This window comes from Pseudoalteromonas sp. SIMBA_162 (assembly GCF_046535955.1).
In the GTDB taxonomy this organism is placed as follows: domain Bacteria; phylum Pseudomonadota; class Gammaproteobacteria; order Enterobacterales; family Alteromonadaceae; genus Pseudoalteromonas; species Pseudoalteromonas marina.
Window position 1 is genome coordinate 1 of the sequence record NZ_JAWJBQ010000019.1, and the last position, 93,737, is coordinate 93,737.

General features: G+C 38.7%; 79 protein-coding genes, 6 tRNA genes and 2 pseudogenes. 40 read left to right on the plus strand and 47 right to left on the minus strand.

Going from position 1 to position 93,737, the window contains the following annotated elements:
* Positions 1-796 precede the first annotated feature (796 nt).
* The 8 genes from R0J88_RS14165 (at position 797) to R0J88_RS14200 (ending at position 6,994) form a co-directional block, all read left to right on the plus strand.
* Positions 797-1,729 (plus strand): CHAD domain-containing protein, encoded by a 933-nt coding sequence (locus R0J88_RS14165; RefSeq protein WP_410900210.1) that lies wholly within the window; start codon positions 797-799, stop codon positions 1,727-1,729.
* A 25-nt stretch (positions 1,730-1,754) separates the two neighbouring features.
* Positions 1,755-2,654, plus strand: a complete 900-nt coding sequence (locus tag R0J88_RS14170; RefSeq protein WP_410900211.1) for a DUF350 domain-containing protein — start codon at positions 1,755-1,757, stop codon at positions 2,652-2,654.
* A 3-nt stretch (positions 2,655-2,657) separates the two neighbouring features.
* Positions 2,658-4,379 carry a polyamine aminopropyltransferase gene (locus R0J88_RS14175; RefSeq protein ID WP_410900212.1) on the plus strand — a complete coding sequence of 574 codons (1,722 nt, stop codon included), beginning with the start codon at positions 2,658-2,660 and terminating at the stop codon, positions 4,377-4,379.
* 80 nt (positions 4,380-4,459) lie between these two features.
* Positions 4,460-4,873, plus strand: a complete 414-nt coding sequence (locus tag R0J88_RS14180; RefSeq protein ID WP_006793818.1) for a YjfI family protein — start codon at positions 4,460-4,462, stop codon at positions 4,871-4,873.
* Positions 4,874-4,897: 24 nt separating this feature from the next.
* Positions 4,898-5,590, plus strand: coding sequence for a PspA/IM30 family protein (locus R0J88_RS14185; protein WP_006793819.1), 693 nt, complete (start codon positions 4,898-4,900; stop codon positions 5,588-5,590).
* A 73-nt stretch (positions 5,591-5,663) separates the two neighbouring features.
* A complete protein-coding gene (locus R0J88_RS14190; RefSeq protein WP_058405886.1) occupies positions 5,664-6,302 on the plus strand; it encodes a DUF4178 domain-containing protein in 639 nt (212 codons plus the stop codon).
* Entirely contained in the window at positions 6,299-6,619 is a 321-nt protein-coding gene (locus R0J88_RS14195; protein ID WP_006793821.1) for a hypothetical protein, read from the plus strand. Before R0J88_RS14190 ends, R0J88_RS14195 begins: the two co-directional genes overlap by 4 nt.
* Positions 6,620-6,808: 189 nt before the next feature.
* Positions 6,809-6,994, plus strand: coding sequence for a hypothetical protein (locus R0J88_RS14200; RefSeq protein ID WP_410900213.1), 186 nt, complete (start codon positions 6,809-6,811; stop codon positions 6,992-6,994).
* Between the two features lie 29 nt (positions 6,995-7,023).
* Here R0J88_RS14200 and R0J88_RS14205 read toward each other — a convergent pair whose 3' ends face one another.
* From R0J88_RS14205 to R0J88_RS14225, 5 genes and pseudogenes are all read right to left on the minus strand, one after another.
* Positions 7,024-7,428: a hypothetical protein gene (locus tag R0J88_RS14205; RefSeq protein ID WP_410900214.1), complete on the minus strand. Its 405-nt coding sequence runs from the start codon at positions 7,426-7,428 to the stop codon at positions 7,024-7,026.
* Between the two features lie 10 nt (positions 7,429-7,438).
* Entirely contained in the window at positions 7,439-7,945 is a 507-nt protein-coding gene (locus R0J88_RS14210; protein WP_410900215.1) for a hypothetical protein, read from the minus strand.
* A 113-nt stretch (positions 7,946-8,058) separates the two neighbouring features.
* On the minus strand, positions 8,059-9,432 hold the full coding sequence (locus R0J88_RS14215; RefSeq protein ID WP_410900216.1) for a class II fumarate hydratase: 1,374 nt from the start codon (positions 9,430-9,432) through the stop codon (positions 8,059-8,061).
* Positions 9,433-9,443: 11 nt separating this feature from the next.
* Positions 9,444-9,739 (minus strand): annotated as a pseudogene (locus tag R0J88_RS14220) (hypothetical protein).
* Between the two features lie 94 nt (positions 9,740-9,833).
* Positions 9,834-10,019: a hypothetical protein gene (locus tag R0J88_RS14225; protein WP_010558102.1), complete on the minus strand. Its 186-nt coding sequence runs from the start codon at positions 10,017-10,019 to the stop codon at positions 9,834-9,836.
* A gap of 196 nt (positions 10,020-10,215) precedes the next feature.
* On the opposite strand from R0J88_RS14225, the gene R0J88_RS14230 reads away from it, so the two are divergent.
* Positions 10,216-10,806 (plus strand): DUF938 domain-containing protein, encoded by a 591-nt coding sequence (locus R0J88_RS14230; protein WP_410900217.1) that lies wholly within the window; start codon positions 10,216-10,218, stop codon positions 10,804-10,806.
* Here R0J88_RS14230 and R0J88_RS14235 read toward each other — a convergent pair.
* From R0J88_RS14235 to R0J88_RS14245, 3 genes are all read right to left on the minus strand, one after another.
* On the minus strand, positions 10,783-11,922 hold the full coding sequence (locus tag R0J88_RS14235; protein WP_410900218.1) for a GNAT family N-acetyltransferase: 1,140 nt from the start codon (positions 11,920-11,922) through the stop codon (positions 10,783-10,785). The genes R0J88_RS14230 and R0J88_RS14235 overlap by 24 nt on opposite strands.
* 221 nt (positions 11,923-12,143) lie before the next feature.
* The gene (locus tag R0J88_RS14240; RefSeq protein ID WP_410900219.1) at positions 12,144-14,855 is read right to left on the minus strand and encodes an ATP-binding protein; all 2,712 of its coding nucleotides are present in this window, start codon (positions 14,853-14,855) and stop codon (positions 12,144-12,146) included.
* A 72-nt stretch (positions 14,856-14,927) separates the two neighbouring features.
* A complete protein-coding gene (locus R0J88_RS14245) occupies positions 14,928-15,383 on the minus strand; it encodes an Lrp/AsnC family transcriptional regulator (RefSeq protein WP_058405878.1) in 456 nt (151 codons plus the stop codon).
* Positions 15,384-15,510: 127 nt separating this feature from the next.
* On the opposite strand from R0J88_RS14245, the gene R0J88_RS14250 reads away from it, so the two are divergent.
* Entirely contained in the window at positions 15,511-16,680 is a 1,170-nt protein-coding gene (locus R0J88_RS14250; protein ID WP_410900221.1) for a PrnB family protein, read from the plus strand.
* A 1-nt stretch (position 16,681) separates the two neighbouring features.
* A complete protein-coding gene (locus tag R0J88_RS14255; RefSeq protein WP_006793834.1) occupies positions 16,682-17,806 on the plus strand; it encodes an aminotransferase class V-fold PLP-dependent enzyme in 1,125 nt (374 codons plus the stop codon).
* Here R0J88_RS14255 and R0J88_RS14260 read toward each other — a convergent pair.
* From R0J88_RS14260 to R0J88_RS14280, 5 genes are all read right to left on the minus strand, one after another.
* Entirely contained in the window at positions 17,790-18,278 is a 489-nt protein-coding gene (locus R0J88_RS14260; protein ID WP_410900222.1) for an RNA-binding protein, read from the minus strand. The genes R0J88_RS14255 and R0J88_RS14260 overlap by 17 nt on opposite strands.
* A gap of 307 nt (positions 18,279-18,585) precedes the next feature.
* Positions 18,586-18,678: transfer RNA gene (locus R0J88_RS14265), tRNA-Ser, on the minus strand.
* A gap of 49 nt (positions 18,679-18,727) precedes the next feature.
* Positions 18,728-18,818, minus strand: a tRNA-Ser gene (locus R0J88_RS14270).
* A gap of 217 nt (positions 18,819-19,035) precedes the next feature.
* Positions 19,036-19,176: a hypothetical protein gene (locus tag R0J88_RS14275; protein WP_008128321.1), complete on the minus strand. Its 141-nt coding sequence runs from the start codon at positions 19,174-19,176 to the stop codon at positions 19,036-19,038.
* An 865-nt stretch (positions 19,177-20,041) separates the two neighbouring features.
* On the minus strand, positions 20,042-20,839 hold the full coding sequence (locus tag R0J88_RS14280) for a YggN family protein (RefSeq protein WP_276754520.1): 798 nt from the start codon (positions 20,837-20,839) through the stop codon (positions 20,042-20,044).
* Positions 20,840-21,220: 381 nt separating this feature from the next.
* On the opposite strand from R0J88_RS14280, the gene R0J88_RS14285 reads away from it, so the two are divergent.
* The gene (locus R0J88_RS14285) at positions 21,221-21,406 is read left to right on the plus strand and encodes a PA3496 family putative envelope integrity protein (protein ID WP_010558095.1); all 186 of its coding nucleotides are present in this window, start codon (positions 21,221-21,223) and stop codon (positions 21,404-21,406) included.
* Positions 21,407-21,521: 115 nt separating this feature from the next.
* On the opposite strand, the gene R0J88_RS14290 is transcribed toward R0J88_RS14285, so the two are convergent.
* The 3 genes from R0J88_RS14290 to R0J88_RS14300 form a co-directional block, all read right to left on the minus strand.
* On the minus strand, positions 21,522-22,019 hold the full coding sequence (locus R0J88_RS14290; RefSeq protein WP_410900223.1) for a glutathione peroxidase: 498 nt from the start codon (positions 22,017-22,019) through the stop codon (positions 21,522-21,524).
* Positions 22,020-22,238: 219 nt separating this feature from the next.
* Positions 22,239-22,538, minus strand: a complete 300-nt coding sequence (locus tag R0J88_RS14295; RefSeq protein ID WP_010558093.1) for an AzlD domain-containing protein — start codon at positions 22,536-22,538, stop codon at positions 22,239-22,241.
* Positions 22,535-23,239, minus strand: coding sequence for an AzlC family ABC transporter permease (locus R0J88_RS14300; protein ID WP_276754515.1), 705 nt, complete (start codon positions 23,237-23,239; stop codon positions 22,535-22,537). The genes R0J88_RS14295 and R0J88_RS14300 overlap by 4 nt, the downstream gene beginning before the upstream one ends.
* Positions 23,240-23,337: 98 nt before the next feature.
* Here R0J88_RS14300 and R0J88_RS14305 point away from each other — a divergent pair, with 98 nt between their 5' ends.
* The 3 genes from R0J88_RS14305 to R0J88_RS14315 all read left to right on the plus strand — a co-directional run bounded on the left by R0J88_RS14305 (position 23,338) and on the right by R0J88_RS14315 (position 26,972).
* The gene (locus tag R0J88_RS14305; protein WP_410900224.1) at positions 23,338-23,994 is read left to right on the plus strand and encodes a cytochrome b/b6 domain-containing protein; all 657 of its coding nucleotides are present in this window, start codon (positions 23,338-23,340) and stop codon (positions 23,992-23,994) included.
* A gap of 194 nt (positions 23,995-24,188) precedes the next feature.
* On the plus strand, positions 24,189-24,752 hold the full coding sequence (locus R0J88_RS14310; RefSeq protein ID WP_243532208.1) for a chitin-binding protein: 564 nt from the start codon (positions 24,189-24,191) through the stop codon (positions 24,750-24,752).
* A gap of 144 nt (positions 24,753-24,896) precedes the next feature.
* Positions 24,897-26,972, plus strand: a complete 2,076-nt coding sequence (locus R0J88_RS14315; RefSeq protein ID WP_410900225.1) for a S9 family peptidase — start codon at positions 24,897-24,899, stop codon at positions 26,970-26,972.
* A 70-nt stretch (positions 26,973-27,042) separates the two neighbouring features.
* Here the strand turns inward: R0J88_RS14315 and R0J88_RS14320 are convergent, their stop codons facing one another.
* Positions 27,043-27,516, minus strand: a complete 474-nt coding sequence (locus R0J88_RS14320) for a Dps family protein (protein ID WP_010558088.1) — start codon at positions 27,514-27,516, stop codon at positions 27,043-27,045.
* A 326-nt stretch (positions 27,517-27,842) separates the two neighbouring features.
* Here R0J88_RS14320 and R0J88_RS14325 point away from each other — a divergent pair, with 326 nt between their 5' ends.
* Positions 27,843-28,052 carry a hypothetical protein gene (locus tag R0J88_RS14325; RefSeq protein ID WP_008128335.1) on the plus strand — a complete coding sequence of 70 codons (210 nt, stop codon included), beginning with the start codon at positions 27,843-27,845 and terminating at the stop codon, positions 28,050-28,052.
* Here the strand turns inward: R0J88_RS14325 and R0J88_RS14330 are convergent.
* Positions 28,049-28,654, minus strand: coding sequence for an alpha/beta hydrolase (locus tag R0J88_RS14330; RefSeq protein WP_010558086.1), 606 nt, complete (start codon positions 28,652-28,654; stop codon positions 28,049-28,051). The two genes, R0J88_RS14325 and R0J88_RS14330, sit on opposite strands and share 4 nt — an antisense overlap.
* A 22-nt stretch (positions 28,655-28,676) precedes the next feature.
* Positions 28,677-29,213, minus strand: coding sequence for a YaeQ family protein (locus R0J88_RS14335; protein WP_058430311.1), 537 nt, complete (start codon positions 29,211-29,213; stop codon positions 28,677-28,679).
* Positions 29,214-29,524: 311 nt separating this feature from the next.
* On the opposite strand from R0J88_RS14335, the gene R0J88_RS14340 reads away from it, so the two are divergent.
* Positions 29,525-30,709 carry a tyrosine-type recombinase/integrase gene (locus R0J88_RS14340; RefSeq protein WP_248474547.1) on the plus strand — a complete coding sequence of 395 codons (1,185 nt, stop codon included), beginning with the start codon at positions 29,525-29,527 and terminating at the stop codon, positions 30,707-30,709.
* A gap of 6 nt (positions 30,710-30,715) precedes the next feature.
* Here R0J88_RS14340 and R0J88_RS14345 read toward each other — a convergent pair whose 3' ends face one another.
* Positions 30,716-32,020, minus strand: coding sequence for a hypothetical protein (locus R0J88_RS14345; RefSeq protein WP_248474546.1), 1,305 nt, complete (start codon positions 32,018-32,020; stop codon positions 30,716-30,718).
* A 457-nt stretch (positions 32,021-32,477) separates the two neighbouring features.
* Here R0J88_RS14345 and R0J88_RS14350 point away from each other — a divergent pair, with 457 nt between their 5' ends.
* Entirely contained in the window at positions 32,478-33,149 is a 672-nt protein-coding gene (locus tag R0J88_RS14350) for an inovirus Gp2 family protein (protein ID WP_182760924.1), read from the plus strand.
* A gap of 174 nt (positions 33,150-33,323) precedes the next feature.
* Here the strand turns inward: R0J88_RS14350 and R0J88_RS14355 are convergent, their stop codons facing one another.
* Genes R0J88_RS14355 through radC form a run of 4 tightly spaced genes read right to left on the minus strand, consistent with a single transcriptional unit; the run spans position 33,324 to position 35,095 of the window.
* The gene (locus R0J88_RS14355; RefSeq protein WP_410900226.1) at positions 33,324-33,563 is read right to left on the minus strand and encodes a hypothetical protein; all 240 of its coding nucleotides are present in this window, start codon (positions 33,561-33,563) and stop codon (positions 33,324-33,326) included.
* A 53-nt stretch (positions 33,564-33,616) separates the two neighbouring features.
* On the minus strand, positions 33,617-34,177 hold the full coding sequence (locus R0J88_RS14360) for a tyrosine-type recombinase/integrase (protein ID WP_197176839.1): 561 nt from the start codon (positions 34,175-34,177) through the stop codon (positions 33,617-33,619).
* A 12-nt stretch (positions 34,178-34,189) separates the two neighbouring features.
* Entirely contained in the window at positions 34,190-34,609 is a 420-nt protein-coding gene (locus R0J88_RS14365) for a DUF2787 domain-containing protein (protein WP_410900227.1), read from the minus strand.
* A gap of 12 nt (positions 34,610-34,621) precedes the next feature.
* Positions 34,622-35,095: a RadC family protein gene (gene radC, locus R0J88_RS14370; protein WP_024595466.1), complete on the minus strand. Its 474-nt coding sequence runs from the start codon at positions 35,093-35,095 to the stop codon at positions 34,622-34,624.
* A gap of 125 nt (positions 35,096-35,220) precedes the next feature.
* On the opposite strand from radC, the gene R0J88_RS14375 reads away from it, so the two are divergent.
* The gene (locus R0J88_RS14375; protein WP_248474541.1) at positions 35,221-35,400 is read left to right on the plus strand and encodes an AlpA family transcriptional regulator; all 180 of its coding nucleotides are present in this window, start codon (positions 35,221-35,223) and stop codon (positions 35,398-35,400) included.
* 61 nt (positions 35,401-35,461) lie between these two features.
* On the opposite strand, the gene R0J88_RS14380 is transcribed toward R0J88_RS14375, so the two are convergent.
* Positions 35,462-35,596, minus strand: a complete 135-nt coding sequence (locus tag R0J88_RS14380; RefSeq protein WP_138561435.1) for a zinc ribbon-containing protein — start codon at positions 35,594-35,596, stop codon at positions 35,462-35,464.
* Positions 35,597-35,805: 209 nt separating this feature from the next.
* On the opposite strand from R0J88_RS14380, the gene R0J88_RS14385 reads away from it, so the two are divergent.
* The 6 genes from R0J88_RS14385 to R0J88_RS14410 all read left to right on the plus strand — a co-directional run bounded on the left by R0J88_RS14385 (position 35,806) and on the right by R0J88_RS14410 (position 50,390).
* Positions 35,806-36,522, plus strand: coding sequence for a hypothetical protein (locus R0J88_RS14385; protein ID WP_248474540.1), 717 nt, complete (start codon positions 35,806-35,808; stop codon positions 36,520-36,522).
* 120 nt (positions 36,523-36,642) lie between these two features.
* On the plus strand, positions 36,643-37,605 hold the full coding sequence (locus R0J88_RS14390) for a hypothetical protein (RefSeq protein WP_248474539.1): 963 nt from the start codon (positions 36,643-36,645) through the stop codon (positions 37,603-37,605).
* Positions 37,606-37,722: 117 nt separating this feature from the next.
* The gene (locus R0J88_RS14395) at positions 37,723-39,285 is read left to right on the plus strand and encodes a DNA cytosine methyltransferase (RefSeq protein WP_410900228.1); all 1,563 of its coding nucleotides are present in this window, start codon (positions 37,723-37,725) and stop codon (positions 39,283-39,285) included.
* 240 nt (positions 39,286-39,525) lie between these two features.
* On the plus strand, positions 39,526-42,546 hold the full coding sequence (locus R0J88_RS14400) for a hypothetical protein (RefSeq protein ID WP_410900229.1): 3,021 nt from the start codon (positions 39,526-39,528) through the stop codon (positions 42,544-42,546).
* Positions 42,531-48,710 (plus strand): DEAD/DEAH box helicase, encoded by a 6,180-nt coding sequence (locus R0J88_RS14405; protein WP_410900230.1) that lies wholly within the window; start codon positions 42,531-42,533, stop codon positions 48,708-48,710. Before R0J88_RS14400 ends, R0J88_RS14405 begins: the two co-directional genes overlap by 16 nt.
* Before the next feature lie 15 nt (positions 48,711-48,725).
* Positions 48,726-50,390 (plus strand): NERD domain-containing protein, encoded by a 1,665-nt coding sequence (locus R0J88_RS14410; protein ID WP_410900231.1) that lies wholly within the window; start codon positions 48,726-48,728, stop codon positions 50,388-50,390.
* Positions 50,391-50,465: 75 nt separating this feature from the next.
* Here R0J88_RS14410 and R0J88_RS14415 read toward each other — a convergent pair whose 3' ends face one another.
* Positions 50,466-50,804, minus strand: coding sequence for a hypothetical protein (locus R0J88_RS14415; protein WP_410900232.1), 339 nt, complete (start codon positions 50,802-50,804; stop codon positions 50,466-50,468).
* 61 nt (positions 50,805-50,865) lie between these two features.
* Positions 50,866-51,513, minus strand: coding sequence for a hypothetical protein (locus tag R0J88_RS14420; RefSeq protein ID WP_410900233.1), 648 nt, complete (start codon positions 51,511-51,513; stop codon positions 50,866-50,868).
* Positions 51,514-51,758: 245 nt separating this feature from the next.
* Here R0J88_RS14420 and ylqF point away from each other — a divergent pair, with 245 nt between their 5' ends.
* Positions 51,759-52,712 (plus strand): ribosome biogenesis GTPase YlqF, encoded by a 954-nt coding sequence (gene ylqF, locus R0J88_RS14425; RefSeq protein WP_008127168.1) that lies wholly within the window; start codon positions 51,759-51,761, stop codon positions 52,710-52,712.
* A gap of 373 nt (positions 52,713-53,085) precedes the next feature.
* On the opposite strand, the gene R0J88_RS14430 is transcribed toward ylqF, so the two are convergent.
* Positions 53,086-56,064, minus strand: a complete 2,979-nt coding sequence (locus R0J88_RS14430; RefSeq protein WP_410900234.1) for a DUF3857 domain-containing transglutaminase family protein — start codon at positions 56,062-56,064, stop codon at positions 53,086-53,088.
* A 503-nt stretch (positions 56,065-56,567) separates the two neighbouring features.
* Between R0J88_RS14430 and fusA the strand changes: the two genes are divergently transcribed.
* Positions 56,568-58,652: an elongation factor G gene (gene fusA / locus R0J88_RS14435; RefSeq protein ID WP_410900235.1), complete on the plus strand. Its 2,085-nt coding sequence runs from the start codon at positions 56,568-56,570 to the stop codon at positions 58,650-58,652.
* 150 nt (positions 58,653-58,802) lie between these two features.
* Here fusA and mdoH read toward each other — a convergent pair whose 3' ends face one another.
* The 14 genes from mdoH to R0J88_RS14505 all read right to left on the minus strand — a co-directional run bounded on the left by mdoH (position 58,803) and on the right by R0J88_RS14505 (position 75,195).
* Positions 58,803-60,764, minus strand: a complete 1,962-nt coding sequence (gene mdoH / locus R0J88_RS14440; protein ID WP_410900236.1) for a glucans biosynthesis glucosyltransferase MdoH — start codon at positions 60,762-60,764, stop codon at positions 58,803-58,805.
* Positions 60,736-62,355, minus strand: coding sequence for a glucan biosynthesis protein (locus tag R0J88_RS14445; RefSeq protein WP_410900237.1), 1,620 nt, complete (start codon positions 62,353-62,355; stop codon positions 60,736-60,738). The genes mdoH and R0J88_RS14445 overlap by 29 nt, the downstream gene beginning before the upstream one ends.
* Positions 62,356-62,608: 253 nt before the next feature.
* The gene (locus R0J88_RS14450) at positions 62,609-65,335 is read right to left on the minus strand and encodes an ExeM/NucH family extracellular endonuclease (RefSeq protein ID WP_410900238.1); all 2,727 of its coding nucleotides are present in this window, start codon (positions 65,333-65,335) and stop codon (positions 62,609-62,611) included.
* Between the two features lie 130 nt (positions 65,336-65,465).
* Positions 65,466-66,476 carry a porphobilinogen synthase gene (hemB, locus tag R0J88_RS14455; RefSeq protein WP_410900239.1) on the minus strand — a complete coding sequence of 337 codons (1,011 nt, stop codon included), beginning with the start codon at positions 66,474-66,476 and terminating at the stop codon, positions 65,466-65,468.
* A 12-nt stretch (positions 66,477-66,488) separates the two neighbouring features.
* Positions 66,489-68,342 carry a diguanylate cyclase gene (locus R0J88_RS14460; RefSeq protein ID WP_410900240.1) on the minus strand — a complete coding sequence of 618 codons (1,854 nt, stop codon included), beginning with the start codon at positions 68,340-68,342 and terminating at the stop codon, positions 66,489-66,491.
* Positions 68,342-69,127 (minus strand): TatD family hydrolase, encoded by a 786-nt coding sequence (locus R0J88_RS14465; RefSeq protein WP_410900241.1) that lies wholly within the window; start codon positions 69,125-69,127, stop codon positions 68,342-68,344. The genes R0J88_RS14460 and R0J88_RS14465 overlap by 1 nt, the downstream gene beginning before the upstream one ends.
* Positions 69,127-69,627, minus strand: coding sequence for a hypothetical protein (locus R0J88_RS14470; protein WP_410900242.1), 501 nt, complete (start codon positions 69,625-69,627; stop codon positions 69,127-69,129). Before R0J88_RS14470 ends, R0J88_RS14465 begins: the two co-directional genes overlap by 1 nt.
* Before the next feature lies 1 nt (position 69,628).
* On the minus strand, positions 69,629-70,369 hold the full coding sequence (gene tatC / locus R0J88_RS14475; RefSeq protein WP_006793859.1) for a twin-arginine translocase subunit TatC: 741 nt from the start codon (positions 70,367-70,369) through the stop codon (positions 69,629-69,631).
* A gap of 48 nt (positions 70,370-70,417) precedes the next feature.
* Positions 70,418-70,750 (minus strand): Sec-independent protein translocase protein TatB, encoded by a 333-nt coding sequence (gene tatB, locus R0J88_RS14480; RefSeq protein WP_006793860.1) that lies wholly within the window; start codon positions 70,748-70,750, stop codon positions 70,418-70,420.
* 5 nt (positions 70,751-70,755) lie between these two features.
* Positions 70,756-70,992, minus strand: coding sequence for a Sec-independent protein translocase subunit TatA (gene tatA, locus R0J88_RS14485; protein ID WP_008127151.1), 237 nt, complete (start codon positions 70,990-70,992; stop codon positions 70,756-70,758).
* Positions 70,993-71,072: 80 nt separating this feature from the next.
* Positions 71,073-72,674 (minus strand): ubiquinone biosynthesis regulatory protein kinase UbiB, encoded by a 1,602-nt coding sequence (ubiB, locus tag R0J88_RS14490; RefSeq protein ID WP_410900243.1) that lies wholly within the window; start codon positions 72,672-72,674, stop codon positions 71,073-71,075.
* 9 nt (positions 72,675-72,683) lie between these two features.
* Positions 72,684-73,358 (minus strand): SCP2 domain-containing protein, encoded by a 675-nt coding sequence (locus R0J88_RS14495; RefSeq protein ID WP_410900244.1) that lies wholly within the window; start codon positions 73,356-73,358, stop codon positions 72,684-72,686.
* Positions 73,359-73,369: 11 nt separating this feature from the next.
* On the minus strand, positions 73,370-74,125 hold the full coding sequence (gene ubiE, locus R0J88_RS14500; RefSeq protein ID WP_006793864.1) for a bifunctional demethylmenaquinone methyltransferase/2-methoxy-6-polyprenyl-1,4-benzoquinol methylase UbiE: 756 nt from the start codon (positions 74,123-74,125) through the stop codon (positions 73,370-73,372).
* An 83-nt stretch (positions 74,126-74,208) separates the two neighbouring features.
* Complete coding sequence (locus tag R0J88_RS14505; RefSeq protein ID WP_006793865.1) at positions 74,209-75,195, minus strand: GGDEF domain-containing protein; 987 nt, start codon at positions 75,193-75,195, stop codon at positions 74,209-74,211.
* A gap of 531 nt (positions 75,196-75,726) precedes the next feature.
* Between R0J88_RS14505 and R0J88_RS14510 the strand changes: the two genes are divergently transcribed.
* Together R0J88_RS14510 and R0J88_RS14515 are read left to right on the plus strand one after the other, a co-directional pair.
* On the plus strand, positions 75,727-77,508 hold the full coding sequence (locus R0J88_RS14510) for a DUF885 domain-containing protein (protein WP_410900245.1): 1,782 nt from the start codon (positions 75,727-75,729) through the stop codon (positions 77,506-77,508).
* Positions 77,509-77,595: 87 nt separating this feature from the next.
* Positions 77,596-79,077 carry an FMN-binding glutamate synthase family protein gene (locus tag R0J88_RS14515; protein WP_006793867.1) on the plus strand — a complete coding sequence of 494 codons (1,482 nt, stop codon included), beginning with the start codon at positions 77,596-77,598 and terminating at the stop codon, positions 79,075-79,077.
* A gap of 161 nt (positions 79,078-79,238) precedes the next feature.
* Here R0J88_RS14515 and R0J88_RS14520 read toward each other — a convergent pair whose 3' ends face one another.
* A complete protein-coding gene (locus R0J88_RS14520) occupies positions 79,239-81,389 on the minus strand; it encodes a winged helix-turn-helix domain-containing protein (RefSeq protein WP_410900246.1) in 2,151 nt (716 codons plus the stop codon).
* Positions 81,390-81,737: 348 nt separating this feature from the next.
* Between R0J88_RS14520 and R0J88_RS14525 the strand changes: the two genes are divergently transcribed.
* Both R0J88_RS14525 and R0J88_RS14530 read left to right on the plus strand, forming a co-directional pair.
* Positions 81,738-82,511 (plus strand): amidohydrolase, encoded by a 774-nt coding sequence (locus R0J88_RS14525; RefSeq protein ID WP_410900247.1) that lies wholly within the window; start codon positions 81,738-81,740, stop codon positions 82,509-82,511.
* Between the two features lie 76 nt (positions 82,512-82,587).
* Entirely contained in the window at positions 82,588-84,003 is a 1,416-nt protein-coding gene (locus tag R0J88_RS14530; RefSeq protein WP_410900248.1) for a mannose-1-phosphate guanylyltransferase/mannose-6-phosphate isomerase, read from the plus strand.
* Positions 84,004-84,030: 27 nt separating this feature from the next.
* On the opposite strand, the gene R0J88_RS14535 is transcribed toward R0J88_RS14530, so the two are convergent.
* The 3 genes from R0J88_RS14535 to R0J88_RS14545 all read right to left on the minus strand — a co-directional run bounded on the left by R0J88_RS14535 (position 84,031) and on the right by R0J88_RS14545 (position 87,533).
* Positions 84,031-86,187 (minus strand): ATP-binding protein, encoded by a 2,157-nt coding sequence (locus R0J88_RS14535; RefSeq protein WP_410900249.1) that lies wholly within the window; start codon positions 86,185-86,187, stop codon positions 84,031-84,033.
* A gap of 122 nt (positions 86,188-86,309) precedes the next feature.
* Positions 86,310-86,966: a helix-turn-helix transcriptional regulator gene (locus tag R0J88_RS14540; RefSeq protein ID WP_008132268.1), complete on the minus strand. Its 657-nt coding sequence runs from the start codon at positions 86,964-86,966 to the stop codon at positions 86,310-86,312.
* Between the two features lie 195 nt (positions 86,967-87,161).
* The gene (locus R0J88_RS14545) at positions 87,162-87,533 is read right to left on the minus strand and encodes a histidine triad nucleotide-binding protein (RefSeq protein WP_006793873.1); all 372 of its coding nucleotides are present in this window, start codon (positions 87,531-87,533) and stop codon (positions 87,162-87,164) included.
* 92 nt (positions 87,534-87,625) lie between these two features.
* Here R0J88_RS14545 and R0J88_RS14550 point away from each other — a divergent pair, with 92 nt between their 5' ends.
* Positions 87,626-88,228 carry a DUF2057 domain-containing protein gene (locus R0J88_RS14550; protein WP_410900250.1) on the plus strand — a complete coding sequence of 201 codons (603 nt, stop codon included), beginning with the start codon at positions 87,626-87,628 and terminating at the stop codon, positions 88,226-88,228.
* Positions 88,229-88,295: 67 nt separating this feature from the next.
* Here the strand turns inward: R0J88_RS14550 and R0J88_RS14555 are convergent, their stop codons facing one another.
* A complete protein-coding gene (locus R0J88_RS14555; RefSeq protein WP_410900251.1) occupies positions 88,296-90,137 on the minus strand; it encodes a M1 family metallopeptidase in 1,842 nt (613 codons plus the stop codon).
* A 142-nt stretch (positions 90,138-90,279) separates the two neighbouring features.
* Here R0J88_RS14555 and murB point away from each other — a divergent pair, with 142 nt between their 5' ends.
* The 8 genes and pseudogenes from murB to R0J88_RS14595 form a co-directional block, all read left to right on the plus strand.
* Positions 90,280-91,290, plus strand: coding sequence for a UDP-N-acetylmuramate dehydrogenase (murB, locus tag R0J88_RS14560; RefSeq protein ID WP_410900252.1), 1,011 nt, complete (start codon positions 90,280-90,282; stop codon positions 91,288-91,290).
* Positions 91,287-92,291 (plus strand): bifunctional biotin--[acetyl-CoA-carboxylase] ligase/biotin operon repressor BirA, encoded by a 1,005-nt coding sequence (gene birA, locus R0J88_RS14565; RefSeq protein ID WP_410900253.1) that lies wholly within the window; start codon positions 91,287-91,289, stop codon positions 92,289-92,291. Before murB ends, birA begins: the two co-directional genes overlap by 4 nt.
* Positions 92,288-92,998, plus strand: coding sequence for a type III pantothenate kinase (locus R0J88_RS14570; protein ID WP_410900254.1), 711 nt, complete (start codon positions 92,288-92,290; stop codon positions 92,996-92,998). The genes birA and R0J88_RS14570 overlap by 4 nt, the downstream gene beginning before the upstream one ends.
* 126 nt (positions 92,999-93,124) lie before the next feature.
* A tRNA-Thr gene (locus R0J88_RS14575) sits at positions 93,125-93,200 on the plus strand.
* A 40-nt stretch (positions 93,201-93,240) separates the two neighbouring features.
* Positions 93,241-93,325 (plus strand) — tRNA-Tyr (locus R0J88_RS14580).
* A 45-nt stretch (positions 93,326-93,370) separates the two neighbouring features.
* Positions 93,371-93,445: transfer RNA gene (locus R0J88_RS14585), tRNA-Gly, on the plus strand.
* Between the two features lie 11 nt (positions 93,446-93,456).
* Positions 93,457-93,532: transfer RNA gene (locus R0J88_RS14590), tRNA-Thr, on the plus strand.
* 128 nt (positions 93,533-93,660) lie between these two features.
* A pseudogene (locus R0J88_RS14595) lies at positions 93,661-93,737 on the plus strand (elongation factor Tu); the annotation flags it as partial.

Sequence of the window (93,737 nt, forward strand, 5' to 3'; positions counted from 1 at the left end):
TCAGTAGTGAAACGAAACAGCGCCGATGATAGTGTAGCATTTGCTATGTGAAAGTAGGACATTACCAGGCTTCAAATAAGCGAAACCCGTTACAGCAATGTGACGGGTTTTTTGCTGTCTGGGGTCTAATAAAAATAGCCAAGAGCCCATGCCGAACTCAGTAGTGGCCGTTCTCGTACATCCTGTACTTCACGGCATTCGTATTCCTATACATCAAACAAAACAGCTCGAAGGCGAGCCCCGACCAATGATAGTGTAGTATTTACTATGTGAAAGTAGGACATTACCAGGCTTCAAATTGTAGAAAGCCCGACTAGTAATAGTCGGGCTTTTTTACGTCTATAAAAAAGTAATATTCAGCATTCCCTTCTCTAAAGCGCAGCGTCTCTTAAGCGAAGCGCCTCTTTGTGAACATTATTCTAGCTATCCAATACATTGAGCGATGAGAGTTCAGCATTGCACTGTGGCTCTCCACTGCTGTGGGCTCCACGACATTCTACTGCGTAGCGCACGGACTCCAAATACGAGAAAGCAGTTACAGCAATGTGACTGGTTTTTTACTGTTTGGGATAAAGTAAACACTAAGCTACGATCCACTCCTCAAAGATTTTAATCAGCGTAAAAATTAAGTTAGTTATATCCAGTGCTTAGATCATAAGCTTTTACATTTAGCTGTAGTATTTTTTATACGTATTATTCTTTACATCTCTTCTTATTTTGTTGCAATTTCATTCTTGGCTTACTAAGTGACCTGTGTAAGACTAGCTGTGTTAATTTAGTAAATCAGGTGACATGAATGTCGAATAGTAAAGTTTGGAAACTTATAAGCCTGTTTTGTTTGTTTACGGTGCTTATGGGTTGTCAATCTAAAGAAGAGCAACTACAACAAACAATTCAAGAGTCTATAAAAAAAGCGGATGCTGAGCTATCACAGCTAGGTAGTGCGCTAGATAATGGCAGTATACGTAACGCTGTGTTACTTAAAGAGTATGGTGCGCTTTTAAAAAAACAACAGCCAGAGCTTTCAAATGTTGTTGATGTAATTACTTTAGATGCTTCGCGCCAAGGTGCACTTTATAGTGGTTTATTACAACGACTTAAAGAGACTAAAAATACTTACTTAATCCCCCCATACGAAGATACGTTGCACAGCATCGATCTTTTACGTGAAGCTGCAAAACCTTCACTGTTCTCTGACGCTTTAACTGATCCAATCAATATGCTTGCTGATATGTCAAAAGGATCGCTAGCTCGCGTTGGTGCTATTAGCCAACAAGCCGAGGGTGAAGGGGTAGGTAACCAGATGGTGGGTAATCCCAACTACGGTAACTGGCAAACAAATAGCAGTGGCATCAGCTTTTGGCAATGGTACGGCATGTACCGTATTTTAGGAGATGTATTTGACAGGGTTGAATACGGAAGCTGGAGTAAACGCCGTAAGTACAGTTATTACAACGATTATGGCCGTTACCGCTACTCAAGCCCTAAACAAATTAAAACACAAAGCGCATTAGAAACACGCACACGTCAAACATACCAACGTCAAGGTAAGCAGTTCACAAGCCCTTATGCGAGTAAAAAGGCGGGGGCTTCAGGGTTAAGTCGCAGTAGTTATACACCGCCTAAGAGCCGTAGCAGTTACTCGCGATCAAGTAGCTATAGTAATAGCTCCGGTTCGGTTCGTGACAGTGGAAGCAGAACCTCTCGTGGCGTGAGCCGTGGTAAGTAAAGAATAAAGTTGGAGTTAGAATAATATGTATGAATTTAATGGAATAACTACGTGGTCGCTGCAAGCTTTAGCGATAGACTTTGCAATAATTGTGCTGCTATTTGTTAGCCTTAAATATATAAAAGGCTGGGTTTCAAATTTGCATGCCAATGACGAAATAACAGAGCGCGATAATTTTGCCTTTGGTATTAGTTTTGCTGCTGGTTTGGTTGCGCTGGCTATTGTATTAACCGGTGTAAGCAGTGGTGCATTTGCTGCAACGCTTCAGCAAGAAGCACTGCAAATGCTTGGTTATGGTGCGCTTGCCATTGTGTTAATTAAGCTTGGTCACTTTTTTCAAGACAAAGTTGCACTGCGTAAAGTGAGCCTACATGATGAAATAGTTAAAGGTAATGTGACTGCTTCTATTATTGATTTTGGCCACGTAGTGAGTGTCGCAATTGTCATTCGCTCAGCACTGCTATGGGTAGCTACAGAGGGATGGCATGGTTTACCTATTGTCATTGCTGCCTTTGTTATTGGTAGCATCGTGCTGTTGTTTGTGAGCCAGTACCGAGTTATGTTATTTAAACGCACAAATAAAAATGGTGACTGTCTTCAACAAGCTATTATTGATGATAACTTAGCTGTTGGTATTCGTTACGCTGGTTATTTAGTGGGGAGTGCATTAGCAATCACAGCGGCAACAGGTGTTGCACCGTATGCTGCTGATAATATTAATGCTAGTTTATTGTTTTGGGCTGTTAGTGCAATTGTGAGCTTGGTTGCGTTTATTATTTTGCACTTGGTGACTATTAAAATAATTTTATCGGGTTGTGATATTTCTGATGAGGTTAATCGTCAAAAAAATGTGGGTGTAGCAGCTATTTCTGCCGCTGTATCGTTTGCCGTAGGCATCACAATGGCAACATTATTAGGCGCATAATTCGTGTCATCAACAACTCAAAGCCCAAGTAAGTCTCGCTTACTTGGGCACGATATATTACTTATCACTGTTATGGCTGTGCTCGCTGGGTGCGGCCTTATTTATGAGTACCTACTCTCTCACTATGCCGGCCGAGTACTAGGCTCTGTAGAAAGTGCTATTTACGCCATGATTGGCACCATGATAGTAGCTATGGGGCTAGGGGCATTTTTAGCGCGTTGGTTTAAAGATGCGTTCACCGCATTTGCTTGGCTAGAAAGCATTATAGCTTTGATTGGTATGGGCTGTATTTTAGCCATAGCAAGCGTTATTGCAGTTAGTTATTCACTTCCTCATTTATTTTCAAGTATTTTTAATCTGCCCCCTGATGTTGTGCTCAATGGTTACGTATTTCAAAAGCTGCAAGAATGGTCGCGCTTTTTGCCGTATGTATTTGGCTTAGTATTAGGGCTGTTTATTGGTATGGAAATACCGCTTATTGCGCGTATTCGCCAACATGTGTACGGGCGGTTTTTAGAAAACAATGCAGGAACTATTTATGGTGCAGACTACATTGGGGCAGGTATTGGCGCAGCAATTTGGGTAAGCATAATGTTGGCTATGCCTATCATGCAAGCTGCTGCATGGACCGCTTTATTTAATATTATTGCAGGGCTTGCTTTTTTATGGCGCTACCATGCCCATGTTCGCTTTGCAAAAGCCTTATTGGTTTGCCATATTTTACTACTTGTGCTGTTTGGCTTTATTTTAGTGCTCGGCAGCAGTTGGATGAATAGCCTAAGCAACGTCTTATATAAAGATAAAGTTATTTATTCTCAAGCGACTAAATATCAGCATGTTGTATTAACAGAACGACTTAGCAAAAATCAACCGCAACCTATTACCGACCTGTACTTAAATGGTCGCTTACAGTTCTCCAGTGTTGACGAACAAATATACCATTCAATGCTAGTTTATCCGGCTATGCTTGCCTCTAACCGACATGATAAGGTGCTAATTATTGGCGGGGGTGACGGTTTAGCATTAAGGGATGTACTAAAATGGTCGGTAAACGAAGTCACTTTAATTGATTTAGACGGACAGTTACTCAACCTATTTGGCCACGAAGACGATAAGTTTACCCCGCCCGAAGCCATCACGCAGCGATTAATAAACCTCAACAACGACTCAATGAAAGACCCCAAAGCTAACATAATTGTGGGTGATGCTTTTTTAGAGGTTGAGAAATTACTCGATCAAAACAAACAGTTTGACACTGTTATTATTGATTTACCTGATCCGAATCATCCTGACCTAAATAAGCTATACAGCGATTATTTTTATAATCATGTACGTCAATTACTAGCTCCTGATGGGGCTATGGCTGTGCAATCAACGTCGCCATATCATGCAAAAAAGGCGTTTTTGAGTATAGCTAAAACTGTTAAGGCTGCCGGGTTTGATCACGTGGAGCAATACCAACAAAATATTCCATCGTTTGGTCAGTGGGGGTGGACAATTGCTACCAAAATGGGTCAACCAGCCAGTGCACGAATAAATAACATAGGTGAAATGCCGGTATCGTCACGATGGATAAGTAAAAAATATTTACTAGCAAGTTTTGTATTCCCTAATCAGTATTTTGAACAAATAAATGATATTGAGGTCAATAGGTTAGGTTCTGGGCAGCTTTATGATTATTACCGTTCAGCATGGCAAATAGAGAGTGAATTGTATAAAAACTAACAAAACATGGTTGACATAATATGTCTACCGTGCGAATCTTAACTCAGACATAATATGTCAAACAACACAAAGGCAGAGACATGGAATTAAACGAACTTTCAATAAAATTAGCTTCTTTTGAAACTGAAGGCGCTAACTTTGAGTCTTTCTTGATTGCCAATCCAGGTGAGCAAGATGTTTTACAAGTCATTGTTGATGGAAATGATGAACTTCCAATTTTTGTTACGCAAACTCAAGAGCAGTTGTTATGTATTAGCTACTTGTTTGGCGAAGACGAAGTGAAAAGTGAATTACGCAACGAGTTAAACGAAACATTGTTACGTTTAAACGTGCCAATTCCACTAAGTGCATTCGCTAAAATCGATAATAAATACGCGATTTTTGGTGCACTGTCGGTCAACTCATCATTAGATGATGTTACCCACGAGCTAGTGACATTAGCTGACAACGCTATTGATGCACTAGAAGCCGTGACCTTGTATTTAAACGATTAGTAATTAGTTAGTGGAGTTAAGATTATGAGTATTTTAAAAAAATTATTTACAGCAGTACGTGGCGGCGCTCGTGAAGCGGGCGAAGCAATTGTAGATGCAAATGGTATCCGTATTTTTGAACAAGAAATCGCTGATGCACAAAATGCACTTCACCGTGCTAAAAAAAGCCTGACAGAAGTAATGGCTAAAGAAATGCAAACTAAGCGAAAAATTAGCGCCGTAGATGCATCAATTGCTGAACACGAAGCGTATGCAGGCCAAGCACTTGAAAAAGGCAACGAAGCCTTAGCATTAGAAATTGCAGAAAAAATTGGCGATTTTGAAGCTGAAAAAGCTGAAAACGAGCAAGTATTAGCAGGTTTTAGCAACCACATTGTAACGCTCAAGCAGCAAGTTAAAGACGCTGAAAAGTCGATTAAAGAAAATCAACGTCAGCTTACTATGGTTAAAACCACAGAAAGCGTACAGCAAGCAACAATGGCTGTTAACAGCACCCTTAATACTAATAGCTCGTCGATGACCTCAGCTCGACAATCACTAGAGCGTATTAAACAGCGTCAACAAGACCGTAGCGATCAGTTAGGTGCTGCAAAAGAGCTTGAGTCAGAAGTTAATGGCGATGATTTAAAAGCGAAAATGGCTGAAGCAGGCATTGGCGACACAAGCCCAAAAAGTGCCGATATTTTAGCGCGCATTAAAGCCAAGCAAAACGGCTAATAGTTCGTACATTTATAATAAAAGGTAATTAAGCGTCGCTTAGTTACCTTTTTTGCTTAAGGGATGCTTTATTATGTTTAATTTTTTCAAATCTAAAAAAGAGCCAGAACGTCAGCTTAACCATGCAAGTGAGCTTAAAAAAGGTGACATGTTTACCGTTATAGATTCGTTTGCTTATCCTTCGTGGTTAAAAGGACAAACATTGCGTGTTATTGATGTGCAAACTTATCAATATCAGCACAGTAGTGATACTGAGTTTGTACTTGAGACAAACAGTGGTCAAGTTGTGTTTTTACAAATAGCACAAGAAGACGGCGAGCAATGGGCTAATTTTTCGATAAAAGTTCAACGAGATGAAGTAGATGATATTTTCACCTTAGATGAATTTGCTCGTATTTTTGATGAAGAGTCGTTAACGCATATTGCAGTTAAAAATACTCCTGAGCGTTTTATGCAGTTTTTGGCTAAAAGTTACCAACAAACTGAATCGCCGTTTGTTTGTTATTTTCATAATAAAGACTTTCGTGGTCAAAGCCTACCTCGCTATGAGCAAGACGGTGGCGAGCCCTGTGAAATGATATGTTTAGCATCGCCAGATGAGGGGCATAGTCTAAACATTGAAATTTGGGATGGCGGCGAAACCGAAGTGTCATTAACACTTACGCGTCCAATTACCGATATTGTGGATTTATTTCCTGGAGACGCAAAGTGAGTGATGCTAAAGATAAGTGGTTACGCCAAGAGCAGGCCGTGCGTGCTACACAAATGGCATTTGATTTAAGTAGCGATGTTCAAAAGCAAATAAAAAAGCAAGCAATTGACCAAGAGCTCACGCCATCAGATATGATCCGCAAAATACTTGGCTTAGATGTAAAGTCAAAAAAAACTCGTCAGCGATTATCGTTCAATTTGAATGATGATGAGATAGCGCAACTAGCGAGCCGCTTTGATGTACCAAGCGAAGATAAGCGCGCGGTAAAACAACAAGTAGCAGAGCTTTTAATTGCGCATACTAAAAAAGCTAAGTAGTTGACCTAAATCCTGGCATATAAAAGCATGTTAGGCAGTTATTTTAGCTAAAAAATAAGATCAAATAGATCGCTACTTCAATGTGCTTTTAAATTTTTTATCAAAAGCTAATGAATTGAAAAGCAGTGCTTTTGCGTTCTTTGTATTAAGCCCTTACACTAAAGGTAACAACTATAAAGAAGTACTGCTTTGAATATTATACTGATTACTTACCTAATTATTTTTGCTTTATTTGGTACTGCAGCAAGTTATTTTGTGCGTTTTATATATGCATACTGGGTACTAAAAACCATGCCAATGAAGTACATACTTAAAGCAGGGATATGCGTGCTGTTAGTCGTGGTTATTTCAGCGCTTATTCCGTATTTAAGTTAACGCTGAAATACCCCTTAACACTTTATATATTAGTTAATATCGATTGATTGGCATTGCTGGTTAATACACAGCGATTGTACTTCAATAACCGGTAAGCAATCAGTTAGTGATTGTTGCTCATTTTGACTTTTTTCTTGTTCGGTGATCTGCTTTGCAATGCTTTCTGCTTGCTCTTGAGGGGTATTTAGCGTTGAATAAACAGCATATTTACTCGGCCCGCCACACGCTCGTGCTCCTACTTCAAGTACTTTACACTGAAAGCTTGCTGTACAGCCATTGTTATCAACAATATTGGCAAGTTGGCTATTTAAAGCCGACAAGTTCTGCCCTTGAGCACTATTTACAGATGCTGTTGTTGAGCAACCGCTGAGTAAAAAAATGCTAGCAGCAACACTAAAAATTGATAATTTAACTGTCAATGTCAAACCACTCATATTGTTATCCTTAAAATACACTTACCGCTGAGCCTTCAAGTTTAACACATTTATTTTCAACACACTGAGTGCTTGGTGTTGTTAAATGCTGGCAAATACTCATCATTCCTTTTTGCGCATTAAAATTACTTTCAAGCTCGGTGATTGTTTTGCTCAGTGTTTTTACTTGCTCGTCTTTTGCTGTTTTAGTTGAATAAACTTCAAAGCTACTAGGGCCACCACAGGCGCGACTACCTACTGCAATAACTTTACATTGCATACTTGTATCGCAGCTGGTGTCAGCAATAAGCGTGTTTAATTGGGTTTTAGCTGTCGTAATATCTTCAACCGATACCGCTTTAACACTTGAGTTTGAAAGTGCGTCAACGTCACTTTTTGTTTGAGTTGTTTCTTTTAGTGTTTGTTGTTGTGGTTTTATTGCTTCAGCAGTGGTTACTGATTCTTTTTCTGCTGGTGTTTTATCTAAACACGCACTTAAACAAAGGGGTAAAACAAGAGCTAATAATACAGGGCGCATAAGATACCTTGATAGTGATGAATAATTCATCACTATCATACACGGTGCATTTTTTACGGCAATAAAAACTATATAATCAAGTAATTAAAGCCGTATTTAAGGCTTTTTAAAAACTACAAGCCACCTTGTGTGAGCTTTGTCGGGTTGAGCAGTTTTTCGAGCTCTTCACGTGCTAAGTCAGTTTCTTGTTCGGCAACATCAATAATAGGACGGGCTTCTTTATAGGCTTGCTTGGCTATTTTGGCTGCTTTTTCGTAACCGATCACCGGATTAAGTGCAGTCACTAAAATAGGGTTTTTGGCAAGAGCGCGGTCAATGTTAGCTTGATTTACGATAAATGTGGCTATGGCTTTTTCTGCCAAAGCTTTGGCGCTGTTTGTTAGTAGCTCTATGCTTTGCAAAATATTATAGGCAATAACGGGCAGCATAACATTTAGTTCAAAGTTACCAGATTGACCAGCAACGGTAATTGTGGCGTCATTACCAATCACTTGTGCGCTAACCATCGCAGCCGCTTCTGGAATGACTGGGTTTACTTTACCCGGCATAATAGATGAGCCAGGTTGTAGGGCTTCAAGTTCTATTTCGCCTAATCCTGCAAGAGGGCCTGAGTTCATCCAGCGTAGGTCGTTCGCTATTTTCATTTGTGCTACAGCGAGTACTTTTAATTGCCCAGATAGTGCAACAATGGCATCTTGCGACCCAATATTGTAAAAAAAGTTATTGCTTGGCGAAAACTGTATACCTACATTTTTAGTCAGGTTCTTGCTAAATACATCAGCAAACTTTGGGTCGGCATTAATACCTGTACCAACAGCTGTGCCGCCTTGTGCAAGCTCACATACCCGTTCGAGTGAACGGTCAATGCCCGTAGTAGCATGATTAATTTGAGATTGCCATGCATTAAGAGTTTGCTCGAATGTAACAGGCATCGCGTCCATTAAGTGGGTGCGACCCGTTTTAACAATAGCGCCTATCTCGCTCTTTTTATTCTCTAAATGTTGCGATAACTTCTCAAGGGCGGGCAGTAATGATTTTTTTACCGCGAAAGCACTGCTTAGTGCGATAGCTGTAGGGATTACATCGTTTGAGCTTTGCCCCATATTTACATCATCATTGGGATGTACAGGCTCCTGTTGAGTACTGGCAATAGTTGCTATTACTTCATTGGCGTTCATATTAGAGCTAGTTCCTGAGCCAGTTTGAAAGACATCAACAGGAAACTGATCAGAATGCTCACCATTAATAATCGCTTGGCAAGCATGCTCTATTGCGGTTGCCTTGGTTTTATCAAGATGCCCTAGCTCATAGTTACTTTGTGCTGCAGCTTGTTTTATATATGCCAGTGCTTTTATAAATTGCGCTGGCATAGTAAGGGAGCTAATAGCAAAGTTATTAACAGCGCGCTGCGTTTGCGCTTGATATAAAGCGTTAACAGGTACTTGTAACCCGCCCATACTGTCTGATTCTGTTCTAAAGTTGCTCATTGATCTGCTCCTTAAAAAGGGTTGAATTCGTGACTAAGAATACGAGCTTCACGCTCAAGTAATAAAAATTTAGCACGACTATTGTGGCTTATGTAGAAACGCTTTAATGCAAGTAATGGTTTGTGTAGCTGGTGTAGGCATTGTTTGCGAATTGCATTATGAGTAAGAGGGTCGCACATTTTATTTATAATTTCATTGTGTGTGCGTCTATATAATGAGCGACAAGCATTGGATCATGCAGACCTGGCCTTTTGCAATTAAATGCAAGAGTTTGTTGATAGTTATGTAAGGCGTGATTTGAAGACATAAAAAAACCGATCCAACTAATGATAATAGTTATCATTACATTCAATCGGTTTCAGTGTAAATAGTTATTATAAAAATTATCTACGGCGTGAATTTTAATTATAGCCGAGAATAAATATCTGGTCTGTCTCATGTTTAGTGATCGCCTTTTGATTATGTTTTGGATGAGAAAGTAAATCAATTACTGTTGCTCTCATATCAAGGGTTTCACTGTGATCATCGGTACTTTTTTCGGTGATAGCTACTGCTGCATCAACAGCGGTATAGGGAGGCATATGCATAATTTTATCCTTTTGTGATTAGTTAATTAACCCTTAAATGGGTCAATTATGTTGCTGCATAATACATACCAATCAAGCCTGCTATATCTAACTACATGATTATAATTAACTTAATAAATAAAACATAATTAGTCACGACAACATATTACAAATTTGCTTTACTATTGTGCAAATATCCACAATTTTGGTGCACTCAATGACAAAGCCATTTTCACAAGCATGTGAAAACAATAAAGGCCCTATTTTAGAGCATTTAAACAGCGCGTTAAAAAACGTTAAAACAGTATTAGAAGTTGGTTCTGGAACAGGTCAGCATAGTGTGTTTTTTGCTGAAAAATTACCTTATCTACAATGGTATACAAGTGATCGTGTCATTAATCATGAAGGTATTAGGCTATGGCATAGTGAAGTGAATTTAGCTAATTTACATGCCCCTATTGAGCTTGATTTAAACCAGCCTTGGCCTATCGAAAAAGTAGATGCAATATATACTGCGAATACATTTCATATTGTAAGTTGGTTATTAGTTGAACGTTTTTTTGACGGGGTTAAACGTCACTTAAATGATGAGGGGATTGTGTGTATTTATGGTCCTTTTAAGTACAAAGGTGAGTACACTAGCCAAAGTAATCAAGAGTTTTGCGCCTTTTTAACTGAGCGAGATCATTTAAGTGGTATAAGAGATTTTGAAGCTGTTTTATTATTGGCCAAGCAAGCAGGGCTTTCGCTTATGAGCGATCATGCTATGCCTGCTAATAACCAGTTACTCGTTTTTAAACGGCAATAACGATGTGCAATGTGCTTTGTAAAGTGCAATATGCTGGCGCTCTCGAGACAGGTAATCCTCAATAGCACTGCTAAAGTCATTGTTAACAATATGGTGGGCTGAAAAAGTAGTAACGGGTTCAAACCCCCTCGCTATTTTATGCTCCCCTTGTGCACCTGAATGAAAGCAGCCGAGTTTATGTTTAATGGCAAACTCTATACCTTGGTAATAACATAGCTCAAAGTGAAGTGCGTCAATATTTTCGCTTGCCCCCCAGTACCTGCCGTAAAGAGTGTTTTCACCAATTAAACTGAGTGTTGCAGCGATGACTTGACCGTCTTTTTTGGCAAGCATAATAACCAGCTGCGATGCCATAAGTGCATGCAAAAGGGTAAAAAATTCACTGTTTAGATAGCCTAAATGCCCTGAACGTTTTAGATAGGTGCGCTGATAAAATTCGCAAAACAGCTGCATTATTTCAGGTGTGATATCTGAACCCTTTAGCCATTCAATAGCAATATTTTGGTGTATTATTTTAGCGCGTTCTTTTTTTAGCGATCTACGTTTACGCGAGTTTAGCGTTGATAAAAAGTCGTCAAAAGTATCAAACCCTTTATTAAACCATTGAAATTGAACGCCCTCTCTGAGCATCGCGTGCTGCTTAGTGAGTAATGTTGCTTGTGTTTGATCGCAAAAGTTTATATGCCAACCAGACCATCCTTGCTCAATGCTATGTGTGCAGAGTTGCTCTGTAATATAGTTGTATACGGCGGTGTGGTTTGTATGATGAATGGCAATACGTTTACCTTCAATTGGGCTAAATGGCACACCTGATAGCCATTTAGGATAGTAATGCAAACCATTTTTTTCATATGCTTCAGCCCATGCCCAATCAAATACATACTCACCATAAGAATGGCTTTTTACATAACCAGGTGCAAGCGCAATTAAGTTACTCCCTTCATATACAGCTAAATGATAGGGCTGCCAGCCACTTTGCTGTGTTACACATTGGCTTTGCTCTAAGGTGTATAAAAAGGTATGTTGAGTAAAAGGTTCATCACCAAAAAAAGCATGCCATTGCGCTTGGTCTATTTCATTAATATTTTTAAACCATCGATGAGAAAAGCTTTTCATGATGTCGACCTTGTAAATATTGAGTGCTTAATTGTGGCTCTAATTTGTAATTCCATTGGCACTTATTTTACTTCTAAGCTTCAATTTATTTTTTCAGAGCTTTTAATAGTCACTTATTAAAGCGGTGTTTCACGATGCGATTAGGCTAATTGTGTGATTATACGCCACGCGAAAACATAATAACTCAGTCACGTAGCGTGATGGTAACAATTTTTTGGGTGCTATTTAGTAACTGTTTTTACAAACTGACTCAAGCACTCGGTCAGTTTTGCAAGTTCTATGGGTTTTGCTAAATGTTCGTTAAAGCCTGCTTTTTTAGCTTTAATTTTATCTTCTGGCATGGCATCTGCTGTTAGCGCAATGATGGGTAATGTATGTTGCGATTTAAACGCTCGAACTAATTCTGTTGCTTTATAGCCATCCATAACAGGCATCTGGCAATCCATTAGTACTAAATCAAAATGTTGTTCTTTGATTATATTTACAGCCTCTTCACCATTTTCAACCAAGTGAGGAATGATACCTAAAGATCCCAACATCGCTTTTATTACCATTTGATTCACAGGATTGTCTTCTGCGACCAAAATATTTAAAGACGTAATATCAATATCTTTTGATATGGCTTCTGGCTCTATATCAGGCTCTGTTGTTGTTAAGTTAACGGCAAACGTAAAGGTTGACCCTTCACCCAACTCGCTTTTTAAATTAAGTGTTCCCCCCATTAGCAAACATAATTCTTTAGCTATTGTTAAACCAAGGCCAGTACCACCAAATTTTCGTGAGGTTGAGCTGTCAGCTTGGGTAAACGCGTTAAATAAGGTGTTGTGTTGGTTTTTTTCAATACCTATGCCAGTATCTGATACTGCAATGCTTAGTTTTACCTTATTGGCAGACACAAACTCTGTATCTATATCGAGCGTAACGCTTCCTTCGTTAGTAAATTTAATCGCATTACTACATAAGTTAAGTAGTACTTGTTCTATGCGCATTGCATCGCCTACAAACCAGGTATCAACAGGTAAATTACATTTGACCATCCACTCAATGTTTTTATTTTTCGCACTTTGCTCAAACATAGTGTCAATGCGCGTTACAAGTACTTTTGGATCAAACGCAATGGACTCTAGTATTAAATGTTGTGACTCTATTTTTGAAATATCAAGAATGTCGTTTATTAGGTTTAATAGGCTGTTTGAAGAGGAGTAAATTTTTTTAATGTAGCTGAACAGTTTTTGAGCATCATCACCTTTTTTTGCAAGTGACGATAGGCCAATAATGGCATTTAATGGGGTGCGTATTTCGTGACTCATATTAGCTAAAAATTGGCTTTTAGCGCTATTGGCTAAGTCAGACTGTTTTTTGGCTTTTACAAGCGAGCTTGTTCGTTCTGCAACTTGGCGGCTAAGCTCTAGTTGCTGCTGGTTAAATAGCATTAACACTACAATAATAAGTAAACACACAGCGGTTTGCAGCATAAGTAAAAATAAAGACATTTCAATGTTTTGCTGAGAAACGTAGTTTTCTTTAAGTGCTAATTTTATTATCCATTGTTGCCCTCCAAAGTTAATATTGAATGACATTAACTGGCTTTGGGTTGCTTGCTTAAAGTTTTGAGAGTCGTTACTGTAAAAAGCGGGTTTATTTTCATCTTCAAACACATCAATAGAAAACATTTCAAATTGCTGTTGTGTAATAGCTTGTTCAATAATTTTATGCGCCAAAAATACACCGGTGGCATAACCCTTTATATTTTCATTTTGACCATAAACAGGCGCAAATAGTAGATAGGCGGGTGTTGGCGTTTTTGTTTGGACTAATTGAATGATTTTAGTACTGATAGGTAAATATTTGATAGCTGGATTTTGCAAAGATGCTTTTCTATCTGGGTTTGAATATACATTAAAGCCAATAGCATTTTGGTTACTTTTTAAGGGTGCTATGTATTTAACGACTACTAGAGGGTCATCATCTTCGAGAGGATCACCAACAATGTTTATATTTTGCCGATAAATTGTTGACATTATATTGCTTAGTGTTTGGCGCTGCGCTTGTGTTATTTGTACATTCCAAGACAATGCTTTAATAAATGAATGTTTTTCTAGTAGCTTATTTGCTGACGCGTAAAAGTCTTGCTCATTAAACTCAGGTGATGATTGTACTTGGCTTGCTAAGCTTTGCACGGCGATAATACTTTGATTTATATACCTGTATAAACTGTTTTCAATAACTTCAACTTCTCGCTCTGCAATTTTAATTGTGTTTTTGCTATTTTCACGCTCATAAAGTTTTGCCGTAAGTGCTACAGATATAAACAAAATAGAGCACACAGCAATGGTTTCAAAGGCAAAGACTTTGCGTTGCCCTGATGCTTTGGGCAGTAACGACAATAGAAAAGGAGAAGCAATGAGTACTCCAAGGATATCCCCAAACCACCAATAAGTGACGTGTTGCCAATGGTTGTTTACGTTGTAGAGTGGGTTAAAGTGACTTAATGCATATACACCAATATTTGACGAAATTAAGCTTACTAAAACAGCGACTACAGCAATAAAGTAAGCAATATTTTTACGTTTGCTAAAGTAGAGAGGATTTCCCAGCCAATACTTTAATAGCGCAGCGCCTGTCATAGCTTGAAGGATCACGCCAAAGGCAATGTACATGGCTTGGTTAAACGTGTTTCCCACGAGCATTAATTCATGTGCCGAGTGGTCAAATATGGTTAAGTTAAATAAAATTGCTGCGGCAAATAAAGGGGGTATAAAACGCCACCACCATATATAGCAACCAACTAAAGCAATACCTGCCGGTAGCCAGATAGGGACTATTTGCGAGTTAAATGCAAACGCAGTAAGCCCAACACCCAGTAAATAATAAGCGAGGGCAAATAATATGTAGAAAATAATTGATTGAGAGTTTGAGGCGAATATTTTCACATAATATCCATATATTTATGTTTTGGTTTTTAAAATATTAGTATAGCTAACAACACTTTATTTGCAGCACTATTACAACGGAAGCTGCTTTTTAGTAAATGATTGCTTAAGTACCACCGTTGACTCTATGTTAGCGATACAGCTTAAGCCACCTAGCTGATGCTTAACAAATTGTTCATAGCTTTCAAGATCGTTGGCAATAATTTTCAATAAATAATCATAACTACCTGATATTACACTGCACTCTAATACATGAGAAAGTTTTTCTACGGATTGTTCAAATTGATCTGCCGCGCTAACTGAATTTTGATTTAACCTAATAAAAGCATACACCAATACATTGAGATCAAGCGCTTTAGGATTTATTGCAGCGTGATAGCCCGTAATAATATGTTCTTTTTCTAGTTTTTTAATCCGTCTTAAACAGGGAGTATCAGATAGGCTAATTGTATTTGCGAGGTCAGACACCGATATTCTGGCGTTTGCTTGCAGAGTAATTAGTATTTGCTGATCTTTTTTATCTAACATATTTTGGTAACTACTTTTGTTTTTTTAGTGATTTCCCCTAAGTATAGGCTTTTTTATACATTTTTTTGACGATTTACGCTCGCACGACTCTGTTAGCATTTAAATATAAAAATAATAGAGCAAAATAATGAATACACATACGGCCACATTTGATGATTGGATACGCACTGAATTTGTAGAGATAAATACAGAATTAGAGCAGCTTTATTGGCAGCAATTCGATAAAGCAAATGTTGAAGGTGTTGGTGAGAAATTAAAGCAGCAATTAAAAAGGCAAGGCAATGTATTAATTTCACACTTGTTAGCCGAAGGAAATACCGATCAAGGGTTTGATCGTGCATTTGATTTATTAGGCAATGTTGGGTTATTTATGGCTGCATGTCGCCGCCATGAAATAACTGAGCCCAGTAGAGAAACTACTTCACCTTTGGTAGAGGCATCGGCATTGGCAATGCATATTGGTGCGTCTATTGGTGTAACACCGCGGTTTGCTACCGCGCATTTAACCACCCACAATAAAGCTGTTAATGGCACCTATAAGCGCTTTACTAATTTACCTGATGAAAAACTTTTTTTAGATTATAACACTCAAGGTATTTTAGCCTACAAGCGAGCAAGTGATGCCTTATTAAAGATAGTACCACTGGGTATTTCGCACCCTTTGTGTGGTGAATTACTAAAGGCTGCAAAGTACGCGCTCATTAATGTAATTGAATCTAACAATGCACTTTACACACAATTAGATACAGATCGTTTTTTTAACTGCGTTCGCCCTTACTACAAACCATACCGTGTTGGTAAAGAGATTTATCGAGGTGCAAACGCAGGCGATTTTGCCGGAATTAACGTAATTGATATGTTGCTTGGTCTTTGTAGTGCAAATGAGCCAAGCTACTCACAAATGCTGGTGGATAAGTTTTTGTATATGATGCCAGAAGATCAGCAAATATTAAGAGAGTCAATGCGAATACAAAGCTTTATGGACGATTTTTTACAGGCGCATCAATATAAAAATAGCAACTGGTTTAAATCACATGGAAAGCTATTTATGCAAGTATGTAAGTTACATGGTGACACAGCAATCGGACATCATAACCAATTAGTAGAAAAATTTATTGCGCAACCGTCAAAGCAAATGCAAGAGCAACATTTAAGTAAAGTAACGGCAAGTGGACCGCCACTTCATGTATTACTCGATTCGTTAGAAAAGTTGAGGGATAGACGCGCTGCGGCAAAAAGGGACGATATAAAAACGCGGTTTGATGATCTCAATTCATTAAAAGAGTGGGTGAAGTAATATGCTTAAAAATGATTTTTGTATATCTGAAGGTTGCTACTTTTTAAGCCACTCCGTCGGCAGGCCACTAAAAAGTTCTCAACAGTACTTTACAGAGCACTATCTATCACCATGGCAAGATTCAAATAAAGAGCCATGGCAACAATGGTTACCTCAAATAGATGCGTTTACTTCTGCACTAGGTAAGTTATTTAATTCGCCAAGTTCACAATTTTGCCCGCAAGTTAACTTATCAAGCGGTTTAACTAAGTTAGTTATGTCGCACCCTCAATTACAACAAGCACGCTGCAAAGTGCTTATGGCACAAAGCGACTTTCCAAGTATGGGGTTTGTAATGCAAAAGGCGTTACCGCGTTGTGCAGAAATAACGTTTATTCCTGAAGAAGAAGACCTAAGCGATATAGCTGTATGGGAGCGTTATTTAACATCCGATATAGATATGGTGTTTGTAAGCCATGTTTATTCAAATACGGGGGTTCAAGCACCGATAAGCGATATTGTACTACGCAGTAAGATGACTAATAGCCTTTCAATAATTGATGTGGCGCAATCTGCTGGAGTGTTGCCTATTGATTTAACAACGCTTGATGCCGATTTCATGATTGGCTCAAGTGTTAAATGGTTGTGCGGCGGGCCAGGTGCAGCCTACTTATGGGTTAATCAAAACCAGCTGGAGCAGTGTAAGCCAAAAGATGTAGGGTGGTTTTCTCATGAAGACCCCTTTGAGTTTAATATTAACCATTTTAGTTATCATCACAGCGCGCTGAGATTTTGGGGAGGCACCCCTTCTATAGCCCCGTACGTGATTGCTGTGAATAGTATAAATTACTTTGCAGATCTGACAGTTAGAAAGGTAAGAGAGCATAATCTCGCGATGATTTCGAATATTCATCAGCATTTAAGTGAATTTGTTGTATCACCAATACAAAGCAATCAATGTAGTGGTACCGTTATTTTGTTTTTTAAGAATAAACAGCAGCAAATATTAGCAGCGCTGGGTAAAGCAAACATGAGTGTTGACGAGCGCAAACACGGAATACGAGTCTCACCGCATATTTACACAACGAAAAAAGATGTAAACGCGCTTATCAATACCATAAAGCAAGCGCTTAAGGAATTTGACTAAGCAACTGCTTTCGTTGACGTAAAGCATCTATTTGTTGTTGTGTACGCGTAACCTTTGATTCATATGCGCTGGTAATTGGCGCTGTTTTTTTAGCAATGGCGTCAGCAATAGAAGAGGCGCCTAACCGGTTAGCCTGATCTTGTGTAACATAGCTAGCTTGCTTTACCTGCTCTTGGTAGGTTTTTTCTGTTTGTTTAAGTGTTAATTGTAGCTTGTTTATTTCACGTTCTATTTGCTGAACTTCTAAAAAATTGTCTACTGAACTATCGGTAACATTATTTGCTTGAGTGGGGCTTTTATAGGCTTCAATTATATTGATTTCTTTTAGTGTGATCTGTTCGGCATCTTTTGAGCAAGGTGTTTGGCTAAAGGTAGGAACACCTTTAATTACACACTTGTATACCGTTGTATTTTGCGAAAAAGAAAAAAAAGGTAGCGCTGTGCATGTAATTAACAATATGAACCTGTTCATAGCAAACCTAAAGTGGCTATCGTTTTAGTAATAATGCACTAAGTGATAGCGGGTTACAATTTGTTTAATTTTTATAAATTTTAGGCACAAAAAAAACCACAATTAAGTGGTTTATATAGTATGTGGTGGAGAGGGAGGGATAGACTTGCTTACATCCATGTAATCAATCGCTGTGCGACGCTTGCAGCGGCCCAAAATGTTCCAGACATTTTGTCGAACCCTGTCGAGGGTCTCACCCTCCAATTTAGTATTAGTGTTAAAATTTAGGCACAAAAAAACCACAATTAAGTGGTTTATATATAGTATATGGTGGAGAGGGAGGGATTCGAACCCTCGATAGAGCTACAAACTCTATACTCCCTTAGCAGGGGAGCTCCTTCGGCCACTCGGACACCTCTCCAACGCATAACCGGTTGTATTGATGATATAAAAAACCACCAATTAAAATATGGTGGAGAGATAGGGATTTGAACCCTAGATAGGCTACAAACCTATGCCGGTTTTCAAGACCGGTGCATTCGACCACTCTGCCATCTCTCCGTGACGCAGAATAATACTTAGGTGATGGGGGTGTGTAAATAGCAAAATGTCTGTTTGCCTAAAAAATAGACGTAAATACGTGTTTTTTTACAAATTAGGGGAAATTAAGGCAATTATTAATAAAATAAAGAGGTTGCAGCAAACTGTGGGAGCTAAAAAAGAGACTTTTTAGTGGTTGGGTGTTTGCTGCACCGAATAAATAACCATGGTTGGGTGATTATTTATATTGCGCTGCGCCGCCAAGTGCTAATTTTTTTCCAAGCGTATTAAGTCTAGCTAGCATTTTTGCTTTTCGGTTGGTTGGTTTAACTGCAATTTGTGTGTTTGCTGTTTGGTTTAATGTATTTATAGGGTTCATCACTTGGCTCCGGTTTAGGTCTGTTGAAAACATGCGCATTTTGCATGCAAAGTGTACAAAAATAAAACGATAAAAATTACCTGTGAGGCATTAGTTATTTTTATCTGAAGTGCTAATTGTTAATCAAATGTTTAATTGTGTTTTTTCTGTTTTTTAATTTTTATTTTACTCGGTTATTTTTTAGTTTGTTGTTTTAAATGTATTTTTACTAGTTTTGTTTTTTATTTATGCATATTCGATTGTTTTAAATGGGTAATTATTCAGATTATTTTATTTAGGTTTTTAATCATTGTGTTTGTAGTGTTTTTTATTGCAGCTAGTAGTTATGTTTATCGCAATAAAAATCGTCAATAATTTGATATTTAAAATAGTAATTGACTTAAAAATACGATTTTTTAATAGAGTGCTTCTCTAATAAATAAAAAGCGCCTGCTATGAGGCAGGCGCTTTAGTGTTAGTTACGTTTAAACGTGTCTAACTGGGGATGGAGCCTCTCAGCTTTTTGCTAAGGGCATAAATTTTGAAGCAAATTGCTTGCTGAATATTTTAGTCTTGCTTAGCCACTAAAAATTGGATGATTAAATCTTTAGTGTTATCAAAAACAGGGGGGCATATGAGTTAAATTTATGTCCATAAAACGCTGCTTTCATCTTTATTATTTATAACGATAAATAACGAACGCAGTCTATGTTTGTATAAAGCCATAAAGTTGTTTACTTAGGCAAGTAATAACTAGACCAATGACCCTTATTCTGAGCCGAACAACATAAACGAGAAAAAAGAGACAGAACAGATACAAAAAAGCAGCATTCAATGAAATAAAATGCTGCTGAAGGGATGTTAAATATAGTGAGTTAATTGCGGGTTATTTAACGTGTTTAAAGGTAAATAATTGATAACCTTCTAGCTCAGGAACTAACGTTACTAGCTGCTCTTCTTGTTTTGCAATTTCAGCAAAATTACCGCATAACGAATTAGCTCGTTGCTCTAAGTTGTTCGCGTGTAACTCTACTTTCTCTTCAATTTGTGCGCCCATATTTTCCATGCGTTCTTCGAATGCATCCATATCGCCGCCAGAACCTAATAACTCCGATCCAAGCGCGACCAGGATACTACCCATAGATTGCATGACTGCTGATTCAACGGCTGTTTCTATTTGTTTTTCAAACTGATGCTCAAAGTTTTCACCAAATTGGTTAAAACTTTGCTGGCCCATAACAAAGGTGCCTTCTTGATAAAACGTGTTTTCTACTTCTACGCGTATATCGTCCATTAACGATGACATATCGTCTAAGCCATTAATGTTAAAAGCATTACCGACTTCTTCTAAAGCAACACCGGCGATTTTTACGCCGTCTAATGCAATATTAGCGACTTCGGGTAGCTGTATACGTAAGCTATCAGAGTATTGAGTAAGAGCTTGGCGTTGTAAGTTATTAAGCGCTACAAACTCACCGTTTACCATTAAATCGCCATTGCTGTTGAATTGCATAGCTTGGTTTTTTGCTGTAAAAATTTCTAGTTCGTTTGGCTTGATGCGAACATCATTTTTAAACTCTACGTCGCATTGATCGTTGCTAAATGAAATTGTTGAATCATTATCGTTGTGTGCCATAGCAACAGGTGTACAGATTAATGCGCTAACTAATAGTAATTTTTTCATGTGATGACTCTATTTTTTGTTGATAACAAATAACTAATAACAAGTTTGGTGCCACTATTTTTTTATCAACAAAAGCAATGGCTTGTGTTTTTTGCTGGGTTTAAAGGTCTGTTTGGTTTTTATTATTAGACTATATTTTGGTGAAATTAACCAATGAATATAAATTTATAAAAAAAATTTATCGATACGATAAAAAACTCTCACTTTCCACAATTGCAATTTAGCGCTATTTATTCACATTAATGACATGAAGGCTATTTACTATGGCTTTGTGGCTTTACTTTGATGCTAATTTGTACAGCATATTGGTGTTAAATTTTTTAATTTACCAATTACATTAATTAAAGCGTAATTGGTCTCAAACACTTTATGGAGTGGGTTGTGGGTAAGACATTTAGTTACGATGCGCTAGATGATGATTTTGTTGAAGACGAATACGAAATGGTCGGTCGAAATCAACACGATAAAAACAAGCAAAAGGTTAAGAAAAAGTTGGAAGACTACCTTGAGCAAAAACGCTTGCGCAAAAATCTAGGCGAAGATGACTTAAGCGATTACATTGATTAAATTGCACTAGTATAAATACAATACCAATTAATAACGGCAGCTAAGTGCACAGATAAGTACGCTTAAGCAGTTGTTACATTGGCAATAAAGAGGCTAATAGCCTCTTTATTACTTTTTACTGCGTGCTTTTAGCCTTACTTAATGCTTTTTGTATAGTGAGCTCTATCTTTTCTGGCTTAGTAAAAGGGGCATAGCGCTTAATTGGCGTGCCATCGGCTGCAATTAAAAACTTAGTGAAATTCCATTTTATTTTTCGAGTTAAAAGCCCCGGTAATGCTGATTTTAAAAATCGAAATACAGGGTGTGCATTTTTACCATTCACATCAACTTTGTCTGTTATTAAAAAGCTGACTCCATAATTTATTAAGCACCCTTGCTCTATTTGCGACGCATCTCCAGGTTCTTGTTGGCCAAATTGATTGCACGGAAAGCCTATAATCACAAGTCCTTGACTGGCGTACTTTTCATGAAGCGCTTGTAAAGATGCGTACTGGTAAGTAAATCCGCATTTACTTGCAGTATTAACAATGAGTACAACTTTTCCCTCAAAGTCATCAAAGTTAATAGGTTGGCCTTGTAGACTTGTTGCGCTTAATTGATGAAACTTTTGCATGGTGGCTTCTTATTATTGTTGTTAGGCATATTTTAACGCGGTAAAGGTTTTACATAAAGTATAAAGTTTATTCGTGGAGCGAGGTGTGTGACCTAACGGCCTTGGTATAGTTTGAGCTAAATTTTGCGTATTGATTATACCTAATTCCACATCCTTGTCGGTGAAAAATAATAAACAATCCTCTGGCTGCTAAAACTTAACTTTAGAGGGTAATAAGCCCTAATTTAAAATTAGAAACAAACCCATACCGGCAAGTGTTGTGTAATAAATGTTGTGTGTTTTATAAGCTACAATAATGGCTACAATAGCGGCGCTTAAGTAAGGGTTTTGCCAATGTAGGTTTATGCCTTCTTCACCCAAAAATACAATAGGAACCCAAATAGCGGTAAGCACGGCAGGTGCACTAAAGCTTAAAAATTGCTGCATTTTAGGGCCTACTTTAAACGGCAGTGCACGGTGTAAAAATAAATAACGCGTAAAAAACGTAATGCAGGCCATGAGTAAAATAGTGGTCATCATGTTTTAGTGTCCTTTTTCGCTGTTAGCCTTGCCGTTGAATAACCTGCACTCATTGCTAATAATGCGGAGCACACTAGCCATAATTCAAACCCTGTGCTTTTTAACCACGTAGCAGTAATACCTGCCACAGTAACAGTCACTAAAGAGGCGGTATTTTTAATACCTGGAATAACTAAGGCGATAAAAGTAGCTGCAATTGCAAAGTCGAGCCCTAAGTTAGTTAAATCAGGAAGCATAGATCCTGCAACAATGCCTATTAATGTCCATATATTCCATGCGATGTAAAAACTAAAGCCTGCACTAAGCGCATAAACTAAACGCACTTTTGTGCGATAAGCTTTGCGGTGATGAGAAAACGCAAATAATTCATCGGTTAATACAAAGCTAACAGGTAGGCGCCATCGCATTGGTTGATCTATGACTTTATGCCTAACAGCAAGTCCATATAAAAAATGCCGAGAGCTAATTATAAACGTGGTGAATAATATGGTAAGTAAGGGGGTGTTACCCGCCATAAGTTCAATAGCGACAAGTTGAGCTGAACCTGCAAAGACCAGTAACGACATGGCTTGTGTTTCAAGAGCTGTAAACCCATTTTGAATAGCTAAAGAGCCGCAGAGTATTCCCCATGGAATAACGGCTAAGCAAAGCGGAAGCATATCTAAAAAGCCTTTTATTATCGCTTTTTTAACTGGTTGCATAGCATTTACCTTGCTGGCTTGTAGAATGGCAGATAACGACACCTTATTATGAGGTTGATTAGCATTTTAATAATACTGTTTTTTAGAGGGTAAACACAATGACGACGATAAAAGTATGGGATGGGTTTATACGGTGTTTTCATTGGCTGTTAGTCATTAGTATTGCTGTTTTATATTTTAGTGTAGAAGAAGGCATGATTGAGCTGCATTTTGTTGCTGGGTTCTTTATTTTAGCGCTCATTGTTACGCGAATAGTATGGGGGATTGTGGGTAGTAGAACAGCAAAATTAAGTGGCTTGTTTCACTCACCTAAGGCTGTGTTACAGGGGCTTAAAAAACCGATTGACACCATTGGACACTCTGCTCCTGGCAGCTATATGGTTCTTGCTTTTTTTACGCTTATATTAACGCAATTAATTACCGGGTTGATGAGTAGCGACGGTATTTTAACTGACGGCCCGCTTGTTGAATATGTATCGAGTGATACGGTCGATTTTGCTAATTGGCTGCATCACCTCAATTTTGACATATTGCTGTATGCAATAGGCTTGCATATAGCGGCAATTGTTGTGTACAAGATTAAAGGTAAGCCTTTAGTAAAAGCAATGATTACTGGAGAAAAAGCATCAAAATCAAACAGTGTACAAAGCTCCGTAACTAAGTCGCCTTGGCTCGCGTGGGCTATATTTGCAGGCTTACTAATTGTACTCGCATTTACTTGGGGGCAAGAGCCTTTGCAGTACTTATTTGGATAAATTTAGCTTTTAAAGTGGTCCTTAATTACTGGTTGTAGAACTCGGTTACATTCTTTTGTTTGATTGTTGGGGAGTGGGTACTTATAATTAGCACTTCCTTGGCAAGTTAATGGTTTGCAGTATTACTTGTTATTGGTGCTTGTTGTTTATTCATAATGAATAAACTATGTCACTCTTAAGGTGTAGCCGTGTTTATGCATACGTCGTTGGCCTGCGGGGAATGGTCAACAATTGGTTGCTTAAATCATCATACTCAATTATTTATTGGTGATGTGGTGAAAGTAACTTTTTATGACATGCAAGGAGAGCTAATTAGCTTATCGTTTGATTTTAAAATTACTTCATTTGAACAAGGGGAGCCTCACGCTTGGCCGCGTTTGATAGCAGAATACATTAATGTTCACATTCCTTTGGTTAGTGCAGGAAAAATGACTGAACACGGTTTAGTAGTCGCTTATCGGAATAATAAAATCTTTGCATTGCAAAGTAGCGGTATATGCAAAGCGCATATTGATTTTCATTGTATTGCAAAATGCGACGATCGTGACGTGAGTACTCAACGCTTGTATGAGTATGTTTACCCTGAGCATAGTGAACGCTATAACGCAGGTACTAAGGTGTTACAGCCTAAAGATGGTTGCATATATCAATGTAGGCCTTGGCCTTTTAACGAGTTTTGTCGAAAAGCAAAGGATAAACAGTCAATATTTGAACCAGGGATAGGTAAAAGTTGGGCTATGGCTTGGCTGCAATTATAAATTAGTTAATTACATGTTTCTTCCCATAGGTATTACAGGTTTAGGAATAAATCGGTTGCCTTTAAGCCCACTCAACTATTGAGTGGGCTTTTTTATTTTTATGATAAACTGCGAGCATTATTACTTCTTTAATTTGGTTTATTTGTGCCTAGTTCAGACTACTCTTTACGCTTGTTGCCTCATTTCCCTGTTGCTGAAAAGCAGCCCCACACATTAACTACACATAATAAAAAAAGAACCGACCATTACTATTGGATGCGTGATGATGAGCGCAAAAATGAAAAAGTACTCGCACATTTACAAGCCGAAAATAACTATTGCGATGAGCAATTAGCATGTATTAAACCCTTGCAAAATACCTTATTCGAAGAGTTAAAAGCGCGTATTGTAAAAGACGACAATTCCGTGCCCGTCAAAGATGGAAAATACTGGTATCACTCTGAAGTGCGCGGTGACGATGAATATGCGCGTCATTATCGTAGCACAAGTATTAAAGCTGAAAATAAAGCCCTTTTGCTAGATGTAAACGAACTTGCACAAGATTTTGAATTTTTTGACCTTGGGGAAGTTGCATTAAGCCCTAATGAGCAGCTTATGGCATATTCACAAGATACTGAGGGTCGCCGTATTTATAACGTTCGTTTTAAAAATATATCAACAGGTGAAATGCTCACTGATGAGCTTGAAAATACAGAAGGGCAAGTTGTTTGGGCAAACGACAATAAAACCGTTTTTTATGTTAAAAAAGATCTGCAAACTTTATTAGGGTACCAAGTATTTAGGCATGAGCTGGGAAGTGCGCAAAGCCAAGACGTGTTGGTGTATGAAGAGCAAGACAGCAGCTTTTTTATGGGACTGGGTAAAAGCCGAGATGAAGCGCTAATTATAATTGATTTGGCGTCTACTGAGTCCAACGACACATGGGTGCTTGATGCCAATAATCCGCAAGGTCAATTTAGCGCACTCATGCAAAGAGAAGAGGGCCATGAGTTTGATATCGATAAGTTAGGTGACACATTTTATATTGTCACGAACTGGCAAGCTAAAAACTTTAGATTGATGACTGCAACCGAGCAGACCATTGCAGATAAAACTCAGTGGCAAGAGCATACAGCCCACAGGGAACATGTATTACTTGAAGGCGTTGAGCTTTTTAATGATTTTTTAGTCCTCAGCGAACGAGAGCAAGGACAAGCACGTTTTGTTGTAGTAAATAAAGAAGGCAAGCGTATGGCGCTTGAGTTTGACGATCCTTGCTATTACGCTGCTGTTGCAATGAACCCAGAGCCCAATGTTAAAACGGCGCGCATTTATTACTCAAGCTTAACCACTCCAGGTTCTTTGTACGATGTTGACCTTATAACGGGTGAAAAAACATTGCTTAAACAGCAAAAGGTATTAGGTGACTTTAAAGCCACAGATTATAAGTCTGAGCGGCTGATGATTACTTCGCGTGATGGCGTCAAAATACCTGCTTCTGTTGTATACCGAAAAGATAGTTTTAAAAAAGATGGCACCAACCCATTGTTTCAATATGGGTATGGGGCTTATGGTTACACCATTGATCCGAGCTTCTCTAGCACGTCGCTCAGCTTACTTGACCGTGGTTTTGTTTATGTCATTGCACATGTGCGTGGTTCCGAAATGCTAGGCCGCAATTGGTATGAGCAAGGTAAAAAAACACATAAACAAAATAGTTTTAGTGATTTTATCGACGTAACAAAAGCGCTGGTTGAACAAAAATACTGTGATAGCAGCAAAGTATTTGCATCCGGTGGTAGTGCGGGTGGCTTGCTTATGGGGGCGGTGCTGAATCAAGCTCCACAGTTATATTGTGGTGTAGGGTGTCATGTGCCATTTTTAGATGTACTCACCACTATGTTGGACGAGAGTATTCCACTGACCACCAATGAGTACGATGAATGGGGAAACCCAAACGATCCACAGTTTTATAATGTAATAGATGCGTATTCGCCTTATGACAATATAAGCGCACAAAATTATCCTAATATATTAGTCACTACCGGCCTACATGACTCGCAAGTGCAGTACTGGGAGCCCATGAAGTGGGTTGCTAAAATGCGAGAATACAAAACAGATAATAATATATTGGTATTTAAAACCGATATGGACGCAGGTCACGGCGGCGCATCTGGACGCTTTAAAAGCTTGGAAGAAAAAGCACTTGAAATGGCATTTTTTATTGCGTTGGTTAAATGATACATTTTGTTAAATAAACAAAAAAGCCTCAGTGGTAGCTGAGGCTTTCAAAATCAGAATAACGTTTAGCTTAATCCAAATAAGCTTTTAGCATCCAAACTAGTTTTTCTTGTTCAGAGATGTAGTCTCCCATTAATGATGCTGTACCTTCATCGCCTGCATCACCCGCTTGGTTTAAAATCTCACGTTGCTTTTTAATTAATGTACTGTAGCCCGCTAATATATTTTCTACGGCTGTAACACCATCACTTATGCCTTTTGCTTCTTTTATTTCACTTACTTCAAGGTAATCTGAAAATGCATGTAGCGGCGCGCCATCGAGCGTTAAAATACGCTCTGCAATCTCGTCAACTTTCAAAAGTAACAGGTTATAAATTTCTTCAAACTTAACGTGTAATTCAAAAAAGTTACGGCCTTTGATGTTCCAGTGAAAACCACGAGCATTCATATACTGTATTTGGTAGCTACTCAGTAGAGTATTAAGTGATTTTACAATGTCGTCGCTTTTTGCGCTGTTTAAACCAATTGCATTTACTTGTGACATAACTTGCTCCTTAAAAACCGTTTGTTTGCTAACTTGAGTAAAGTATTACTTTTTTAGTTAGATTAGTGAAACTGTTTATATCTATAGAGTTAATAGTTAAAACCTATTAAATGACTGGTACATAAGTTTTGTTTGCTCTATACAGACATGGGGTCTAATTATTAAAATTCACCTCAATTTTTTAAGGTGGTTTGTTGCGTAAAATATGATCTCAAACAAGCTTAGAAGGTGTTATTAAATTTGTTAATTTATTTTTTGATTTAGGTCAAAAATCACTCTTTTTGAAAGCGCATAATAATGATGCTGAATTAATTAGGAGAGTGAACATGTACGCAAAAACAGGCAAACAAAATAAAGCAGAGTTAATTGTGGTATGTATTGCGCTGGTGGCATTTGTGCTTGGTTTAGTAGCTCATCTAGCGGGTGCAAGTATCGCTAACTCAGACGTGTTTGGTTATATAGCTGCGCCAATTCCGTTGGTGCTCGGGGTTATTGTTATACTAAGTTATAAAATAGCTGAGGCAGCAGAAGATTAACTGCCTTCGCCTAAACACTTTAAAATATAATCGACCACTTCACGTGAGTAAATCATACTGGTATGGCTTAAGTGAAACACTTTGTGTTCTGCCATACCTTTTAGTTTAGTTTCATCAAGAAGAACCGTGCCGTCTGACTTGCTACCCTTTACAATAAGAGGCATTAAGCCGATTGGTAGGTCGCCAGCAATACTATAAAGCTTTGCTTTAAATGGCCAGTTACCATTTTGTGTGAGTAAAAACTCAACGCTATTTTTTAAAAAAGCTTCAAACCCTTTTTGTTTCATTTTTTGTGCAATGTGACTGCCTTGATGCGGAGTACCAAGCGTCACTACTTTTGTAACGAATTGGCTCGCGCTTGAGTTAGCTTCTAAGTAAGCTCTAGCTACTAACCCACCCATAGAGTGGCATACTAAAGCTGTTGGTTCGTTACCAATAAACTCATCTATTTGTGTAAAAATAGCATCACGATTTGGGTCAAGAGTATTGTATGTAAGGTTTAACACGTTAACGCCTGAGCTCTCTAACCTAGAGCATAGGGGGCGCATAACAAAGCCAGACATATACAAGCCATGTAAAACAATAACGTGTTTAACTTTCATATAACCCCTAAAGCAACAGCAATTACATTAATTGCTGTGGTTTTATCTCAATATTTGTATTATCAGTGTTAACCCATACCTCACCATCTTGAATGGTGACTGTAAGCTGTATGTTGCGATCAACTAGGTCTGCAAGTGCCTGTGTTGCTGCATAGTCTAAACTAAAAATACTTAAATTTTTAAATTCGTACAATTTGGGTTGGTGTTTTTGCCACCATATAGCTTGGTTGTTCTCACCGTAGGTATAAAGCACAACTTTTTTAGATTTATTGCAGGCTTTTTTAAGGCGCTTTTCGTCAGGTAAGCCAAGCTCAATCCAAAGCTCCACTTCTTCACTGTAATTAACGTGCCAAAGCTCTGGCTCGTCATCAGCACTTAACCCTTTAGTAAACTCTAAACCATCACAATAGTTAAGTGCAAACGCGAGCAGGCGAATCATTAACCGCTGGTCAGTTTCCGATGGATGCTGAGCCAGAGTTAAGTTTGTATCTTGATAAACATGGCGATCCATATCGCTAAGCGATAATTGTGCCTTCATAATGGTTGATTTAAGAGCCATAACAACTAATCTAAAAATATTTTCGCCAGTATAGCGCAATTAAATGAATTGCCAGTTAAAATAGCGTCTAAATATACGTTAGGAGTTAAAAATGGCTATCCAGTGGTTCCCTGGGCGCTTGCATTAACTTCCATCAGCATACGCAGAAAGAGTTTTTCTCAATTTAAATCAGTGGGTTACCGTTATTTTATTCCGCCACATTCCGCATGGTGATTACTAAATCCGAACCGCTCAGTACCCCAGCCAGTACCCCCAGTTATAAAATTGCTATATACTCATGTTATTAATTGAATATATGGGTTATGCGAAATATGCGTTTAACTGATCGCAAGATAAAATCAATAGTGGCTACAGGTAAAGAACAAAGCTTCTCAGATGGTAATTGTTTAGTATTGCGCGTTAGGGCGAATGGCACTAAATCTTGGCGGTTTAAATATACAGTTAATAAAAAAGTGACCAAAATTTCTTTAGGTGCTTATCCAGCTGTTACTCTTGCTGAAGCCAGAAGTGTGGCAGTAAACTATATGCAGCTTTTAGCTAAAGGTATTGATCCTAAAGAATACGAAAGTACCAAGAAGCTTGAAGCAAGTAGAAAGCTAGCTAATACATTTTATGCTGCTGCAGAGCTTTGGTTTGAACGCAAACAGCCTACTGTGACGCCTCATCACGCAGCTAGGGAATGGCGAACACTTGAGATGTATATTTTCCCCAAGTTGAAAGACACGCCTTTAGAAAGCATTACAGCGATTGATACCATTGAAATTCTCAGGCCACTTGAGGCTGACGCTAAGCACTCCACAATTAAGCGTATTTGCCAAAGCTTAAACCAGATCATGGATTACTCGGTAAATCATGGCTTTATCAATGCCAATCCACTAGCAAAAATTATAAAAGTATTTACTAAAAACACGGTTGAGCACATGGCTACAATAAGGCCTGAAGAGCTACCTGATTTTTTAACGGCTGTGAATAACTCTCAAACCATTCAGGACAAAACCAAGCTTTTAATTTTGTGGCAGTTGCACACAATGACTCGTTCAAAGGAAGCCGCAGGCACTAAGTGGGCAGACATTAATGTTGAAGAGGCTGTTTGGGTGATTCCTGCTGAAGAAATGAAGCGTAGAAGGGCTCACAGAGTGCCTTTAACGCCTGCTACCTTGGCAATACTTGAACAAATGAAACCATTGAGCGGTCACCATGAATATGTATTCCCGAGTGAGCGTAATGAAAAGGGCCATGCAAGCACTTATACGGTCAATGCCGCGATTAAACGCAGTTTGGGTTACAAAGATAAGCTGGTGGCTCATGGCTTGCGCTCAGTTGCATCTACAGCTCTTCATGAGGAAGGTTACGACAGCCTTTTGGTCGAAGCCTGCCTAGCCCACGCAGATGAAAACGAAACAAGAGCGGCATATAACCGCTCTGATTATTTAGAGCAACGCAGGCCAATAATGGCTTGGTGGAGTGATCTGATTGAGCAGGCTAATTCAAAGTAATAGGAGCTAATCAAGCATTGTTTTAACTAGTTCATTGAGGGCTTTTTTTTCAGTGGTATTTTGATCTTTAGCGTAGTTGGTTAGCTTTTTTTGGTTTGCTTTGGTTAAGCCTAACGGGCTACTACTTTTTTGACGAAACATTTTCTGTTTATGTGCGTTGTATAATGATGTGTTTAGTTCAGCTGTTGTTGGGAGCTTATCCTCATATTTGTTAATAAAACGACCAACTTTATTGCTGGAACCTATTATAGGGCTTGTTGTTTTAAATTTTTGATATTTAAAGTCTACTTCAGGCCAGTTGCGAATATGTACTTCACCTTTACGCTTGAGGCTAACCATAAAGAGATATTTTAGTCTGGATCGAAAAATATATGATGGCTCAATAGTTTCGTATGGGTAATAGGTATCGGTGTAAATGATACAAGGCATATATGCATCATTGATGGACTTGAATTCATTAAGCTCAACTAGTTCAATGTCTGACGGTTTGAAGAGGTCCATAGTGTTGGGGGTGGCGTTTTCTGTTTCATTACTATTTTTAGTTATAGTTTCATTACCATAATAGTTTAAATCGATTTGAACATCCAAACTTTTAGTTGTAATGATATGATCGAATATTGGGACTTTAATTGCTTCTATAAATCCCCCTTTTAAGTGCTTCCAATTACTTATCAAGGCAATAACAGACCAATAAATTGTCTCATTATCAATTGGTTTAATGAATTGGAAAGCTATTTTTTCCTCTGCCGCCTCATCTATTTTTTCTGTTAGATAACGCCAAATCCAGCTACATGTTTCTTCATCTTTTATATCTAACCAGGGAAGTAGGCTTTTACCTGTTACAAACTGTGAATAGTCTCGTTTCATCGTCAGTAAATAGTCTTGTTTAACTCCTTCATTGCAAAGTGAGGCATCAAAAATTCTAATGATTAGAGGGTAAATCTCTTTAACGTTACAAGCAAAATCTCGAAAGTACTTATTTGGGGGGGCGTAGTAATAGCGTTTAGGAGGGTTAAATTTCAAGTAAAAAAATACCCAGCATAACTGTTTTGGCTCACTATCTGACAGCCAATTGAAACTCTCAATAGGTAGAATATTTGCAAAGTAACTCTTCATTAACTTTCTCAATTCATACTTGAGACGCCACCCTGTTTCATTAATGGATTCATTTTCCCAACACTGAATAATATAGCGAGCTTCTTTAATGTTTTTAGGAAGTTGATTTACCTGAAACAACTCAGTGTGATGAATATATTTAACTAACCACAAGAGCGATCTTTCATCATTTTTGAATGTGTCTAGCCATGACATTTTTGTAATTCCTTATTAAGTGAAGTTCATTTATAGCATAACTAAAGCATAATTTATAAGTGATTTATTCATAAAAAATCAAACTATATATAGTAAAAAATACGTAACTAAGATGCTTTGTATGAGCACGTTTTTACTGGGGTTAGCTGTTTTTTGGTGTTTATTTTCTTAGTTTTTATTTTATGATCTATCGCATGCTAGTTTTGAAAAAGCAAATATTAAGCTTTGTAGGCAGATGAATTGATCCCGCATCGGTACTACTTTTCTCTTTTTTCTTTCTGTTAAATTCAACTCAACAGCGTATGGTTTTTTGATTCATACCACACAAATCTGATGGGTTGTTTTTCTGTATAGGTAATATATACACGGCACTATCTCTCCAACATATTAAGGAATAATGGATAAATAATTACTAAGGAGACACCTCTTATGTGACTAATTAAATTAAGAGGAAATTATGAATAAACGTCATCCAGTTAATAGGAACTTAGTGATAAACAAAGTAGGGTTCTATAAAAATATTCCTGTATGGAATAAAGGAGACTTGATACAAAATTATTTAATATCTATTGAGCAGGTTCTAACTCAAAGCCTGAATGAACATCCTAGAACTTTGGCTATTAGATTTGATTTAAGATTTCCAGTTAGCTTTGGGATTATTGATCAAATCGCAAGTTTACAAACATCGCATATATCGAGCTTTTTTAAGAATCTTGATCTAGAAATAAAGCGTGACATTAAAGATAAAATTAAAAGAAACGGTAATGCTCACCATAGTAGTTTGAGATACATATGGGTTAAAGAGCAAGATAGCTCTTGCATGCCTCATTATCATGTTGCGATTTTTCTGAATAAAGACACTTATTATGGTTTAGGTAATTATCAAGGTAATGGTGATAATATGGCTTCTCGTATAATAAGGGCCTGGGCCAAGTCTATAGGGATTGAAACCTATGATGCAGGTAAGTGTGTAGAATTTCCTGATAATCATACATATAGGCTTAATAGGAACAGTGAAAACTTTGCAGAGGATTTTGAACAGCTATTCTTTAGAGTTAGTTATTTTGCAAAAGTTGATACAAAAGCTTTTGGTAGTAAAGATAATTACTTTGGTTGCAGCAGAAGGTAATCAACTTCCCATTAAGCTACTTAAAAGTGTTTTGAGACCTTCAACTAGCTAAATAAGCTCAAATCCTTAGTATATAAGGGCTGGCAAGTTCCCAAAATACCATTATGAGAACCTAAAAAATAAACGGTGTTATTACATCTTAAAAGAGTGCTCATATAGAGCACTCGTATTTAACTAATCAAACAAACTAGCAATGCCAGCAACGACTCCACCAGCTATCGCCAAAGGGACTGTAACAGGCGCAGAGGCAACACCAGCACCAATTACTATTGCACCAGATGTAAGCGCTCCAGCGGCTGCACCGGAGCCTATAGCCACAGCTGTTCTGCTTACGCTAGAATCACTACTGCCAGTTATCTGTTTAGATAACTCATTACCAACCAAGCCGCATGAAACGGCTTTATCTAAAGACATAATGCCTTCCTTTTAGTTAAGTAAAACAAGCGCCAGAATGACGCTACAAGGGGTTATAGCTCTAGTTCTTCAAAGTCTTTGTCTATTTCCTCCTGTGTTATGCCTATATAACGAAGTGTTGTTGCTTCGGAGCTATGGCGAAGCATTTTCATTACTCGGGCGATGTCGTGGGTTTTCTGATACAAGTGATAACCGCGTGTTTTACGCATTGAGTGAGTACCTAAATGAATGTTTAGTTCTTCACCAACTAGCGCAAATGCTTTTGTAACCGCTCTACGAGATAGCGGTTTAGGCTTTGAGTTAATTGCTTGTTGATTTCGGTATGATTGAAATAAGTAGATGTGGTGTGGATGAGTAAGTTTAATTTCGTTGATTAAGGTAAGCGCCTTATCATTTAGCTTTATTTCAGCTAATTTCGAGGTCTTTGACTCATAAATAATCAACCTATCGTTATTTATGTCAGTGAACTTTACTGCAAGTAAGTCAGATATTCTAAGCGCGAGATTTAAGCCAATGTTCCATATTTGGCTCATTTGCCTTGAGCAGCGCTTTTCTAGTAAATAGCTAACGAGCCTTACTGTATCAAGATCTTTAACCGCTTGTACTTCAGCCATAAAAACCTCCAGTTACTCAGTAGTAACCGTTACCTGATAACAACCTGTGTTGTAGTACTCAACAAAGTTTGAAATAAACAAGGCTAACAACTCTTTACCTTCCTTAGCGTTCAACCAACCAGCTAGAAAGTGATAAACTTGCTTCATGCTGAAGCACACATCAATTTCTTTTATCAGCTCAGGGGTATGGCGACCCTGATATGAAAAGTCAGTAATATAAACAAGCTGCCAGCTGGTGGCCTGCTTTTCTAACCTAACCTCTACAGGGTGAAAGCCTCCACCTTCAGGACTGTAATCTGGATCTCTAAAGTTTATAGTAACCGCCTTAGCCACTCCTACATAATCACCTCCATTAGTAACTGCACTTATAATTACACCAATAAAAGATTCAGGCACTTTTAAGCCTGATACTTGCTCTATTTGTAACGCCATATTTAACTCCTTTTAAATTAATCCATGTTCAGCAAATGAATACGTGCTCTCGCCAATGATGATGTGATCAAGCACTGATACATCAATTAGGTTAAGTGCCTGTTGAAGTTTGGTAGTAATAAGCTTGTCTGCTTGAGATGGGGTAGTAACGCCGGAAGGGTGGTTATGCGCCAGGATAACGGATGCAGCATTAAGCTCCAGCACCTCTTTAACGACTTCTCTAGGGTAAACACTAGCTGCGTTAATAGTGCCTCTAAATAACTCTTTAAACTCCAGTATGCGGTTCTGGCTATCTAAAAACAGTACGGCAAATACTTCATGTTCATGTATCGCGAGTTTATGTTTTAAGTACTCTTCGCAATCATTAGGGCTATTTAAAACGCCATCTCTAAACTGCTTCTTAGCGATTATGTATGCAGCGGCTTCTAGGATTTGCTCGTCATTTACTGGGTGTTTAAATTCATATAACGACTGTTGACCTTGCATTGTAAATTCCTCTTAAGTGGTTCATGCAAGTTAGTGATGTATATGTGTAAGTTTTTTGTTTGAAGAGCATAAAAAAATACTGACCCCGGAAAGGTTATGTACTAATAACCAACCGGAGAAACTCCATGCGTTTAATCAAATTAAAAGAAGTTATACAAAAAACATCATTAGGCCATTCAAGCATTTATAAATTTATTGCAGAAGGCACATTCCCAAAGCAAGTATCGCTAGGCGCTAAATCAGTAGCTTGGTTAGAATCTGAAGTAGATGATTGGATCATGGATAGATTAGGAGAAAGAGGTTAATTGTTTTTACTTTGTAAGGTAATAAGAGCTATCTATTTAGATAGCTCTTGAAGAGCAGTTGCTACGGTGTGTATTCTGTTTCATGGCATTTAGGGCAAGGTGGCAAAGTATCATCATGATCGTCAAGTGTTACAGTGTTGCCGCAATTATCACATTGGTAAGTGCCAGTACCTGGTTTTTCCCCTGTTGTAGACATTTTTATATCCTCTGTAAGTTTACCTAAAAAGCTACTTCTATTATTGAATTGGTGATTCAATAAAACTCAGTTTTATAGTGAATGTATTAATTGAAAGGTTTTATTAAACTTAGTAATAAGACATCCATCTGTAAAGGTATTAAAGGTAATTTATAGTCTTAAAATCGTAAGCGATAAATTGGCTACTTATTTAACAACGAGGAAAAGATATGAACTCTTTTTTTAATGATTTAGAAAAGCAGCTCTCAGGTATGGATGGCGGGAATATTAGTGCACCTTTATGGCTTTCAGGGCTTGAATGGGGTGGCGCAGATGAGAAGGTTACCTCAGAAATAACACGGCCAACCCACGAAGTACATGGTTATTGCGTTCCTTACTTATCTAGTGGGTGGAAAGCTGAAAACCTGAATTTTTATAAATGGCAATTCGACCAAAAAATAGCAAAAATCCTTTGTAAGGCCTTTGAATTTCAAGATGGTTATAAAAATTACATGAAAGATCACTACTGTAATTTTGATTCGAATGAGTTTAAGTTAAATTTGTTCCCCCTCCCTTGCAAGAATATGAACACTTGGTCAGAGGAGCATATCGAATTAACGAAAACCAAGATCAAATATCACTATCAAACACACTGTTCTGTTTCACGGTTTAAATTATTTAATGACTTAGTTAAAGAGTTTGAGCCAAAGGTTATAGTTTGCTTTGGGCAAAAATATCTTGAAGAGTACAAAATGGCATTTTGGAGCTGCAACGATAATAGAATTGATTACACGGAAGTGCTTGAATCGGTTGGGGTTAAAAATACGCTGAAAATTCTTAAAGCCAATGGTTTACCAATATTGGTAATCGCGCCTTTCTTAGGGCGTAACTTAGTTGCTAATGTTGAGCTAGATAAAGTGGGAGAAATAATAAAAACATATCTTTAATACAGTTCAGCTATAAGCTACTTTTTCTCTTTGTTAGATAGCTTTATAAAATATCAAAAGTGTATGTGATCAATTCAGACTCTGGTAGGATGATTCATAAAACGTAAGGATTACAAGTATATGAATTATAATATTGAAAACATTCTACTAGCTTTGCTTGCTGGTGAGCCAGTATCAAATGCTGAGCATGTCGTGTTAAAGGATGCTTTAAAACCAGTATTTTTTGGTAAAGGTTTTATGACATGGGCCCGAAATGAAAAAAGGGATGAAATTAAAGAAAATATAATAAGTGAAGGTAACAGCTTAGTTTATAGCGTGAAGAATGACGCGAATGCTTTAATTGATTCATTTGCAAGTATGGCGAGTGAGTTAAACCAAGGAGGGCAACTAAACTTATTCTACGATCTCTACAAAATCTTTCCTAAGTTTCAGGGCGATGCTCTTAAAGGCAATGAAGCTAAGCTCTTGACCATAATCAAAGATGCACTTCAATCAGAAGATAAAGATGCGAAAGCAAGAGCTACTATGCTAATTGCTTTATATGCTGAATCTAGTAACTCTCAATCTAGAAAGTCTTCTGCAGGCAACGCAGCTGAGCAAGCTATAGAGTTACTAATGCGTTCAATAGGCTTAGTTAAAGGTGAAACTTACGGAACACAGTTTATTTATCAAGGCTCTAATACCGATTTCGTAATTCCATATGCGGAAAGTGGCGATATCAATAGTGTTTCAGCATTTATTGCTGTCCAAGTTAGCACTAATGATAGAGCCCGATTAAGCTCAAGTGAATTGCACCGAGGTGCTAAGAGATATTTGTGTTCACTCAATGGTTGTAATGCATCAAGTAAAAGCACGAAAGACATTGGTGATGATTTAGCCGCTGGTTATTTAGATAATGAAACACATTATGTTGTCATTGAACGTGAGCGACTAGCAGCAATAGAAGATGCTGAAAGAAGGCTGGAGAAAGCAGAAGGCACTCCAAGAGCTGTAAATGCTAAAAGGCGTTTAAAATGGCTAAAAGCTTATGCAATTAACTATGAAGAATTTGCCTGTCAAATTAAACAATTAGCAAATGAATAACTCCCTCTCCTTAATTATTAAATCAGTTATATAAACAATTAGCTTATATTTATACCCTGGACTTAGCTTCAGGGTTGCGTTAAACTGTTAGCTATTAAAGTTTCGGAGTATTTATTTGTGCGGCATATTGAGCTGTTTGCTGGCTGTGGCGGCCTTTCATTAGGTTTAGAAAGTGTGGGTTTTGAGTTTGTTTTAGGTAATGAATTATCACCTATGGCAGCAGAGACGTTTGCTTATAATTTCTTTAATGAAAATTTAAGTGACTTAGCTAAAGCCCAAGCAAAGCCGGAACGAGTGAAGTGGATTAATAGTCGCAATGATGACTTGAATGCTAGGTTACGAGAAAACCCTTTTGAATTTCCTACTATTGATGAGAGTGGTTACAGAGATTTACCTGTTGATGTTTGTGAATACGAAGGCAAGTTATTGGTTGGTAGTGTCAGGGAACTAAACACTCTTTTATCACAACGACCTGAGCTCGCTGATGCGTTACATAATAGTTTCGGGAAAGGTGAATTAACACTTGTTTCAGGCGGCCCACCTTGTCAGAGCTTTAGTATGGCAGGTGCACGTAAAAAAGATTGTGAAAAGAATACCTTACCTTTGGAATTTGTTTCTTTTGTTGAGCGTACTCGGCCGCGTTTTGCGTTGCTTGAAAACGTAACAGGTATTTTAAGAGCATTTCAAGACGATGATGGCAATAAGTACCATGCATGGTATGAAGTCGCGAAAGCTTTCGCTTCTATCGGGTACGTGCCGCTTTGCCTTCACGTTAATGCTCGTTACGTAGGCATTGCACAAAACAGACCTCGCTTTATTCTTATAGCTATTCGACAAGATGTTCATGAAGTTATTTTAGAAGCGCAGCATTTGAATGAGCAAAGCCTTAGTTTACTCGCGTCATCCTTACCGTTTTTCAATATGGTACAAAGGAAAGGTGCTGAATTAGAATTTGGTCATTTAGATTACTTTGATGTAGATAAACAACCAAAGGTTTTTGAAGGAAGTTTTTTAGCTGAGCTAGTAAATGGTGCTCAGGTTTCTGTTAGTGAGGCAATTGATGATCTTCGAGGTGAAGGTATAGAATCATCTAACTTTGTTACTCAACTTAACAGTACCTTTGAATTGCCAGATAGAGGCGTTACCCCAAATCACGATAAACGTGCGAATGGTGAACTTGTACAAAGGCGCTTTAGGCTTTATCAAGTACTGCAACAAGTAGGTAGTAAAGCTATAAGTAAAGAAGTATTCGCTATTTTAAAAAGCGAATCTACAACCCTTAGTAATGATGCATGGGCTGCACTATCTAAGTATGAGTATTTAAATTTAGATGGTGAATTAGAGCTTATTAAAAGTCTTCAAGAGTTTATTAGTTATCTGAAACTTCATCCAACTAAAAAACAAACACAGAAGGCTTTGGCTTCAAATTTACCTGCACCAGCAGCTTTATCTATTCCTGATGATGCTTGTCATTATCATGAAGATGAGCTTCGTACACTTACCGTAAGAGAAATGGCGCGCATACAGTCTTTTCCTGATAATTTTGAATTTCGCTCCAAAGTTACTACTGGCGGTAAAATGAGGCGTTATGAAGTACCTCAATATACGCAAGTTGGTAACGCTGTTCCTCCATTGTTAGGTAGGAAGTTAGGATTAGTTATTGAAGAACTAAACACTTAACATACTTAAATTAAAATCTCTATTAGCGGGTAAGGTGCTATCAAAGTATCTTACCCGTCCTTTCGCTATACCTTTCAACTCTAATCTAATCGGAATTAGATTTTATAATTTTAAACTTGTAGCTGAGTTACCTAATAAAAATTGATGACTCCTTTATACAATTATTGGTACTGAGGCTAGTTTTAGTGTTCAGTTTCAGTTAAGTTAGAAGTTAAAATATAAAAATAATATGGAAGTTGTATGTCTTTATTTGCGGAATGGAACTTACTTTTACTTGAAGAATACTTTTCTCCTACTAGAGCTAATCAAGAGGTTTGGATACCAACAACAAGAAGCGAACTCGAAGGTATTGGGATTAGGAAAGGTGGAGCAAGCGGTCTAATTGAAGCGGTTAAAAGTGGGCCAAAATGCCTACGGAGCTTTAAAGGAAATATTGCTGAAAAAGCGAATGAACTAGTGAGTCAGCGAGTATGGCCGAGTAAAAGGAGGTATGGTTATATTGACCCTGGGGAAATGTCAGAAAATTACAGAGACTCTAAAGCGCCTACCTATCTACCATACCTTGCAATATGGGTTCTTGCCAAATCAGAGTCAGAAAATACAGGTTTTTATTCTACTGTTAGCAGTTTAATAGATGAAGCATTTCCTAATAATACAGGCTCACTTATGGAATCTGTATGGTTAGACTTAGATAACTGGTCAAACTTCAGTCAAAAAGGCCGGTTTGGTAGATTTAATATCAATATTCTTGGTAGTCATAGGTTTGTTGGTATTGCATATGCTCAAACAATAATTACCCATAAAGATTTAGAAGGCTTAAGTCGTTTATTTGGTAGCTGTGGATTGCAATCAGGGCAAGCACTAAATCAAAATAGCTTTTTAAAGTTACTAGAAGTTGGCCGGAACTCGGACTACTTAAGTTTGGGGCTAAAAGATGCTATGAATGATAAGAATTACACAGATCATTTAAAGCAATCACTTAACTCACATCTAGAGTTTTGGGACGGTCAGGTTCCAATCCGCGATAGCTCCAATAATAGCTACTTTGATGGAAAAGCAGTAAACAGTGAAAATGATGAACTGACGTTGATCTTACGAATGAATGATGAGGAGGATTCTCTCTCTTGGGAGATTGGTTGGCGCTTACCAGCAACAATTGCTGGAGTGAATTACGCTATTAAAGCTGGTTGTTCGAATGAAGTTGGAGCAGATTTAGAATTAAGTGGAAGTCACATTTTTGCAGTTCCCTCTAATCTTCAATCTGATATGCGAAATGTATTAGGGAAATCTGCAACGGCGAAAATTGATTCACTATTAACTTACTCAGATAGAGAGGGGGAACGTAACGAAAGAAAAATTTATTTAAGAGAGGATAAAATTCGAGTACTAGTGTGGGATAGCCCTGACCCCTTATTAAAAGATACGTTAATAGAGCGAGAAATACCTCTACAAGGCCCTGCTTATCTTCTTTATTTCCCCTCGATATACTCAAATTTAGAGCAGCTTTTAAATAATGAGAAAATAGATTTTGACCCGGTAGATATCCCCGGCTTGCCCGGTGAATGTAACCTTATTTGTATTCCGGATATTTCTAAAGTTACAGCAGAGCAAAGAGCCTTGATCCTTGATGAGGAACCAATCCATCCACCTAGAGCTCGTATCCGATTTGTTGGGGGGAAAGCTATTATTGGATCAGGTAGTAAGCAGTATGCATATTACGATTTACCAATAGTTGAAGTTGAAGCACCTGAGGGGGCAGAACTTAACTGTTCAGGTATAACCTTTCAAGAGATTAACCGTGACGACAAAACATTAATAAGGCGCTTTCAATTTTCCTTAGATGATGAAGGTGTAAATGCTTTCAGAATAGGTGTAAGGCTGGCAGAAGAAATATTATGTACTGCCGGGCTTAAGGTTTTAGCGATTGGCAGCCTGTCTGCATCCAAGAGAACTAAGTTCTCATTAGATCGTTATGGCAAGGTCTTGCCTGATGATACAGGGCTCTGTGGAGCTACAATAAATAAGGCATTTACTGAAGGTTTAAATATTACTTCTTTTCAAACTGCCCCCCTAACCTTTATGAGTTGGGATGGTGAAGATGTTTGGAAGAGTATAGAGCCTAATATTTCAGCTCAATTTTTAGACTCCATTGCTGCCACTCCTTATGGATCAATGAGTTATGGTGTAGCTCGAGATCAAATTAGACGTCTTGCTAATAACGTTAATATTAAAGATGTTGCACCTGCTTTATTGATACGTGAGTTAAGGCGAAGAGGACATGTTGAGATTGAATGTGATGCTAAAGGTCATATGATACGAGTTTGCTCTGTTCCCCCAACAATTTATAGCTTGCCAATTACAGATAATAGAAACAGGCAGGTTTATGGTGTATGCGGTAGTTTGAGATTGCAACAGTGGAAAGAATTAACAACTCATTGTCTTATACTTATTGAAAAAACAAATTCAGATACCCTTCCAGTAGTCAGATTCTACATAGATGACCCCGGTTTGCTCAAACAGATAGCTGAAAAATATCAATTTTTAGTAGAAGAGCTTCCTATTAGAAAATTATCTCAATGGGTTGGTTCAGTTAAAGAAATGAAGGAAAGTTTGTCTTGGTATCACGAACAAGGCTATTCACCTAATTATCTGGAGCGGCTTAACCCTGGGAATGGAGTGTTTGGTGTTTCGGAAAATATTATGGTTGATCCTAAAAGAGTATTTGAGTTATTCAGATACGAAGATCCACAAGTACAAGGGCTTAGAGTCTATAAATTAGGGTGGAATTTTAAGGACCATCTTTCTAGGTATAGTTTCATTGAAGATTCCAGGTGGGGAGTCTGGATAGCAATAAATGCTTTTGCTGAATTTGTTAAACGTACAATGAATTTTGATGATGCCAGTCCTTGGCCAATTCACTTCGATAAAGAAAGTGGATGTTTATGGCTGCCAGCTAGAATGGAACCCCCCTTTATCATAGAGCGAATATTAACACTTTGCTCTGGGAGTAGCCCTTTATTGATTAAGACTGTTGGAGTGCACAATGACGATTCAATTTCACTTTATGATTCTAATGATAATTGTGTCGTTGAGGTAAGCTCTGCGTATTATGATATGTCAGATGGTAGATGGCTTTGCTATCGTTGGGTGCCAGAAAAAATTGCACTGATTGTCGTATCTTTATTAGGCGGTGAGCTCAAAGAAGTAGGGAATAACTCCCACACAATAAATTTTAAGGATGAAAAATGTCAGCTAGTATAGATAAAGATCCTATTGGTGCTTGGGAAGACTTGCAAAGCCATTTAAAAAAATACATAAAATCGGCATTTGGCACTAATTCAAAATCCTTTGAAGAGGAAAGAGAGCGCTTACTAAATACTCCTGGTGTTTTTTTTCAAGAAGCATTTTTAGAGATGTTGCCAACCTATGCATCAGGGAAAAAGTTAGATGAGTTAAGTATTAAAGACTTGCCCGCATTATCTCAAGATGTAATTGATGCTTTTCGTAAAATAGCTGGATCTGGACTTATTCCTAGTTTTGTAAATTTGCATAAACATCAAGAAGCAATGTTGAAAAAAGCGATAGCAGAAGAAAGGAAACATTGTGTCGTCGTGACGGGTACTGGCTCTGGAAAGACAGAGGCTTTCTTATTACCAGTAATAGCATCAATAATTAAAGAAGCAAAAGCAAAATGGGCAGCTCCAGCTGCTATAAAGGCGGAGTGGCCATCTAAGATAAAATGGAATGATAGCAGAAGAGATATTAGGCAAGAGACGCGAAGACCTGCTGTGCGTGCTTTATTGTTATATCCGATGAATGCGTTAGTAGAAGATCAAATATCAAGACTTAGGGGGGCTTTAGACTCGGAAGAATCCCATAGGGCTATGGATTCAGCGTTAGCTGGAAATAGAATTCGATTTGGCCGATATAATGGTTCTACACCTGTTTCAGGACATCCTTTTAAGGCAGATGGTAAGGCGAATACATCTAAGAGAAATGAGTTTAGAAAAAAAATTGATGTTGCTAGAGAAGAGCATGTTGATTATAAAAAGCGTTTAGAAGTTGCAAAAAATAGTTTTAATAAAGCTAAAATAGATGGAGTTAGAGTTGAGGAAGCTCAAAGTGAGCTTGAGGCTTTAATGGAGCAGCGAGACTTTATTCCAAATATGGATGTTGATGCTTGTGAAATGTTTCATCGCTGGGAAATGCAAGATTCACCGCCAGATTTACTTATAACAAACGTTAGCATGCTTTCTATAATGTTAATGCGCCATAATAAAGAGGAAGTCCTTGGAGACAGAGCTGATTCAATGATTTTTGAGTCAACGAAAGAGTGGCTGGCAGAAGATAGAGATAATCATGTATTTCAATTGGTTATAGATGAATTGCATTTATATAGAGGTTCATCTGGAACTGAAGTCGGTTATTTACTCCGGCTGTTAATGGATCGATTAGGATTATCGCCTGATAGTAAGCAGCTTCAAATATTAGCTTCTAGTGCTTCGCTTGATGATAAAGATGAGTCATATAATTTTCTAGGAGGTATGTTTGGTTTAACTACTGATGAGGCAAAGAGGCAATTTCATATAGAAAGTGGTGAGTCCATCTACCCACCAGATGAGACTCCTCGTTCTATTTCCGAAAGGGATGGTAACGCCTGCTTGCAATTAGGCGTTGCTCTTAGCATGAATCATAAACCCAATGATCAACTGGTGAAGAAGCTAGTAACAAAAAGTAATATTGATACGTTAGCGTATAGCTTTTTTGATAAAGCTCGTAATCGTTTTACCTCCTTATCATTAGAAAGTTTAATTGAAGAATGGTTTCCTACTTTGCAACCGAAAGATAAGTATATCGCTGTGAGGGGTTTTTTTTATGCATTTGGACAAGCAACAGCAATAAAAAATAGTGGCCGAGGCTTCCTAGGAGATACCCTACCCAGATTACGCTTTCATTGGATGGTGAAAAATATTGATGGACTTTGGGGGACCTCTGATTTACCACAAATAGAAGATAACCATCGAAGAGTTGGGTGTTTATTACCAGAGCCAAAAATCTCCTATGAGGGAAAGCGTGTATTAGAAGTTTTGTACTGTGAGTGTTGCGGTACTCAGCTATTAGCTGGTTATAAAATGAATGCTGGTGGCACGTTAAATCACCCAAGATTTGAACTCGCTCCTATGCCTTCGGCAATTGCCAGTATGCCAGAATCTGTTCCTCAAGGGCGTACAGATGTACAAAACTATAAAACGCTTGGAGTTGTATATTTAGTACCTGATCAATACCCTGATGTAGCTGAGTTAATATGGGAACAAGGTTCAACTGAGCGGAAATTAAGAGATGGTCGCGTAGGCAGCCCCTGTGAGAAAACAAGCGCGGCATGGCTGAAGGCTACAATTGATTCAAATACTGGGGTAGTTGAAATTGGAGAAGGGGGAGAAAATAAAACTAAATGCTTATGGTTCAATGCTGATGTAAATGGTTGGGATGAAGATTACCAATTACCTGCTATGCCGCAAATGTGTCCATCCTGCCAAACAAGCTATTCTGAAAGGCAAGGCGGGAAGCCATCTCCAATACGCGCATTTGCAACTGGTTTAGATCAAATGTCCTTATTACTTGCTAAACATTTAATGAGTATATTACCAAAAGATTTCATAAAATTAGTTGCATTTTCAGATAGTCGTCAAGCAGCTGCAAAGTTAGCAAATGGCGTTGAATCAGGTCAATGGGATAATTTATTACAATACTTTATTTTAGATGAAATTAAGAATAGATCTGAAAACCGAATAGAAGCAATTAAAGGGCTGATTCTAGAAAAGTTAAAGCAAGGCGATGATGATAGCGTCGATGAAATCATCGAAAATGAGATAGATCCAGATATTCAAGATGAATTAAAAGTATTTACGAATGCTGCTGAAACTGTCATTTCTAAACCTAAACGTGCTACCTCAAAAGATAAAGATCAAGTAGAGCAAATCAATAGCTATAAGTCAGGTTATGTAAGGTTTGACAGCTTTTTACATCCACTGAATGAGCAGGCTGGAGAGCTGCCAATTATTTGGAAGAGAATGCTTCAATTGGGGCTAAACCCTGGTGGCTCTGGTGTAGATACTAAGTACTCTGATAGTGATAGTGATAAGTTTGGTTGGGTAGAGCTTATTAATTTTAAAAATATGTCATTAGCAGAAAATCTTACACAAGAGAGGAAAAGCTTTTTAATTAATAAAATGGATAGCTCGTTACGCAGAAAAGCTTGGAAAGCTATTTCAGGAAAGCTTTTATATAACATAGAGGCTAAAGGCTTTGGGTATTTAGCGTTACCACCTGATCTCAAAAAGTCAGGGCCTGATGGTGTTTCGAATAATGTATTAAGAGATATTTCTACAAGCGTACTTCGCATTCTTACAGAAGAGAATTTTACCGCTCCTTATGAATATGATGAAGTATCACCAAGAGAAGAGTGGGCTTACAATGAGCCTAATAAAAGGTCAAGCAAAGTAGCTAAAAAGCGAGTAAAACGGTTTTTAGAAGCGTGTTCACTAAAGCATAACACTACTTTAGAATCGCTTAGAGACGCTGTTCGTAATTTAATTATAGGGGCTGGTCATCAATGGGGGATTGTGAGGCTTGATAAGCTATGGGTCCATAAAATAGGCCGGGAAGACAGCCCCTGGTGTTGTAATAATTGTACGCAGATACATTGGCACTCTTCAGGAGGGGTATGTTCTAGGTGTTGTACATCACTTACAAATAAACCGAATGGTGAAAAAACAGCTAAGGAAGTTGAAGAAGCACACTATTATGCAAATCTTTCGGGAATTTCTTCATCTGCATTTCGTATTCATGCTGAAGAGTTAACTGGCCAAACAGATAATCAGGCGCAAAGGCAGCGGCACTTTAGAGATATTTTCTTTGAAAATGAAATGTTAGATGATGTCATTCCTCGAATTGTTAAAGAAAGTATAGATAGCATTGATTTATTATCAGTAACAACAACTATGGAAGTTGGTGTTGATATTGGTGCTTTACTCTCAGTATTTCAGGCAAATATGCCGCCAGAGCGATTTAACTATCAACAGAGGGCTGGTCGAGCTGGGAGAAAAAAGCAGGCTTTTTCTTCTGCACTGACTTACTGCCGAGGTCAAACACATGACCGCATACACTTTGAACATCCTGAGGAAATGACCAGCGGGATCCCACCTCAACCAAGTATTTCTGTGAGTGAAGATCAACAAATATTAGCTGAACGATTATTTAACAAGGAAGTTCTGCGTCGTGCATTCAAAGCAATAGGGCTGTCTTGGACTGAATCGAGTTTACAACCAGATACTCACGGTGAGATGGGGAGTGTACATGACTTCCTAGAGAATGGTGGTGAGCGGAGGGACAGTATAGCCAGTTGGCTTCATCAGAATAATAAAACAATTCAAGAAGTGGCTGAAGTTATAACTCGAGGTACAGAAATTAAAGCTGTTAATCTTTCAAAAAGCGTCGATGCTTTAATCGTTCGGATGGATAATATAGCGAGAAGTGAACAAGATAATACGAGAGGTTTTGCTAATGCTTTAGCTGATGCAGGTGTACTACCAATGTATGGCATGCCTACTATGGTTAGGAACTTATACTTTGCCCTTCCAAATAATGGGGAAAAATTCTTAGAAGCAAAGACCTTGGATCGTTCAATTGAGCAAGCTATAACTGATTATGCACCGGGGGCAGAGCGGATTTGGGATAAAAGACTATTAACGCCAATTGGTCTTGTAGGTCCTATTCATCATAAAAACAGTAATAATTGGACCTCTAAAGTCAAACCTATTGGTAATACAGAATGGCAAATATTTTGTGGGGATTGCAGGAACTTAAGTGTTGAATCGATAACTATCGAAGAGGCAAAAAGTAGGGCTGAAGTAGAATCATGTCCGAACTGTAATTCTAGTAGCGCTAATGCATACTTAGCCGTAGTTCCCAATGGGTTTATGACTGATTTTAAACTCAGTAAACCAGCTAATAAAGGTCAATCTAATGGTGGTGATGGAGTTGTATCATTTGTTGCTTCCCCAGTAATTATTAGCAGTGAAAGAAAATCGATTGGCGGTGTTTCTTTAGCTTTTTCTAGGCAAGGAAAGGTTTACCGAATTACTCAGAATAAAAAATTAAAGCCTTTTCCTTTTAGAAAGCGAAGTATTTTCCCATGCCCAAATAGGCAGAGGCTAAATGCTGATATGTGGATTAAAGATGAAAAGGAACCAGATATTAATGCTTCACTAGTTGCGCCTAAAACAACAGATTTATTGAGTGTAAGATTAATAGACCGGCCAGGCATTAAATTTTATGATAATAAAAAAGAGATCGCTTGCCGTAAAGCTGCATGGTTCTCTGCTGCAACAATACTCCAAAGAGCCATAGCTTTGGAGTTGGATGTTGATTCTTTAGATATTGAAATTGCTTCTGTACATGAATACAAAGACGAAGATGAGAACGGTGCTGAGTTATATTTATCAGATGAACACCCCAATGGTGCAGGCTTAGTAGATTGGGCTAGCAAAAAATGGCAAGAATTATTAGCTGGCTGTATTGATCCACTACAGAATCAAGACTTCTCTAAATTAGGAATGTTCATAAGGGACGAGTGTAAGAGAGCACAAAAGTTGGGACATGAATGGAGAACTCCCGATTTACTACTAAAAGGATTCAGAAACCGTCATTTACACCCGTTGTTAGATTGGCGACTAGGTTTGGAGCTTATGTTTGTTATGAAGGATCCTACGTATATTCCAGGTGTAACTCCACACTTTGAACTGTGGGGTTTAGGTTTAAAAAGTTGGCAAGAAGAAGCTTCAGAGTTAGTAATAAATTATTGCTCAGCATTTGGTAATGGCAGCTTAAAACCTATCAATAATGGTTCTTTCATTCATGGTTGGATTAATGAGAGTGAGAAAGTCCTAGAGATAGTTGCACATCCCTTGTGGGAATTTGATCCAATATTAAAAGATGATGTATCTAAAGCTATAGACTCTTTTGCTAAAAAATATACTGATATTGAGTTTGTGAGATTGCTAGATTCCTTCAACCTTTCTCGAAGAATGTCGTGGGTCAGAAGTAAATTAGAAACTTATGATCGACACCCCATTAATGTTAGCGTTCCAGATAATGCTCCTTCTAATAACGCTACTGGTTTAACTATAGATAAAGTTGAATTAGGTGGTGTATTTGAATTTGAAAAAGAAAGCTGGATAAGGATAGCGGAGAAAGACGCATGGGATGCTGTTTCTGGCCATTATATTGCTCAGCGTGAAGGAATAGCACCTTTCATCGTTAAAGTAATGGTTATGCCAGGGCGGACATTAGTGAGAAAAAAAGGTGGTGGGTCTTTAGATATTGCTCTTTGGGCTGGTTTAAAAGTCGTAGCGCGTTACCAATAAATAAGGAATAAATTTATGCCACGTATAATTGGGCCAGTTCCATCGGATAAGTGGGAAAGAGAAGTTCGCAGGCAGTTATCAAAACAGTTACCATCTAATTGGATAGTTATCTGCAACGTATCTTGGGCTTTAAAAGATGATCGGGGGTTTGTTCGTGACGGCCAAGCTGATTTTGTAGTGCTTGCCCCTGAGATTGGGCTTGCTGTGGTTGAAGTAAAAGGAACTAAATTAATTAGAGTTGATGAATTTGGGAATTGGTACAGGCTTGGTGGGAGCTATCAAAATCATCAGCAAGAATATTTAATTAAAGAGCCCCCGCCAGAACAAGCCACAAGAAATCTTCATGAGATAGCCAAATTCGTGAAAGCAGAGCTAACGCATGAGTTGGGAGCTAACTTCCCCGGCTTACATGCTTGGTTAGTTGTATACCCTAATGGTGAAATTGAAGGCAAAATTGATACTTATGATCCATCGACAATAGTCACGAAGCAAAGTATGCATAAGTTGGGGAGAATGATAAAAGAGGCCTTACTTGCGAAAGGAGATGAAAGAACGGGTAAGAAGTTTAGTTTAAGTCTGGTAAATAAAGCTGCTGAGACTTTAACTAATCAACGTTTTCGTGTAGTGGCTGTGGATACAGAATTAGACTCAATAGAAGATGAGAAAAATATAGATGAACTTACTCGCCAGCAATTTGCTGCTTTACGTGGCGCTTTTGATTTACCTAGGGTAGCAATTATTGGCCCCGCAGGGTCAGGTAAGACGTTATTAGCATTTTGGAAATTACAGGCGTTACTTGAAGAGGGAAGAAAAGCAATTTTTGTTTGCTTTAACAAAAAGCTAGCTGAAAGTTTAAAAGTTCGGAATCCAATTTTGGCTGATGCAATTTTTAGTGTTGACTCTTTATTTTGGGGAATAGCTAAAGATCATACTGGAAATAATGAAAAAGATTTTTACTCAACGATTTTACCTGAAAGAGTTATGGATACTTTACTCAGAGAAGATGATAGATATGATGCAATCATAATTGATGAAGGACAGGACTTTGGTGATGATAGAATTGTAGCTTTATATCAACTTCTTAGAGAAGAAAGCTCTCAGTGGTTATATTTTGGTGATAGTAAGCAAGATTTATATGGTCAAAGTACAAATGAAACATTGGGTGCTGAAGTAACATTTCGTCTTTATCATAATTGTAGGAATACTGAATTAGTAAATTCAGCAACAAATAAGGTTTGTAGTGGAATAGTAAAACCTATGCCGGGAGTGCCTAAAGGTGAACTACCACTAATCAGTATTTGTAAAACAGAGCACATGGCACAAAAAGCTTGGGAGCTTATTCATGATTTAAGTCCTGACGGGGGAGCGGTTATTTTGTCTCCATTTAAATTAGACAACTCATGCATGAAAGCTTCGACAAAAGCTTTTAATTTAAATTTGACAGAAGATATAAGTAAGCTCAATGAGTCTGGCTTTGTCTACTTTTCTACAATTAAGTCGTTTAAAGGCTTGGAGGCCAAGCATGTCATTATTATTCATGCTGATAAGCCTGACTTAAATATAGCACTGACAAAAGAAGATCTATATGTTGCTTTCACTCGAGCGGTAAGTAGGCTTGATATAATTACAACAAATACAGAGGCTGGGGCTTGGTTAAAAAATCTAATTAGTAGTTCATAAAATTGTTAGCAGAAATATATTTTGTTTAATAGGCAAATTTTTATTTCTGCTAATTAGTATAATTTAAAGGTTCAATCAATGGGGAGCGCTGCTCTCTAATATGGTTATGAAAAACTCTTTTAAATCTGTGTAATCTTCACATCCAAACAATACTTCACTGTTACCAGCATAGATATCTGGCTCTTTATTGTTTCCTTCATTAACTGCTTCTACAATCAAATACCTCAGTGTTTCTTCCTCTCTTTGCTCTATGTCAGCATAATCAACCCATAGTACATAATATTGCTCACCTACTTTAAAATAGAAGCTAGAGCAAAGATCATTGTGCCAGCTTTTATCTATTAAATAAGGGTGATTTTTTAAGTCAAAGCCTAGGTCAAAGTTTTGACCAAACTCCTGTTTATATAACTCCATTTTTTACTCCTAAAAATAAATACTAAAGCAGGTGCGTTTCACCTGCTTTTATGCCGGTTAGTTATAGTGGAAAGCCTAAATCTTTTTCTGTGAGATAATAGCAATTATCTTCTTTGTTAAAGCCCACGGAGCTTGCGTATGCAGGAGTACCCTCAATAAAGTATATTTTTAGATGCGGAGCCGGGTTTTGGATGATCTCTATTTTAACGTTACCTTGAATCAGCTGTCTGCTTGGTATATTTAAGAGCTTTGATACACTCCTTACTATAGTTACGTTGTGCCCAAGTTCTTTAATAAACTTGTCGTTGTAAATTTCTAACTCTGCTCTAACTATGCCTTTCTTTTTCCAGTCCCTTAAAGGGCCTGACCATATATTTGCTAATAGTTTAGATTCACTGTTAAATTTACTGGCTTTCCAAATTTTTACTTTATGCGAACCATCTGCATAATGAATTACTATTTCAGCTTTCTGTACTTTGACTAACCTAGATTTAAATTCATCAGCATCTAATCCACTATAACCGCCATCAAATTGCTCCGTAAATGTTAGTTCAGGTTTTAGCTCAGCTGTACTTTCTTTCGAGTTTTCTACTAAATCAAGAAGGCGATTAATAGCTCTGTCAGCTGTGTCATTAAATCCCGCAGCATGTTTTTCTAATCTTTCATAAGTACACTTAGAGATAGAGAAACTAACTAAATTACTATTCATATAAAAACCTATAAATTAAATCATACTTGATAATTTTTATGATATTCATGCAAAGGCTTCCAGTCAATCATTATTTTTATCAAATATGATTATAAATATGGTTTTATTATAAAATTATGCAATAGAGGTAGTAAATGCTGTAAACTCAGAGCTATTAGATGAGGTGATAAATCGAAATTACTCACCCAGTACCCCGTACAGTACCCCATGGTGTTATGAGTTGATATAAAAGGTTTGTAAATCAAATGAGTAGAGCAGGAATACAGTGGTTCCCTGGGCACATGAATAAAGCCCGAAATGAAATTAAAGAAATAATGCCACAAATGGATGTGATCATTGAAGTGCTTGACGCACGCATTCCTTATAGTAGCGAAAATCCAATGGTGACAACCCTTCGTGAAGGCAAACCGGTCATCAAAATTTTAAATAAAGCTGATTTAGCCGATCCTAAAATGACTCAAGTATGGAGAGACTACTTTGAGCAAGAAAGTGGTGTTAAAGCCATTGCGTTTGGTCATGATAAAGCCGCTGAAGTACACCGTATTAATGAGCTTTGTAAAAAGTTAGTGCCGCATAAAGTGGGTGCCGATAAGCAAATAAAAGCCATGATCATGGGTATTCCAAACGTGGGTAAATCTACATTAATTAATGTATTAGCTGGTCGTATAGTGGCAAAAACGGGCAATGAACCTGCGGTTACCAAGGCGCAGCAGCGCATTAAGCTTGAAGACGGCATTATGCTATACGATACGCCAGGCATGCTTTGGCCAAAAGTAGAGAACGAGAATTCAGGTTATCGTTTAGGTGCAACGGGTGCAATACGCGACACTGCACTTGAGTACGAAGAAGTTGCTAGTTACACCGCTGAGTATTTATTGCATGCTTATCCTGAACTACTAAAAGCGCGCTATAAGTTAAACGAATTGCCAGAAAGTGATTGGGAATTTGTGGAAATGGCGGGTAAAAAGCGTGGTTGTATTCGTGGTGGTAATCAAATAGACACGTATAAAATGTCTGAAATACTCATTAACGAACTTCGAGATGGCATTATTGGTCGCATTACCATGGAAACACCAGCCATGCGTGAAGAAGAAGAAATAATGGTTGCCGGATTACGCGCCGCTGCAGAAGCTAAAAAAGCAGCTAAAGAAGAAGAGAAGAAACAGCGCCGTGCACGCGCACGAAAAAACCGCCGTTAAATTGTGAGCTTATGTGAGTATGTTGCTCACTAAACTTCAGACATAAAAAAAGCCCGTAAGGGCTTTTTTAGTTTCATATCTACCGTCACCGATATGAGCAATGTAGCAAGTAAAATAGTAGGGCGGTTACTTATCATCAACATCAAGGGGCGTTGCGGTTAATAACAAGTAACCATAGCTGTTAACGTGCGCCACACGTTGTTTCAGGGTCGAGAAACAAGTTAGTCATTCCGTTACAAAGCTGTATGTTCTGCCTTGTTGATAGTGATTATCAATTAGATCTAAGTGTCTGTCAACACTCAAATGCAAATAATTATCATTATCTCGATGTGTGTTTTATTCTCTTTTAAATCGGTATGTTAGCGTTAAATAACTACTCTTTTTTATTTTCACTTAAGCGTAAATTTATTTTATCAACTAGCACTTCATCGAGCTTATTAAACCTGCTAACAATAAGTAAAAAATCACTTCCATCTGTTTTTATTACTTTAATAGTGGTTTTATCTAGTTCAGTTTTACCGTATGAGGTTTCTATTTTATCAATGTCATTAAAGTGACTAAGGTCTGACTCAAGCTTTCCAGCATCGTTTTTATAGTAGCTAAAAATATAATTATCAGTTATTCCGTTTCCATCGTCTCGATAGTCAAACATGGCATCACTATAAAAATAGAGAACGTCTTCATTTTCTGGTGTTAGGCGGTTACGTTTTAAAAAGTGAGTTTGATAAGCCCATAACTTTTCGCCTTTTATTATAGCGCTACCAGGTAAAATATTAGCTTCTTGAAGTACACCGAAGAGTAATATTGGCGAAAGCGCCAGAGACATAAAGCACTGTCTGACTCGCCAGTAAGAATTGTAATGCAAAGCTTTTTGGTTGGTGTTTGCGTGCTCTATGTAACTCACTAATGGAAGCCATAGAAAAGGCATAACCAGCAATGCGATAGTGGCGTATTCTTCCATGCGGTAAACCAATGTGGTTGCAAGTACTAATAAAAATAAAACAGCAGCCCCCCAGCTTGGTATTATTTTACTTTTACTTGATTGCAATTCACTGTGTTGCTTCAGTGCTTGATAAAGGGGGTAATACCATAAAATGGCGAAAATACCGCGAGCAATAGGCATTATATTGGCATTGCTGTGCTGCTTTATAGCTTTAAAGTTACGGTAGCACCAATAGTTAACATAAATACCTAAGCTTAAAATGCTGTAAATAATAAACTTGCTGACCGATACAGCGTAAAATGGGTTATTTTCAAAAGTAGGGCGCTTTGCCGACTCGAGTCGCCAGTCTGCAATAAAGAAAATAAATAATAAAAGGTAACCGGCAAGTGCGTATTTAAGCCAGTTACCTCCAAGGTTATCGAGTATGTCGGCCGTTGTTTGAGGCGCATCAGTTGTGTTTGCGTACTTTAAAATTGAGTAGTGCGTGGCTGAAATAAGTTTGTTTCGTTGCGCTAGGTAGTCGCTGATTTTATCAGCGGGAATATAGTCTTTCTTTGCGTAAAAATGATAGCTTAGCGTTAAAACATTATCATTAAAGCTAACGGATGTTTTTAAATAAAAGTAGTCGTTATCAATCTCGTCTTGGCTATTGTCAAACGCCCAGTTTTTTTCAGTAAAATGAAGTTTTATGCTGGTGTCGATTATATTGGGGTATTCAAAATAAAATGGGTCTTTGCGATTAGTTTGCTTTGGCTCGTAAACACTGTTTTGTATTTCAGAGGCGTAAAAATCAGCTTCATATCCGTCACTGGTTTTTTCCCAAAATTGGCTAATAAGGTACGACTCGCTAGTGATAAACTGACCTGTTTGTTGGTCCTCACTTACCGCCATGGGTTTATCAATTTTGAGCTCGTCAAAAAAACCTTGGTAGTATTCAAGGTATGATTTTGCAACGCTGTCTAGCCCGTTGCGCGCTAAATTACTTCTGCGATTAATAGCCTGAAACTCGGCATAAGAATATTCGGTAGTAAATAGGACCGGTTCTTTTACTGTTTTAGGAATATAAAATTGATCGTTTACTGTTACTTTTTTATGCACAGGAGTTTGTGCCATAGGCGTTAATGTATTTTCGCCATTTTTTATAATAAGCGCATATCCGTAATCCGGCTGCGCTAAATAGGGAAGTGTTCCTCGTTGATAACTAATGGTTGGATCCAGCCAATAGCGTTTGCCTTTGTACTCAAGAGTTACAATTACGTGGTTAAAAACGCTTGCTGTTGCCGGTAGTTCTATTAAGCGCTTAGTTTCTTCTGTATCTACAAGAGCAGGGTATGCCTCTATTTTCATCGCTTCTAATAATGAAATGAGTAGAGTTGTTTTATCTTTACAGTCACCATAACGTAGAGATAGCGTTTCTGAGGCAGGTGTTGGCTGATGAGAATTGGTGCCCATTTCTAAACCTAAATGGCGTATTTCGTCTTGGCTAAAGCGTAATGCTGCGGCAATCCTATCGGATGTATTGGTATGCTGTGCCTGTATAGATTGCGCTATGGCGTTAATACTACTGGGTGTTTCGATTGCTGACTCATAAAGTGGTAATGCCCAATTAACAACTTCGTCCCAACTATTATATTCAGAGAGATAAACTTGCATGTATGGGTTGTACCAGGTGGGTGTTTCAGAGTCTTGCGTGAGTAAAGGGGCTTCGAACTCTGATATAGAGTAGTCCGTACCGTATTGGTTTTCAGTCTGTTTTGTTTCGGCAGTGCCATTTATGGTTTTTATATTAAGAGGTGTTTTTTTACCCCATAAAACACGCATATACTGTTGCACTACGGGCACTGACCACCTTAGTGTGCGCCGAGTACTAAATTTATTGGCATAGATAGGATTACTGCCGGTAACACTGTAGCTATAATCGAGCATATCTCCGCTTCGCATATCGTCAACAATGATATTTAAAGAAAGCCTTCCGTTATAAATTTTATCAGCTAATTCAGGCTCGCTCTGGATAACAGATAACCTTGCAGTTGAAAGCTTATCTATGTGCTTACCATCTCTAATTATGGAGAGTGTGTGCAATGTTAGGGTCTGATAGCTTGGGTCAAAATCGAGACTTAACTGGCTTATATAGTCAACGCCACTTTGATTAAGTGCTTGCATTACTAGGCGTGTGTATCGTTGTTGCTTTTGACGTTCAGGAACATAAGTTTGGTTGTCGAGTAATAGGTAAAGTGTGCCATCGCGCACTTTTGCCATATCACTTTTTTGGGGCTGTTTTACGTCATGTAGGGTGACCCAATTACCAGGTGCATCTATTTTATATTGCGTAGCATAAGCTGGTGCATTACATAGAAATAAAACACATGTTAGTAGCCAATAAATAGGGTAAAGAAATGTCCGTTTCATTTTTAATTCTTATTATTTGTTATTAATGCATACCACTTATAGGTTTATATAGTGGCCTATTTTTAATCGATATTATCATACAGATTGAATCGTGAAGAGCTTTAGTAATGCGTTATTTTTAAATACTCGCCTGCTTTAACTTTAATTAAATAAACCTTTCTTCAATGTGTTTATGGGAGAATTTACGACTATTTATTTATACCTTAAAGGGCGCAGCTGCAGTAAAAATTATTAAACATAACAATATGCTCGATATCAATAAGGCCTTTTAAGTTACCGATACAAAATTAAGAAGCATTATTTAAAATGCAGTGTTTATGAAATAAAGCCTAACGTTTTTATTGGTTTATATAATAAACAGCGTGTTGTGTCGTTAATATATTCTCTTTGTAAAAAAAATATAGTGAATTGATTGCATTTTAAGCGACTTCTATGGTGATGTTCGCTTTAAGTAATGCTATACTCCCGCCGAATAATTTTTCGACTTTATTAAGAGTAAAATAATGGCAGATTTATCGAAGTACAGAAACATTGGTATTTTCGCGCACGTTGATGCGGGTAAAACCACGACTACTGAGCGTATCCTGAAGCTTACTGGTCAAATCCATAAAACAGGTGAGGTTCATGATGGTGAATCTACAACTGACTTCATGGAACAAGAAGCTGAGCGCGGTATTACTATCCAGTCTGCGGCTGTAAGCTGTTTCTGGAAAGATCACCGTTTCAACGTTATCGATACTCCTGGACACGTTGACTTCACAGTTGAGGTTTACCGTTCACTTAAAGTACTTGATGGCGGTGTTGGTGTTTTCTGTGGTTCTGGTGGTGTTGAGCCACAATCAGAAACTAACTGGCGCTACGCGAACGAATCAGAAGTTGCACGTATTATTTTCGTAAACAAATTAGACCGTATGGGTGCTGATTTTTACCGTGTAACTGAGCAAGTACGTAAAGTACTTGGTGCTGTACCATTAATCATGACTTTACCAATCGGTATTGAAGATGATTTTGTTGGTGTTGTAGACGTTCTTACTAAAAAAGCATACGTTTGGGATGACACTGGTCTTCCTGAAAACTACGAAATCACAGACGTTCCTGCAGACATGGTAGAAAAAACTGAAGAATACCATGAAATGCTTATCGAAACTGCTGTAGAGCAAGACGATGACCTAATGGAAGCGTACATGGAAGGTGAAGTACCTTCTGTTGAAGATATCAAGCGTTGTATCCGTAAAGGTACTCGTGACCTTGCGTTCTTCCCAACGTTCTGTGGTTCTGCATTTAAAAACAAAGGTGTTCAACTAGTACTTGATGCTGTTGTTGATTACTTACCTGCTCCTACAGAAGTTGATCCTCAACCTCTTATGGATGAAGAAGGTAATGAAAACGGCGAGTTTGCAATTGTTTCTGCAGACGAACCTTTCAAAGCGCTTGCATTTAAAATCATGGATGACCGCTTTGGTGCATTAACATTCGTACGTATCTACTCTGGTAAGCTTAACAAGGGTGACACTATCCTTAATGCGTTTACAGGTAAAACAGAACGTGTTGGCCGTATGGTAGAAATGCAAGCTGATGAGCGTAAAGAGTTAACTTCAGCACAAGCTGGTGACATCATCGCTATCGTTGGTATGAAGAACGTGCAAACTGGTCACACTCTTTGTGATCCTAAGCACCCAGTAACACTTGAACCAATGGTATTCCCAACTCCAGTAATCTCGATTGCTGTACAGCCTAAAGATAAAGGCGGTAATGAGAAAATGGGTGTTGCTATCGGTAAAATGGTTGCAGAAGATCCATCTTTCCAAGTTGAGACTGATGAAGATTCAGGCGAAACTATCCTTAAAGGTATGGGTGAGCTTCACTTAGATATCAAAGTAGATATCCTTAAGCGTACTTACGGTGTAGACCTTATTGTTGGTCAACCACAGGTTGCTTACCGTGAAACTATCACTCGTGAAATCGAAGATAGCTACACGCATAAGAAACAATCTGGTGGTTCTGGTCAGTTCGGTAAAATTGATTACCGCATCAAGCCAGGCGAAGTGGGTTCAGGCTTCACGTTCACATCATCAGTTGTTGGTGGTAACGTACCTAAAGAATTCTGGCCTGCAGTTGAGAAAGGCTTTAAATCAATGATGCAAGAGGGTGTGCTAGCTGGCTTCCCTGTACTTGACGTTGAAGTAGAACTTTTCGACGGTGGCTTCCACGCCGTGGATTCATCTGCAATCGCATTCGAAATCGCTGCTAAAGGCGCTTTCCGTCAATCGATCCCTAAAGCGGGCGCACAACTTCTTGAGCCAATCATGAAAGTTGACGTGTTCACGCCAGAGGATCACGTTGGTGACGTAATCGGTGACCTTAACCGTCGTCGTGGTATGCTAAGCGACCAAGAAGCTGGTTTAACTGGCGTTCGCATTAAAGCTGACGTTCCGTTATCAGAAATGTTTGGTTACATCGGTTCACTACGTACAATGACATCAGGCCGTGGTCAGTTCTCTATGGAGTTCTCACACTACGCACCTTGTCCAGCTAACGTATCTGAAACGGTAATCGCTGCAGAAAAAGAGAAAAAAGCTGCTAAGTAATTAGCCTTTTAAACTCTAAAAAAACCCGCACATGTTGCGGGTTTTTTATTGATTAAAATTTTTTCTAGCTTCTGTGAAATCTATAGTTAGCATATATTTTAAGCATAAAAAAAGGAGCGCTAAGCGCTCCTTTTTAGTGTGATGGTACGGTTAATTAAACCTTCTAATTAACTTTGCTTTGAGGGTTTTGATTTTTAGCTTACGAACACGATGAAAACGTTGTACTGGCATTGTTGTTAATTGCTCTGCGGGTAGTACTGGCAAAGCTTCAGGGTATTGCCCTTTGCTTGGTACTGATACTGTTTGTAAATGTACTTTAAGTGCAGCGAGTGTTTTGCTGTTATCGACTTCACTAGGGCATATAAATATACCTAGTTTTCTGAGCGCTACACCAAACTTAATACTACTCGAGTAACGAACAATGGGAGCTGCAAGTATCAGCCCTAGTAAAATAGGTGATAACCACCAGAAAAATACAGGGGTAAAGTAATAAGCAACCCCGCCCCAAACAACTGCAACTACGGTTGAAAATAGTGTATAGCCAAAGGCTTCTTTCCACGACACCATGCGGCCTTCTCGCGGTTGAGCATCCCACGTTACTTTTTTACCTAAAAATACACATACTACAAAGTAAGCATGAAAAACCATCATCAGCGGTGCCACAATAACGGCAAACAAAGTTTCAATAATTGAACCAGCTATGAGTTTAATTGACCCACCAAAACGCTTATTTCTGTGGACTAGGGTAACAATGACCCCCATTAACTTAGGCATTAATAAAATAATAATGGTTAAATAAAGTAATGAGTCAATTAAATCTGTTTTAGCTATTTGCCATGTAGGGAATAACTGATAAGCACGATTAAAATAGACATCACTGTTTAATGCGCGGGTAACTGCATCAATAGTACTTAATGCGAGCATTGATAGCCAAATAAGCGACGATATATATGCTGTGGCACCCAGTAAAAAATGAAACTTACTCATAAGCTTTAATTTATTTGATGACAATAAACCAAGGTGTTGAATATTGCCTTGTACCCAGCGCCTATCACGAATTGCGTAGTCTAATATATTGCTTGGAACTTCTTCATAGCTACCTTCAATTTCAGATAACAACAGTACATCCCAATCAGCTGAGTGAAGTAAAGAAGCCTCAACAAAGTCGTGGCTGAGAATTTCACCACCAAAAGGTGCATTCCCTTTTAATATTGGTAAACCACAACATTTAATAAAGGCATCGACCCTTATAATTGCGTTATGTCCCCAGTAGTTAGCTTGATCGGTTTGCCAAAAAGCAGAGCCAGTAGCTAGCATAGGGCTGTAGAGTACCGATGCGAATTGTAAAAAGCGACCAAAAAAAGTATCTTGGCGAACCGGAATAGGGATTGTCTGAATAAGACCTGCTTGTGGGTTATTTAGCATGCTAGTTGTTAACTCAAGCATACACTTGCCAGTCATTATACTGTCTGCATCGAGTACAATCATATGATCGTATTTACTACCCCAGCGTTCACAAAAATCCGTTAGGTTGCCTACTTTGCGGTGTTTATTGTCTTCACGGCGGCGATAAAAAATATGTTTGGCAGTATCTCCTAAGCGCTCGCACATTGCGTGCCATGCATTGAGTTCATTCTCGGCTATCTGCGGGTCTTGTGTATCGCTTAGTAAGTAAAAATCAAAGTGTTCGAGCTGTCCGGTCTCTTTAAGCGACGCAAGACTTACTTCAAAACCAGCAATTACACGGTGGGTGTCTTCGTTGTAAATAGGCATTACAACCGCTGTTTTTTGCTTAGCAATAGCTTGGGCGTGAATCGCGATTGGTTTTATGCGCTTTAAGGTAAGTGGATCGATACGAAATAGCTGTGATACAAACCCTATTGTGCCACTACAAAATGCCGTCACTATCCATGCAAATGTAATAGAAAATAAGACAAGCAGTGCATACTCAAGCAACGTCATGCCGTTTGAGTTAAGTATGTCGAACATGATTGATATGCCATAGCCTGATATGAATATAGCGGCAATTGCAAAAAGCCATACACGAGCTGTTTTAAATGGCATAGGTGTTCCTTTGTTTTGCTTACTTGATGTCATTTGGATACCAAACATAGCTCCATACCTCACTAATGTCTTTGTCACGTAGTTTTAACGATAAGCGCATATCGACGGGTTTGTCGTCTTGTGGTGCAATTTTAAAAGCAACACGCCAGCCGTACCCTTCTGGTAACTTTTGAACGGATACATCACTTACTTCACCCGTAGTAAGCTGAATATCTGCATTTAACTTAAGTTGTTCAGAGAGAGCATTTAGAGCGGGGCCTGAAAAATCAACAGTGAATTGACGATGGCTTTGTGGTGGCGGGTTATCTTCACCGGGCAATGCTGCGCTGCCGATACGAGTACGCACTACATGTGCTTTTTCATGTTTGTTTAAACTGCTATTAAACGTACTCATTTTGTAGCTAAGTTTTAATGAATCACCTGCTTTGAAGGGGTTTTCTGGTACCCAGTAACTAACAATGTTGTCGTTTGTTTCGGTATCTGTTGGAATTTCTACTAGCTCAACACGGCCATTGCCCCATTCACCCTGAGGTTCAATCCACAGGCTTGGGCGATCATGGTAATGTGCTTCTATATCAAAATAGTTATTAAAGTCACGGTCGCGCTGCGCAAGCCCAAAACCTTTAGGGTTTTCGTACGCAAATGACGTAACACTCAGTTGCGATGGATTATTCAGTGGGCGCCATACCCACTTGTCATCCTGTGATTGAGTTAACAAGCCATCAGAGTCATGCACCTCAGGACGATAATCATCAAAAAATTTTGTGCTATTTTCACCATGATAAAACATGCTCGTTAGTGGTGCGATGCCTAACTTTTTCACGTCTTTACGGGCAAATATTTGCATGTCTATTTTAACGGTTGTGTTGGTAGTAGGGTCAATATTAAATTTATAAGCGCCAGATACTGATGGGCTATCAAGTAATGCAAACAGTACAATGCTAGTTTGTTCTGCTGTCGGTTTTACTAGCCAAAACTCTTTAAACATAGGGAACTCTTCGCCAGATGCAAGCGCTGTATCAATTGCTAATCCGCGAGCTGAAAGGCCATAAACTTGGTTTGGACCTACAACACGAAAATAAGAAGCACCTTGAAACACCATAATCTCATCTTTATAAGTATTAGTATTTAAAGGGTAGTGAAGCCTAAAACCTGCATGGCCAAGCTGTGTATTGGTTGTGCTTTTAGTTAACTCATCTTTTAGCGGTGTAGCCGTTCCATCGTAATTATAAAAGTCAGTATTAAAGGGAAGTCTGCTGTGTTTTGAGTCGCTATCAACAGTATTTATTGTCACCGGCGTTTTGTATAAAAAACCAGGATGAAATAGCTGTAATTCATACAAACCATCATCTTTCCAAACAGCTTGATCTTGCTTAAAACGAATGGAGCGGTAATCCTGATAATTAATGTTATTTAGTGCATCAAGTTCAATATTGTTTGGCGCCTTATAGTCTTCACTGGCTAATTTTTTTGCACGTGCGCTGATAACATCAAATAAACTACTTTGTGAAATAGAGGCTTTGGTGGTACTTGCTAATGCTTGGTTACTAACTGCAAATGTTGAAAGTGCAATAAATAAACCCAAAATCGATTTAGTATGAGACTGCCATCGTGTTGTTAATTTGATAAGTTGCTTCATTTTTTCTTCCTTTATGAAAACGGCTAGGTCACATTTAAAAGTGATTTTTTTACTTAATGGGTAAGCCTAAATTAATCTATGAATTTGATGTTAAGTACTGAAGTTACGAGGTTTGTAAAGTTACATTTAATAAAAAATGAACTACCTAACGCAAAAGATATTAAGGGGGGATAGCTGAAGCTTGTCTGAATTATTTTTACAGAGGAATAAAAAAAGCCGCGAATGCGGCTTTTTATTTCTTACTTTAAGCTAATTATTTCTTTTTAAAGCGACGCACTATAGAAAGTGGTGCTAAAAGAAGAGATAACCAAAGCAATGAGCCAGCATCGTTATCATCATCTGAACGCAAGTTATTTACCTTCACAGCAACTTTTTCAGCTTTTGATACATTACCAACGCTATCTTCAACTTGTACGGTAAACGTAATGCGGTTTTCAAATTCATAATCAATTTCACCAGCAACAATTAGCTGACCTTGATCATTAATTGACACACTATCGTTTTCAGACACGATAAATTTAACAACAGGTGAATCTTCAGGGTTAGGATCTGAGTAATCAAGCATGCCAATAACAGTACCTACAGCGCTGTTTTCATCAATAGAGAATACTTGATCTGGGGCAACCACAGGAGTTTGTTCTTCTGGTGTAAGCACAACTTCAGATTTGATATCAACAATCACAGGGTCATGATCAGACGCGCGGTATGCACTTTCTGAGTAAAGAGTAGACTGATGCCCTTCGCTCTTAAACTCTACATTGTAATCAAGCACGATAGGCTCATCGGCATTAATGTGCCAATCTTTAGCAGCCACTACTTTACTAAGTAAAGACTCAGTCGCCACTGCATGGTCAAGGCTACCAGCACGGCCTGAGAAGCTGTAAGAGTAAGCTAATGTATTACCATCAAGCTTAGCAACAACATTTTTGTAGCCTTTTTCGTCAAATTTGCGAATTGGATCTTCCATCGCGTAGGCGTTCATATCACCCACTAAGATAATATCTTCGTCGTCTACACCTGTTGGTTTGCTGTCTAACCAATCAGCAAATGCGCTTGCACCTTCTGTACGGATTTCATTCCAACATGCTTGACCATCGTTTTGATCTTCATTAGCGCCACTTGCACTACGACAACCGCCTTTTGATTTTAAATGCGCAACTGCAACAGTAAATACTTCTTGCGACTCTAACGATTTAAAGCTTTGTGCGATAGGTGTACGGTTGCTGAAATCAAATGGTGCTGCGGTAGTAATAGCAGCAGACCCTACTTCTTCAACTTTGTTTGCGCGGTAAATAAGTGCTGTTGTTATTGCGTCAGTACCTACTTGGTTAACATTAAAGTCTACAAAAGCATATTCGTTAGCACTGTCAGCATCATTTAGTGCGTTTACTAAACTTGCAATTGCACTAAACTCACCAAAGCCATCGTTTTCAATTTCCATTAAACCGACAACGTCAGCTTGCATTGCGCTAATTGCACTTACTAACTTAGCTTCTTGGCGAACAAATTCTTCAAGTGAGTCAGCGCCGCGGCTAGTTGGGAAACCAGCGCCTTGGCCGTCACCGTTGAAGTAGTTTAGAACGTTAAAGCTTGCAACACGTATGTCTGCTTCAGGATTTAGTTCCGGTGCGTCTTCACGTGGATTAGTTGCAATAAATTGCGGTGCAACTGTTGGGTGAATACGATATGTGCTAAAGCTATACGCTAATGCACCTGTTACGCTGTTCACACTATCGCCTGTACGTAATGTGTTTTCTGCTGATAAACCTGGGGTCGGGTAAGCAGTAGGATCTGAGTTTTGAACAGTTGAACCGTCATCAACTAAGATTTTTTTAGTTAGGTTTTCTACTTCAACAGCGTTAGCTGCATCGCCAGGCATAGCAACTTGTGTGCCTTGGTATAAACGTTCTGTTGCAAGCTCAACTTCACCGTAACGGCCTAAACCAAAGTTATTTGTTACAACTAACTCTTGGTCTAAAGTAACCAGCATCCCTTCAAAGGCTTCTAAATCATCTTGGCTTGCTAAAGGTAAAGAAATTTTAGTGGCACTTACTGATTGACCCGTTGCACATACCGCAACTTGAACAACATCAGATATTTGCGTTGAATCGAAGTATTCATCAACTGTACCTTGAACGCGTACGTGATCGCCAACGTTTACATCTGTATCTGCAAAGTAAACAAATACACCTTCAGAAGTTAGTGGGTTTGTATCTTCATCAGCGGCAAGAGAAGTTACAAAGAAACCTTTAAGTTCATCATCGCCTTGGAAGTCGGCAGTAACAATACCTTCTAGTTCTACTAGTGTGTCAACGAGTGGGCTTTCGTTTCCTTCGCCTTGAATAGCACTAATTAGCGTTTTGTCTGCAGCACATACGATTGGATCAATTGGATCTGGTTCAGGCTCTGTTCCGCCACCATTACCCGCATGAGAACCGAGACCAGTAAACTCATTTTGATCGAACTGCGTCCATTCTTCGCTTGGATTAAAGTTTGCATCAGGAGTAACACGACCTGTCACTATTCCATCTTTGCGTCTTAATGTTTTGTTTGCAGTTTCTACCCCGCCCTCTGACCAAGATGAGCCAGGATCTACACCACGTTGGCCAAAGCTATCAATCACTGTATCTCCTAGCATTAATACGATAGCGTCATCACCATTAAAGCCGATACTGCTGCTTTGTAAATCAGAAAGGGCTGCTAAGTTGTCATTTGCACTTGTATGCGCAATTACATATGTTTTCTCAGCTGCCAGAGTTCCTTCAAGCGTAACTACTCCACTGGCTTCGGTTTTACCGTTAAAAAATACATTTAGAGTTACTTCATCTAGAGATACTTCAGAGGTACCGTTATTGTAGATTTCAATGGCTTTATTATTACTGCTACCTTCAACATACTCAGATATGATTAAGTTAGCGGACGCTGGTGCACTAAGACCTGCTAGTACAAGCGCCAGTGGCGTTATTTTTGTTTTAAACATTTTTTTATTATTCCCGTGTATTTAAATCCCAAAATGGGACACCAGTTTAGAGAATCTAAATGACAAAAATAATACAATTATGTTAATGAATGTAAACAAAAGGCGGTTTTACCGCCTTTTTATCAATTACTTACTTTTTAGTGAGGTATTGCGCGGCTTGCTTAGCGAAATAGGTTAATATGCCATCAGCACCTGCGCGCTTAAAAGCGAGTAAAGACTCCATAATTGTGGCTTCTTCGCTCAGCCAACCGTTATCAATCGCTGCTTTGTGCATTGCATATTCGCCACTGACCTGATATGCGAAAGTAGGTACACCAAATTCGTCTTTAACGCGGCGCACAATATCAAGGTAGGGCATACCGGGTTTAACCATCACCATGTCGGCACCTTCTTGTAAATCAAGCGCGACTTCTCTAATTGCTTCATCTGAGTTGGCAGGATCCATTTGATAGGTTTTTTTGTCGGCCCCTTTTAAGTTACCTGCAGAGCCAACAGCGTCTCTAAAAGGCCCGTAGTAGCTAGAAGCATATTTAGCTGAATAAGCCATAATACGTGTATGGATATGGCCATCTGCTTCAAGTGCTTCGCGAATAGCGCCAATACGACCATCCATCATGTCAGATGGCGCAACTACATCTGCGCCTGCCTCGGCGTGCGAAAGCGCCTGCTTAACAAGAATTTCAGTGGTTATGTCATTAATTACATAACCTTTATCATCAATAATGCCGTCTTGACCGTGAGTAGTAAATGGGTCAAGGGCTACATCGGTAATAACCCCAAGCTTAGGAAAAGCTTCTTTTAAAGCGCGCACAGTACGTTGTGCTAAGCCATCTTCATTAAAGGCTTCTTCAGCCATCAGGGATTTTTTGTCACCAGGAGTTACCGGAAAAATAGCCACGGCAGGTACACCTAAATCTACAAGCTCTTTTGCTTCTTCAAGCAAAAAATCAATCGATAAACGTTCAATTCCAGGCATAGATTCGATGACTTCTCGGCGATTTTTACCTTCTAGTACAAAAACAGGGTAAATAAGGTCATTTACGCTAAGGTGGTTTTCGGCCATTAGACGACGAGAAAAGTCATCGCGGCGCATTCTGCGCATACGAGTATATGGGAAAAGGTCTAGTCCAGATTGGGCCATATTACTATGCTCCTATTGTATAGTTTCAAAATTAACAACTTGGTTACGACCTTGTTGTTTAGCGCTATAAAGTGCTTTATCTGCGCATTCCGTGAATAACTCAGGGGTATTTATATCATCAGCGATAAATGTATAGACACCGGCACTAATCGTAAATTTAATCTCAGCACCTGCAACAATGACTGGGTTTTGGTATATATGTAGTCGTATTTGTTCTGCTATATCAAAAGCGCCTTGGTTTGCAGTGTTAGGGAGTAAAATTACAAACTCCTCACCGCCATAGCGAGCGACCTCATCCAGCGGTCGTTTCAAAAAGCGTTTGATAATATCAGCAGTTGCTTTTATAACGTTATCACCGCTTAAGTGTCCGTAGGTATCGTTAATTGTTTTAAAGTGATCGATATCAATCATAATAATACTTAGCGGTGTTTGCTCTCTTCGTGAACGACGAAGTTCCATTACCAGTTTCTTATCAAAAAAGCGGCGGTTTTTAGCGCCTGTTAGCGCATCTTCTGTATTTAGCTGTTCAAGCTCTCTGTTTTTTTCTTCAAGTTCTCTAAGTGTTACTTGTAGCTCAAACGTGCGCTCATCTACTTGTGATTCAAGTTCGTACTGAGCTTCTTCTTGAAGTGCGAGTCGCTCTTTTAACAGTGTATCTTGAGCCGTACTTTCTGCAATCACAGTTTGTTGTTCGATTATCTGCTCATCTCGTTCAGTTATAAATTGCTTCATAACTGCATAACACAAGCAAAATGTACAACTAAAAAAGAACACCGATACAATGACCAACCCCATCGTTTCAAAGGTGTACCATCCCATCACGGTTATAATAAAATAAACCGTTACTGCATTAAAAAAGCCTAAAGCTAGTAATAATGCATTTATAGATTTTGAAGGGTGGGAGCGAGTAGATAAGTAGGTTGTTAAAAAGTACAGACTTAAAACAAGAGGGGTTAATATTAGGCAATATGCAGTGACCAACCAGTTAGGAAGTAGCCAAATAAATAATAGAGAGACAGCAAGCAATTTTGTTATTAACTTTTGCACACGTATAATTTTTTGAGCGTGAGGCTTGCACATTTGTTGTTGAAGAGGGAAAAACAATAGCGCGATTAAAATAAGTAATATTGGCATTATTACTTGTTGGATTGTGGGAGTATTTGGGTGCAAGTAACGAAATCCAAAGCCGCCAAGGTACGCTAAAAAAAGCCCTAGCGTGAAAGTGATCGCTCCCGCTAGTGCAAAATAGCGCTTTCGAGTAAATCCATACAAAAATATACAGCTTAATGCCAATGCTGCTAAAAAGCCGACCATTAATCCATAAACTAAGTTAAAACCCTCTTTTTGAGTTAAATAAACATCTTGTTGCCATAAACTGATAGGGATACGTAAACCTGATGGGTTACTAACTTTGAGAATAACCCGAGTGGAGGAGCTTGCTGGAAGCGTTAATTTAGTTAACAAAAACTCACTCTTGATAGTACGTTCGTCAAGTGAGAATGAATCACCTAGCCGCATTTCTGACAGTATTTGTGCATTTCTCAAGTGAAACAGCTGAACTTCATTTAAAAATGGATTGTCTATTAAAATTAATGGACTAAAGCGACTATTTAACGTGTTATTTATTTCAAACGTAACCCAAACAGGGCGGCTTTCTAGGCCAAAATTTAACAGTTTGGTGTTAACCGAATGCCATTGATTAGGCTCAAGTTGTAAAGCTGTTTCTATCGATGAAGGCTCAAAAGAATAAGTAAGATTTGTAACGATATGGGATGAAAAATCTGAATTTATTACTACGGTAGACGCAAAGCTTTTAAAAGTGAAAAGCACTATAAGTAGGCAAATAGCAGCCTTTAAACTGTTCATTAACGGGCTTCTAAACCAAAAACAGTATAAAAGTTATCTGTTGTTTGCTTAGCCACACTCTTGGCATCTATTTGATATAGCTCAGCAAGTGTTTGGCAGACATGCGTTAATAGTGCTGGCTCATTTCTTCGCGACTTAGGCTTTGGTTTAACTGTGCGTGGAATTAAAAAAGGCGCATCAGTTTCTATAAGTAAGCGGTTTAAGGGAATGCTTGGAACTAAAGCTTGCAATGCTTGTCCGCGTCTTTCATCACAAACCCACCCTGTGATACCAATGTATAGCCCTAATGCTAAATAGCTTTTGAGTGCGTTTTCGTCTCCTGTAAAGCAGTGAAGCACACCGCGAACATTGAACTCCGTAAGAATATTGATCATGTCATCACTCGCATCACGCTCATGCAAATAAACCGGTAAATTTAACTTTTCGGCTAGTGCAAGTTGGCGTCTCAATACGCTACGTTGAACATTTCGAGGCGAAAAATCACGGTTATAATCAAGCCCGCATTCACCAATAGCAACAACCTGAGGTTGAGTGGCAAGCAGTGTTAATTGGTCTTCTAATGAATCAGTTGCTGTTTTGGCATCATGTGGATGAATACCGGCGGTTGAAAACAAGTGATAGCTTTTAGCAAGTGCTAAAGATTGCTCACTTGATGAGATGTCGCAACCAATAAGCAGCATTTTTTCGACACCCGCGCTTTGAGCACGGGAGATGATATCTGAATGCTCACCATCAAACTGATGGTTTGCTAAGTTAACGCCAGCATCAACCAGTGTGTAAGGCATTACTTAGTTCGTTTAACGCGAATAGAACGGTTTTGACCATCTTTTCGTAATAAAAATGAGTTAAATGCACCGCGGGTAATGGTTACAGCATCAGACTTTTTCAAACGCATGCTATCAGAACCAACTTGGCGCCATTTTTGGTTGTTATCCAAAGTGATGATCAGCTCGCCATAGGGGGCTTTGTCAACAGATGTTACCGCTGCTTTTATTTCACTGTCTTTTTCTGCTCGGTCTTTTTTGTGCTCTAAACCAAAGTCATCCTTTGGCGTTTCAACTGCAACAACAGGGACATTGGTGGCTGTTGTTGGCGCTTTAACTTTTTGGGTTACTGTTGATTGTGTAAGTGGTTTACCCGCCATTGTATTGTCGTAACACAAGAGGCGGTTGAAGTCATTTTCGATAAAGCTACACGCTTTTAGCGCTTGAGTATTAATGTCTGATTGCGCAGAAAATGCAGGTGCGCTCAATATAACCATTAGTGAGAGTATTTGTTTTTTCATTTTATTCCTCAACTTCTTCTCGTGGTTTAGCAGTGTAAAACTTCGCTAAAATTAAACCTAATTCAAACAAAAGCAACATCGGAAATGCTAATAATGTCTGCGATAAAACATCGGGCGGCGTTAAAAACATCGCCACAACAAAAACACCCACCACAATATAAGGGCGCTTTTCTTTTAAGCTCGTTGTTGTCGTTGCACCACTCCAGCACAAAAGCATAATAGCAACTGGAATTTCAAATGCGACGCCAAACGCAAAAAACAGCTTTAATACAAACCCTAAATAACTACTTATATCTGGCGCTAGGGTCATCATTTCAGGCCCCGTATTGGTAAAAAAACCTAAAATAATGGGTAGCACTACAAAATAGCAAAATGCGATACCGCCATAAAATAGTAAAATACTGGAAGCAAGAATAGGCATCAGCATTTTCTTTTCATGCTGATATAATCCCGGCGCTATGAACCCCCAAATTTGATGCAATATCCAAGGTATAGACGCAAATAATGCAACAAATAAAGTCAGCTTAAATGGGGCAAAGAAGGGGGCAGTGACATCGGTTGCAATCATGGTTGCAGTGCTTGGCAAATGAGAGACTAACGGCTGTGCAACAAACGCGTATATATCGTTTGCAAAATACACTATTGCAATAAAAATAACTAAAATACTCAACAGTGATTTTATAAGCCTGTCACGCAGCTCTATTAAATGAGCTACAAACCCCGATTTTACTTCCTCAACCATTTTTATTTATACCATTTAGTAAGTTGACCATAGAAAGGTAAATTAAATTCACTTTTTTTCATCAATTTGTTGGTTCGGTTCTGATTCTTGTGGCTGTTTTTTATAGCTGTGAGTTACTGATTCTGCAGCCTGTTTTAGCTCACTTAATGAGCTTTGTAATTCAGGGCTTAAGTCTTGTAGGTTTTGTTGCTCAGCTTTTTTTAGGTTTTCGTGGAGCTCGTGTACGCGCAATTCTTCACTCACTTCAGCTTTAACTGAATTAGCTAGAGATTTAACAGTTTTGATCCAGCGACTAACCGTTCTTATTGCAACGGGTAAACGTTCAGGCCCTAATACAACAAGCCCTACAATAAAAACAACAACTAGCTCCCACATGCCCATGTTAATTAAGCCTTATCGGTGTCTTTTGTTTTTTCAGTATCAGTCGTCGTTTTTTGTGACGTTTGAATTTGTTCAGGGGAGTCTGTTTCAGTTGGTTTTTCATCCGACATTGCTTTTTTAAACCCCTTAACAGCACCGCCTAAGTCACCCCCCATTCCGCGTAATTTTTTAGTACCAAAAAGAAGTACAATGATTGCCAAAACAATCAATAATTGCCAAATACTAATGCCGCCCAATCCCATGGTTCTCTCCAAATAATAAAATGATTAAATGTATATTTTAAATACTAATTATACGCCCTAAACCGTAAATAGCACTTTGTTTATGTGTGTCGCCATGCCGCAATAAAACACGCGGCGGAACAGGTTGCTGTAACGCCCGCAGCAATTAAATCATGTTGCAAATAACACAGTGCAGACACTACCAAAGTAGCACTCCCCAACAAGCTAAGCACTAACGCTTTATGAGAAGCTGGCTTTACAACTGCGTGGGTGCGCACTGGGCGCTTTAAGTTTTGATAAATCAAGTCAGGTAGCTCAGGCATTTTTTCTGCCCAGAATGGTAGGTTTGCATACATTTGTTTTAAGACAGATAACGGCCCTACTTGTTCTTTAACCCACTGCTCTAAGAAGGGTTTAGCCGTTTTCCATAAATCTAGTTGAGGATAAAGCTGTCTTCCCAGCCCTTCAACATAGAGTAATGTTTTTTGAAGTAGCACCAATTGTGGTTGCACCTGCATATTAAATCGACGCGCGGTGTTAAATAAATTTACCAGTACATGCCCAAATGATATTTCAGCAAGTGGCTTATTAAAAATAGGTTCGCAAACAGTGCGAATAGCAAATTCAAACTCTTCGATACTGGTATCTTCAGGAACCCAGCCAGAGTCAACATGCAGTTGGGCTACTTGACGATAGTCGCGATTAAAAAAGGCAATAAAGTTTTCTGCTAAATAGCGCTTATCTTCTTTACTTAAGGTACCAACAATACCGCAATCAATACCAATATATTTAGGGTTTTCAGGATGCTCGCGAGATACAAAAATATTACCGGGATGCATGTCTGCATGAAAAAAACTATCTCTGAATACTTGTGTAAAAAACACTTCTACGCCACGTTCTGCAAGCAGTTTCATATTTGTATTTTGCGCTATTAACGACTCGGTGTCTGACACGGGTATACCGTAAATACGCTCCATCACTAGCACGTTGTTTCGGCTGTAATCACTGTAAACAGTAGGGATATAGAGCGCATCTGAATCATCAAAATTACGTTTTAATTGAATGCCATTGGCACCTTCACGCATTAGGTCTAATTCATCAAGCAGTGTTTTTTTATACTCTTTTACTACTTCAACAGGGCGCAAACGTTTTGATTCGTTATGAACATTAGCAAGCACCTGAGCAAGCTTTTCCATTAATGCTAAGTCTGCATTTATTTGTTCATGGATGTTTGGGCGAATTACTTTAATGACAACATCGTGCTCAATATTATCGTTGTCAACTAGTGTTGCAGTATGCACTTGCGCTATTGATGCAGATGCCAATGGCGTTTGTGAAAATTCACTAAACAGCTCGCTAATGTCATTAATCTCGAGTGCATTCTCTATAATTTTTTGTGCCAATTCACCTTCAAAAGGCTGCACTTGGTCTTGCAAAAAGGCAAGCTCTTGCGCGATATCGTGAGGAAGTAGATCGCGACGTGTTGACAGCATTTGGCCAAATTTAATCCATACAGGCCCTAGCTCTTGTAATGCTAAACGTAAGCGCAGTCCTGCAGGTTTTTCTTTATGCTGATTTCGTAGCCAAAATAAACACCCTCTGGCAATTTTTGCAAACCAAGGGGTTTTACTTTTAGGCACTAATTCGTCTAAACCATAGCTAAGTAATGTTTTAGTGATGTAATACAATCGTGAAGAAGACACAAAAAGTCCTTAGCGTGTTTTGGCGCTTAATAAAGTGTTTATACGCTGCTCTATGGCGGCAACTTGGCCTTTTAGCTCTCGGTTTTGTTGTTTAAATTGTGCAAGTTCTAAAGGGTGAATCGTAACAGATAGCTCGTCTTGAAATAAGCTTGTTAACGTGGTGCTTAGTTGCGCGTTAATTTTGCTACCATGGCGCTTTAGCGACATAAAATGCAAATAAAGTTGTTGAGCTGGTGCGTCGCCAATATAGCTTGATAGCTGTTCGGGCCAATCTATGTCTAACCCTGAAAATGCACCGCTATATGCTTGCGCTATATTCAAGTCGCCTTGTAAATCGAGTTTATCTTGACGAATTAGCTGTGTAAGCATGGCTGGGTTTTTAAGAGCAACAAGCGTGTCTATATCGGCGCTGATCATGCAATCGCTATAATCGCTGTTGTCAGCGGCATAAATGTGTAATTTTTCGTCAGCAAAAACAACCTGTATGGTTTGTTGCCAGTCTCTAACTTCAACAAGTAAACGCTGTTGTTTTACCGTGTTTAGCTTTTGGGCAACGTTAGGGTCGAGTTTAAGTGCTTGATTTAAAATGCGCTCAACAAGCGAAAGTACAAAGTTAGGTAGCATCAAAAAGGTCGATGTGTTTGTATTATCACTGTTTTTTTCAGATGCTTGATCAAGCGCCATGACTCAGAGCCTTAATATTTAAAACCACGGTGAAGGGCAACAATTCCGCCAGTTAGGTTTTGATACGTTGTTTGTTCAAACCCAGCTTCATCCATCATTGCTTTAAGCGTATCTTGGTCTGGGTGCATACGAATCGACTCTGCTAAATATTGATAAGACTCACTGTCGTTAGCAACTAGCTTGCCCATTGTTGGCAGTAAATTGAACGAGTAAAAATCATACGCTTTGCTAAGTGCTTCGTGTTTTGGCTTAGAAAACTCTAATACTAACAAACGACCACCTGGCTTTAGTATGCGATACATTGAGCGCAGCGCCTTGTCTTTGTCGGTTACATTACGTAAACCGAAGGCAATGGTGATCACATCAAAGCTGTTATCTGGAAATGGCAGCATTTCAGCATTCATTTGTACGTAGTCAATATTGCCTACAAGGCCTAAATTATGAAGCTTTTCACGACCTACTTTGAGCATAGATGAGTTAATATCGCCCAAAACCACTTGGCCAGTTTCACCGACCAGTTGACTAAATTTTGCAGTTAAATCGCCTGTACCACCGGCTAAGTCAAGAACATGATGGCCTTTACGCACGCCTGAACTGGCTATAGTTTGACGTTTCCATAAACGGTGGACACCAAAAGACATTAAATCATTCATTACATCGTACTTAGCCGCAACAGAGTGAAATACATCTGCAACCATTGATGCTTTTTCGTTTTCAGCAACGGTTTTGTAGCCAAAGTGCGTGGTCTTTTCTGGGGTCTCGTTCATGATTAATCTCTATCGTGGCAATAAGCACTAGTGTACTTTATTGTGCACCGAAGGTGCAATTTGAATATGATTTATCAGGTATTTTATTGGCCGGCGGTAAAGCTACTTTGGCCAAGAGAGCGGGCTTTAAATGCCGCGTGTGATGCCTTTTTAGCCAATTGGTTAAAGTCTTCTTTTTGCTGATGCTGAGCGATTCCCAGCGATAAGTTAATGCTGGGCAGTTTTGCGCCACTTTTTGAGCTTACAAAACGCAGTTTTTCTACACCTTTACGAACTTTTTCAGCGATGAGAATTGCTGTTTCTGGATCAATGTCAGCTAATAAAACAGTGAACTGATCTTTAGCGGTACGCCCCGGTAAACCACTTTGCATTACATACTTTTGAACTTGTTTAGCCACTTTATTTAAAATCACTTCACCAATAATATCGCCAAAGTTATCAACAAAATGCGCTAAATTATCGATTTGAATGGCAATGGCACAAATAGACTTGTCTTGAGTCGCCCATAGTTCAGTTTGTTGGGTTAAGTAATGGCGTTTAAATAAGCCGGTTTGACTATCTATAATGTGTTGCTTACGAAGTTGAGAAAGTTGCTTTTGTGTTCTTTCGTGAAGTTTTTTTGCTCTCGTTAGCTCTTGCTTAAACTTTTTATGTTGAGCGAGTAACTCAGCAGTTTGCTTATCAAGTTTGTTAAGTGCTTGGCGGCTTTGTTCTATATTGTTTTCGTCAAGCGAATGAACACATTCACTCACTTGATCTGCAAAACGACTGATTTGTTTTTCTGTATTTTGCGCATTGTTAGACAATGAAGTAATAACGCCGTCTACGTTTTGAATCATCGACACTTGCGTATTGTGTCCGACATTTAAAAATTCAAAGTAAAGTTGCTCTATTAATACGCCATCAATGTTTTCATCGGTAGAAATAGCGCGATCTAATGTTTTATTTAATTTTAAATTTGCTTGGCTAACGTAGGTGTAAACAACTTGAAAGTTCAGGGGCGTTGGCGGCAATGCATAGCGTTCTAAGAACATACACACTTGAGTCATTTTCTCTTGAGCAATAGCCATGGAATCATGGAACATCATTATTTAATACCAACTAAGTACGCATCAATGCTTAATTTATAATTTCATTCCATGAGTCGATTGTGCGTCCAAGCTTTTTTATTATTTTTTACTACTGTATTCGTTATAACTGCTATTAAAAAGCAAAAATAGGGCCAAGGGAACTTAAATTTTACTTTAGTCGCTTAATAGCTGCTTTTCTCATCAATTAGGCTTGTTTTTAACTCATTTAATATGATTTATCGTCTAATAAATACTTTTTAAAACTGTACTTTTAGAGTCGATTTTCATTTAAAACTTCATCTTACAGTGGTTGTTTTAGTATTAAGGTAAAGGCACGTTATAAAGAGACGCTATTGCAAATGCGCCTGATAGCGCAGTGTAATAGCAATATGCTATATCATAGCTTGCCCTTTTATTGAATAAGCTTTAAGCCTGGTAGGGCGTTAACATCAACGATACTTGTCTCATTTACTTGCTATTTACTGAGTCTGCGATAGCTTTGTGAAATTCATTATCTGACTAAATTTTATTATGACGAATAATTTATTACTTAAGCCAATCCGCAATACACTTATCAGCATGACGCTTTTATGTACTTTAAGTGCCTGTCAAACCACAAACTATAACGCCGATAGTCAGTTTACAGCGGTTGCAGATAGCATTGTTGATTACCGACAAAGTTCCAGCCCTTACGGCAACATTGAGGGTGTTAATGGTTATTTGTTAGCGAATCTATCGCCTGAGTTTTTAGAGCAGCAATACAATAAAAAAACTCAGTTCTTGGCTGAGCTAGACGCCTTAGATGCAGCGTCCCTGAGTGATGAAAACCAAATAAACTTCAGTATTATTAGCGCTCAAGTACAAAACAGCGTTGACGAATATGTATTTAATGCTCATTACATGCCGCTAACTTCTGAGTACGGTTTTCATTCTGGCTTATCGTATATTGTAAACAGCAGCCAATATAAAACACTGCAAAATTATCAAACCTATTTAGCACGTTTGGCTCAGGTCCCTCGCTTTTTTGAACAAAATATTTATTGGATGAAAAAAGGTCTTGAAACAGGTTTAACGCAACCTAAAGCGGTGCTTGAAGGGTACGAAGAATCAATATCAGCCTATATAGTTGAGGATGTTACAACGTCTGAATTTTATAAACCTTTTTTAAAAAATAACGCAGGCTTGCCAGAGAGTGAGTTTAAATCACTTCAGCAGCAGGCGCAGTCTGTAATAAAAGATAAAGTAATTGAATCATATAAAAATTATTTAGCTTTTTTTACACAGGAGTATCGCCCTGGTGCGCGCACTTCGATAGGTATTTCAAATACGCCAAACGGCGAGTCGTTTTATAAAAATAGAGCTAAATATTACACCACTACCGAGATGACCCCTAAAGAAATACACCAGCTGGGGTTAAAAGAAGTTGCACGCATTCGCGGCGAAATGGAAGCTATTATAAAAGAAGTCGAGTTTGAGGGAACATTTGCAGAGTTCATTCACTTTTTACGAACCGATCCGCAATTTTATGCAACCACACCAGAGCAACTACTTAAAGAGGCAGCATATATAGCAAAAAAAATGGACGCACAACTGCCTAAGCTGTTTCATACCTTGCCTCGTAAACCGTATGGTGTTGCGCCGGTACCCGCGAGCATAGCGCCCAAATACACAACGGGTCGCTACTCAGGGTCAAATAGAGATGATGAGGCGGGCTATTATTGGGTGAATACGTACGCACTTGATAAACGCCCACTGTATGTATTAGAAGCGCTCACTTTGCACGAAGCGGTACCGGGTCATCATTTACAAATATCATTAAATGCAGAATTAGAAACCTTGCCACGTTATCGTCGAGATGCGTATTTATCGGCATTCGGTGAAGGTTGGGGGCTTTACTCTGAGTACTTAGGCATTGAAGCGGGCTTTTATCAAAGTCCATATAGCCGATTTGGTCGTTTAACTTACGAAATGTGGCGAGCTGCTCGTTTAGTGGTAGACACCGGTATGCACATGTATGGTTGGAGCAGAGAGCGCGCTATGCAGTTTATGAGCGAAAATACAGCGTTGTCGTTACACAATGTGAAAACCGAAACCGATCGCTATATAACTTGGCCTGGCCAAGCACTGTCATACAAAATTGGCGAGCTTACGATTAAACGTTTACGTAAAGAGGCTGAGCAAGCACTTGGGCACAGTTTTGATATTAGGGAGTTCCACCATCAGGTATTACGCCATGGCTCTGTCCCTTTATCTGTTTTAGAGGCGCAAGTACGTTTATATATTAATGAAGAGTTAGCCAAACAGAAGAGTTAGCCTATAAATGGTTAATTCTTGAATGCATAAAAGTGTTATGTCATTTTGGATATAGCACTTTTTTATTTTTACAGCAGCGGATCACCAATGAACAACTTTATAATGTTTAGTATTGACGTATTTGCGAGTCTATTTATTGTTTTTTTAGGCTTATTAGTTTTAATTGTGGCTGTTTTTTATATCCGCGATGTTACACAAACAAAGCATGCAATTAGGCGAAATTACCCTGTAATTGGACGCTTTAGGTATTTTTTTGAACGTCAAGGCGAGTTTTTTAGACAATACTTTTTTGCCCTCGACAGGGAAGAAATGCCTTTTAATCGTGCCGAACGTAGTTGGGTTTATCGCGCTGCAAAAAATGTAGACCGTACCGCGGCATTTGGATCTACACAAAGCTTAGAGGTCACAGGTACAGTAATGTTTATGAACTGCGCCTTCCCTACGCTTGATGAAGAAGCGCTTGCGCCAAGTGAAGTAACGCTTGGTCCCTATTGCCAAACACCTTATTCAACCAATTCTTTATTTAACGTATCGGGAATGAGCTTTGGTGCGCTATCTAAACCCGCTGTGCGTGCTCTTTCTAAAGGGGCAAAGCTCGCGGGTTGTTGGATGAACACGGGGGAGGGGGGCTTGAGCCCTTATCATCTTGAAGGTGGCGCAGATTTAGTTTTTCAAATTGGTACTGCTAAATACGGGGTACGCGATGAAAATGGCCAGCTCAGTATCGAAAAACTCAAACAGATTGCAGCACACGAGCAGGTTAAAATGTTTGAGCTTAAAATGAGTCAAGGTGCTAAACCCGGTAAGGGAGGCATGCTTCCTGGGCGCAAAGTGAATGCTGAAATAGCAAAAATACGCGGTATTCCTGAGGGCGAAGATTCTATTAGTCCCAATGGGCACCCTGAAATTAAAAACCCCAGTGATATTCTCGATATGATTGCGACGGTACGAAATACCACAGGTAAACCAACCGGCTTTAAGGCTGTTATTGGTGCGTATGGCTGGTTAGAAACCTTATTTGCTGAAATAAATCACCGTGGTATTGAGTCGGCTCCTGATTTTATTACCATTGATAGTGCTGACGGTGGAACCGGCGCTGCTCCTCAGCCCTTAATGGATTCTGTGGGATTACCACTTCGTGAAAGTTTACCGCTAGTAGTCAATATGCTTGAAAAACACGGACTGCGTGATCGCGTTAAAATCATTGTTTCGGGTAAGCTTATTGTGCCTTCTAAAGTTGCTTGGGCGTTAGCGCTTGGGGCCGATTTTGTTGTGTCGGCTCGCGGACATATGTTTGCATTAGGGTGTATTCAAGCAATGCAATGTAACAAAGATTCTTGCCCTACCGGTATTACTACTCATAACGAACGCTTGCAGCGCGGTTTAAACGTTGCGGATAAAGCGCAGCGAGTGGCTAACTACAATAAGTATATTCATTATGGCGCGGGGCTTATTGCTCACTCATGCGGTGTAACAAGTGCACGAGAGCTTAAACGCGAACATGTACGTATAGTTCAAGAAAGTGGCCTTTCGGAGCCATTAGATAAAATTTACGAAAATTATAAGTAAGAAACGATAATATCCATTAGATAGGTGGCTCTGCAAATTATTTAGGCAGCTATGGTGTACCTTATACTACAAACTTTAGAGCTTAGCGAAATCTTAAAATAAATTTTTTGCCATCTGCATTAATTCTTAAATCAAAGTGAGACTATTACTCTAAAAAAACTCTAATATTTTGGTGCATTCTCAGTGTAAAGCTTAATACTATTTAGGTTGCTGGTAGATAAAAATGAAACAGCCAACTTATCATTGTTTACTTTTATATTAGAGATATAGTTATATGGTTTCAATTTAAATACGCTTTTTGGATCCTGCATAGTATTTAAAGCAACATTGTAAACTTCTTGCTCGGTAGCTAAAAAAAGAGTTGTATCGTTACTTGCCATAGTGATTAATGATGGTTTTATGTTCGTAATGCTATCTGGAGTTGTTAGCATACTGTAGGTATTAGTTAAACTGTTAAGAATCAGAAACTGCTTGTGTTTAGCGTTTACAATTAGTCGGGCATCGTCAAACCAAGCAAGTGAAATAGGTGTGTCAATATCGCTAACAACCCTATTGTTATTTTCAGTGTTTAGTAACATTAGCTCATTATTCTGACTATCAGCATTGGTGTATATAATTGCTACTTTGTTATTTTTGATTGCAGCAAGGTTTATTTGATGGGGTATTTTCCACTTTTTTATCACGCTGTAGTCTTTAGCGTTTAATACCTCAAGCTGTTTATTACTGTAGCTTAAGAGCTGAGTACTAGTTGAATTTGCAGCTATAATCTTTTTTTCAGTACCTAATTTATCTGTAATGTTGAAATATTGATTATTTGTTTTTAACCAGTGCTTCAGCTTTTGTCCATAACGAGTTGAGAAATAAATTTTTTCATTTTTTAACGCTAAGGCATCTTGCTCATGCCTATCTGCTGAGGCAATATAATTCGTAGTTGCAGTTTTTAAATCTAGGATCCCAACATCATAGTCGTGCAAGTCAGTACTAATTAGTAAGCTTTTTTTGCTAAGGGGGTAAACATAGTTTGCTGCATCAATTGGTGCTTCAACCGCTTTTTCTAATTGCATTGAATCGAGAGAATATGAGTCAATCTTTGAATCAAACCGGTTATACCAAATTAATGAATTACTCTTTTTTGAGAAAGTTGCCGCCCATACTTTGTGAGAGTTGGTTGCTAGTCGCTGCAAAGAACTTCCATCAAGGTTAGCTATATATATCTCAGATTGCCCTAAGTTGTGACGTTCGAAAATAATTCTATTTGGGTTAGATATAGATGTCAGGAAATAGTCGCCAGTACCTGCAATATTAGGTGTAGTAATACGCAACTCTTCGCCGGTACTTTTATCATAAGCATAAAGGGCATTGAGGTGAGTAATCCCTCGGTATTTGTTGCGACGAAATACCGCTATGTCACCTATCTCATTGTATTGTGTTACTTCTCTTACCTCTATTGAGTGATCTTGCATTGGCTCCTTTTTAATCTCACCAGATTTTAAGTGACTGGCTTGCAAATGAATACAGCTACTATAATCGCTATCGGAACATTTATAGTAAAACAATTTTTCTCCATCATCGGACCAACCAAGTGCAGCAACATAGCCCGAGTCTATTAGATATTCCTTTCTATTTTTAAGGTCCATCACGTATAGGTCACTAAATATTTTCTGTTCTACATTTTTCAGTGTGTAAGCTAATTTACTTTTATCAGGTGGTAATAACAAATTGGCATAAAGCCCTTTATGCCAAGAAATGGTTTCACCTTTTAACATTAGATAAGGTTTAGAAGATGAGGAGGTGCTTGTGGTTTTTGCTGGTTCTGAGTAGAGCCATAAAGCAGCAGTAATTAAAATTAAAGCAACTATGAAAAGCCAAGAACTGTATTTTCTTTGTAGTGACTTAGTGAGTGGCTGCGCAGGTAACGCTTCAGGGGTAATATTCGTTTTTAGATTTTGTGGTTGTATTTTTGATTCTTTAGGGGGGGAACACAATGGAAGAAATAAACTATAGCCTTTACGGTAATGTGTTTTGATACTTTGGCCGGGTTGTTTCGTAGATTTTAATGCTTTTCTCAATTCAGAAATAGCGCGATTAATGGCATTATCATCTACAAAACTCTGTTGCCAAATATTTTCAACCAATTCTTTACGAGAAATTATTCGCCCATCATTTTCGATAAAGTAACTTAGTAGTTTGAATAATAGAGGATCTAGCTCTCTTTCTATGTCGCCATCGTTAATGCTTTGTCGGTCAATGTTTAAAAGCCACTCGCCAACCTGCATTGTACTTCCTTGCGTTAAAAAATGTGCCTGGCTCATACCATCCCTTAAAATTACTCATAACTTTAACGTTAGAGATAATATCAGAAACTGTTTCCTTTTAGGGATATTTCATATCTAACTTTTAGATATATTATCTACCTTTTAAAACTAGAAATTCTGAATGATGCAATGATCTGGCTAACAAATTTAAACACCAATACTTGTGTTGTCGGCTGCTATAATTATTAATTTAATCGGTAACAATCAAAGGAGTGTCAATTTTTAGCTCTGGCTGGGTAAAAGCGCTATAGTATTTGATGGTAAGGTTACTAAGTTTATTGATAAGGTGATACGTATTTACTTTGCAAAAAATGATGAAACCCTAAAAGAGGCAGCCCATATTTTATGTCAACTTTAACGCTTACATTGGTGCAAAGCTCTCTTCACTGGCTTGATAAAAGCGCTAATTTAGCGATGCTTGATAAGCAGCTAGAGGCGCTAACAGAAAAGCCTGACCTTATTTTATTACCTGAAACGTTTGCCACTGGTTTTGCTATAAACCTTGACTGCGCGGAGCCAGAAAATGGCTTGGTGCTTACGTGGTTAAAACAACAAGCAAAAAAACATCATGCAGTGATTGCTGGGTCGGTGCTGGTGGCGCAAGGTAATAAAAAAGCCAACCGCTTTTATTGGGTAAAAGCATGTGGTGAAGTAATCTATTATGATAAACGCCATCTATTTCGCTTAGGAAATGAGGGAGACCATGTAATAGCAGGAAGTGAGCGAAAAGTGTTTGAAATTAATGGCTTTAAACTATTACCGCAGGTGTGCTACGACCTGCGTTTTCCGGTGTTTCAGCGCAATAAAAATGACTACGACATAATGGTAAATGTAGCAAATTGGCCAGCGGTGCGACGCCCCGTTTGGGATACATTATTGGCAGCTCGTGCAATAGAAAATTTATGTTATGTGGTAGGGGTTAACCGTATAGGCGACGATGGCAATGGTGTTGCTCACAATGGTGGCACTGCAGTTTATAATTTTAAGGGAGAGGCATTAGCTAAGGCGGCCGATAACACAGAGCAGTTAGTAACAGTGACACTTGAAAAAAAACATTTAGAGACCTTTAAAGCGGCTTTCCCTGCTTATTTAGATGCTGATACGTTTACTCTGACTTAAATCATCTTCACATAGCACTAAACATATTAAGTGTTAAAATAGACGCTATTACATTGATTGGCGGCTAATTAGCAATATGAACACTTTAATCACTCCTGTTATTTTAGCTGGTGGTATTGGCTCTAGGTTGTGGCCTTTGTCGCGCCAAGCAATGCCTAAGCAATTTTTGCCACTATTGAATAATAAAAACTCATTATTGCAAAATACATTAAGTCGCGTCTCTGGGGCTGAGTTTTCACAGCCAATTTTAGTGTGTAATGAACAGCACCGGTTTATTGCTAAAGAGCAAAGTAGTGCAGCTAATGTGTTTGGGTTGATACTAGAGCCTACAGGTAAAAATACGGCTCCTGCTATTGCACTTGCTGCCCATTACGCAATTCAAAGTGGGCTTAAAGGTCCTATGTTGGTGATGCCTGCTGATCATCATATAAAGGATTTTTCTCCGCTAACATCACAAATAAACGATGCTGTAACACTGGCAGAGCAAGGAAAGTTGGTTACTTTTTCAATTACACCTTCAATGGCCCACACTGGGTTTGGGTATATAAAGCAAGGCAGTAAAATTTCAGGCTCAAACTGTTTTGAAGTGGCCGAGTTTAAAGAAAAGCCAAACCTAGCTACGGCGCAAAAATACTTAGCTGAAGGCGGTTATAGTTGGAATAGTGGGATGTTTTTATTTACGCCACGTGCTTATTTAAATGAGCTTGAACGTTTTGCGCCAAAAATAGCGCACAGCGTGAAGATGGCTTCTCATTTTTCACATGACTTAGGTTTTACTAGGCCCGATAGTGAACCGCTTGAGTTTTGCCCAAGTGATTCAATTGATTATGCTATTTTAGAGCGTAGTAACAATGTTGCTGTTATGCCTGTAGCACTTAAATGGAATGATGTGGGCAGCTTTAGTGCGCTTGCTAGCCTGAGCAAAAAAGATAGTTATGGCAACAACAAAAGCGAAAACCATACGGCACAAAACAGTACCAATAATTTTGTTATAACTGAAAACGACCATACGGTGGCTACGCTTGGCGTAAGTGATTTAGCTATTATCCACACCCACGATGCCACTCTAGTTGCAAATAAAAAAGAGCTTGATGAGTTACCTTTACTATTAAAAAAATTAGCACTAGAGCACAGTGATAAGCTTGATCATCATCGAGTAGTATACCGCCCGTGGGGTAGCTATCGCACATTAGTTGAGGGCGCTGGTTTTAAAGTAAAAAAAATAACTGTAAATACTGGCGCTAAGCTCTCAACGCAGCGCCATCAGCACCGTGCAGAGCATTGGGTTATTGTATCTGGGGTGGCAGATGTGCGTATTGACGACCAAGTATTAATGCTCACCCAAGATCAATCTTGTTATATTGCCGCTAAACAACTGCATAGCTTAGCGAATGACCAGCAAGTGCCGTTAATTGTTATTGAGGTACAAACGGGTGCCATACTTGATGAAAATGACATTGAGCGATTTAATGATATATACGGAAGGTATTGAGCAGCTTTACTTTTAAAGTAAACCGCTTTAGCCTAATTCACTACGCACAAACTTTAAGTATTTCTCAAGGCTGCGTTGCCAAAGATCAAGTGCCTCATCAAGCATGCCGTTATGAGGCTTATTGTCGAGTAGGCGACGCTCAATTTTTTTAAGTTCCATACCGTAACGATTAAACCCTAATTGCAATGCAGTACTCGCTTGGCGGTGTAAAAGTTTAATGCACTGTTCAGGATGCTGGTCTATTAAATCTTGGCAGCGTATCAGCTTATTACGAGCAGAGAGAACAAACTCGTTATAAATAGACGATACCTCATCCTCACTAAACGAGCTGGCGAGTGTTTCAATAGCCGTTTTATCGTACAGGGTATCTATAAGTTCTACTGCAATATTTGTGGTTTGATTTGATTGAGAATCGCTTAATGCTTGGCGCAGTTTTTGGTGTTTAATTGGCTTACCAACAATGTCTTTTATACCCAGCGCTAAATACTCTTTAACTTCATCAGGGCTTAAACTCGCAGTAAAAGCGAGTACTGGTGTACGCTGGTTTTTGTGATCAAGGCGTTTAAGGCGTTTAAGAACTTCTTGGCCTGTTAAATCGGGTAGATTCATATCAAGTAAGACGACGTCAAAATGATGAGCTTGCATTAACTCAATGGCACTTTTACCGTCTTTAGCGAGCTTAATTTTGTGTTCGTCGTCGGCCATAAACTCAATAGCAATTTTTTGGTTTAAGTCTAAATCTTCCACCAAAAGAACATCTAGCCCTGTTAAATAATCTTTTGTTTGATGGCGTTGCTCTACAAGGCTTAACTCACCCAGCGCAAAAGTAATCGTAAAGCTAAACACACTACCAGTGCCCAGTTGACTAGAAATTTCAAGGCGGCTACCGAGTTTTTCTAATAAGCGACTGGTAATTGCAAGTCCAAGACCGGTGCCGCCCTTTTCCTTGCCTGCACTACTTTGTACATAAGGCTCTGTTAAGTAGGCAATTTCTTCATTTTCGATACCTGGGCCTGAATCTTTAACACTCACTTTTATAGTGTGTTCTAGTTGTTTTTCTAAAACTAAATCAACTTGAATTTTTACTACGCCACGGTCAGTAAATTTAATAGCATTACCAACTAAGTTAATAATTATTTGTCGAAGCTTTTGCTGGTCACAGTAGTAGCATGCTTGTTCAGGAATATTACATATAAGCTCAAATTTAAGCTGTTTTTGTTCTGCTAATGGGCTAAGCAATAAGCATAAGTTATTTAGCCATGTTTTAAATTCAATATCTTCTTCATAAAGGGCTTCGTCACTTTGGTCTAGACTTGCATATTCAAGTACTTTATCGACCAGTAGGTTTAGTGATTCGGAAGAATTAATAATTGCTTCGCAATAGGCTTTACTATGCGTATCGCTTGTTTGGTTCATGACCAATTGTGCACTACCTAAAATACCATTGAGTGGTGTACGTATTTCGTGACTAATAGTCGATAAAAATAGCCCTCGTATTTCTAAATCTTTCTGCGCTTTATCGGCGAGCGTATTGAGGTGATGCTCTCGGCGTTCATTACATAACAGTGCCATACCAGCGGCATAAAACATAGGTGCAATGATGCCATTTAAGAATAATACAGTGCTAAACCAACTGCTTGAGACGAGATCTTTTTGCTCAATGTCGTTCATAAAAAGTGAACGCGCAATAAAGGCTAACACCACAAGCGATAAAATTGTGATGTATACAATACTGCCGTTGGGATAAGGTTTACGGGCGTATTTTATAAATATAAACAGTAAAAAGAGCGCTTCTGAAATATGTTGTAAGTCGGATGCGATAACACGACCAGCTAAAGAAGGATCAAAAAAACTATAATAACCAAAAACCATTGCACTAAATGCGGTCACTGAACAAAGAAGCTTAAATCCAGGTCCGCGATAATCTAAAAATTGACTAATAGCAAAACAGTGCACAATAGAGGCTGCAAACATTAAGCTACACGCGGCATTTATAATAAGTAAGTTATGTGAGCTATTTACAAGTGCAAATGCAACGACAGCACATAGCATCAGTACTGGGTAAAAAATGTATATCAGTGTCCCTGGGGTTTGCTTATTGGTTCGCCAAGTTAAAATATTCAAAAAAGTCATGACGACAATAACGGCTATGCTGGCAAAATATAAAGTGTATGAGTCAAGCATGGGTTTTCCAGCAGGTGATTTTGATTAGATTAATTAAAAATTATAAACTTAACAAGCGCTTATATTAAATACAAAAACAGACACCTAAGTGTCTGTTTTTGTATTTCAGTCGAAGTCAGCGTTTAGCGAATTTCGTCTGGTATATTTTGCTGTGCCCACGACAAAAGCTCAATACGGTTACGACACTTGGTCTTTCTAAATGCGCTGTATAAATGAGTTTTTACAGTGTGTGGGCTAATGCTAAGTTCTTCAGCAATTTCTTTGTTTTTAGAACCGTTACTCATTAATGAAATAATCGCTTTCTCTCGCTTAGTAAGTTTGACAGGTTCAATATCGCCCTCTGTAAGCTTATGAAGTGCGTCCTTATTAAACTGCAACATGCGATTTAATGCATTACACATGATGTCGCGACGATACCAAAGTTGATCTTCCAATAAGAGTCGAATACCTTTCATTAGCACATCTGCATTATCGGTCGTGTAAAATACACCACGAATACCGCTGAGTAGTGCTCTATTAGCAAGCTCTGGGTTTTCATCTAAGTTAAATAATATGATATCGCACTTAACACGAAGGTTTACTAGTTGTTCTTTTAATTTTCCCCACGCGTCATTGCTAGATGTTTCAATAAAAAGTAAGCGAGTCCCTTCAGGTGTATCCAATATATTAGTACCTGTTGTAACGTCTAGTCCTTGCGTTTTTAGCAATGGCTCTAATACGTTAATACCAATAGTATTAATTGGATCTTTATCTAATAACAAAAAGGCAGAACTGCTCATGTTTTTATACTCTTTTATAAAGCTGACTGATTAAGTTTATCACGGTTCCCACACCTTTAGTATTAGAAAACCGCTATCGTACTTAAAAAAAGTACAATTTTATGATTATTTAAACATAAAATGTTGCAAATAAGTAATTGTTTTTTAATTTATAGGAACACATGCTTTTATATAGCATGTAGTAACTGAGCTTAATTAAGCGATTTCTTTTTTATTATCTTGATAAGGAGGCCACCCCATTTGCTTACCGGCAAGCATGTGAAGATGGATATGATAGACGGTTTGTCCGCCATGATCGTTGCAGTTCATAACAACACGGTAGCCGTCATCACTAAAGTTATGTTCTTTTGCAAGCTTAGCGGCCACCACATACAAGTTACCTACTAAATGTGCGTTATCATCATTTATATGATTTATGGTAGGAATTGCAATTTTTGGGATAATTAACACATGAAAAGGAGCTTGAGGGTTTATATCTTCAAACGCGAGAGTATTTTCGTCCTCGTAAATTATGTTTGCTGGGATCTCGCGGTTGATTATTTTTGTAAAGATAGTCTCTTGGCTCATTGTGTGTTCCTTATCAAGTGGTATGAAATTTAGATTCACTAATGACAAATTTTCAAAGCAGTGTCAAACTCAAATCAACCAAAGGAGTTAATATGCGTAAATCAGTGTTAATGGGCAGTGTAGCTACATTGCTATTTAGTGTATCGAGTATGGCAGAAAACATTCACTTTCCTGAAGAGTTTGTGCCGTTGCAAGTCGGTGAGCGAATAATAGAAAGCTCTTTGTTTAGCCGTGTAGAAGATTTAGAGCTAGCGCCGGGGTCGTATCGGCTAAAGCTCAAGTATACCGACTTGTACGATGAAGATTACGATATGCATGAGGTGGTTGAGTCAGAGCCTTTTTGGGTTGATATTACAATTGAGGCGGGTACAGATTATACCTTGGTATTTAATCGTGCTGAAAATGCAGTAGCGGCTAAAGTATTTGCTCAATCGCCCATGGTAAGTTTAAAAGCTAAAGGCAGTGCGTTAGCTGCACCATTGAGTGTTGTCTCTAATAACCAACTTGCTAGCGAAGCGCCTGTTAGAACTATGCGAGAAGCACCAGCGGGTCCAGAAAAGCCAAGTAGGCCAATTAAACCTATTGCGCCTATTACAGGCAAAGGCATGCCAAGTGCGGCGCAAATGCTCGACTTTTGGTGGCAGCAAGCAACAGTTGCTGAGCGCAAAGCTTTTTTAGAAAAAGTAACAAACTAAGCTATTTAAAATAAGCATTAAAAAAGGGCCAAATTAGGCCCTTTTAGTTGTTACTTTACATTATTTATTATTCAAATAATGCGTCAATAGTGCCTTGTGCTAGTGGGTGGTATCCGGGACGTGCTTTTAAGTAAACACTCTGCGCCCAGTCTTTCTTACCGTTAGTGATAAGTGATTTGTACAGCGGCACAATTAGCTTACGACGACCAATACCTGATAAATGCGCATCAAGTGCAGGGTAAATTGGCTGATAACCGTTGCCTACTGCTAGCATATACCATGCAAATGCACGTTCTGCGTTGGTTGACTGCGTTAAGTTAAACTCGTCATCTAACTCAGTCATTTTTTCAATGCTTAAATCGCGTGGTAAGTTATTTAAAAAGTGCAACCACTCGTGTACTGTCCAGTTTGCTGTAGGTAACTGAGCAGCAGTTTTTGCGCCTTGCAACCAGGCTGTAGTTGCAGTATCAACCTTATCGAACGCATCAGAGGTAGGGTTAGGAGCATCTGTTGGTAAACCTGGCTTAAAAATCCACTCGTTCACTTTATCCATGCTAACAATACCTGGGTACTTGTTAATTAAATTAGCTTCAATATAGGTAACAAATTGTGCAGTCGTTAACGATTTAAAAGCAAACTCGTCAAAATAAGTTTTTACGAAAGGGTCAAACTTGTCACGACCAAACTTGTTTTCCAAGTAAATTAAGAATAATTGACCTTTAGTGTATGGTACCGAGCTAAACGCATCGTCTGGATCACGACCATTAAGCTTTAAGTTAAGGCGTGTGTCTGGCGCGTCAATGGTTTTAAGCTGTGCGCGAAGACCTGCTGCATCGAGTGCTTGCTCCATAACGGCACGGTCGCGGCCAAACACTTCTTCCATAATGCGGTTTTCAACGTATGAGGTAAAACCTTCGTTTAACCATAAATCTTCCCACGTTGCATTAGTCACTAAGTTACCAGACCAAGAGTGAGCAAGCTCATGCGCAATAAGGTTAACTAAGCTTTTATCGCCTGCAACAACGGTAGGGGTAATAAACGATAAACGTGGATTTTCCATGCCACCAAACGGAAAACTTGGCGGAAGCATGAGTAAGTCGTAGCGGCCCCAAGCATAGTCGCCATACATGGCATTGGTTTTATCGATCATGGCTTGCGTGTCGTTAAATTCGGCAACAGAGGCTTCTAAAATTTCAGGCTCTGCAAATATACCTGTCTGATGAGACATTGCTTTAAATTCTAGGTTACCTGCACCAATGGCAATTAGGTATGGCGAAATAGCTTGCGGCATTTCAAAATGGTAGTCGCCATCTTTATAAAGCGCATCTTTGTTGTCTGCGCTCATAACCGCACGAATATCTTTAGGCGTAGTAATTCGTGCAGAGTAGGTTACACGCATTGCTGGAGTGTCTTGTACGGGTAACCAGCTACGAGCATGAATTGCTTGTGATTGGCTATACATAAACGGATGCGTTTTACTTGCAGTTTGCGTAGGTGTTAACCATTGTAGACCAGATGCTTCTGGGCGACTGTTATAATAAATACGCACTATTTTAGCTTGGCTTTTAAATTCAATAGTAAGCTTTGAGCCTTTGACATCATCACGATTCGCTAAAGTGAATTTAGCTTTGTGCCAGCTGCCTGTTTGTGTTTGATACATTACTTTATCAATATCTAAATCGCGGGTATCAAGCACTAGTTTTTTGCTTTTGCTGTTATTCCATTTAAGCGTATGCTCAACAAAGCCTTCTAATTGCTTGTCGTCAAAATCGACATCTAAATCAAGGCTAAGGTGAGTTGTAACAACATCGTCAAGATTGGCGTATGAGTTTTGATCAACCGCATTCGCCATTGCTTGCGAACACATACCTGCCATAGCGAGGCTTAAAAAGAGAGGTTTAATTTTCATAATTACCTTGAACACAAATAAAAAGTGCAGGTTTTATATCACGATTGGCTGGGTGGGTTGAGCAATTTTTACAATCTGATGCGCATTTTGCGACGATGAGGTAAACTATTACGATTAGTTAACGGTTTATCTTGAGAGCTTTGTGGCGTACGCATTACACCCTTTACACACCTTTGCATTACATAATCAATGCCAAGATTTAGTTGAAATTACTCACCTTGAGCAACTTTATACTCAAAGCTTTTCGTCGCCATTTTGTTTTTTGGGGGAGGGGAGTAATACCATTTTTTTAAACGATTACCACGGTACAGTTATTAAAATGGCCACCAAAGGGATTACTATTACACCCCGTGAAACCGATACTTTAATAAGCGTTGCCGCTGGTGAAAATTGGCACGCATTAGTAAGTTATTTGCTTGATAAAAACTTACCAGGGCTTGAAAACTTAGCACTTATACCTGGTACAGTTGGGGCGTCACCTGTACAAAATATTGGAGCCTACGGTGTTGAGCTTTCTAAATTTGTAGAGTCGGTTGAGTACTTTGACATACACAGCAAGAAACTTGTTTGTTTAACTAACGCGCAATGTGAGTTTGGCTACCGCGACTCTGTATTTAAACATGCACTAAAAAATAAAGCCGTTATCACACGTGTATTGCTAGCATTGCCAAAGCAATGGCAACCTGTACTGAGTTATGGGCCATTAAAACAGCTAACAAGCGTGACACCACGCGCCGTATTTGAGCACGTTATTCAAACTCGTAATAGTAAACTGCCAGATCCATACTCGTTACCAAATGCGGGCAGTTTTTTTAAAAACCCGATAATTACCAATCAACAGTTAACAACGTTGTTAAAGCAGTTTCCTGATGCGCCTTATTACGCCTATGGGCAAAGTGAGCATAAGGTAGCTGCGGGTTGGCTAATCGATAACGCAAATCTTAAAGGTTATCGCGTAGCGGGTATTGAGGTTCATAGACAACAAGCACTGGTATTGGTTAATCATGGTAACAGCGAAGGCGAAGACTTGATTGCTATGATCACGCATATTCAGCATGTTGTGTATTCGCGTTACAACATACTGCTTGAGCATGAAGTACGGTTAATAAACACAACCGATGAATGCTACATACAAGGAGACGTTACACAGTGAAAGCACCCGATGGCAATAAACTCGCTATATTGAATGCGTTAAATCAACCCGGTTTTGTATCTGGTCAAGCGCTAGGTGAGCAACTTGGTATAAGTCGCGCGGCAGTAAGTAAACACATAAATAGCTTACAAGTTATGGGTTTAGATATTTTTAAAGTAACGGGTAAAGGCTATAGCCTAAATAACCACGCTGGGCTTTTAAATCAAACAAAAATACAGCAGCATTTTAATCAATTAACTAGCCAGTTAAAGTCACAGCCAGTGAACGTAGAAGTACATCCTATAATTGACTCAACCAATTCCGAACTTATGAGGCGGATACAAGCTAAAACAGCGCTTGAGTCGGGGACCGTGATTGTGGCTGAAATGCAGCAGGCCGGCCGAGGACGACGAGGCCGTGTGTGGCAGTCACCGTTTGGTGCAAACCTTTATTACAGCTATTTTTGGCGTTTAGATGATGGTCTTCAAGCAGCTATGGGGGTGTCGATTGCGGTAGGATTAGCGGTATACGATACAATTAAAGCGCTTTACAACATAGAGTTAGAGCTTAAGTGGCCAAATGATATTTACTTAAATAAACAAAAACTTGCTGGTGTACTTGTTGAGCTAGATGGGCAGCCGCAAGGGCCGTGTCAGTTAGTGCTAGGAATTGGTATTAATTTGCAAATGCCACAGAGCTTTAGTCAACACATAGATCAAGCATGGACTGATCTTAGCCAGCATACCCAGCAGCTAGATAAAAACGAGCTGGTGGCATCACTCACCTACCACTTAGAGCACCGGTTAGATCAGTATCGTAAAAGTGGGTTACACACAATGCACGAGCAATGGAATTCGCTTAATGCATTTGCGGGTGAGTGCGTAGAGTTAAATACAGGCCATAGAAGTTGGCGGGGAATATGCGAAGGAATTGACCCTCAAGGTGGGATTCGTATTCGCCAAGACGGCGAGGTAAAAAGCTATTATGGCGGTGAAATATCACTGAGAAAGGCACAGCTATGAGATTACTCATTGATGTAGGTAACACATCTTTAAAAGCAGTGCTTTGGCACAATCAGCAGGCACAACCAGCAGATTTAAATAATTTACCCTGGCCGCAAATAACAGAAGTTGTATACGCTTGTGTAGGGCGAAGTGACTTACTTAATAAATTATTAGCCCAAGCTGCTAAGCATCATATAGCATGTTATGAAGCAACGGTGACTAAAACACTTCAAGGATTAAGCTGCGCATACGAGCAAGTAAACAACCTAGGCATAGACAGATGGCTTGCGCTTATTGCTGGTTTTACATTGCACCCTAACCAAGCATGTATCGTGGTTGATGCTGGTACCGCCACAACGATTGATGTGTTAACCAGTGAAGGCCACCATTTAGGTGGATGGATTTTACCTGGGCTCGATTTAATGACGTCATCGCTGACACAAAACACCCAACGAGTATTTGACGACGAAAAAACCCCCTTTGAGAATCAATTAGGGAAAAATACACCTAACGGTTTAAAAAATGGTGCGTTGGTTGCGACCATCGGGGCGGTGGAACAAGCTAAATTACACTTAGGCGTGCAAAATAGCACAAAAACAGTACAAATTGTTTTTGCTGGTGGTTATGGCGCACTGTTACAGCAACAATTTGAAGGTAGTATTTTTGATTCTTTATTAGTAATGAAAGGTTTAAATTTTTGGCGAGATTTAAGCAAAACAAGCTAAAAATAGAAAAATCAGCGACTTTTGCATGAATATTGAACATTTAACCAATAAAATCGCATTTTTTTTAATTTTATTGTTGCATCCCAATAAACCTTACTCTAATATCTCGCCCCGTACTAAAGCAGTGCCGACTTAGCTCAGCTGGTAGAGCAACTGACTTGTAATCAGTAGGTCAACCGTTCGACTCGGTTAGTCGGCACCACTTTCCTTTTACCGAAAGTGAATTAGTAGAGAATTATCGTGGAGGGGTTCCCGAGCGGCCAAAGGGATCAGACTGTAAATCTGACGGCTCAGCCTTCGCTGGTTCGAATCCAGCTCCCTCCACCACTTTATTCTTGACGGTTAGAGGTAGATTAAGAACAGATTCCTAACGCGGGCATCGTATAATGGCTATTACCTCAGCCTTCCAAGCTGATGATGCGGGTTCGATTCCCGCTGCCCGCTCCAGTTCTTGTGTTGCTGATATAGCTCAGTTGGTAGAGCGCACCCTTGGTAAGGGTGAGGTCGGCAGTTCGACTCTGCCTATCAGCACCAGTCTTAAGAATCTTCTTGATTACTTCCTTTATCTGTCAGAAAATACTATTTGAAAAAATTAACTTAATCTACCTTCGGTGGATTATTTTCATATGTAATCTAGATACACAAAACTGATAGGTTCCGTCATGGCAAAAGAAAAGTTTGAACGCGTAAAACCGCACGTAAACGTTGGTACAATCGGCCACGTTGACCACGGTAAAAC

What these genes read in the sequence shown, in the direction of transcription:
- R0J88_RS14305 (WP_410900224.1), top strand. Translation starts at nt 23,338, where the DNA reads ATGACGACGATAAAAGTATGGGATGGGTTTATACGGTGTTTTCATTGG.
- R0J88_RS14465 (WP_410900241.1), bottom strand. Translation starts at nt 69,127, where the DNA reads ATGCCTTACACACTGGTTGATGCTGGCGTTAACTTAGCAAACCATCAG.
- R0J88_RS14495 (WP_410900244.1), bottom strand. Translation starts at nt 73,358, where the DNA reads ATGGCGCTTGATCAAGCATCTGAAAAAAACAGTGATAATACAAACACA.
- R0J88_RS14235 (WP_410900218.1), bottom strand. Translation starts at nt 11,922, where the DNA reads ATGAAAAGCTTTTCTCATCGATGGTTTAAAAATATTAATGAAATAGAC.
- R0J88_RS14415 (WP_410900232.1), bottom strand. Translation starts at nt 50,804, where the DNA reads ATGGAGTTATATAAACAGGAGTTTGGTCAAAACTTTGACCTAGGCTTT.
- ylqF (WP_008127168.1), top strand. Translation starts at nt 51,759, where the DNA reads ATGAGTAGAGCAGGAATACAGTGGTTCCCTGGGCACATGAATAAAGCC.
- R0J88_RS14325 (WP_008128335.1), top strand. Translation starts at nt 27,843, where the DNA reads ATGTACGCAAAAACAGGCAAACAAAATAAAGCAGAGTTAATTGTGGTA.
- R0J88_RS14405 (WP_410900230.1), top strand. Translation starts at nt 42,531, where the DNA reads ATGTCAGCTAGTATAGATAAAGATCCTATTGGTGCTTGGGAAGACTTG.
- R0J88_RS14550 (WP_410900250.1), top strand. Translation starts at nt 87,626, where the DNA reads ATGCGTAAATCAGTGTTAATGGGCAGTGTAGCTACATTGCTATTTAGT.
- R0J88_RS14535 (WP_410900249.1), bottom strand. Translation starts at nt 86,187, where the DNA reads ATGCTTGACTCATACACTTTATATTTTGCCAGCATAGCCGTTATTGTC.
- R0J88_RS14385 (WP_248474540.1), top strand. Translation starts at nt 35,806, where the DNA reads ATGAACTCTTTTTTTAATGATTTAGAAAAGCAGCTCTCAGGTATGGAT.
- R0J88_RS14510 (WP_410900245.1), top strand. Translation starts at nt 75,727, where the DNA reads ATGACGAATAATTTATTACTTAAGCCAATCCGCAATACACTTATCAGC.
- R0J88_RS14295 (WP_010558093.1), bottom strand. Translation starts at nt 22,538, where the DNA reads ATGATGACCACTATTTTACTCATGGCCTGCATTACGTTTTTTACGCGT.
- ubiE (WP_006793864.1), bottom strand. Translation starts at nt 74,125, where the DNA reads ATGAACGAGACCCCAGAAAAGACCACGCACTTTGGCTACAAAACCGTT.
- R0J88_RS14350 (WP_182760924.1), top strand. Translation starts at nt 32,478, where the DNA reads ATGAATAAACGTCATCCAGTTAATAGGAACTTAGTGATAAACAAAGTA.
- R0J88_RS14180 (WP_006793818.1), top strand. Translation starts at nt 4,460, where the DNA reads ATGGAATTAAACGAACTTTCAATAAAATTAGCTTCTTTTGAAACTGAA.
- R0J88_RS14365 (WP_410900227.1), bottom strand. Translation starts at nt 34,609, where the DNA reads ATGGCGTTACAAATAGAGCAAGTATCAGGCTTAAAAGTGCCTGAATCT.
- R0J88_RS14215 (WP_410900216.1), bottom strand. Translation starts at nt 9,432, where the DNA reads ATGAGCAACTTTAGAACAGAATCAGACAGTATGGGCGGGTTACAAGTA.
- R0J88_RS14450 (WP_410900238.1), bottom strand. Translation starts at nt 65,335, where the DNA reads ATGTTTAAAACAAAAATAACGCCACTGGCGCTTGTACTAGCAGGTCTT.
- R0J88_RS14470 (WP_410900242.1), bottom strand. Translation starts at nt 69,627, where the DNA reads ATGAAAAAACAAATACTCTCACTAATGGTTATATTGAGCGCACCTGCA.
- R0J88_RS14310 (WP_243532208.1), top strand. Translation starts at nt 24,189, where the DNA reads ATGCATACGTCGTTGGCCTGCGGGGAATGGTCAACAATTGGTTGCTTA.
- R0J88_RS14205 (WP_410900214.1), bottom strand. Translation starts at nt 7,428, where the DNA reads ATGAGTGGTTTGACATTGACAGTTAAATTATCAATTTTTAGTGTTGCT.
- hemB (WP_410900239.1), bottom strand. Translation starts at nt 66,476, where the DNA reads ATGGCCCAATCTGGACTAGACCTTTTCCCATATACTCGTATGCGCAGA.
- R0J88_RS14190 (WP_058405886.1), top strand. Translation starts at nt 5,664, where the DNA reads ATGTTTAATTTTTTCAAATCTAAAAAAGAGCCAGAACGTCAGCTTAAC.
- R0J88_RS14545 (WP_006793873.1), bottom strand. Translation starts at nt 87,533, where the DNA reads ATGAGCCAAGAGACTATCTTTACAAAAATAATCAACCGCGAGATCCCA.
- R0J88_RS14340 (WP_248474547.1), top strand. Translation starts at nt 29,525, where the DNA reads ATGCGTTTAACTGATCGCAAGATAAAATCAATAGTGGCTACAGGTAAA.
- tatC (WP_006793859.1), bottom strand. Translation starts at nt 70,369, where the DNA reads ATGGTTGAGGAAGTAAAATCGGGGTTTGTAGCTCATTTAATAGAGCTG.
- R0J88_RS14445 (WP_410900237.1), bottom strand. Translation starts at nt 62,355, where the DNA reads ATGAAGCAACTTATCAAATTAACAACACGATGGCAGTCTCATACTAAA.
- R0J88_RS14260 (WP_410900222.1), bottom strand. Translation starts at nt 18,278, where the DNA reads ATGAACAGGTTCATATTGTTAATTACATGCACAGCGCTACCTTTTTTT.
- R0J88_RS14530 (WP_410900248.1), top strand. Translation starts at nt 82,588, where the DNA reads ATGAACACTTTAATCACTCCTGTTATTTTAGCTGGTGGTATTGGCTCT.
- R0J88_RS14230 (WP_410900217.1), top strand. Translation starts at nt 10,216, where the DNA reads ATGACAAAGCCATTTTCACAAGCATGTGAAAACAATAAAGGCCCTATT.
- R0J88_RS14185 (WP_006793819.1), top strand. Translation starts at nt 4,898, where the DNA reads ATGAGTATTTTAAAAAAATTATTTACAGCAGTACGTGGCGGCGCTCGT.
- R0J88_RS14345 (WP_248474546.1), bottom strand. Translation starts at nt 32,020, where the DNA reads ATGTCATGGCTAGACACATTCAAAAATGATGAAAGATCGCTCTTGTGG.
- R0J88_RS14380 (WP_138561435.1), bottom strand. Translation starts at nt 35,596, where the DNA reads ATGTCTACAACAGGGGAAAAACCAGGTACTGGCACTTACCAATGTGAT.
- R0J88_RS14355 (WP_410900226.1), bottom strand. Translation starts at nt 33,563, where the DNA reads ATGTCTTTAGATAAAGCCGTTTCATGCGGCTTGGTTGGTAATGAGTTA.
- R0J88_RS14390 (WP_248474539.1), top strand. Translation starts at nt 36,643, where the DNA reads ATGAATTATAATATTGAAAACATTCTACTAGCTTTGCTTGCTGGTGAG.
- R0J88_RS14430 (WP_410900234.1), bottom strand. Translation starts at nt 56,064, where the DNA reads ATGAAACGGACATTTCTTTACCCTATTTATTGGCTACTAACATGTGTT.
- R0J88_RS14520 (WP_410900246.1), bottom strand. Translation starts at nt 81,389, where the DNA reads ATGAGCCAGGCACATTTTTTAACGCAAGGAAGTACAATGCAGGTTGGC.
- R0J88_RS14540 (WP_008132268.1), bottom strand. Translation starts at nt 86,966, where the DNA reads ATGAGCAGTTCTGCCTTTTTGTTATTAGATAAAGATCCAATTAATACT.
- R0J88_RS14275 (WP_008128321.1), bottom strand. Translation starts at nt 19,176, where the DNA reads ATGAACCCTATAAATACATTAAACCAAACAGCAAACACACAAATTGCA.
- R0J88_RS14165 (WP_410900210.1), top strand. Translation starts at nt 797, where the DNA reads ATGTCGAATAGTAAAGTTTGGAAACTTATAAGCCTGTTTTGTTTGTTT.
- R0J88_RS14300 (WP_276754515.1), bottom strand. Translation starts at nt 23,239, where the DNA reads ATGCAACCAGTTAAAAAAGCGATAATAAAAGGCTTTTTAGATATGCTT.
- R0J88_RS14250 (WP_410900221.1), top strand. Translation starts at nt 15,511, where the DNA reads ATGAATACACATACGGCCACATTTGATGATTGGATACGCACTGAATTT.
- R0J88_RS14335 (WP_058430311.1), bottom strand. Translation starts at nt 29,213, where the DNA reads ATGGCTCTTAAATCAACCATTATGAAGGCACAATTATCGCTTAGCGAT.
- tatA (WP_008127151.1), bottom strand. Translation starts at nt 70,992, where the DNA reads ATGGGATTGGGCGGCATTAGTATTTGGCAATTATTGATTGTTTTGGCA.
- tatB (WP_006793860.1), bottom strand. Translation starts at nt 70,750, where the DNA reads ATGGGCATGTGGGAGCTAGTTGTTGTTTTTATTGTAGGGCTTGTTGTA.
- R0J88_RS14420 (WP_410900233.1), bottom strand. Translation starts at nt 51,513, where the DNA reads ATGAATAGTAATTTAGTTAGTTTCTCTATCTCTAAGTGTACTTATGAA.
- R0J88_RS14280 (WP_276754520.1), bottom strand. Translation starts at nt 20,839, where the DNA reads ATGAAAAAATTACTATTAGTTAGCGCATTAATCTGTACACCTGTTGCT.
- R0J88_RS14225 (WP_010558102.1), bottom strand. Translation starts at nt 10,019, where the DNA reads ATGCATATGCCTCCCTATACCGCTGTTGATGCAGCAGTAGCTATCACC.
- R0J88_RS14330 (WP_010558086.1), bottom strand. Translation starts at nt 28,654, where the DNA reads ATGAAAGTTAAACACGTTATTGTTTTACATGGCTTGTATATGTCTGGC.
- mdoH (WP_410900236.1), bottom strand. Translation starts at nt 60,764, where the DNA reads ATGTTTGGTATCCAAATGACATCAAGTAAGCAAAACAAAGGAACACCT.
- R0J88_RS14570 (WP_410900254.1), top strand. Translation starts at nt 92,288, where the DNA reads ATGAGATTACTCATTGATGTAGGTAACACATCTTTAAAAGCAGTGCTT.
- R0J88_RS14410 (WP_410900231.1), top strand. Translation starts at nt 48,726, where the DNA reads ATGCCACGTATAATTGGGCCAGTTCCATCGGATAAGTGGGAAAGAGAA.
- R0J88_RS14555 (WP_410900251.1), bottom strand. Translation starts at nt 90,137, where the DNA reads ATGAAAATTAAACCTCTCTTTTTAAGCCTCGCTATGGCAGGTATGTGT.
- R0J88_RS14360 (WP_197176839.1), bottom strand. Translation starts at nt 34,177, where the DNA reads ATGGCTGAAGTACAAGCGGTTAAAGATCTTGATACAGTAAGGCTCGTT.
- R0J88_RS14525 (WP_410900247.1), top strand. Translation starts at nt 81,738, where the DNA reads ATGTCAACTTTAACGCTTACATTGGTGCAAAGCTCTCTTCACTGGCTT.
- R0J88_RS14375 (WP_248474541.1), top strand. Translation starts at nt 35,221, where the DNA reads ATGCGTTTAATCAAATTAAAAGAAGTTATACAAAAAACATCATTAGGC.
- R0J88_RS14290 (WP_410900223.1), bottom strand. Translation starts at nt 22,019, where the DNA reads ATGCAAAAGTTTCATCAATTAAGCGCAACAAGTCTACAAGGCCAACCT.
- R0J88_RS14400 (WP_410900229.1), top strand. Translation starts at nt 39,526, where the DNA reads ATGTCTTTATTTGCGGAATGGAACTTACTTTTACTTGAAGAATACTTT.
- R0J88_RS14320 (WP_010558088.1), bottom strand. Translation starts at nt 27,516, where the DNA reads ATGTCACAAGTAAATGCAATTGGTTTAAACAGCGCAAAAAGCGACGAC.
- R0J88_RS14170 (WP_410900211.1), top strand. Translation starts at nt 1,755, where the DNA reads ATGTATGAATTTAATGGAATAACTACGTGGTCGCTGCAAGCTTTAGCG.
- R0J88_RS14460 (WP_410900240.1), bottom strand. Translation starts at nt 68,342, where the DNA reads ATGAACAGTTTAAAGGCTGCTATTTGCCTACTTATAGTGCTTTTCACT.
- R0J88_RS14515 (WP_006793867.1), top strand. Translation starts at nt 77,596, where the DNA reads ATGAACAACTTTATAATGTTTAGTATTGACGTATTTGCGAGTCTATTT.
- R0J88_RS14210 (WP_410900215.1), bottom strand. Translation starts at nt 7,945, where the DNA reads ATGCGCCCTGTATTATTAGCTCTTGTTTTACCCCTTTGTTTAAGTGCG.
- R0J88_RS14505 (WP_006793865.1), bottom strand. Translation starts at nt 75,195, where the DNA reads ATGGCTATTGCTCAAGAGAAAATGACTCAAGTGTGTATGTTCTTAGAA.
- fusA (WP_410900235.1), top strand. Translation starts at nt 56,568, where the DNA reads ATGGCAGATTTATCGAAGTACAGAAACATTGGTATTTTCGCGCACGTT.
- R0J88_RS14245 (WP_058405878.1), bottom strand. Translation starts at nt 15,383, where the DNA reads ATGTTAGATAAAAAAGATCAGCAAATACTAATTACTCTGCAAGCAAAC.
- radC (WP_024595466.1), bottom strand. Translation starts at nt 35,095, where the DNA reads ATGCAAGGTCAACAGTCGTTATATGAATTTAAACACCCAGTAAATGAC.
- R0J88_RS14255 (WP_006793834.1), top strand. Translation starts at nt 16,682, where the DNA reads ATGCTTAAAAATGATTTTTGTATATCTGAAGGTTGCTACTTTTTAAGC.